The sequence below is a fragment of the Dehalobacter sp. genome, assembly GCA_023667845.1.
GTDB lineage: Bacteria > Bacillota > Desulfitobacteriia > Desulfitobacteriales > Syntrophobotulaceae > Dehalobacter.
In genome coordinates this window covers 1-115,343 of the sequence record JAMPIU010000073.1, presented here as the reverse complement: position 1 = coordinate 115,343, position 115,343 = coordinate 1, and the positions used below count along the sequence as shown (strand labels likewise).

Genomic DNA, 115,343 nt, shown 5'->3' with positions numbered 1-115,343 from the left:
CTGCAACAAATACGTTCAGACACCACGCGGACTGTTTGCTTTAAAATATTTCTTTAACTCCGGTGTGGGTTCTTATGACTGCGACAAAGTGAGCTCGAAAAGTGTCAAACACTTGATCCAGGATATCATCAATAAAGAAGACCCGAAAGAACCATTAAGCGACCAGGATATCATGGACATGCTTGTGAGCAAAGGGATAAGGATCTCCCGGAGAACTGTCAACAAGTATCGTCAGAGTATGGGGATACCGACAAATTTATATCGTAAAAGATATTAATTTGCCCAAATCATATGATTGCTAAAGCAAGAGATGGGGAAAACAGATGAATATAGCAGATCATAAATTGCAGCAGGCGTGTCAACGTATTACGGAAAATTGTATTGACTGCATGCAGTGTGTTTCCGGGTGTGAGTTTCTTCAGGGAATCGGTGAAGATCCGGTTGCGATTGCAGAGAGAGGTCCTTCAGTAGAAGAGGCCTATTCCTGTTCCCTTTGTGGTTTGTGTGAGGCTGTTTGTCCGGTATCAGTTAGCATGCTGGACATGTTTGCAGAAAAAAGAACGGATGCGGTAGAAAAAAAACAAATGACGATTAATGACTATCGCTACTTGTTTCCGGATCGCAAAACAACGCCAATGAGTCTGTACCGGGAGATTAAGGGCATTCGTTATGATGATTTAGCTCCTCGGGAGGAAGCCTCTGTTGTATTCTTTCCGGGATGTAGCATGATTACCTATTCTCCGGAGTTGGTGAGAGCTTCATTTGCTGAACTGTTGAAACAATTTAAAGGGCTGACCATTCTTCCAGACTGCTGCGGACTGTCCCTTTACCAGTTGGGTTTACCGGATCGCGGGGAACAATTTGTTCAACAAATCAAGTTAAAGTTTCAGGCCCTTAAGGTCAAGTCAATCATCATGATTTGCCCGAACTGTTATTATACGCTGCGGGAGTTCCTAAAGGATACCGATATTCGGCTGCTGACGATTTATGAAGCATTGGCAGATTCCGAGGCGTTTAAGGACGACAGTAAGAAAGCCCAAAACAGCGAAATCACCGTCACTTTGCATGACGCCTGCCCGGACCGATATGACGGAATATTAGCCGGACAGGTCAGAGAAGCATTGGTGACAAAGGGCTTTAAGCTTGTAGAAATGGAACATAGCCGGAATTTGTCTAATTGCTGCGGAAGCGGGGGCCATGTCAGTCATTTCTTCCGGCCTGACCTTTCGGAAAACCTGAAAAGAAAACGCCTGGAGGAAGCCAAAAATTCCGGTGCCCAGGTGCTTGCCGGTTATTGTCTCGCCTGTGTCCTGAATTTTGCGAAGGAATCCGGCAATGGAAGCATGAGGATTCAGCACGTCCTAAACCTTTTGCTTGATTTGGACCAGGATTTCTCCGATGTCAAAACCAAATCGAATGAGATATTTGAAGGCCCGCAGGGTGAAAAATACTGGGAAAAGATTATGGCTGAAGACTAAACCGAAATAAAAAAACATACCAGAGCATATATGATGTTTTGAGCATATATGATGTTTTTTAGATGAAAGAATGAATCGCGTTAGCGAGCTGTATAAATACTAGAAAATCAGGAAAGTGAAAAGGGTATAAGATTTGAATTACCAGGAAATGACCAAAGTATTAAAAGAAGTATTGGGCCTTCGCTGGGATCCGGTGGCCGTACGGATGATGAGACCGGACGAAGAACGTCCGCCCGAGACGATTGAGCCGAACGTTCCTTTGCGCCACTGTCAGTCTGTGATTGTTGCGCGCAGAGGCCACAGTTTATATATGCCGCCGCGGAGCCATGCTTGTCCCGATGGCTCAGGCATTCTGGGACTTGTGGAAATGTCGCCGAAACTTAAATCCGGCGAATTATATCTGCTTTTTAAGAAAATGCCCACTCTGGAAACGGCGCAGAAAATGATTGCCTCCAGACCCGAGTTTAAGCCCTATAGTTATGAAGCCACCCTGCTTGCACCTCTGGACCAAGCGACATTTGAGCCGGACGTTGTGATCTTCACCCTATATCCCGAGCAGGCCATGTGGCTCTGTTGTGCGCAGACTTACAGCAACGGCGAACGCCAGAACTTTAAGACTTCCGGCTTTAACTCCACCTGTGCGGATTTGGTTATCCAGCCGATGAAAACAGGAGAAATGAATATTTCTTTTGGCTGCTACGGGGCGCGGGCGTCAAGTGAAATTGATGATTTTGAACTGTATTTGTCCGTACCGGCCAAAATGCTGGAGCCCATTGTCCTGGCACTTCAAAAACTGGGTCAGAAAAGCATTCCGGAAGAGAGAAGAAAAATATACATTCATCCGGTGATGGATAAGATTGGTTCGCTGCGCGGTGATCCTCAAAAGGGAGAAGGGGCTTCTTCAATCCGAATTTTTATCGATGAAAAACAATGCACCGGCTGTGGTTTGTGTGCGGCTTTTTGTCCGGCCAGTGTGCTCGAAATCAAAGAAACTTCCAATGGCAAGTTTTTAGAAGCTGTTCATCCTGAATTATGCAGTTTGTGCTATACATGTTCAGGCCAATGCCCGCAAAAGGCGATTCAAATATCTTATATTTAAATGAGGTATTCCACATGACAGTAGAGTTTAAAATATTGGGTACCGGAGCGGGACCCGGAGTCCCTTCCTATTATTGCGACTGTATCGCCTGCAGGGAAGCCGAGGAAAATCCCCGGTTGGCCAGAACGCGCAGCGGAGCAGTAATCCGGACCGGCCGGGAAACCATACTCATTGACGCTTCAGCAGATCTCAGGAGTCAGCTGGTCAGGGAGAAAATAAAGGAAATTGATTATGTGTTTATGAGCCATTGGCATTATGACCATTTTGGCGGGTTAGGAGACCTGGAGTTTTATGTGAAGTTACACAGGCAGGAAGCTGTCAAGCTGTATTTGCCTCCGGAAGCGGTTGCAGAATTCCAGGCAGCCTACCCGTTTTTACGTGATGTGTTTGAGGTCTCGCTGTGGCAGTTTGAAGAAAAGTACCAGTTTGAAAACCTGACGCTGACGCCGCTGCCGGCCAGACACAGCACGCTGACAGCGGGATTTGTTCTGGAGTCCGGGCGAAAGGCGGCTTATTTCACCGATACTTCCGGGTTGCCCGATTCAACAGCCGCCAGGATCAAAGGAACGGATTATCTGATCTGTGATGCGACGTTCCACGGAGATAACTGGTATCCCCACAGCCATATGTCTATTAAAGAGGCGATCAAACTCGGCAGGGATGTCGAGGCCAAACAGACAATACTTACCCACCTGGCCATGCACTACAGCGAACCGGTTACGGTGACTGAATTGGAAAACCAGCTCAGAAATCATCCGGGTGTTTCTTTAGCCTATGACGGGATGACGATCGATCTGAATTTATAGGGGGAACGAATATGAGTGGACTGTTCTCCTCGCTTAAAATTAAAGGAATGGCTATGAGCAACAGGCTGGTCATGCCGCCGATGGCGCTGGACAAAGCTACATCAAAAGGTGAAGTGACCGAAGGGCAAATCCAGCATTATCTGCTAAGAGCCCGAAGCTGTCCAGAGACGGAAAAAAGACCTGCCGGGAGCAGCAGAGCCGGGATCGGACTGGTGATCGTCGAGCATTCTTATATTGAGCCACAGGGGAAATCCCATCCTCGGCAATTGGGCATCTACGATGACTTTCTGGTTCCGGGGCTTCAGCTTCTGGTCAATGAACTGCATCAGGAAGGTGTTCCGGTCGGAATTCAAATCACGCATGCAGGGGCGAGGGCAATGGATGCCCCGGTTGGGCCGTCCGCGGTATTTTGTCCCGACCTCAGCCGCTGGAAAAAGACACCCGATCCAAATGATTTGCCACGGGAACTCAGTACCGGTGAAATCAGCCGGTTGGTCGAAAAGTTCGCTGAAGCTGCCTGTCGGGTCAAAAAAGCCGGATTTGATTTCGTGGAGATCCACGGTGCCCATGGTTACCTGCTGAATCAGTTTTATTCCCCGCTCACCAACCATCGTACGGACGAGTACGGGGGTTTTTTGGAAAACCGCCTGCGTTTTTCCTGTGAAGTGATTCGGGCAGTCCGGGAAGCTCTTGGCCCAGAAATGCCCGTGTTCTACAGACTTGGAGCCGATGACCGCCTGCCCGGTGGCAATACCCTTCAGGATAGTATCAGGGCAGTTCCGCTTCTGGTTGAAGCCGGGATCGACTGTCTGGATTTGTCGGGTGGGATCTGCGGATATCTGAAAAGCGGCCCGGAAGGATTTTTTGCGTATATGGCTGAGGCCTTAAAACCGGTGGCCGGAATCCCTGTTTTAGTGACAGGCGGAATCAAAAACGCTCGGAATGCGGTAATGCTCATTCAGGAAAACACGACAGATCTGATCGGAGTCGGCCGGTCCCTGCTGAATGATCCTGACTGGGCAAGGAATGCCTGGCGGGAGATTAATCAATATAAAGACGAAGAAACAGTGGGTGTTTAATTACACCCATTTTGCATGAAAGCGCAAGTTAAGGGGGCGCAACAGAATAAGTTGCGCCCCCTTAATCTCGTATGATATTTGAACAGGTCATTCAGGTGAAGGTGTGTTCAGAGAAGGTATATTAAGATAAAGAGTGTCCATTGGAAGGAGTGTTCAAGGGGAAGGTATATTCCAGAAAAGGGTGTTCATGGACGAGGTGCTTTTGCTTGGGCATCACTTTTTAGCTGCGGCTGCAATATTGGGTGTGCAAAAGCCTGTGGGATAATTCTCCGAGGGGCTCAAGCAGAAAGTCCTGATAGAGTTCCTGTACTGCCGGATTTTCATGCGACTTGCGTAGCGGCATGTTTTCATCGACCTGGTACAGGGCTTGAATCCGTCTGGCTCTGATCTCATTGGTCGTGCCGTAAGGCTGGCCTCCGCCGCCGATACATCCTCCGGGACAGCACATGACCTCGATGAATGTATAATCAGCCTGCCCTGCTTTGATCATTTCCAGAATTTTTTTGGCGTTAGCAAGCCCGTGGGCAATCCCCGCTTTTACTTCCGTTCCGGCAAGATCAACCGAAGCTTTTTTTACGCCGGCCATTCCGCGCACGGCTGTAAAGTTTAAGTCAGTCAGGGTTTTACCTGTGACAACTTCATACACGGTACGTAGGGCTGCTTCCATAACCCCGCCGGTTGCTCCAAAAATAGCGGCTGCACCTGTTGATATGCCGAGAGGTGAATCAAATTCAGCTTCAGGGAGCATCCGAAAATCAATTCCCTCGTGCTGCAGCATTCTGCCAAGTTCACGGGTCGTGAGGACAATATCTACATCCTGGCTGCCGCTTGCATTCATTTCTGGGCGTTCGGCTTCAAATTTTTTAGCGGTACAGGGCATCACGGAGACGACAATTATATCCTTGGCTTCAAGGCCACTGGTCTGAGCATAGTACGTTTTGGCCAGGGCCCCAAACATTTGCTGGGGAGATTTGCAGGTCGACAGATGTGGTATCAATTCCGGATAGTAATGTTCCATATATTTGATCCAGCCGGGACTGCAGGAAGTAATCATCGGCAGGACGCCGCCGTTTGCTATCCGATCTAGTAATTCATGGCCTTCTTCCATGATGGTGAGATCTGCTGAGAAGTCTGTATCGAAAACCCGGTCAAATCCCAGACTGCGTAAAGCAGAAATAAGTTTCCCTGTCGCGATTTCGCCTGATGGGAATCCAAATTCCTCAGCTAGTGATACCCGGACGGCCGGAGCGACCTGAACGACGACATGTTTTTGGGGATCTGCAAGAGCTTCCCAGACGCGGTCTGTATCATCCCTTTCATGAATTGCACCTACCGGACAAACCAAAGCACACTGTCCGCACAGCACACAGGCAACATCAGCCAGCTGTTTACCGTATTCCGGTGAAATGCTAATTTCCGTACTGCGGTTATGACTATAGAGGATTCCAACGTTCTGAATATAGTGGCAGGCTTCTGCACATCGACCACATTTGATGCATTTATCCGGATTTCTCACCAGCGAAGGGGTTGAGAAATCCTGAGAGAAACTGTGTTTTCTTTTTTCTCCTTGGATATCCCTGACTCCGAATTTGGCTGCGATTTGTCTGAGTTCACAGTTACCGTTACGGATACAGGTCAGACATTCCTGCGGATGGTCAGCAAAAATTAATTCCAGAATCGTTCGTACGGTTTCTCTGACTCTCGGAGAATTCGTCGTGATGTTCATTCCGGCTGTTACCCTGGTGGAACAGGAAGGCACGAGGTTTTTTATGCCTTCTACCTCGACCACACAAATCCGGCAATTTGCCTTGACGCGCTGATCAGGATGATGGCAAAGGGTTGGAAGATCAATGCCCTGTTGTCTGGCTGCCTCTAAAATAGTGATTTCAGATGCAACTGCCGTTACCTTACCGTTTAGCGTAATATTAATGTTTTGCATCAGGCGGTCTCCTCCTCAATGAATGATGGTTTGTTATCACGGCAGGAAGCAAGATATTCATCCCGGTAATAGGCCAGGGAGGAACGAAGGCTGTTGCCGGCTGCTTGGCCGAGACCGCAAAAGGAAGCTTCTTGAATCGCCCGGGTATACCGCTCCAGCGTACTAACATCCTGACGCACGGCTTCTCCGGCGAGCAGTCTGTCAAGGATCAGATTGGCCTGACGCAGTCCTTCCCGGCAGGGCGTGCATTTGCCGCAGCTTTCATGTAGAAAGAAGCGCAGCCGGTTTTGAACGTTTGACAAGATCGAACGGGTGTCGTCCAAAACAAAGATAGCCCCTGATCCGATCGTAATCCCGGTCTTGGAACAGGCCAGATATTCCAGCGGGGTAAAAAGCATTTCAGGCGGTATCAGAACACCGGAAGCACCGCCAATGTTTACAGCTTTTATGGCTTTTCCGGTCTTTGCTCCGCCGCCATATTCACTGATGATTTCAGCGAAGGTTATTCCGAATGGTACTTCAAATAAACCGCGGTTTTGGACATCGCCGGAAAGCGAAATCAACTTGGTTCCGGGACTGTCCGGTGTACCAAAAGAACGATACCAGGATGCACTTTTTTCAATGATTTTGGGGATATTGGCAAGCGTTTCAACATTGTTGATCAACGTCGGTTTTTGCCAGAGACCGGCTTGGGTCGGGTAAGGGGGTTTCAGACGCGGACGGCCTTTTTTGCCCTCGATGGAGGAGATTAAAGCGGTTTCCTCACCGCAAAGATAGCTTCCGGCACCGGAAAATAGCTTTAAAGACAAGCTGAAACCGCTGCCAAGAATATTTTCTCCAAGGAACCCGCGGCGCTCGGCTTCTTCGATGCTTTCGCGCAGGATTTTCTGTGCTTCAGGATATTCGTGCCGAACGTAGATATAACCTTCAGAAGCTCCGGCCATAAACGCCGCGATGGTGATGCCTTCCAGCAGTTGAAAAGGGATATGCGTCATAATGAACCGGTCCTTAAAGGTGCCTGGTTCACCTTCGTCGGCATTGCAAATGATATAACGCAGTTTTTCCGTGTTGGCCCGTAGCATTTTTATTTTTTCAGCAGTAGGGAAAGCAGCTCCGCCCCTGCCGCGCAGTCCGGCATCCGATATTTCTTTCAGGGAAGTTTCAGGACCCTGGGCCAGGGCTTTGGCTAACGCGGAATATCCGCCGTTTTGACAATGATGGTCCAAGTCGACATGCCTGCCCGGAGAAATATTAAAAATCTGATCGTCATCAAGCATTTTGTTCATTCTGATATTCCTTTCTTAAATTACGGATAATGGCGACCGCAGCTTCCGGAGTCAGGTCACCATAGACCGCATCATCAATTTTGATGGCCGGAGACATATAGCAGGCACCAAGGCAATTGACGCTTTCCAGAGAAAAAAGCCCGTCCGTTGTTGTTTGTCCGATCTTAATCCCGAGTTCCTGTTTAATTGCAGCGAGGATGGAAGCTTTGTTGGCATTTTCACAGGGCGCGTTGGTACATATCCGGATAATGTGCATGCCCCTCGGTTTCAGGGAGATCTCACTATAGAAAGATGCCGTGGAATAAACCCTGCTTCGGGAGATATTCATTTCCCGGGAAATTTCATTTACGGCTTCTTCACTCAGATGATTCTGGGGGTCGGCATCCTGAACGGCTAAAATTACTTGAAGCAACAAGGCTTCTTCTTTTCCAAACCGGTTGACAACTTCTTTGATTGCCGTCATTTGATCACACTGCCTTTCTGTAACCTTTCTGCAGGAAAGTTTACCTGTGCTTGCTTTAGTGTAATATGGGGCAAAATGTAAATCAAGAATAGTTATTTATTTGACAAAATAACAGAATAACAATGCAAAATAATAGACATTGCTAGCAAAGTTATTAATATATTTAACAATGCTGTTAATTATTTAACAATAAATAGAAATCTCCCGGTTCAGTTTTAACAGGGAGATTATCAGGACTATTTGTTATTTTTTTGAATCGATTATTCTATTTTTATATGTCTATTTGTTCGCCTAATTGTTGATTGCTTTATGATCTATTCAACAATAATTGCTGTTTATGGTGTTTCTTTCAGAGACTCTTCCCTCAGAGACTTTTCCTGAAGGTTATATCCAAGCACCATCAGACAGTCAATCATATGGGTATTTTCCACAATAATATCTTCCGGCATCATCAGTTCGACCGGAGAGAAATTCCATAAAGATTTAACGCCCAAATCAGTAACCAACCTGGCGACTTCACCCGCACAATTTTCCGGAACGGTCAAAACCGCAATATCCACAGAGTTTTTGCTTAAAAAATTCGGCAGGTCATCCACGGGCTGGACCTCAACGTTCCTGATTTTTTCGCCGATCAGTTCAGGCTTGACATCGAAGATCCCGGCAAGTCTAAACCCGCTTTTTTCAAAATTCGTGTGTTTAGCCAAAGCATGGCCCAAACTTCCGGCCCCTATAATGATCATGTTATGAGAATGCTGCAGTCCAAGTAGTTTGTGTATTTCCTGATGCAGAAAGCTGACATCATAACCATATCCCTGTAGGCCGTTGCCGCCAAAACAAAAAAAGTCCTGTCTTACCTGAGAAGAGGTCAGACCCATTCGGTTGCCCAAATCTTTAGAGGAAATCCTGCTGATTCCCAATTGCAGCAGCGTTGAAAGATACCGGTAATATCTGGGCAAACGTTTTACAACCTGACTGGATAGTTTCTTTTCGTCCATCGCTAGTTTCACCCCGAAATAGAATAATATGCAGTATAGTATATCATAATTGTATATTCCCCTTCTACTCCGATTTCCTTAATTTTTTTTGTAAATTGAATATTATTGATTTGGTCTCCTGATGGTATTTTGCCCAAATGTTATATGCATTATCTGGTGCGTTTTTCAACTTAAAGAATTAAAAAAGAAAAATTTTTTCATTTTGGAAAAACATTTATCCTCGACGGGCTGAAAAATTCTTGGTTTAAGCCATTTTAGCATATGCTCCATCTGGCATAAATCTTGCAATGTAATATTCTGATATTGGTTGTTTGAATGGAGAGTATAGACTAAGAGGAGGGAAATCGTAGACAGGGAACTGCCAAAACATGTTTCCGCAGATGTGCGAATATTCTTAAGCAATCATTTATAAGCAATTCTATTTATTAAATGAAAAAAATGGGAATATGGCAGAGTGGATTTTTAACATCAGACTATAGGGTCTAAAATAAAATAATTTATTTAAATTTAAAAATCTGGAGGCAACAGATGAACAGAAATGTTGATTTGGAACAAGAAGGTATTGTGGTAAAGAAGTCATGCTGCTACTTTTGTCACCAGAACTGCGGCGTACTGGCGTACGTCAAAGATGGCAAAGTAATAGCAATTGAAGGCGATCCTGAGTTTCCAACCAATACCGGCGGATTATGCTGCCGCGGAAATATCGCCTTACTGCACCTTGATCACCCTGACCGCATCAATTACCCTCTGAAAAGAGTTGGTAAGAAGGGCGAAGGGAAATGGGAACAGATTCCCTGGGATCAGGCAATTAGTGAAATTGCAGCAAAACTTGCTGCCATCCGTGATGAATTTGGTTCAGAAGCCGTAGCGACAGCCGGCGGCACGCAGCGTACGGATGACTGGGCCCGCCGTCGTTTCATGAATCTCTTCGGCAGCCCGAACGGTTTTCATAATTCACACCTCTGCTGGATTCCAACCTTTATGATTGAGACCGCAATTTGTGGCTGGAGCCCGTTTGAAATTGATTTGGGTGCCAGCCGATGTCTGGTGCTCTGGGGACAGAACCCAGGAGTCTCAAGTTTGCCGGAAATGCACCATCTGACCGAGTTCAGAGAAAAAGGCCTAAAAATTATGGTCATTGATCCAAGATTTACGGAAACAGCCGCCAAATGCGACATGTGGCTGCCTTTGCGTCCGGGTTCCGACCTGGCCCTTATTTTGGCCTGGTTGAATGTCATTCTCTATGAGGGTCTGTATAATGCTGATTTTGTCGAGAACTGCTGTGTTGGTTTCGGCGAGCTGTTTGCGCATGTTGAACAGTTTACACCGGAATGGGCCGCGCCGTTGACCTGGCTCACCGCAGATCAGATCAGAGAAAGTGCCAGAATGTATGCGATGAACACGCCCGGCAACATTCAATGGGGTCCGTGCGTGGATCAGCTGGGAAGAGTGAGCGGTGCAGCGATACATGCCCGTGCACTTCTCCGCGCAGTTACCGGCAATCTTGATGTACCGGGATCCGACCTTCTGACCGGACCAAGCCGTGAATACATCACTGACGAAGAGATGGAAGGCAATGAATTCCTGCCGGAAGAACAGAAAGCCAAACAAATCGGTTCCGACAAGTTTAAACTCCTTACCTGGCCTGGATACAGCAAAATTGCTGAAGCAACTAAAAAAATCTGGGGAAAGGCGCCTACCGCCGAATGGATGTGCGAGGCTCATCCACCTTCGGTCTTCCGGGCGATCATTTCCGGCGACCCGTATCCGGTGAAAGCGCTTTTGGTATCTGCTACCAATCCGGTCAATTCCTTCGGTGAGAGCAAAGTTGTGCTGGAAGCGCTTAGAAAAGTAGAATTTATGGTCACCTGCGAGTACTGGATGACGCCGACCGCCGCGCTTTCCGATTATGTCCTGCCGATTGCCGGTGCCTTGGAGCGTCCAACCATCACCAGCAGCTACGGCTGTACGGACTTTCTTCTTGCATCGCAGCGCGCTATTCAACCGATGTACGAACGTCGCAATGACTATAATTTCTGGAAAGACCTTGGTGTCGCCATGGGACAAGGTGAGCATTGGCCGTGGGAAACCGTTGAAGATGCTTACTTTGCTAAAATTGAACCTCTTGGTTATGGTACTGAAAATTATGATGAATTTGTTGAATGGTACCGGTTCCATTTCCCGGAAAGACAATATCAGAAATATCTCAATCAGGGTTTTGCAACTCCGTCCGGGAAAGTCGAGCTTTACTCAAGTACCCTGAAGGATCTTGGCTATCCGCCAATGCCCGAATACGTTGGACCGGTTGAAAATGAGATTGATCACCCGGAATTGGCCAAGGAGTATCCGTTGGTCTTAACGACCGGCTATGGCTTTATGCCTTTTCACCATTCAGAACATTTCAATCTCCGCAGTGTCCGTTATATTAATCATGAACCTCATTTCCAAATTAACCCGAAAACAGCAAAAGAGTATGGCATCAAGGAGAATGATTGGGTTTGGATTGAAACGCAACGCGGTAGAATTAAACAAAGAGCCGATGTAACTCAGGCCGTTTCCCCAAAAGTCATTGTTACCGAGCGCGGCTGGTGGTTCCCGGAAAGAGAAATCAATGAGCCTGTACTTGGCGGATGTATGGAATCGAATACCAACGTATTGACAAGCACCCGGGATGAGGACTGTGACCCGATCAGCGGTACTTGGGCCAACAGAGGCTTGTTATGCAAGATTTACAAGGTTGATGGAAAGGAGGGAAAATAACTATGGCACGCTATGCAATGGTTATGGATACACGCGCTTGTATAGGATGTCAGTCCTGTACGGTAGCTTGCAGAACTCACAATAATCTTCCTGTCGACATGATGTACAATCCGGTGACGACCGTTGGTCCGACCGGTGTATTCCCGGATCTGCACATGGTTCATATTCCCTTGATCTGTATGCATTGTGAAAATACTCCCTGTGTCGATGCCTGCCCCACTGGTGCTTCCCAGCGCCGTGACGACGGGATCGTTTTTGTCGAAGAAAAGAAATGCGTCAGCTGCAAAGCTTGTGTTATGGCTTGCCCGTATGGGGCGCGTGTTCCTAACCATGAAAAAGGAACGGTTCAGAAATGTGATTTCTGTATGGACCGGGTGGATAAAGGCAATGTTCCGCGCTGTGTTCAAACCTGTCATCAGAAAGCCCGTGTTTTCGGTGATCTGGACGATCCAAATGGTGAAGTTTCCAAGCTCGTGAACGGCAATCATGTTGTTCGGCTGCTTGGAGAGCTTGGCACTGAACCTTACGTATTTTACATTCTTGGATTGGAGGCGCAGATTCGATGAGTCACAAACATGATGGTTGGGGTTGGATGCTGGCAGTCGACTTCTTTTTCGCCGGAATGGGCGGAGGCATGCTCGTCATTGCTGCACTTGCAGATTTATTAGTTGGTGAAGGCACGACCTCGGTTCTGGGCAATTTTCTTGCCCCGGTGTGTGTTGCTATCGGTGCCGGACTGCTGGTACTTGAGCTAGGCAGACCTTTTCAGGGCTGGCGGGTATTCTTTAATCCGAAAGCGATCCTGACTTTCGGTGCCTGGAATATGCTTTTCTGTATCGGTGCCGGGATTATCCTCGCTTCCTTCGGGCTTGATGCTCTTCCCTGGACCGGAGCGGTTGCTGTCCGTAAGTTCTTTGCTGTTGTTTGCTTAATCGTAGGTTTGGTTGTGGCAACCTACCCCGGCGTTCTGCTGGCACGTCACAAAGCGCGTCCTTTCTGGACTGGAGCCGGGATCATGGGCTTGTTCCTGATCTCTTCCCTGGTAACCGGACTCGCCGGCCACATCTTAATCGACCTGTTCCTTCCTGCAGCTGATTCGGCTGCGATCAATGTGATGCCCTGGCTCGCGGCTGCTCTACTGGCCCTGCAGCTGATTCTATGGATTGGCTATATCTGGATCAAAATCAGCGGTACGACCGAAAGAGAAGCTATTACGGCGAGAAGATGGACCAGCGGCAATTATGCCACAGCCTTCAAGGGCGGCATCCTCTTCATCGGCAGTGCAGTACCACTTGTCCTGCTGTTGCTTGCTGACTACTTTGTTGCTGCAGACACGTTCAAAGCGATCGGTACTCTATGCGTGCTGCTCGGCGGCGTGATTATGCGTAATCTGGTCATATACAGCGGGCAGGATCGTACCTGGCTGCCAGGAGAACAGAAATATAGAGCAAAACTGCCTCATGGCGACGAAGATTTCATGAAAATTTTAAAAGGGTAAGCTTATAGGAATCCGTTTCTAATAAATATAAACGTTAACGTTTTTAACGTTAACGTTTATATTTACATTACCACCTTTTGCTTAATGCTTTGCGATCAAAGACTTTTCTACTTTTTGATGTTAGTAGATTTATTCGTACTTTTATCCTCCTACGTTCATATTTTTATGGTTATAATTGATCTAGATATGCTGCATAGAAAACCAAGTTTAATGAAAGTATTCAATGAAAGAAAGCGAATTACCCGGTGATCAGGAATAATGACGAGCGGTTTCGCAATGTACCAGTCGAAATGAAATAGTTAAGGAGATTGAGCCATGCAGAAAAATGATCCCGCTGTCTTGGACCATACCAAAAGCGTCTGCCCGGTCTGCCTCAAGGTTGTTTATGCCGAAGTCGTCGTTCGGGACAGGGCCGTCTATCTGGAAAAGAGCTGCCCTGATCATGGACCGGTCATCACGTATCTTTGGCCGGATGTTGATCACTATCGTTGGATGAACGATTTCCGGCTTCCTCTGAAAAAACCGCAATTACCGAGACAGGTCAGAGAAGGCTGTCCGAATGACTGCGGTCTGTGTGCTTCCCATCTTCGCCATTGTACCTTGGCAGAGATCGAAGTGACCGAACGCTGCAACCTGCGCTGCCCGGTTTGCTTTATGGCTGCCGAAGCCGCTAAGGGTGTAACTCAAAATGACTTTGACCTTCAGATGATAGAAGATAAGTATAAAGCGATTCTGAAACAGTCAGGCCCCCAAACCAGTATTCAGCTGACCGGTGGTGAGCCGACCATCTGTAAAAATTTGCCTGAGATTGTCCGGATGGGAAGAAGAATTGGTTTTGATTATATTGAAGTGAATACGAATGGCGTTGTGATTGCCCAAAACCCCGACTATATCATTAATCTTGCCGAAGCCGGGATCAGCGGTATTTATATGCAGTTCGACGGATTAACCGGCGAAGTATATGAACAAATCAGGGGTGAAAACCTGTTGTACATTAAATTACAGGCGATTGAAAATTGCCGGAAAGCCGGCGTTCAGGTTGTACTCGCAATGACCGTGATAGAAGGCATCAACCAGAATCAAATGGGCGATGTGTTGAATTTCGCGCTGCAGAACAGGGATGTGATCGCCGGTCTTGCTTATCAGCCTGCTTTTGGTTCGGGCCGTTTTGATGTCGTGATGCAGAAACGGCTGACCATGGGGGACGTGATTTTTATGATTGAGGAACAAAGCAACGGTCTCATTAAGGTTTATGACTTTTTGCCTTTAGGGTGTTCCCACCCGTTGTGCTCTTCAGCAACGTATATCATTGAGGATCAGGGGAAATTTCTGCCGTTCACACGAAAGATCACGCGGGAGGAATATATCGAGGCGTTCGACCCGGACAGCCCGCAGGGGTCGGTATTGGGGGATATCGCTTTCAGGAAATATCCGGATCTAGGGTTCGGTTTGACCGTTGTGATCATGAATTATATGGATGGGTTCAGCCTGGATCTGAAGAGGTTACAGGAATGCAGCATGACTGTAGCTCGTAAAGATGGATGTTTGGTGCCATTCTGCTCCTACCAACTGACGAATATGGATGGGAAGAGACTGAGTAAAATTTAAGACATCGAATATAAAAAACATAGGGTCTTTTAGACAGATAGAACAGTAATACCGATGTACAGATAATATATTTTAAAGACAGAGGAATTTTTATGCAAAAAAACTGTGTAGGAATAAAAGAGGTCCAAACGAACTGCCGGTTCTGCGGATACCAGTGCGGTTTGATCGCAACGGTTGAAAATGGAAAAGTTACGGAAGTAAGACCTGACCCTACCCGTTTTCCTGGAGACGAGACCATTCAACACGGCTGCAGGCGCTGGCGGATGGCTCCTGAAGTGATGGATCATCCCCAACGGATTAACTATCCGCTGAAAAGGGTTGGGGAACGCGGCAGCGGACAGTGGGAGCGGATATCCTGGGATCAGGCTCTCGATGAAATTGCTGTAAAGCTGAAGTTGCTGAAAGAAAAGTACGGTCCTGAAGTGCTTGCGACGAGCATCGGCGGCCCTCATACGACCTACTGGCCTTTGCATCGTTTTATGAGCCTGTTTGGCAGTCCGAATAACATCGGCATTGGTCAGATATGCTGGAATCCGGGAATCTGGATCAACACGCTGACGTATGGCTGGCCGATCGATATGGAACTGAGTCCCGAAGAAACATCTTGTCTGATCCTTTGGGGAGTAAATCCGGCCGAGTCAGACAACAATTTATTGTGGCGGACAATCAAAGAATTCAGCCTTACAGGAAAACCGCTGATTGTGGTGGATCCGAGAAGAACCTTGTCTGCGCAGAAAGCCACGCACTGGCTGGCCGTCCGTCCGGGAACAGACGCGGTCCTTGCCCTGGGGATTCTTCATGAGATTATCGCTGAGAAATTATATGATAAGCAATTTGTTGAAACATGGTGTCACGGCTTCGAACAGCTTGCCGAACACCTGCTTCCGTATTCACCCGGCTACGTCGAAAGCATTACCGGCATTTCGGCAGATATGGTCAGCGAAGTGGCTCGTCTTTATGCATCCGGCGGTCCGGCAACGTTACACAGCGGCCGTGGAATTGACCAGCTTGGACCGAATAGCGTTCCGACTCACAGGGCCCTGTCCATCCTGCGCGCAATCACCGGGAATGTAGACCGTCCCGGGGCTTCTCATATCAGCGAAATGCCGGACTTTATTCCCGAACTTGATCTAGAGCTGAGTGAGCGCTTTGCTGGGACACTCGCTCCGAAATATATTGCCAAGGACAAACTGCGTCTGCAGGCCTACACAGGCTATGCCTCAGTACGCAAGCTGACCATGAAGCATCAGAAAAGGCTGCCGATGCGCTACCTAACCTCAACCCATCCGAACTTGGTCTGGAAGGCGATGTTGACAGGGAAGCCTTATCCGGTGAGATCCCTGATCGTCATGGCGTCTAACCCCCTTCTGACACAGGCGGATACGCATCTGATTTATGAAGCCTTGAAAAGTCTGGACCTTTTAATTGTTCTGGAGTTATTCCAAACACCAACTTCGATGCTGGCAGACTATATCCTGCCGGGGGCCGGTGTCCTGGAGCGTCCCTTGATCGAGACCAAAGCCGGCACAGCAAACATTGCTTATGGTGGCGATCAGGCCGTTGAACCTTATTATGAACGGCGTGCCGACTTTTACTTTTGGAAGGAACTCGGCCAGCGCCTCGGGCAGGACCCCCAGGAATGGCCGTGGGAAACATATCGCGACGCCCAGGAGGCCTCTCTAGCACCGGCGGGCATTACGTGGGAGGAATACTGCTGTACCGGTCTGTACGACCAGCCAAATTCGTATTACAAGTATGCGGAGACGGATCCGGAGACAGGAAAGCCCAGAGGCTTTGCCACCATTAGCGGCAAAGTGGAATTATGCAGTGAATTCCTGAAAGAAATCGGGGCGGACCAACTGCCGGTTCCGAAGCCGACACCAAAGCCGAATGCCGAATTCCCGTTAGGGCTGGTCACCGGGGCCCGTTTTCAGCCTTTTTATGCATCGAGCTTTCACCAGTTCGACCAGTTCCGGGCTGTTCATCCTGAACCACTCGCAGAAATAAGCGCAGCCACGGCTAAAAGCCTCGGCTTGGATGACGGCTGCCGGGTGCGGGTTGAAACAGAACGCGGGAAAGCTGAATTTACTTTGAAAATTTCGGAGATGTGCAATGATGTCGTTAGCCTAGAATATGGCTGGTGGTATCCGGAAATGCCAACATCTGAGCCTACTCTGGGAGGATTATGGATTAGTAACGCGAATGTCCTGACCAATGGTGACTTTGAAACTTCTGATCCTTTGGTTGGAACTTGGACATATAATGGCTTGAACTGCCGGGTACAACGGGTGTAAAATAACAAGTGAAACAACAAATAAAACGCATGCCAATTCCTGTTTTGAAAATTTTTATTCAATTCAAAATATGACTCGTTTTGAGAAATGACAGCATTGCTGAACGGAATAAAAATATGCTCGGTGATAACAAGACTGGCATTTTTCAAGGTTTGACCGATTATTCACGACGACAAGCGAATCTAATCTGAAACTGGCACATATTTTGTATTGATTATTGAATAAGGAACAAGTATGATAAGTATAATCTATCTTACCGTGCCATTACCCTTGGGTGTGTTCCTTCCCTTTATATAACCCTACTAGGAGTGTTCACCTAGTAGGGTAACCCCTTCAGCAAGGGAATATAAGCAAAGGAGTCGGCAGATCACAACATAAGAATATTTTTCTCCGAGCCTTGGATCCTAAAGTTGCAATGCTGCTATGGATGCAAGGTCTGGACAAAGTCCACGGAGTAGTAGAAGAAATTCTATTACTTGCTGTATTGCGAAGGAGATGTGAAAAGAATTGGTTTGTTTGCCAAGCCAAAAATCTTTATCCTGCATGTCCGTGCAGGATTTTTGTGATTAATAAGGAGGATATGCATGCAAAAAAATATTTCGTTGGAAGAAGCCCAAAGTTTGATATTTGATTATTGTCCTTTGACCGAAAAGGAGAATAATCATTTAGCGGATACCCTTGGTAGAGTGCTGGCAGAGGATATTGTTGCCAGGGAAAACATTCCGCCGTTTTCGCGTTCACCTTATGACGGTTTTGTTTTCAGGGCCGAAGATACTGCGGAAGCCAGCGAAGCTAATCCGGTCACCTTTGAGGTGATTGAAGAAGTGCCGGCAGGTTATACGGCCCAAAACGCTGTCAGCAAGGGTCAGGCAATTAAAATTTTGACAGGAGCTCCGATCCCTGAAGGCGCGGATGCAGTTGTCAAATTTGAAGAGGTAGAAGTTCAGGGTAGCAAGATATCTGTTTCAAAGGCCTTCATGCACGGTGAAGATATCGTGCCTGCGGGTGAAGATATTGCTGTAGGTGATCTGATAGCGGCTGAGGGAACCGTTGTTACGGCACCGCTGATGGGGCTGATGGCCTCCCTCGGTATTGCGGAAGTGCTGGTTTATAAACGTCCAAAAATTGCGATTATCTCTACCGGAGACGAACTGCGTGATGTAACGGAGCCTCTAGCTCCCGGTAAGATCCGAAACAGCAACAGCTATACACTCCAAGGCTATCTCCGTTCACTTGGTGTAGAGCCTGTCGTGATGGGGATCTGCAAAGACAAGAAAGAAGATGTTGCAGCCCTGGTTGAAGAGGCTTGGAAGCAGGCCGAATTGGTACTGACGACTGGAGGCGTATCGGTGGGAGACTATGACGTGATCCGGCATGCAGCCGATTATCTTGGCGCCGAAACACTTTTCTGGAAAATTGAGATTAAACCGGGCTCACCGTGTCTAGCCGCAGTGAAGGACGGGAAGATGCTGATCGGCTTGTCAGGCAATCCGGCCGCAGCAATGGTAACTTTTCAGCTGATGGCTGTCCCCTACATTAAAAAAATGACTGGCAGAAGGGATTATTGTTATCGAAAGATTGAAGTGACCCTGAAGAAGGATTTCCGAAAATCAAGTCCTCGCCGAAGATTTTTACGCGGCAGAATGCTTTACGAGAATGGTATGGTCATCATGGAATCGACCGGAGAACAAGGCAATGGTGTGCTGCGCTCCATGCTCGGCTGTGATATCCTGGCGGAAATTCCGGAAAAGAGCGGACCAGTCAAAGCCGGTGAAAAATTAACCGCTTATATCATTGAATAGAAGCAAAATGAAAAAGTTGGAATTCAATAAGAATGGGAATCAAATAAGAAGCTGTTATACGATTTTATGGCCTAAGGAGATGAATAAAAATGAAAAAAATAGCAGTCCAGGATGCAGTTGGAATGACCCTTTGCCACGATATAACCAAAGTGATTCCTGGGGAATTCAAAGGCCCCGCTTTTAAAAGAAATCATGTGATCAAGCAGGAAGATATCGAGGAACTGTTGAGTCTTGGTAAAGAGCACATCTACGTCTGGGAAGAAAATGCCGATGAAATCCATGAAGACGATGCTGCGATCAGAATGGCACAAGCTGTCATGGGTCAGAACATCAGTTTTTCGGAACCTCAGGAAGGTAAAACTACGTTGATTTCGACTCAAAAAGGTTTGCTGAGGATCAAAAGCTCATTGCTGCACGAAATCAATTCGATTGAACATGTTACGATACCGTCCCTACCGAATAATTTCAAGGTTGAAGTTAATCAGAAAGTTGCAGCAACCAGGATTATACCGCTTGTTACCAAAGAAGAAAATATTTGCAAAGTAGAAGAATTATGCACCCTTTATGGTCCGGTATTTCATGTTGAGCCGTATAAAAAGCTCAGGGTTGGGATTGTGATTACCGGAAGTGAAGTGTATAAAGGAAGGATCAAAGATAAATTTGGGCCTGTGATCAGGAAAAAACTTGAGTATTTTGGCGCGGAAATCATCGGTCAGGAATATTGCCCTGATGAATTGGAATTGATTCAAGCGAAGATCACAGGTTATATGGAGCAAAAAGCCGACATGATTATTATGACCGGGGGGATGTCCGTAGATCCCGATGATCTTACTCCTGGGGCGATCAGGAGTACCGGTGCAGATGTTGTAACTTATGGTGTTCCTGTTCAGCCCGGCAATATGTTTATGCTGGCTTATCTGAATGGGATACCTATCTTAGGCGTACCCGGAGCTGCCGCCTATTACAAGACGACTGTCCTGGATGCGGTACTCCCGAAGATCTTTGCTGGAGAGACACTGAACAAAAATGATTTTATCCGCATGGGGGAAGGCGGTTTATGTTTGAACTGCCAGATGTGTCAATATCCAAACTGCTATTTCTGCAGATAAGAATTTTCATCCAGTGTACGGGTATACGAGTGTAAAGTGGGGAGTTGAGATAATGATCGATGCATATGGCAGGGATATCAATTATTTAAGAATATCTGTAACGGATTTATGCAATTTAAAATGTACGTACTGTATGCCGGAAGAAGGTATTGAGAAAAAAGAACGCTGCGATATCTTAAGCCTGGAAACTATGGAGAAAATTGCCGAGACAGCCGTTAAACTCGGAATCACCAAGATCAGGCTCACTGGCGGAGAGCCATTGGTAAGGAGAGGGATCATGGATCTGGTCCAAAATATTGCCTTGCTGAAAAACAAAGGACTCAAGGAACTGGGACTCACGACTAACGGGCTGCTTCTGGAAAAATATGCGGATGACCTGAAAAAGGCTGGGTTGACGCGGGTCAATATTAGTATTGACAGCATGGATCCGGCAAAATATAAGGAAATTACCCGCTCCGGTAATGTCCAGGATGTTCTGGAAGGGATCAGGGCGGCAAAAGAAGCAAAACTATTCCCATTAAAGATCAATGTCGTTCTTATTGGCGGATTCAACGACAATGAAATCGAAGATTTTGTCGCGATGACGATGGATCATGATATCGAAGTTCGTTTTATTGAGCTTATGCCGATCGGGGAAGCCGGAGCGTGGGGCCAGGAGCATTTCTTGTCCAACGAAGAAATACTGAAAAGAGTACCGATGTTGATCCCGTTGCCGTTTAAAAGACATGGCAGCGTAGCGCGTCTCTACAAACTTCCGAACAGCAAAGGCAAGGTTGGTCTGATCAGCCCGTTAAGCAGCCATTTCTGCAATTACTGTAACCGAATCAGGATTACGCCCGACGGCAAATTGAAACCATGTCTTCATTCCAATGTCGAGATCGATATTCGAAATTACGGTGAAAACGGACTTGAGAAGTTTCTGATGGATGGAATCATGGCAAAACCTACCCGGCATTGTATCCAGAGCAGTGATTATCAGCCGGTAATAAGAAATATGCATGAAATAGGCGGGTGAAAAATAACATGAGTGAACTGACACATTTCAATGAAGAGGGAAGGTCCAGAATGGTTGACGTAAGCGGAAAGGCTGAAACCGCTCGCGTGGCGGTAGCACGCGGCGAGATCCGGATGAAGCCTGAAACCCTGACGCTAGTCAAGGAGGGGCTCATGGCTAAAGGGGATGTACTGGCGGTGTCGCAGGTTGCAGGTATCATGGGTGCCAAAAAGACTTCTGATATTATTCCGATGTGCCACCCGCTGCTGTTGTCGGGAATAGATGTTTCTTTTAAAATCAACGACCAGGAAAGCAAGATTGAAATTCAGGTAACAGTTAATAACTCCGGCCAGACCGGCGTCGAAATGGAAGCCCTTACGGGAGTTTCTGTCGCAGCGCTTACCATCTATGACATGTGCAAGGCCGCAGAAAAGGATATGGCGATCGGGGATATCTGTCTGGTCAGCAAGTCCGGCGGCAAAAGCGGCAATTATGTCCGGTCGGATAAAACAAAATAAAATATTTAAGAGACTTAATAAATAACAAATTATGAACAAGAAATGAACAAGATATCCAGAACAAAAATGACAGACGTACTATTCAAAAAACTTTAAAGAGGTGAAAGACGATGATCACTGTAGGTGTTATCACAGCCAGTGACAAAGGATCCAGAGGAGAACGCGAGGACTTAAGCGGGCAGGTCATTAAAAATATGGTTGAAGAGATCGGCTGGGAAGTTAGGATTCTGGAAATTGTTCCGGATGAACAGAAGATCATTGAAGCCAAGCTGATTGAATATGCCGACGAATGCAAAGTTGATGTGATATTCACGACCGGAGGAACTGGGTTTTCACCGAGGGATGTGACCCCGGAAGCTACGCTGGCTGTCGTCGAAAGGCTCACTCCGGGAATTCCCGAGGCGATGAGACTGGAGAGCCTGAAGGTCACGCCCAGAGCGATGCTTTCCAGAGCGGCCGCCGGGATCAGAGGCAAAACCGTGATTATCAATTTACCGGGAAGCCCTAAAGGTGTTAAAGAATGTCTGACTGTTGCTCTGCAGTCGTTGGAGCACGGTATAGAAATTCTAAAAGGGACTGCCGAAGAGTGTGCGCAGCCAATTTAACAAACAACAGACAGGGGGAGAGCACTGTGAATGATGTTCCAGTCATATGTTTTGTTGCTGCGAAATCAGGTACCGGAAAGACAACTTTCTTGGAAAAGCTCATCAGAGAAATGACGGAACGCGGCTTCAAGGTCGGTGTGATCAAGAGCGATGCTCACCGCTTCAATATCGATCAACCAGGTAAAGACAGTTGGCGGTTTGCCGAGGCAGGTGCAAGATCTACGGCGATTATCGGGCCAGACCAATATGCTATCATTCAGAAAACCGAGATGAAGAAAGATATTGAAGATGTGATTGCGATGATTGAAGACATCGATATCATCCTGGTTGAAGGATTCAAAATGTCCCAAAGACCACGGTTTGAAGTTGTACGAAGAGAAGTAGGCACCGCTATTGTTTCACCTTTGGAGAATTTAATTGGTGTTATCACGGATATCAATGATCTTGCAGTTCCGGTTCCGGTGATCGATATCAACGATTATCAAGCTGTAGCGGATCTTATCGTCGAGAAATATTTGTCTTAAAGGAAGGGGTACCCGAATGCCAAAAATAATTGCTGTCAATATTAGTGAAACAACAGGGGTTCCGAAGCAAGAAATTGAAAAAGGCTATTTTAAAGTGGATCATGGTTTAGTAGGGGATGCGCATGCTGCCAACTGGCACAGACAGGTCAGCTTGCTTGGGACAGAAAGTGTTGAAAAATTAAAACAGGCCGGACTCACCGGGCTGGATAACGGTAGATTTGCGGAAAACCTCACGACCGAAGGCATTATTCTGTATGAGCTTCCCATTGGTACAAAGCTTAAAATCGGTGAGACGCTGATGGAAGTGACCCAGATCGGCAAACAATGCCATAACAGCGGATGCGCCATTAAACGGCTTGCCGGGGACTGCGTGATGCCGCGTGAGGGGATTTTTACCAAAGTCCTGTCTCCGGGATGGATTAAACCGGGGGACAGTATTGTGGTCGTGAAACAGTAAACCATTTTTAGCTATCGGTATACAACTAACCGGGCATTACGCTTACAAAAAAACAGATAAAAAAGATAGTTGATAAAGTATTTCAGCTATCTTTTTTTTACGGCAAAGACAATAACTATATCGGGTATCATTGAAAAAGATATTCCTGGCCTTTGGCCACGTACCTCTCTGCTATTTGGCGAATGGATATCAATTCTTCCGGGGTAATTTCTCTGATTACCCTGGCGGGAGAGCCAAGAATCAGTGATTTTGGAGGAAATATCTTTCTTTCCGGGACCAGGGAGCCAGCGCCCACAATCGAATTTTCACCAATGACAGCTTCGTTCATGATGATTGCACCCATCCCGATCAGAGAGCCTTTACGAATCGTACAACTGTGGAGGATACAACCATGGCCGACAGAAACCTCATCTTCAATAAGTGTCGGCAGATCGGTATTCACATGGATAACACTTAAGTCCTGAATGTTTGTTCTTTGACCGATGGTAATCGGGGCAATATCTCCGCGCAGAACACAATTGAACCAGATACTTGCGTGGTCCCCGATGGTTACGCTGCCAATGATTTTTGCGCCGTCCGCCACATAGACAGTTTCTGCCACCGACGGCCTAACGCCCCGATAGGGAATGATCATAGGATTGCTTGCTCCCTGCTTTTTATCTTTAAAAATATTATAGATTCCAGGACAGCTTTTGTCGAGAAGGGCCTGCCGCTAAAAGCTTGGCACCAGTCAAATTTTCTTGAAAAACAAGCAAGCCCTTAAGTTGCTGTTTATTTTAGGTGTAAGTTAGGTTATATTAATAGGGATGTTTAAGAATGTTTGGAAATAACAAAGAAGTATGTTGTTACAACAACTAAAAAATAAGGAGCAGCTCCTGATGAAAATCCGTTTCTACCTGGCGCTTTGGACAGGAAAAATCGTATTGATATTGATGCGGCTTTTGGGGAAGAAAGGCACAACCTTCCCTGGATTTATTGCGCTTAAGATTTGCCCCAATATTATTGGCCTTTTGGCTTCCAGTTTTGCGGAAGGCGCGGTGATTATTACGGGGACCAACGGCAAAACGACAACGAACAACCTACTCGCTTCCATCCTGAAGACAGCCGGAAAAAAGATTGCTTTTAACCGGGAAGGGGCCAATATGCTTACGGGGATTACAGGAGTATTACTGCAGAATACTACATTTGCCGGCATGCCGCAAGCTTCTGTCCTGCTGCTCGAAGTGGATGAGGCTACACTGCCGGGGCTATGCAGGCAGCTGACTCCACGACTTGCTGTGATTACGAATTTCTTTCGGGATCAGTTGGATAGGTATGGCGAATTGGATACGACGATCAAGCTGGTAAAAGAGTCGCTGCCTGCCGCAACAGAACTGGTGCTGAATGCGGATGATCCGCTAGTTGCTCAGATCGGAACCGGCCGGAAAGGTGTATTTTACTTTGGGGTAAGCACACTGCCCACAAGCTCTGCCGACAGCACGGAAACGCGGGAAGGACGATACTGTTCGCACTGTGGTCAGGAATTGTCTTACACGCTGTTTCATTACGGTCAGTTAGGGTACTATAGGTGTCCTGGCTGCGGTTTCAGCCGGCCTGATCCTTATATTGAAACGAAAGAAGTCAAAGTGGAAAGCAGGGAGATCTCGTTCAGGATAGATGATGACCATGACGACCGCGTCTATCAGGTACCTTTGCAAGGGTATTATAATCTGTATAACGCACTGGCAGCTTTCTGTGCTGCGGACCGTCTGCAGATATCCAGAGAGGATATTGGTGCCGGACTGAACCGGTATGTTTCCGATGCCGGGCGAATGGAACAGTTTTCGCTTCCCGGATGTGAGGCAACGTTGACCCTGGTGAAAAATCCAACAGGTTTTAATCAGGTCATCCATACCATTGCAGAACTGCCTCGGTCTGTCCGCTTGCTGATTGCGATTAACGATCTGGCGGCCGATGGCCGGGATATATCTTGGTTATGGGATGTCGACTTTGAAATTTTGGCTTTGCGTCAGGATGACGTGAAACAAATCATATGCTCCGGTTTAAGAGCTGAGGACATGGCTTTGCGACTGAAGTATGCCGGAATTAAGGAAGACAGAATTACAATGGAACATTCTCTGGAAAAAGCGGTGGAGATGCTGGAACAGCCAAGCGCCAACACGGTGTCAGCGGTTGAGGCGGCTGCAAGCATAGCAGAGGGAGAAGCCGTATTTATTCTGCCAACCTACACTGCCCTTTTCCCGATGCGGGATATTCTGGTGAGAAGAAAAACCGGAGAAAAACAGCGTAAGGCGGTAAATATATGAAGCTCACCATTTTTCATCTTTATCCGGATTTGCTTGATTTATACGGCGACAGAGGAAATGTTCTAGCGCTGGCTGCCAGATGCAGGTGGCGCGGCATTGATGTCGAGATACGCAGAATATCTTTGGGGGAAGAAATGAATTTTTCCGAGGCGGATATTCTTTTTCTAGGGGGCGGCTCAGACCGGGAGCAAAGCCTTTTGGTTCAGGATTTAAGCACAAGATCCTCAGAGCTTAAAGCAGCGATCGACGATGGACTTGTCATGTTGACCATTTGCGGCGGTTACCAGCTTTTGGGGCAGTATTATCAGACCGGAGACGGGGAGAAAATTTCGGGACTAGGCATACTGGACTTCTATACTATTGCTGGAAATAAACGACTGATCGGCAATGCCATTGTTGAAATGTCATCTGAGCTTTTGGGTTCCATGTCAGAAAACATTTCCCGGCAGTCCGATGAAGTTGGGGTGCACAATACCATGGTCGGATTTGAGAACCATTCCGGGAAGACCTATCTTGGACCAGAGCTGAATTCCTTGGGAAGAGTGCTGAGGGGTTATGGCAATAACGGAGAGGATTTACAGGAGGGTGTACGGTATAAAAATGTTTTTGGAACTTACCTTCATGGACCGTTGCTGCCTAAAAATCCCCATATTGCCGACCTGCTGCTGGGTCTGGCGACAAGAAGAAAGGATCCGGCTTATCAGCTTCAAATGCTAGAAGACTCTCTGGAAAAAGCAGCACATCATGCGGTTATAGAGCGTTTTCTTACGGCAGGATCCATAACCGGATCTAAATAGGATTCCAATAGGAAAAAATTACATGCTGAAAATCAGAAAGAATGATTGAATATTGCTTGTACCCGGCCGTGTCTTCGTTGACACTTTAGAGGGTGAGTCGCTATAATAAAATAGGATTGCTTAATGGGGCCTTCCGTGGCCATGAAGGGGGTGCCTTGCTTGGCAGAGACTAGGCGTATTGTTGTATGTTTGCCGGAAAGCATTATTGAGGAAGTAGACGAAATCGTATCGTCAGAGAAGTTAAACCGGAGTGATTTTATCAAAGAAGCTGTTTACAGTGTATTGATTGAACGGCGAAAAGCAGGAATACGAGAGCAGATGCGGCAGGGATATGTTGAAATGGCTCAAATCAACCTGTCGATGGCAGTAGATTTATGCCAGGCTGAAGAAGAGGCAACCATGCGTTATGAAGGGAAACTAGCTTGGAGTGTCGGGTATGAGTATTAAACGCGGGGAGATTTTTTATGCGGAACTAAACCCCGTTGTAGGTTCTGAACAAGGCGGCACCAGGCCGGTCTTGGTTATTCAGAATGATATTGGAAACCAGTATAGCCCGACAACAATTATCGCAGCGATTACATCCCAGATTTCAAAAGCCAAACTGCCGACCCATGTGGAAGTCAAAGCGAAACGAAGTGGTTTGGAAAGAGATTCTGTTATTTTGACTGAACAAATCAGAACGATCGATAAGAGCCGTTTGAAGGAAAAAGTCGCAGTGCTCGATGAGGAAGTAATGCTCAGGGTTGATGAAGCTATTGAAATAAGCCTTGGGCTGACAGAGATCTGAAGGATTTCAATGGATGAGGCCAAATTACATAGTACGGAATAACGCAGCGTACAGGCTTCTAACACCTGACGCTGTTTTTTATACGGAGGGGAGACATGGGGACGTTTCTTTTATCCCCTCGAAGGGGCAAAAGAAACGTCCCCATGTTCCCATGATTGGAGGAAAAAACATAATGGACTTTATTAGCGTCATTTCGAGGGAGTTAGGATTGAAAACCTGGCAGGTCGGGGAAACGGTAAAGCTCCTGGACCAGGGGAATACCATTCCGTTTATTGCACGCTACCGCAAAGAAGCAACCGGAGAATTGGATGAAACTGTACTCAGAACCATGGCAGATCGGCTGGAATATATCAGGAACCTGGAGCTCAGAAAAGAGGAAGTCATTCGCTTGATTAACGAACAGGGCAAGCTAGATGACGGTTTGAGATCCAAAATAGAAGCTGCCGCCAAACTGCAGGAAGTCGAAGACTTGTACCGGCCGTACAAGCAGAAAAAAAGAACCAGGGCCTCGATAGCCAGAGAAAAGGGTTTGGAGCCTCTGGCGGATTGGTTATTCAACCAGCCTGCCGAAGGAAGCCTGCAGGAAGAGGCCGCTAAGTATCTTAATCCCGATTTGGGTGTCCATGATGCTGCTGAGGCCTTGAGCGGGGCCCAGGATATAATTGCCGAGAACGTTTCCGATGATGCGGAAACAAGAAAACTAGTCCGGACCAGGATCTATGAATGGGCAGAAATCACAGCCAAGGCAAAAAAAGAAGAGCGTTCGCCGTATGAGATGTACTATGAATATAAGGAACCTGTCCGTAAAATTCCGCCGCACCGGGTTCTGGCTTTGAACAGAGGAGAAAAGGAAGAATTCCTTTCCGTAGGGCTTGAGATTGAAGCGGATAAGATTCTGCAATTACTGGAAAAGAAATACCTGCAGGGGGGCCCCTGCCAGGAGTTGATGAAAGAGGCCTTGCAGGATAGCTATAAGCGGCTGATCTACCCATCAATCGAAAGGGAGATCCGGGCCGAGATTACCAGCAGGGCAGGAGAACAAGCTGTCAAAGTGTTTTCCGCCAACTTGCGGCAGCTTCTGCTGCAGCCGCCGGTAAGAGATAAAGTGATCATGGGGCTCGATCCCGGTTACAGGACAGGCTGTAAGTGGGCGCTGATCGATGATACAGGAAAGCTTGGAGAGGTAGGGGTGATCTATCCAAACCCTCCACAGAATAAAAAGCAAGAAGCCAAACAGCTCATTGCCAAAGTGGTGGAGCAGTATGGCGTCCAGATTATTGCAATCGGCAATGGAACAGCTTCCCGCGAAACGGAGGAGCTTGTCACCGAATTCATCCGGGAAAGCGGGCTTCCGTTGGAATACATTATTGTCAGCGAGGCAGGGGCTTCGGTATATTCGGCTTCGCCACTGGCCAAAGAAGAATTCCCGGATTTTGATCTTTCGCTGAGAAGCGCGGTATCCATCGCCCGCAGATTGCAGGATCCTTTGGCTGAGCTTGTCAAGATTGAACCGAAAGCAATCGGCGTTGGTCAGTATCAGCACGATATCCAGCCTAGGGTTTTGGAAAGCTCGCTGGGCGGTGTCGTCGAATCCTGCGTCAATACAGTCGGAGTCAACTTGAATACAGCTTCTCCGTCTATTCTGAAATTTGTCTCCGGATTGAATTATACAGTCGCCAAAAATATTGTTTCCTACAGGGAGAAGAACGGCAAATTCCGTTGCAGGGAAGAACTGAAGAAGGTATCCCGGCTCGGGGAGCAGACCTATATACAATGTGCCGGTTTTATCCGGTTGCCGGATGGAAATAATTGTCTGGAAAACACACCGGTTCATCCAGAGTCTTATGATGTCGCCTCGGCAATCCTGAAGAAAGCCAATTTAACAGCGATGAACCTCAAAACAAATCCGGAGCAGGTGCGCGCTGCGTTGGGAGGTTTCAGCGCTGAGGAGTTGGCTGAGGAACTTCAGGCAGGCGTACCGACTGTTAAAGATATTCTCGAGGCTTTGCTGAGACCGGGGAGGGATCCGCGTGAAGACCTGCCGCGCCCGCTGCTGCGTCAAGATATCACTAAATTGGAGGATCTGCAGGTAGGAATAAGTCTGGAAGGGACGGTCAGGAACATTGTTGACTTTGGCGCATTCGTCGATATTGGCGTCAAGAATGACGGATTGGTTCATATTTCGGAACTCAGCAACAGTTATGTCAGACATCCGATGGAAGTTATCTCGGTCGGCGATATCGTGAAGGTCAGAGTCCTCAGTATTGATCACGCCAGAGGTCGAGTCAGCCTCTCGATGAAGGATATTTAATAAATCATTCTTGAAATAACTTCATACAAAGAGTAACATTCAGGCATGAAGATCTTCTGAAAAAAACTCTATAAATCAGTCTGGGGGCCACAGTTTCGCTGTGAGCGCAGCATGGACGACGGTACAGGAAGCGTGAAGGCGTTTAAATAGCCATTATAATGTATTTGTACGATAATACCTTAAAGTGAGGAAATATTTCATATGAGCAATCAACAGATCATTATTGCCGGCGGAAATATCAAGCCGATGACCGGAGAGCCTGAATTTACAGGGAGTATTTTGGTCAAAGACAGTAAAATTGCAAAAATTATAAAGCATTCGGCTGCGGAGGCAGATGAAGACGAAGAAAGTGCGTTCAGAGAAATGTTTGGCCTAAGTACAGAAGAGCCGGTACATATTGTGTCCGCCAGGGGAAAATGGGTTTTGCCTGGTTTCATTGATGCGCACTGCCACGTCGGGATTGGAGAAGAAATCTATCAGCATGAAGGTGACGACCTGAATGAAATGACGGATCCCCTGACCCCAGAACTTCGTGCAATTGACGGAATTCATCCTGAAGATGAAGGCTTCAGGGATGCACGGCTCGGAGGAGTCACCGCTGCTTTTACCTGCCCCGGAAGTGCAAATGTCATTGGGGGTACAGGTGTTGTTGTCAAAACGGCGGGTCGTGTGGTCGAAGAAATGATCCTGAGAGATCCTGCGGGACTCAAAATTGCGTTTGGTGAAAACCCCAAATTTGTATACGGAGAACAGAAAAAAATGCCGATGACGCGGATGGGAACTGCAGCCTTGCTCCGGCAGGCGTTGGTGGATGCTCAAAACTATCGGGAGAAATTGGAACAAGGCCAAAAGGATTTGGACAAACTTCCTGAACGGGACCTGGGGCTTGAAACCATCAATCTTGTACTGGACAAAAAAATACCGCTCAGAGCGCATGCCCACAGGACAGATGATATCATGACTGCTATCCGTATAGCCCGCGAGTTTGACGTGGACCTTGTTCTGGATCACTGTACTGAAGGGCATAAAATTGCCGATGTTCTTCAGCAGTATGGCTATCCAGCGGCTGTCGGTCCTTCTTTCACAAACAGGGCTAAAGTAGAGCTTAAAGATAAAACATTCAGCACGCCGGGAGTATTGAACAAAGCAGGACTTAAAATAGCGATCATCACTGATCATTCCGTCACCCCTATCGAGCATCTGCCGCTGTGTGCAGCGATGGCTGTCCGCAACGGACTTGAGGAAGAAGATGCGCTGAAAGCAATCACGATCTGGCCGGCTGAAATACTCGGAGTAGCTGACAGAGTCGGATCTCTGGAAGTAGGAAAAGATGCTGATATTGTCGTATGGGAGGGCAAGCCGCTCAATTTTGAGGCCACGCCCCGTACAGTATTGATCAATGGTCTGATCGTAAAGCCCGAGTGAGACGGGAGCGTGAAAATATGGAACGGCTGATTGAATCGACAAGTTCTGAGGAGACTTTTCTTCTCGGAAAACTGCTCGGACAAAGTATCCGGGAAGGCACGGTCATTTGTCTTTATGGAGATCTGGGCTCGGGTAAAACAGTCCTGGCAAAAGGGCTCGGTGAAGGGCTCGGGGTTACGGACACCATGACAAGTCCGACATTTACCTTAATTCAGGAATACAGTACCAAAATTGATGGACTGAAACTGATTCATATGGATTTATACAGGCTCCGCTACCCGGAAGAAGCAGAAATCATTGGTGTTGCCGATTATTTCCGGGATGACTGTGTCTGTCTGCTGGAATGGCCGGAAATCATTGTGGATTTACTGCCGGAAGACAGGCTCGAAATCAGAATTCAGGGAAGCGGTGATCAAACACGTTTAATTATGCTCAATTTTTGACATCATACTTGCTAAAAAGCTTTAGAATAAATCTGTGGTCCTAAGAAAAAATAATTAAGAGCAGTGAGGCTTATGAAATATCTGACAATCGATACAACGACAAAGATGACTGCGCTGGCCCTGGGTCAGGATGGCAGGCTGGTCGGAGAGGGATTTCTGAACACTGGAAAAACCCATTCTGAAAGACTGATCCCGATGCTGGATCAGCTGCTGAATGCTGCCGACTGGAAACCCGTGGATCTTGATTTTATCGGCGCAGTCCGGGGTCCGGGGTCGTTTACCGGCATCAGGATCGGAATTGCCACAGCCCAGGGACTTGCACAGGTCCTCAATATCCCTTTGGTCGGAATTACTTCGCTGGATACGCTAGCCTGGGCCGGAAAGGGCAGGCCGGAAGAAACCGTTGTGATCCTTGACGCCCGTAAAAATGAATGGTATTATGCCCGCTATATTTGGCGGGAAGGCAGAGAGTGCCTGGACGGGCCGAAGGCTGTTACGCCGGAGGCGCTCACAGCGAAGTTGAAGGAACTTCAAAAACCTTGTTTTTTTGTTGGGGATGCGGTTACCGGAGCCAGAAAATTTCTGGAGGAACAACTCGGCAGCCAGGCCGTTCTGCTGTCCGAATACCAGTACCTGCCCAGAGGAGCCTATGCAGCATGTGAGGTTTGGGAACAGTGGAAGGCAAGATGCTTTGACGGGAATTTTCAGGCCCTGGAACCCATTTATATTCGTCTCTCAGAAGCTGAAACCAATTATCTTAAGAAACAAGGTACAATGCAGTAGTCATATTGGTATTCTCAACATACTATAATTCTGAAACATCATTAAAAAGAATACTGATATTCAGGTGATAAAAATGTTAAAAAGAGGTCAGGCCGAACAGAATAGGGAACCTGAGGCGGAGGCTATCGTTCGTCCTATGCAGCTTGAGGATATCCCATCCATTGTGGCGATTGAGGAAGTATCGTTTGCCACGCCATGGACAACGGAGTCCTTTACATCAGAACTGAAAAATAATGTTTTAGCCAATTATTTTTGCCTAGAACTGGATCACAAGGTTATTGGCTATATAGGGCTTTGGATCGTCATGGGAGAGGGCCATATTACAAATGTTGCAATCTGGCCGGGATGCCGCGGTAAGGGCTGGGGTGAATACCTGATGAAAAACGTGATTTATCAGATGATTGCCAAAGGCGTGCTGCGGTTTACACTGGAAGTCCGGGTATCTAATCAGGCGGCGCGGAATCTGTATGAGAAATTAGGTTTTAAGGCCGCCGGAGTACGCAAAGGGTACTATTCCGACAACCAGGAGGATGCACTGATTATGTGGGCCAGTCTCTAGTAGAACTTAACTGGTCTCGTTGGAGGAGTATTGTGGACAATAACAAGAATGTAATAATTTTAGGTATTGAAACGAGTTGTGATGAGACGTCGGCGGCAGTCCTAGCCAACGGTACGGATTTAAAAAGTCACATCATCTCATCTCAGATTGGTACCCATCAAAAGTATGGCGGCGTTGTCCCGGAAATAGCATCACGGGAACACTGTCTGCATATCAGCCAGGTAGTTGCAGAGGCCCTCGGACAAGCAGGTATGGGATTTAAAGATCTTTCTGCGGTTGCAGTGACGTACGGCCCGGGGCTGGTAGGGTCTCTCCTGGTGGGAGTATCTGCTGCCAAAGCCATGGCCTATGCAGCAGACATTCCTTTAATCGGCGTCAACCATCTGGAGGGGCATGTTTATGCCAATTTCTTGGAGCATCCGGGCTTGCGTTTCCCGCTGCTGGCGCTTTTGGCATCCGGCGGACATACCAATCTGATTATTTTTAGGGGGCATCTAGACTATGAAGTGATCGGCAGAACCAGGGATGATGCTGCCGGGGAAGCCTTTGACAAAGTAGCCCGGGCGCTCGGATTTGGATATCCGGGCGGTCCGAATATCCAGAAAGCTGCTTTCCAAGGAAACGCAGCAGCTTTTGATTTTCCCAAAGCGATGCTGGAGACCGGGAGCTTTGATTTTAGTTTCAGCGGGTTAAAGTCCTCGGTTCTTAATACCTTAAACAGGGCCCGGATGAAGGGCGAAGTTTTGAATACTGCCGACCTGGCAGCTTCTTTCCAGGCTGCCGTTGTGGAGGTGCTTGTGCAGAAAACCCTCCGGGCCTTGGAAAAATATCCGGTTAAGACCTTGGCCCTGGCCGGCGGGGTTGCAGCAAACAGCAATTTGCGGCAAGCGCTGCAGCAGGAACTGGATCACCGCGGGATCTCTTTTGTTTATCCTTCGCCGGTATACTGTACCGACAATGGTGCGATGATTGCACTAGCCGGTTATTATCGCTTTATGAATGATGATTATGCTTCATGGAAGTTAAATGCAGTTCCTGGCTTAAATCTGTAAAATTGGAGGACGCAGTTACATCAGTTTATATTCGATTATTCATTAATAATTATCAAAATTATCAAAAACTTTATATTTTTTATTTATTATGGTGAAAAAATCGACAAAAAAGAATAGGTATAAGAAAAACATAGGATGCAATATTTATCCACAACGGTTGTGGATAATGTGGATAAACCATGAAAAAACTTGTTCTTTGGCTACTGCGGATGGGGATAATTTCTTAGGGGAAAAATGCTAAACGAACATCATTGTTAGGAAATTGCAATTTTAGAAGTGATTAATGTCGAAAATTTGATTAATTTTGCTCTATAATGCAGACATATGACCAGGAGGAAGCAGAACGTGAACGAAAAAGAAAAAGATTTATTCCGAAAAAAAGTTCTTCAAATCAGGAGGGTCATGACAGCTGATGAACGTAGGCAAAAAAATGATCGGATTCAGAGGAATATAATGTCTTTGCCAGCTTATCAGAACGCTGAGATAATTATGATGTACTTAAATTATTGGGATGAAGCAGAAACTACCGGGGTTGCCGAAGAAACGCTCGAAGCACGAAAAAAGCTGATCATTCCGTTATGTCAGGGGGAAACTATCATTCCGTGTGAGATCAGAAATGTTAAAGATGATGTGCAGTCAGGGACTTTTGGGATCAGAGAGCCGCGTCCTGATCGCTTGCATCCGGTACCCCCAGAAGAAATTGATCTGATTCTGGTTCCGGGTGTCGTATTCGACAGGCAAGGCGAAAGGATTGGTTTCGGCAAAGGCTTTTATGACCGTTTTCTACCTCAATTAAGGAAAGACGTCTGCATCGTCGGTTTGGCGTACGATTGCCAGCTGGTTGAAAAAATTGCAGCAGAGGATCACGATTTTAAAATGTCTTTACTGCTTACAGAAAATGGTGTAATCTATGTTCCATAATCATATTTGCGAAGATTATGACAATTTAAGGAGAGTGAATATGTGTAAGTGTTGTGACTCTAAACAAGAGGCAGTATTTGCCGATTCCAACCAATACAGGCTGAATGAGATCCTCTCTGCTTATCAGGGTCATGATGGTGCTCTTATTCCGGTTCTCCAGGAAGCTCAGGAAGTGTATGGTTATCTTCCTGAGGCCGTCATGCGGGCCATTGCCAAAGGACTGAAGATTCCTGAGGCAAAAGTATTTGGCGTCGTTACTTTCTATGCTCAGTTCAGACTGAAACCAACAGGCCGTAATTTGATCCGGGTTTGTATGGGAACGGCCTGTCACGTCAGGGGCGCTCAGAAAGTACTTTCTGAGATTGAACGTGAACTCGCAATTGTTGCCGGAGAGACTACCGCTGATCAAAGATTCACGTTGGAAACCGTTGCTTGTATTGGAGCCTGTGGCCTGGCTCCTGTCATGACCATCAACGGTCAGGTTTTTGGGAATATGAATTCCGGCCTGGTGCCGGATATTCTGAAAAGATTTAAATAAGGGAGGGGAAACGATGAAGGTTTTAGCGAACCCGTGTTGTGAAAAATGTCATCATACAGCATCCACTCCCTGTTCCGATTATGTTCAATGCAGGACGGAAGGGCCGTTGTGCCATGACGATGTTTCCTGCAAACAGCAGAGGCAGAAACTAATGTCTTTGATCCTGGAACCAGACAGAAAAAATAAGCAGGTTCTGGTCTGCAATGGAACAGGCTGCTTTTCTTCGGGTTCCCAGACATTAATCGATCTACTCAGGGAAGGATTGGCTGAAAGAGGCATCCATACGGCTGACGTCCGCTCTACGGGCTGTCATGGTTTTTGCGAACAAGGGCCGACCGTGATCATTGAACCGGACAAGACTTTCTATACGAAGGTTAAAGCGGAGGACATTTCCGAAATCATCGAAAAAGATATTATACGTGATGAAAAAGTTGAAAGACTTCTTTACGAGGATCCGGTATCGGGGAAACTCGCGGCAAATTTTGAGACCGTGAATTTATTTGCCAAACAGAAACGGATCATCCTTGATAACTGCGGCAAGATCGACCCGGAGGAAATCAGCCATTATCTCGCTAAAGATGGCTACAAGGGTTTGGCCAAAGCGATTCAAACCATGAGCCCGGACGAGGTTGTGGAGGAAGTCAAAAAATCAGGCTTGAGAGGCCGCGGAGGTGCAGGTTTTCCGACAGGACTTAAATGGAGTCTATGCCGCCAGTCAGAGGGCACGAAAAAATATGTGATCTGCAACGCCGATGAAGGAGACCCCGGTGCATTCATGGACAGGGGCGTTCTTGAAGGAGACCCGCATGCGGTGATTGAAGGAATGCTGATCGGCGCTTACGCGATTGGCGCTGACGAGGGTTATATCTACTGCCGGGCCGAATATCCGCTCGCGATCGACAGGCTGAGAACCGCGATTGCCCAGGCTGAGGAAAACGGATTACTGGGCAATAACATCCTGAATTCCGGATTTAACTTCAAACTAAAGATCAAAGCCGGTGCAGGCGCTTTTGTCTGTGGCGAGGAGACGGCCCTGATTGCTTCCATCGAAGGCAAGCGCGGGATGCCGACGGTCAGGCCTCCCTACCCTGCCGTCAAAGGCCTCTGGGGAAAACCGACTAATATTAACAACGTCGAGACCTGGGCCAATGTACCGTATATTTTACGGAATGGCACAGACTGGTATACGCAATTTGGCACTGAAAAAAGCAAAGGCACCAAGATATTTGCTCTGACCGGCAAGGTCAATAACACCGGCCTGGTGGAAGTGCCGATGGGGATCACGCTGAGGGACATCATCTTTGATATCGGCGGCGGGATCAAGGACGGGAACCAATTTAAGGCTGTTCAGATCGGGGGGCCCTCCGGAGGCTGTCTGCCCGAGGAAATGCTGGATATTGAAGTCGATTATGATAATCTGACCGCCGCAGGAGCAATGGTTGGCTCAGGTGGACTGGTTATCCTTGATAATACGACATGTATGGTCGATATTGCCCGTTTTTTCTTAAGCTTTACCCAGAAGGAATCCTGCGGCAAGTGTACACCCTGCCGGGAAGGAACGAAGCGGCTTCTGGAAATCCTGGTCCGGATCACCAAGGGTGAGGGGCAAGCTGAGGACCTGAATACGCTGGAAAATCTGGCCAAGGTTATCAAACGGACATCACTGTGTGGTCTTGGTCAGACAGCCCCGAATCCACTGCTCGCGACACTGCGCTATTTCCGTCACGAATATGAAGCCCATATCTTTGAGAAACGATGTCCGGCACATGCCTGTACCGCGCTGATGGAATATACGGTCGACAATGAAAAATGCAAGCGCTGCGGGCAATGTTCCAAAGTCTGTCCGGTCGGCTGCATCACCGGGGATAAAGAGACACCCTATGTGATCGATACGCAGAAATGCATTAAATGCGGGGCTTGTCTGAAAAAATGCAAATTTAATGCAATCAGCTTAGCTTAGTATTTCAAATGGTTATCCAGATAAGCCTAGGAATGGCTGATCTGGTATTCGTTTATTTGAATGTCGAGTGATTTGTATTGTTTGCTTGGATGAAAAGTGAAAAAGGAGTGAGAGTGTGGAAAAGGTTCAACTCCAAATTGACGGAAAAACTGTATTGGCCTCAGCAAAATCTACGATTTTGGAAGCTTGCCGGAAAAACGGGATTTTTGTTCCGACACTGTGCCATGCTCCCGAACTGACCAACTGGGGCGCTTGCAGGTTGTGCATGGTCGAAGTAGAAGGCATGCGAAACCTGGCTACAGCATGTACGATGGAAGTACAACAGGGGATGGTCATAAGGACTTCAACACCGGAAATTAGGGAAGCCCGCAGAACTATCCTGGAATTGATTTTAGCGAACCATGATATTGACTGCCTAACCTGCGAAAAGATGGGTGACTGCGATCTTTCCCGTTATGCCTATGAATATCAGGTTAAAGGAAATACTTTTCAGGGAGAGAAACGCTGCTCTGACCCGGATGACAGCAATCCGTTCATTTTTCGGGATATGAATAAATGCATTTTATGCGGCAAATGCGTGAGGGCTTGCGCCGAGATTCAGGTCAATGATGTTCTGGATTATTCCAAACGCGGTTTTGAAACCCAGGTCGGGCCTGCTTTTAACCTGCCGTATGGTGACTCGGATTGTGTATTCTGCGGCTCATGTCTGGCCGTTTGTCCGGTTGGCGCACTGACTGAAAAACAAATGATCGGCAAAGGACGCCCCTGGGAAATCAAAAAGGTTCGGACCACGTGTCCTTACTGCGGAACAGGCTGCAATTTTGATCTGAACGTCAAGGACGGCAAAGTGATCGGCGTAACCTCCAGTTCCGATGCACCGGTCAATGGCAGGGCACTGTGCGTGAAAGGACGGTTTGGATATGATACGATCCACAGCCCAAACCGCCTGCAAGCGCCGCTGATCAGAAAAGACGGTGAACTGGTCGAATCGGACTGGGACGAAGCCCTTGACCTTATCGCAGAGAAATTTACGGCAATCAAGGCTGAGAGCGGTCCTGATTCGCTGGGTGCTTTAAGCTCAGCACGCTGTATCAATGAAGACAATTACCTGATGCAAAAACTGATGCGCGCAGTGATCGGGACCAATAACATCGATCATTGCGCCCGGACCTGACACGCTCCCTCTGTGGCCGGTCTGGCCACTTCATTTGGCTCGGGAGCTATGACGAACTCAATTGGTGAAATACCGCATTCCAAGGTTATTTTTGTGATCGGTTCCAATACGACTGAAGCCCATCCCGTCATCGGCGGCAAGATCAAGCAGGCAGTACTCAACGGCTGCAGACTGATTGTAGCCGATCCGAGGGGAATTGAGCTGACCGGGTTTGCCGAAGTCTGGATGCGGCTGCGGCCCGGAACAGACATCACGCTGGTCAACGGGCTGATGCATATCATTCTGAGTCAGGGATGGGAAGATCGTTCCTTTATTGAAAAAAGAACGGAAGGATATGAAGGACTGAAGGTGATCCTTCCCAAATATACGCCCGAGTATGTCAGCAGGGTTACCGGGGTTCAGGAGGAACTGCTTTATCAGGCCGCGGAGATCTATGCTACAGCCGAAAGTGCCCAGATCTTCTATACACTGGGCATTACCGAGCATATCACCGGTACGGACAATGTGATGTCCCTGGCCAACCTGGCCATGCTGACCGGCAATCTTGGCAAAGAAAATTCCGGCGTCAATCCGCTGCGGGGACAAAACAATGTCCAGGGAGCCTGTGATATGGGCGCGCTGCCGAACTTCTTCCCGGGATATCAGAAAGTGGAAGACGAAAAAGCAAGAGACAAATTTGAAAAAGTCTGGGGAGTACCTTTAAACCCGAACAAAGGGTACATGATCCCGGATATGTTTGAAGCCTCTCTTAAAGGGAAGCTGAAAGCAATGTATATCATGGGTGAGGACCCGGTTTCAACGGATGCGGATGCCCACCATGTACGCAAGGGATTACAGGCACTTGACTTTCTGGTTGTCCAGGATATCTTCCTTACCGAGACAGCCAAACTGGCCGATGTCGTGCTTCCCGGCGTGAGCTACGCGGAAAAAACCGGAACATTTACGAATACCGAACGCCGCGTGCAAATGGTCAACAAAGCGGTTGAGCCTGCTGAAGGAGCCAAACCAGACTGGCAGATTATCAGTGCCATTGCCAACAGAATGGGCTCTGATTTCAACTATCATTCAACGGCAGACATCATGAATGAAGTTTCTTCACTGGCGCCGCAGTACGCGGGTATTTCGCACGAACGTCTCGGAACGCATGGCCTGCAGTGGCCGGTTACCTGTGAAACCCATCCGGGTACCCCGATCCTGCATATGGATGGCTGCACGCGGGGCAATGGGCTGTTTATGCCAATTGAAGCCAGAGTTTCGGATGAGCTGCCGGATAAGGATTATCCTTTCCTGCTCAGTACCGGACGCAAACTGAGCCACTATAACATCTCGACGCGCTATTCAGACGTGTTAAGTGCTTATTCGGCAGAAGAATTCGCCGAGGTCAACCCTGAAGATGCCAGGAACCTAAATGTCTGTGACGGTGAGAAGGTCAGGGTCTCCTCGCGCCGGGGCGAAGTGGATACAAAGGTCAGGGTAACGGACAAAGTTCCGCCCGGAATGATCTTCATGACGTTCCACTATGTGGACTCCCCGGTCAACGTTTTGACGAACGCAGCTTGCGATAAGGTCTCGGGTACGTACGAATACAAGGTGTGTGCAGTTAGAATTTCGAAGTAAAACAATACGGGCAGTTGCTAATTATTTGCATCATCAAGGTAAATATTAAAGAATATGCATGAAAGGCAAAAAATACAAAATTTCTCACCAACTAAAAAAGTCTTCCTTCAGAGTTTAAATCTGAGGGAAGACCTTATTTTTTGTAGAAAGAAAATCATAGACTTTTGATAAACATAAGCCTGTCACTCCTTGTCCGAGGCAGACATATATTGATAGAGGAACAATGAGCAAAAGGGGTATCTTCATTGAAGGCAATAGCATTTGTTGATTACGAAAATATCTGGGAAGGCCTTCACGAATACGGCTATAGGCTGATGCCCGAGGAGTTTATTCAGCTCCTGGAGGACTATGCGGATCATATTGGAGTGGATCTAAAAGCCGTCTATTTGTATGCAAATTTTGACAAGGAAGAATTCTGGAGGACCCAAACTGCCTTTGAAAAGAAAAACATCTTCACGCGTCATGTCTATGGGAAAAATAACTATGTGAACACCGAAATCCGTGCAAATGCAGCCGATACGGAACTAATGCTGGAGGTTCAGGAAATTCTGGTGACCAGACCGAAAGCCGCAGAACTGTTTCTTTTATTTACAAGTGATGGCGATTTCCTGCCTATTATCCGAAGAATCCGTGCCTGGGGGAAAGAAGTCCGAATCATCGGTGTCAAAGACAAAATCAATCACTTGCTGATTCCTTACTGTGAAAGTCTGGATGTTTTCTTTAATCTTCTCAATAAGGATTCTGCCAAGTATATGCCGGTTGATGATTTTCCGACAGGAATCGAATTGATTGCTGAGATGCAGATGAGATTGCCCTATGTTGCTTCCACCAGGGCTCGGTCGTATTTAAGTACCAAGCTAGGAAGAACGGCTTCTGAAGTCAAAGATTTTATCCAGTACCTTTTGACGGAGAACTGCCTGATAGAAAAAGAATTCCGTGATCCAAACCTTGTCATCAAAAAGACCAAGATCTATTTGTTAAACCTGGTCAACCCATTGATCACAGAAATCCTGAGCAGTAATCTGACAGAACAGCTTGCAGCCCGTTACGCAAGATTGAGTTCAGAGATTGTTGAGAAGTAACGGAAGCCTGTCACCGATTGTCCTTTTTTCTCATAGGATATGGAAAAAAGGAAAGGTGTCCAATGAACGATCAGCTGCAAGAAATGTTGGCAATGCCCGGAGTCATAGGCTTTGGTAACGGGATTAAAGAAACCAATGGTCATCCGACGGGAGCGGAAGCATTACTTGTTTTTGTCGAGAAAAAGATTCCCCGCTCGGAACTCAGGGACAATGAATGTGTACCAAATCTGATTAATAATATACTCACCGATGTAATCGAAATTGGGGAAATTTTTGCTCACAATGAAGCCAGTGGCAGGCGCGCAGCAGCACAAGGGTTCGTTGTTTTCCTTCGAAACCTCGTGGGGAATCCCGCGAAAAATTTCCCCAAAACCCTGCACAAAAACCTGACTTCCAATTTTAATGCAAAAGCTACAACCAAAGAAAGAATAAATGCTGGTGACTTCCTGAGTCTATGGAGATGGCTAATTAAAGAACGGGGAGGTTCTTCGGCGGTCAGCAGGACTTCTTTGGTCAGACCTGCAGTCCCGGGTGTCAGTATTGGTCATTATCAGGGGGGAGCCGGAACCTTTGGAGCGTTAGTCTATGATCAAAAAAGCAGCCATCCTCTGATCTTATCCAATAATCATGTCTTGGTCAATACATCGATGATGCGCAATGCCCGGGCCTCGATCAACGATCTAATTACTCAACCGGCAGGAATAGATGGTTCAAATGAGGCTATCGGTTATCTTGCAAGGTATGCGGCATTAAATGTTTACCCTAATCCGAATTGCGTGGACTGCGCTGTGGCCAAACCGGTAAGTGCCGCCGCTGTGAGCCCAGGAATATTGGAGATCGGTAAAGTTACGGGTGTGACTGAGGCCGCACCCGGCATGACGGTAAAAAAATCAGGGAGAACTACAGGACTAACGATTGGCAAAATCAGAGCAATTAATTCAACAGTAAAAGTCAATTATGGAGAAGGTAGAATTCTGTTATTTGAAAAACAGATCATTGCTTCCAAAATGTCTGAACTGGGAGACAGCGGATCATTGGTTGTAGATCACAGAAACAGGGCTGTAGGTCTGCTATTTGCCGGCTCAAATCAAAGTACAATTATTAATCCGATCAATCAGGTTCTCGAAACACTTCAAGTAAAGTTCTAGTGCAGTTATTCAAACTCTGGTTTTGTACCTGACGTACATACCAGAGTTTTTTGACGGCCACGAATGGACCGGCATTTATTGAATTGCTTGCAAATCCGGCGCTTTTTAAAATGTCCTTTCTTTGGCATGGTTTGTGTATATTAAAAGAGGAGGGTTCCTGGCAAGGAATCCTCCGTAAGACCAGACGCTGCTGTTTGTGTTCCCTATTCCGAAACTGCGCTTATCTGAGGGCTAAAATGATCAATGCAATAAGCAAGATGACGAAGGCGATGATTAATACCGGAGAAAAGATAAAAAAGTTAATAATAAGGAATAAACTTGCTAAAACAACTCCGGCTATCAATCCCGGGATAAAACCAATAACAGGCGGTGGGGGGATTGGCGGAATCGGTGGAACAGGTGGATGTGGTGGAATAGGCGGAATAGGGGGCAAAGGTGGTTCAGGGGGGAAAGGGTAACGATTACAGCAACAGCCGCCCAACCGTTGATCAAAAAGTAATGACATTGAAATTCCTCCTCTTAAGATGAAGATAGGGCCCAAAGGGCTTTAATAAGATAAGAGGAACATGGGCTGCCCCAAAAATATTTGGACAGCCGCAAACTGCATATCCCTTTAGAAACTCAAACGGAAAATGACGACTCCGAGAAGCAGCAAGATCAGACCGGACAGAATCGCGATTGGGTTAACGATTGAAGGCCAGGCAGCTAAAAATAACCCCAGACCAGCGGCAGCAATTGCGCCGATCAATCTGAGGACAGGGAAAGACTCTGACGAATCTACTTCCTGCGTACGGATAACCTGTTGAAGCATTGTATGGTCCCCTTTCTTCTTGTGTCACAGCATCGACTTGTCTTTTTATATTATTCGGCTTGTCTGAGGTATGTTCATGATCCAAGGGGTTTTATGGTATTTTTCTAAAAAATCTTCCTAAAAAATATATTTCGAATTGACAAAAACATTGGCCTGACATATAGTAAAACTAATTTAGTTTGAGCGTCAAACAAAGAAGTATGATGGTAAGTGGTGCTTTATGAATAATCTTTATGGGACTTTAAATGAACTCCTGGTAAAACTATTCAACAACATTCTCCAAATCGAAGAACTGTCCCTTAAGGAGAATGAATTCAGCGACCTCTCTATCACAGAAATACATGTGATTGAAGCAATTGGCCTCACTAAGCGCAACATGTCTTCTGTAGCCAGAGACTTGGACATTACGATTGGGACTCTGACCTTCTCGGCTAACAACCTTGTGCAGAAAGGCTATGTAAACCGGATCAGAAGTGATGATGACCGACGGATTGTGCTAGTTTCTCTTACCGACAAAGGTGTACAGGCTTATAAGCATCATGCCGGGTTTCATGATGAAATGATCCAAACAACCATTTCCCGACTTTCGGATGAGGAAATGGAAGTACTTGTCTCGGCTCTCGAAAATATTAACGGGTATTTTAAGGTCAAGTACAATTTGAAAAGAAGAGAAAAATAACAGAGCAAGCTGCACAGACACGGGAGGTTGGAAAGAATGTCAGTTAGGATTATTACGGACAGTACAAGTGATCTCCCCGGCTATTTGATAGAGAAATATAACATTACTGTCGTGTCGTTGAAAGTCCTGTTTGGGGAAGAGGAATATAGAGACGGCGTTGATATTACCAACGAAGAGTTTTACGCCAAAATGGCAAGGCATAAAGAACTGCCGACGACAGCCCAGGTGAATCCGGGTGAGTTTGTCGCGGAATTTACCAAACACGTAGACCAAGGCGATGAAATCATCGGTATTTTTATTTCTTCCAAGCTGAGCGGAACGTATAATTCCGCTGTAATGGCCAGGGAGATCATGAATAAGGGCAGAATCTATGTAATCGACTCTAATAGCGCTACTTTCGGACTTGGACTATTGGTCGTTGAGGCAGCCGAGATGGCTGCTGCAGGTAAAAGTGCGGAGGATATTGTTAGAACCATTGAGATTCTGAAAGATCAGGTTCAATTCTATGGCGTTATTGACAATCTAGAGAATCTGAAAAAAGGCGGAAGACTATCAGCGACCAGTGCATTTGCCGGCAGTATCCTGGGTATTAAGCCAATTATTTCTATTAAAGACGGAGCCGTCATTGTCGTAGGAAAAGCCAGAGGAAGAAAGAAAGCCTTCTTTTGGATTCTGGAGAACCTAAAAAACAACCATGTGGATTTAAATAATAAGAGAATTTGTATTGCGCAGGCTGCAGCACCTGAGAGTCTGGAGGAATTTAAACAGATCATTCTCAAAGAATATGCGCCAAAAGAAATTATGATATTTTCGCTGGGCCCTGTGATTGGAACCCATGCTGGCGCAGGCTGCATAGGAATAAGCTGTTTCGGATAGGGAAGCAGACCCGTTTATGATGATTCGCCCCGCATCTTCAGTAGGAGGTGTGGTTTTTTAGCATCTCAAAAATAGAATTTACGGATAGAGGAAAGAAAAGAATGAATAACGGTAATGATAGAATTGACAAATATATTGATATATCCTAATATACAAATATAAGAATATGGAGGGGATTTGCTTGTTGACTTATAAGGATAATCCGGTTTATTTCGAAGAAAAGGCGGATATATTAAAAGTACTTTCCCACCCTGTCCGGCTTTGCATTGTCAAAGGCCTGATGGAAAATGGGGAAAGCAATGTAATGAGCATGCAGAATTGTCTGAGTATTCCGCAGTCGACAATTTCTCAGCACTTATCTGCGTTGAGAAATAAGGGAATTATAAGGGGTAGACGCGAAGGACTCGAGGTCTTTTACTCGGTTCAGAATCTATTAGTGAAAAAGTTGATCCACCTGATGTTTTCCGAATAATACTAAATATTTTTAATTTGAATTATTAAGCAATAAAACTAAAAAAATAAACAATAATAATATAGGGTGGAGGAGGTCGTTATCTAATGCATAAAAGAATTGTGATTGTCGGTGGGGTCGCTGGAGGAGCAACCACTGCTGCAAGATTAAGAAGACTTGATGAAGAATCGGAAATCGTTATATTCGAAAGAGGCGAACATATTTCTTTTGCGAATTGCGGACTGCCCTATTATATTGGAGGCGCGATCAAAGGATGGGATAAACTTCTTGTCCAGACCGTTAAAGGAATGACCAACAGATTCAATCTGGACATCCGGATAAAATCAGAAGTAACCGCGATTAACCGGCAGGATAAAAAGATTCAGGTAAAAAACCTCGCCACAGGTGTCGTCTATGAGGAAAGCTATGATCTACTCATTCTTTCGCCCGGAGCAAGTCCTATCGTTCCAGGGATTGAGGGCATCACCGACAACCCGAGGGTATTCTCGCTTCGAACAATTCCCGATGCCGAAGCCATTGACAGTTATATTGATCAAAACCAGGCTAAAACAGCGGTCGTTATAGGCGGCGGATTTATCGGCCTTGAAATGGCCGAAAATCTGAAAGAACGTAACCTTGACGTCTATCTGGTTGAAGCCACTGATCAGGTGCAACCCTCACTGGATTATGAAATGGCGAGCCTTCTGCACACGCATCTCCGCGAAAAAGGTGTCAGGCTGATTCTGAAGGACAGTGTCGTGAAGCTGGAAAGATCAAAGGTCTATCTTCAGAGCAGCCAGGAGATTGAAGCAGATCTAATCGTAATGGCTATCGGCGTTCGTCCGGAAAGCATGCTCGCCGTTCAGGCCGGTCTGGAGATCGGCGAAAGAGGAGCTATCCGGGTTAATGAATATCTACAGACCAGTGATGAAAATATTTATGCAATCGGTGATGCAATTGAAGTCAAAAACTATGTTACAGGACTTCCCACAAATATACCGCTGGCGTGGCCGGCAAACAGGCAGGGTAGGCTTCTAGCCGATAATTTGTATGGCAGCCGTAAGCCTTACCGCGGGACTTTAGGAACTTCAGTTGCCAAAGTATTTGATTTAACGGCCGCTTCTACAGGTATCAATGAAAAAACAGCAGCTAAAATGGGAATACCGTATAGGGTCATTCATATTCACCCGAATTCCCATGCCGGATACTATCCGGGTTCGACAGTGCTCGATATGAAGATGGTCTTTACTGAAGACGGCAAAATACTTGGTGCGCAGGCCGTCGGGCGCAAGGGTGCAGAAAAGAGAATTGATGTGATCGCGACGGCTATCAAAGGCAATTTAACGGTTTATGACCTGCAGGATCTGGAACTGGCCTATGCACCGCCATATTCCTCCGGGAAAGACCCGGTCAATATGATTGGGTATGCTGCGGCCAATTTGCTGGATCATATGGTCAAGACTGTTCAATACCATGAAATCGACAATATTGTCGCTGCTGGAAACATTTTGGTTGACGTCAGGCAGCCTGAAGAAGTAGAACTGGGCAAGATCAACGAGTCAATCAATATCCCGCTTCCGGAGCTCAGAAAGAGGCTTGGGGAGTTGCCGAAAGATAAGCCGGTTTACCTGACGTGCCAGATTGGCCTCAGGGGATATATTGCGGCTAGAATCCTTCAACAGCATGGTTATGACCCGATCAACCTTGACGGAGGTTTCCGGACGTATGCCAGTGTTTACTGGGCGGTTGAAAAGAAGGATAAAGGAGCGGTAAAAGTTGATGATACCGGAAAAGCTTTTACCGAATCCCCGGAAGCCAAAATCAGAGCGAATAAAGTGATCGACTGTTGTGGTCTACAGTGTCCCGGACCGATCAAACAGGTATTTGAAAATATGAAAATCCTAGAAGAAGGCCAGGTCCTGGAAATCTTGGTTACGGATCCCGGCTTTGCGAGGGATATTGAGGCCTGGTGCAGTAAGACCGGCAATACACTGCTTAAAACAGAATTAAATGGGGATTATCTGAAAGCCTATCTGCGCAAAGGAAGCATGAAGCCTACCGACCAGCCGCAGGTAAACGTAAACGTTGCGGTGGAGGAAAAACCCAAGGGCGCGACGCTGATTGTATTCGAGCAGAATATGGATAAGGCCCTTGCCTCATTTATCATTGCGACCGGCGCGGCATCCATGGGTAAAGAAGTGACGATGTTCTTCACATTCTGGGGGCTGAATATTCTTAAGAAATATGACGCACCTAAGGTAAGCAAGGATTCTCTGGAGAAAGCCTTTGGCATCATGATGCCCCGCGGACCAAGAAAACTGCCTATCTCCAATATGAATATGGGTGGCATGGGTGCTAGAATGATCAAGTACGTCATGAAAAAGAAAAATGTTGATAGTTTGGAAGAACTGCTGCATAATGCGATGAAGATGGGTATTAAGATCGTAGCCTGCTCCATGTCGATGGATGTGATGGGAATCAAAAAGGAAGAACTGATCGATGGCGTAGAAATCGGCGGCGTTGCCACAATGCTTGCCAAGTCTGAGGAATCAAACTTGAATCTATTTTTCTAAGACATAAAATAGTTAATTTTTAAGATCTTCCAGCTTTATTGAGGAAAATAACTTATGTAATTTCCACTGAAAATATGGTAGATTATTAAGTACAGACTTAGTACCTGATATACCATTATAATTATTTTAGGGTTTACAAGTATTAGAAGGTATTTCGCAGGGAATGTCTAAATAGTAACGTCTAAATATGTTTGAAGGTAGATGGGCGTGGAAAAGAAAAAGCTGGAGATCACAGGAGTGCTCTTTGCCGGAGGAGAAAGCAAAAGAATGGGCCGGAATAAGGCATTCCTTGAGATAGGCGGAAAACCGCTTCTGGAAAGAAATCTGGAAGTACTGGACAGTATTTGTAGTGAGGTCCTGATCAGCTGCAGGGAGCCTGAACAATATTCGGGATACGGTTATCAGACGGTTGCCGACCGGATTAAAGGTAAAGGGCCGATGGGCGGGCTGTATTCCATCCTTCCGGTGGCTAAGTATGACTATGTCTTCGTGGCTGCCTGTGATATGCCGTTCTTAAACAGTGAAGCCATTTTCTATATTTATGAACGGATTGAGGATTATAAGTTGGTTTTCCCGTATGTTCGGGACAGACTACATCCTCTGCACGCCTTTTACCACAAAAATGTGCTTAAAGTTGTCGAGAAACAGATTAAAGAGGACAAACTGCGTCTCTTTGATATTGCTGATGAATGCAGGCATAAGATCGTGAATATTTCTGAGGAGATGAAAGGCAGCATGCTGAAGGAAATGATCGAGGAAAGTTTTCTGAATGTCAATACGCCTCAGGAGTGGGAACTCATTTTACAAAAAATCCAATAATGCTTTGGGGAGGTTGGAATGAAAAAGATTGAGGCAGTAATTCGCAGCAATAAACTTGACCAAGTGGAAAAGGCGCTCAGTAATTTGGGAATCAGCGGGATTACCGTATCTCAGGTACTTGGCTGGGGAAGGCAGAAAGGGAATATCACCGAGGTTTACCGCGGAACGGAAGTATCCGTCCGGCTGCTGCCCAAAGTCAAACTCGAAATCATTGTCAATGATCCGGAAAGTGAAAGCGTTCAGGAAACCATCAGGGAGAATGCCCTAACTGGTAAATTTGGCGACGGCGTCATCTGGGTGACCGCTGTTGAGGACTTCCGCCGGATCCGTACCGGAGAAAATTTTCTTGATTAAAATCTGCTAACAGTAATGAATAAATAAGGAAAATTACGGTTATTCTATATAACGTATTTATTAAGCGTTATAGCAATTTAAAGATTGATGAAGAAAATAAGTGATAATCAATTCTAATCGTCCGTAGTTATGCGTGGATGGGGTTGCAATACTACCAGACGTTGCATATTATTATACCTAGGTATTAGCACTCATCTTGATTGAGTGCTAACAATAAAGCGAAATATAAAAATATAAAGGTTTCAAGGAGGGAAATTATTTTATGAAACTCAAACCGTTGGCTGACAGGGTAATTATTAAAGCGGTTCCGTCTGAGGAAAGAACTAAGAGCGGGATCATTATGCCCGACACCGCAAAAGAAAAGCCTCAGGAAGGTGAAGTGATTGCCGTAGGTCCTGGAAAAGTTGAAAAAGGTGAAAGAATCCCAATGGAAGTTAACGTCGGCGACCGCGTGATTTATTCTAAATATGCCGGCACGGAAGTTAAATATGACGGAAACGAATATTTGATTTTAAGAGAAACCGATATTCAGGCAGTCATTAGTTAAGTAACAGCCTAGTATTACTTATCAGATAACATTCAAAAGTATTTTTTGATAGAATTAAGGAGGAACATTTAGGTGGCTAAACAAATCATTTTTAACGAAGATGCCCGCCATGCCATGGAGCGTGGTGTCAATAAGCTTGCGGAAGCTGTCCGCGTTACATTGGGACCCAAAGGCCGCAATGTTGTCTTGGATAAAAAATTTGGTTCTCCGTTAATCACCAATGATGGTGTGACGATCGCCAGAGATATTGATCTGGAAGACCCGTTTGAAAATATGGGAGCACAGCTTGTTAAAGAAGTTGCTACCAAGACGAACGATGTAGCCGGTGACGGCACGACCACAGCGACCGTTCTGGCCCAGGCCATTATTCGTGAAGGTCTGAAGAACGTTGCTGCCGGCGCCAATCCGATGGAAATCAAACGCGGTATTGAAAAAGCTGTAGAAGCGATTGTTGCTGACGTTAAAGCAAATGCCAAGACTGTAGAAAGCAAAGAAGCCATAGCTCAGGTTGCTTCGATTTCCGCTTCCGATACAACGATCGGCAGTCTGATTGCCGAGGCTATGGAAAAGGTCGGCAAAGACGGTGTTATCACTGTTGAAGAAGCCAAAGGCATGACCACTGAACTGGAAGTTGTTGAAGGAATGCAGTTTGACCGCGGGTATGTTTCCGCCTATATGATCACCGATACCGATAAAATGGAAGCTATCTTAAACGATCCGTTCATTCTGATCACCGACAAGAAGATCAGTGCGATTGCAGATATCCTTCCTGTTCTGGAAAAAGTAGTTCAGGCTGGCAGACCGCTCCTGATCATCGCTGAAGATCTGGAAGGCGAAGCTATGGCTACCCTGATTGTCAATAAACTCCGCGGAACCTTTACGGCCGTAGGCGTTAAGGCTCCCGGTTTTGGAGACCGCCGCAAAGCGATGCTCGAAGACATTGCTGTTCTGACCGGCGGACAGGTCATCACTGAAGACCTCGGCCTCAAACTGGAAAATACTTCGCTGGATATGCTCGGACGCTGTCGTCAGGTCAAAATAACCAAGGAAGAAACGACCATCGTTGATGGCAACGGCGACCAACAGGCTATCAGTGCCCGTGTTGAATCCATCAAGAAAATGATTGAAGAAACAACCTCCGACTATGACAAAGAAAAACTCCAGGAACGTCTGGCTAAACTGGCCGGCGGCGTTGCTGTCATCCAGGTTGGAGCGGCTACCGAAACTGAAATGAAAGAAAAGAAACTGCGCATTGAGGACGCTCTGGCAGCTACTCGCGCCGCAGTCGAAGAAGGCATTGTTGCCGGCGGCGGCACAACTTATCTGGATGCAATTGCTGCACTTGATAACGTTGACGTATCCGGCGATCAGAAAACCGGAGTGGCTATTATCCGTAAAGCACTGGAAGAGCCTGTCAGACAGATTGCTAATAATGCTGGTCTCGAAGGTTCCGTCGTTGTGGAAAAAGTCCGCAACAGCTCTAGGGGCGTAGGCTTCAACGCGATGACTGAAGTTTATGAGGATATGATTGCAGCCGGTATCGTTGACCCGGCGAAAGTAACCCGTTCGGCTCTGCAGCACGCAGCTTCGATCTCCGCTATGCTCTTAACCACAGAGTGCCTCGTCTGCGACCTGCCTGAGAAAGAAAATTCGGCAGCTGCCATGGGCGGCATGGGTGGTATGGGCGGCATGGGCGGTATGATGTAGGAAAACGCCAAGATGCTTTGGAATATCAAGGCGTTAGGGATACGAATATAACTTGTGCCAACAATTTGCTAACATTGGGAGGATAAAAATGTTCTCCTGAGATAATACGGGAGTAAAATAAATCTTTCGGTTAGAGGTTTCTCATTAGTTTGCTGAACTTTTGGGAGGCCTCTTTCTTTTTATGCCTTATCATAAATGGTTAATCAGTCTCATAAAATAAAATTGTGAACAAAAAATCTATAAGGAATTTTCCCTATAGATGGGTAAAGCAACCATATTGCTTGGTGTAAAAAGTAGTTTGATTTGTAGGCGGCTACTTTTTACACATAAGGCTAGATCTAGGCAAGTTTTTAATTAGATACATAGTTTAATTATTTGGATAATCAAAGCGATCAGGCTTACAAGAAGGGAACAGGAACCAAAAATGATCATCATTGTCTGATAGAGTTTTGTCATAGTCCAATTCCTCCTCTCAAGAAGAATTGGTTGCTTTACCTTTAGAAATTTATTATTCTAAATATATTTGTAGTAGTATATATGCTAGTTATACAAGTTTAGACTTAAAATGTTTGTCTTAAGAATTAAGTAGACTGCCCGAGATGGATGGTCTTTTTAGAGAGTTCGGTGAACGTCTTTGGGTATCTTCGTTGTTTTCGGGGACAGGTCAGGAATGGCCAAATAATCTTTCCTCGCAAAAAAACTTTGCAGAGGAACTTGGCCTACTAATTTAGTCATATTAAAAAGCGGGAGGGCACCTTAAATACTTATTTGGTTAAAAATGGAAGAATAGAATATGCTCAAAAAATCTCCTCTGAAAATATTTTATCGAAAGAGGAGGTTATCTTTTATGGTGCAAACTGCGAAAAGCCCGTCAAACCATAATCATGGAAGTTCAACGCATACATCCTGCGATTACGGGCATTCTCATCAATGCTTGGATATTTCGGGAATAGCTATTCCAACCGGTGATAGTCATGTTCATCATTCAGAAAATTTCGTTTTGTATGAGCATGGACATACGCATTATTACAAAGCTGTTTCGAGCGTTTCAATTCCGCTGAAGAATGGATGGCATGCGCATAATTGGGATTTCTACACGACCGTAGACAACGGCCACCGACATCAAATTTCCGGTGTGGATATGGCGGCTCCCGGCATTTGATTCATTGATTTCGGATTTGCCAATATGCAATCGTATAATCAATAATTCAGCTTAAACAGGAATTACCAGTAATACCTTGATTTAGCCGGTCATAATATTAAGTAAGAACTCCGCCAGGAGGGCAAGGCATGAAAAAGAAAATTATTGTTGGTTCCATCATCATTTTTTTGTTCGTCATTGGAGGAATGATTACCATAATGCGTCAGCCCGATCCGCAGCAGCTGGTTATCCTGGGCCTGGGAAACCTGAACAAAGCCAATTCATTTTCTTATGTTTTAACGCAGCAGCAGACAGTGGATGGCAAAGCGCGGTTACTGACGAGGATTACCGGCTATAAGAGCGGTGAAAACATTCAGATTCAGGGTCAGCTGGCGGGAAGCAAAGTTGAAATGATTAAGGTGGGTGATGTTCTCTACAACAAGGACCCTTTCAGCAAAGCGTGGGTAAAATTCAGCGATGTATCAGTTGCCCAAAAAGTCTTTCTGGTGGAGCTTAACCCTTTGGCCAGTCTGCAGTTGAAAGAGATCGGTGAGGTGATGCTTAAAGGAGAGAAAGAACTAAACAGCAAGAAATGCTGGGTATGCACGCTAAAACCAAGTGTACAGAATCAGATGATGGAAACCCTATGGACCGGTTTTGAGTACACGCTCTATATCACCAGAAGCACCAAAACTGTAACGCAGGTTGAAGTGAGAGCGCAAAACAAAGAAACCGGAGAACCGATGACCCTGATCCTGGAATTTAAGGATATCGGAAGAAAGATTTCAATCCAGCCGCCTGAAACGGCAGAGTAAATGTCTGGCTTCATAAAAGAAGGTACTGCAAAAACGCTGTTCGTATGCAGTTTTTGCAGTACCTTCTTTTTTATCCTATTCAACTTGTGATATAATTCAGTGGTAATAGCTTGATGGAGTGGTAGAAATGGAAAGAAAGATTGCGAAGGTGCTGATAACCGAGAAACAGCTAAAAAAAAGGGTGGCCGAACTGGGTGAACAGATTACCAACGAATATTTTGGCAAGGATCTTCTGACCATTGGTATTTTTAAAGGGGCTGTGCCTTTTTTTGCAGATTTGATCCGGCAAATCAGAATTCCGTTGAGATATGATTTTATGGCCGTTTCAAGCTATGGGAGCTCCAACCGTTCTTCAGGAGCCGTCAGACTGCTGAAGGATCTGGAAACCAGTGTCGAAGACAAACACGTCCTGATTGTTGAGGATATTGTTGATACAGGGCTTACGCTGAAATACTTGAAGGAAAACCTTCTCAGGAGACAACCCTTAAGCCTGAAGATTGTCACGCTTTTGGACAAGCCGGAGCGGAGACAGGTCGATATTCAGCCTGATTACAATGGCTTTGTGATACCAAATGAGTTTGCAGTCGGCTATGGGCTTGATTATGACGAAATGTACAGGAACCTAACGTATATTGGCGTTTTGAAGCCCGAGGTTTATGAGAAATAAAATCAAAAGAGATTGCTCCATTTTACTGCCAGTTAAGAAAAATCATATCATAAGTCTCAGTACTGAAATGTTGAAAGGATGATGCAAATGGAACGTGAACTGGTGTTGGTTCTTGACTTTGGTGGACAGTATAATCAGCTGATTGCGCGCCGGGTTAGAGAAGCAAAAGTATATTCAGAGATGATTTCATATAAGACCCCTATAGAAAAGATTAAAGCCATGGCCCCGAAAGGAATTATTTTCTCGGGAGGTCCTGCCAGTGTTAATCAGGAGGGCGCGCCTTTCATTGACCCTGCAATCTATGAACTGGGGATACCGATACTCGGAATCTGTTATGGCATGCAGCTGATGACCGTACAGCTTGGCGGACGTGTGGAGAGACCACAGGCCCATGAATATGGGAAAACAGAAATCACGATTGAATATAATGAAGGGGTCTGGCACGGACTCAAAGGTGCTCGTCAGTGTTGGATGAGTCATGGGGACTCAGTTCTGGAACTGCCTGCCGGTTTCATCCGGGCTGCCTTTACTCCCAATACGCCGGTTGCGGGAATCTACTGTCCGGAAAAGAACTTTTATGGTGTTCAATTTCATCCGGAAGTCAAACATACCCCGGAAGGACAGGCAATGCTTGAAAACTTCCTGTACAGGGTATGCGGCTGCCAAGGCAACTGGACCATGGAATCCTTTATTGAATCCCAGGTACAGGAGATCAGGAAGAGAGCCGGAGATAAAAAGGTCTTATGCGCGTTAAGCGGCGGGGTCGATTCTTCTGTCGCCGCAGTACTTGTTCATAGAGCGATCGGGGATCAGCTGACCTGTATTTATGTCGATCATGGATTTATGCGCAAGAATGAATCGGAGCAGGTCAAGGATACGTTTATTGGAAAGTTTCACCTGAATCTGGATTTCGTCGATGCTTCGGGACGTTTTATGGCTAAGGTGAAAGGAATTTCCGAACCGGAAGAAAAACGCAAACGGATTGGCAATGAATTTATCAGGCTGTTCGAAGATGAAGCCCGTAAGTTAGGCCAGATTGATTTTCTGGTACAGGGTACGCTTTATCCGGATATTGTAGAAAGCGGCACCGAAACAGCTGAAACCATTAAAACGCACCACAATGTTGGCGGGCTGCCTGAAGATATGCAGTTTGAACTGATCGAACCTTTACGGATGCTTTTCAAGGATGAAGTCCGGGAAGTCGGACTGGAACTTGGCTTGCCGGAAGAGATTGTCTGGCGCCAGCCATTCCCAGGCCCGGGGCTTGCAATCCGTATCATTGGCGAAATCACGCCGGAAAAGCTGGATTATTTAAGAGAAGCGGATGCAATTGTCAGGGAAGAGATTATTAAAGCCGGACTCCACATGGAGGTATGGCAATACTTTGCGGTGTTGCCCTCTATCCGTAGTGTCGGCGTGATGGGAGATGGACGCACATACGGTTATCCGATCGTCTTGAGGGCGGTCACGAGCGACGACGCGATGACGGCCGACTGGGCAAAGCTGCCGTATGAACTGCTCGAAGTCATCTCAAACAGGATCGTCAATGAAGTCCACGGTGTGAACCGCGTGGTTTATGACATTACCTCTAAACCCCCCGGAACGATTGAGTGGGAATAAAAACTGATAAGCCTATAGGCATATCAGTAAGCCATGGCATATTAATATTGAAACAACCAAGTCTAAACGCTTAACAAGGTCGGTTTTATGGGTATATCAGAAAGTATAATTACTATTACTTTCTGATATATCTAAGTGCAACAAAGCAGCCGCCAAAGACTTGGCACCAGCTAAGTTTTCTTTATAAAAAGGGGTGAATGTCATGAGAATCACGATTTTACCCAAAAGCAAATCCGGCAGAAAATCCTTCATCCTGGTGATTGTCAGCTGGATTTTGTTTGTCGTGGGTTCCGTACTTCCATATAAGGAAGGATATTCCGGCTTAGAACTGATCTTGAATAATCCCCTGCAGGTTGTCATTACCATTCTGATTTTTGCCGCAGGCATTGCAGCGGCCATTATTGGACTGAAAGCTGTTATCAGGAAGAAAGAGCGGTCGGTTCTGGTTTTTCTGGTGATTTTGATCGGCGTGTATTATATCCTGAGTTTTTGCGGCGTCGCTGTGAACGTGTTTTTTAGCTAAACACCTCAGTAAAAGCTAGGTTCTATCCATCATTTTGGGATCTTGTACGATTCTGTTTCTTTTGCTGCACAGCTTATTTATCAATGATTAGAAATGAGCAAAATAATTTTCCGAGTATATACAATAATAAGGTTGAAGGTATTAAGTGACAGGAAGGGATGATTATATGAAGGCGAAGTTATGGCCCCAATCCCGTTCCGGCCAATGGTCGGCTGGACTGAGCATTGCTTTTATTGTATTGATCATGCTGAAAATGATGGGCGCACTGCCTTTTCCGACGTTTGCAGTAGCTGCATTGGGATTAGCAGGCTTTATTGCCGGAATTGCGGCAATCATTGGGAAAAAGGAAAGGGCGATCCTGGTGTTTCTGCCAATACTTGTAGGATTGCTGATTATCTCCTGGACTGTGGCTGAGATTGTTTATCCGCATTAGGCCTTTAATTAATTCCAACATTAAAAAGGTGGTACTGTCTTGAACGGAAATATTATCATTTCTTTCATTGTGCTGCTGTATGGTTTGGTCATCGGCAGTTTTCTGAATGTGTGCATTTACCGGATTCCAATAGGAAAAAGCGTTGTCAGTGGCAGATCCTATTGCCCGCACTGTGATACGCTGATTCCGTGGTATCTGAACATCCCTGTTTTCAGCTACTTCTTTCTGCAGGGGCGCTGCAAAAACTGCCGGGGCCCGATCTCCCCGGTCTATCCCGCAGTCGAACTGCTGAACGGGGTCTTGTACCTGATTGTCTGGTTTACCAATGGACTGAGCCTGGAAAGTGTTTTTCTGGCAATGCTTTTGTCTGTGCTGATTGTCGTGTCGTTTATTGACTGGCAGAAAAGGGTGATTCCGAATAAGCTGGTCGTTTTTTTGTTGGGCTTAAGTGTTTTACACGGCGTTTATCAGAGCGTGTATTTTGGAGCTGCGTGGTATACCTGGGCCATTGGTTTTTTTGCGGCTTCCGTACCGCTTTTTCTTCTGAGCTTGTTTTTCCCCGATGGCCTAGGCGGAGGAGATATCAAGCTGATGGCCGCAGCAGGGCTTTTTATGGGCCCGTCGGTGCTGTTGGCGTTGTTCCTTGGTTCGTTGTATGCAGGTCTTACTGCGCTGTTACTGATCACAGTCAAAAAAAGATCCCCGAAATCAGAGATTCCTTTCGGACCGTTTCTGTCCCTCGGAATATTTACCGCAATGATCTTTGGAGAGCAGATCTTTCTATCCGCTGTGTCAGTATAATGGGAAATAGACGGAATACGGATAGTATATGAGTAATACGTTCTATAATAATGTAAATAATTTGAGAATGACGATATGAGTAATGAAGAAAACAAGATAATGGCTGACCAGAAATGCAATGAACATGCAGAAGTTCATTGCATTATTTTATGCCCGCGCTCTTGTCTGAATAAATCTATGCTATTTTTCCAAACTATTACTGAATAGTTCTTTGCCCTGAAAATAACCACGTCTTGAAACGATCAGAAAAATCATTGCTGTTATCGGAAAGGATCGTGTACCTGCTATGACTAAGCCACAGGCAATCGATGTTATGGAACCAACCAATGAAAATCTGCCCAGAGAAAAATTCGAGGAACTGGAAGCTTTTATTAACAGTTTACCAACAACGAAAAGCGCTCTGATTGAAATCTTACATAAGGCCCAGAATATTTTCAGTTATTTACCGAGGGATGTACAACTTTTTATTGCCCGGAAATTAGGAATTCCGGGAGCGGAAGTATTCGGAGTCGTCAGCTTTTATTCCTACTTTACAACTAAGCCAAGGGGAAAACATACGATCAGTGTCTGTATGGGGACTGCTTGCTTTGTCAAAGGGGCGGATAAAATTATGGAAAGACTGAAAGAAAAGCTTGGTATTGAATCCAATGAAATTACACCTGACGGTCTTTTCGGTCTGAAAGATGTTCGTTGCATCGGCACTTGCGGCATGGCTCCCGTTATGATGATTGATGACAAAGTATTTGGCCGGGTGAGAGAAGAGGACCTGGATACCATCCTCGAATCATACCGCCGGAAGGAGATACAGGTATGAAGGTTGGTTCGTTGGAGGACTTAAGAAGAATTAAAGAAGAATACCAAAAAAATATAAATATAGGACAAGGCGGCCAAACGCCGGAAGGACAAATCAAAATTCTTGTGGGGATGGGCACCTGCGGCATCTCATCAGGTTCAAGGGAGACCTACAATACTTTTTTGGATGAGATCACTGCCCAGAACATAACCAATGCTAAAGTTGTTCCAGTTGGCTGCATTGGCTGCTGTCACTCGGAACCAACTGTTCAGGTAAATAAACCGGGCGAACAACCGGTTCTCTATGGCAATGTAACCAAAGACAAGGTTCGGGAAATTATGGAGCAGCATATTAAGAACGGCAAAGCAGTTGAAAATCTCTCTTTGGAAATAAACTTTGACCGGGTGTAGAAGCGGGCACAGATTACAAAGTACGTAAATTTGTTTGGAGGCTATGATGTCAGAAACAGCAAAAAATCTGAAACAGTACCGAATTGCCCTGCGCAATTGCGGTCTGATTAACCCGGAAAATATCTTGGATTATATTGCGGTCGGAGGCTATGAGGCCTTGGGAAGAGTGCTGACAACAATGTCCCAGGATCAGGTCATAGACGAAATAAAAAAATCCGGGCTGCGAGGCCGCGGCGGCGGAGGATTCCCCACAGGTCTCAAATGGGAAATTACAAAGAATCAAGAAAACAAGGACAAATATATTATTTGCAATGCAGACGAAGGTGACCCCGGGGCCTTCATGGACCGGAGCATCCTGGAGGGCGATCCTCATTCCGTTTTAGAGGCCATGGTGATCGGTGGCTATGCGATTGGCGCCACCACTGGATTCATTTACATTCGGGCCGAATACCCGTTGGCAATTTCTAGGCTGCAAATTGCTTTGCGGCAGGCCCGAGAATTGGGCTTCCTGGGCGAAAATATTTTCAACACGTCTTTTTCCTTTGATATCCAGTTGAAATATGGAGCTGGGGCTTTTGTCTGCGGGGAAGAAACAGCGCTCATTAACTCCTGTGAAGGAAAACGCGGTGAGCCAAATTTTAAACCGCCTTATCCTGCGGAAGAAGGATATTGGGGCTGTCCGACCTGTGTAAACAATGTGGAGACGTTTGCCAATATTTCTCCGATTATCCTCAAAGGGAGCAGTTGGTTCGCTTCCATTGGCACTGAGAAAAGTAAAGGGACCAAGGTTTTTGCGTTGGTCGGTAAAGTCAAAAATGTTGGCCTGGTCGAAGTCCCCATGGGAACAACCTTACGAGAAATTATCTTTCAAATTGGCGGAGGTATCCCCAACGGCCACAAATTCAAAGCCGTTCAAACAGGGGGACCGTCCGGAGGCGTGATCCCGGAGAAACACCTGGACATTCCTTTAGACTATGATAACCTGCTCAGTATCGGGTCCATGATGGGATCAGGGGGCATGATCATCATGGATGAAACCGATAATATGGTCAATATCGCCAAGTTTTACCTGGAGTTTACGATGGATGAATCCTGTGGCCGCTGCACCCCCTGCCGGATCGGTACCAAGCGGTTATATGAAAAGCTGAATCTAATTACCCGCCGCAAAGGAACGATGGCGGATTTAGATGCCATCAAACAGCTCGCTTACATGGTTAAAGGTAGTTCGCTCTGCGGGCTTGGTCAGACTGCGCCCAGCCCGGTCATCAGTACCATGAAATATTTTTGGGACGAATACCTGGCCCTGATCAAAGACATTGACCATCCTCGAGGGGAAGGCCATTATCAAGCAAAGAATAAAATTGGTCTGAAATCATAAGGAGGCTAACCATGACCCACGTTCAACAAACGCATCCTGCTAAAAAAATGATTGATTTTAAAATTAATCATCAATATCTAAGGGTCCCTGAAGGTATCACCATTTTGGAAGCCGCCCATAAAGCAAGAGTTCGGATTCCAACTTTATGTCATCTGGATTTGCATGATATCAAAATGGTCAATCAGACGGCTTCCTGCAGGGTCTGCATGGTTGAGCTAATCGATGAGAAGACAAACCGGAATAAACTTGTCCCGGCGTGCGTAACCACCATTACGGATGGAATGGAAGTACTCACGCATACGCTTACAGCAATTACAGCCAGAAGAATGGCGGTTGAACTCCTGTTATCGAATCATCCCAATGAATGCTTTACCTGTCCCAAAAACGGAGAATGTGAGCTTCAGGCCTTAGCCGCAGAATTAGGGGTCCGGCATATCCGCTGGGAAGGTGAACGGATGAATTATCCGAAGGACGTATCCAGTGAGGCGATCGTCAAAGACGCCAACAAGTGCATTTACTGCCGGCGTTGTGAAACGATGTGCAATAAGGTCCAAACCTGCGGTATCCTGTCAGGGATCGGCCGCGGATTTGAAGCCTTCGTTGGCCCTGCCTTTAATATTCCGATGGTAGAGTCTTCTTGTACTTACTGCGGGCAATGTGTTCAGGTATGCCCTACAGCAGCGCTTACGGAAATTAATCATACCGATAAAGTATGGGAAGCTTTAAATGATCCGGATAAATATGTGATTGTCCAAACTGCTCCGGCTATCCGCGTAGCCATCGGAGAAATATTTGATATGGAACCGGGGACGATTGCAACCGGCCAGCTTGTAACCGCCTTAAAGCGTATCGGATTTAACGCAGTTTTCGATACGGATTTTGGAGCGGACTTGACAATTATGGAAGAAGCCTCAGAACTGATCTACCGTCTGCAGAACAATAAAACACTTCCGATACTCACGAGCTGCTGTCCGGCCTGGGTCAAATTTATTGAGCATCAGTTCCCTGAATTGTTGGAAGTGCCTTCCACCTGCAAGTCACCGCATATTATGTTCGGTACAATCGTTAAAACTTATTATGCCGAGAAGAATGGCATTGACCCGGACAATATTGTAGTGGTCTCCGTCATGCCCTGTATTGCCAAGAAAGCCGAGGCCAAGCGTCCGGAACTAACTAAGGATGAGCATAATAACGTCGATATTGTCGTCACGACCCGTGAACTTGGCCTAATGATCAAAGAAGCCGGTCTGGATTTTATCAATCTGCCTTCGAGTGAATATGACAAACCATTGGGTGAAACCACAGGTGCCTCAGTGATCTTTGGAACCAGCGGCGGGGTTATCGAAGCTGCGCTCCGGACAGCTTATGAGTGGCTGACCGGTGAAGAATTACAGAAAGTTGAGTTCGAGCAGCTCCGGGGAGATGGAGGCTTGCGAAAGGCCACAGTTCAAATCGGCGACAAGATGCTACGGATAGGCATTGCCAGCGGGCTCGGAAACGCCCGGACTCTGCTCGAGGAAATCAGGGACGGTAAGAATCAGTACGAAGCCATTGAAATTATGGCTTGTCCCGGGGGCTGTGTTGCCGGAGGTGGGCAGCCCTACCATCACGGCAATTTTGAAATTGTCCGCAAGCGTCAGGAAGCCATCTATCAGGAAGATAAAAATAAAAAGATCAGAAAATCTCATGAGAATTCAGAAATCCAGAAAATTTATCAGGAATATCTGGGACAGCCTTTCAGTGACACTGCCCACAGATTGCTTCATACTCATTTTGAAGAGAGAGAAAGAATCTAATAGTACCGCAGCAAAATATACGCCGAGGCGATCACAATGGATAGAAGCATGAACGGAAATCCGATCAGGAAATATTTTTTGTAGCTGATCGTATAGCCGTTTTTTTCGGCAATCCCTGAGACAATGACGTTGGCCGAGGCACCGACAATGGTGCCGTTTCCGCCCAGGCAGGCGCCCAGAGCCAGAGACCACCAGAGCGGCTGGAGTTGTTCCGGTGTCAGCCCACCGAGGACCCCGATTTTTTGAATCAACGGGATCATGGTGGCCACGAATGGAATATTATCGACGAAAGCTGAAAAAATAGCGGAAAGCCAGACAATCAGCATCGCCATGACGACCGGCACACCGCCGGTAAGCCCAAGGCTCCATTCAGCAATCTTGTCCAGGACGCCGACTTCGACCAATCCTCCGACTAAAACAAATAATCCGGTAAAGAAGAAGATCGTCGGCCATTCAATCGCCAGAAATACTTCTTCCGGTTCCTCGCGGCTCAGCACCATGAGCAGCATGCCTCCGGCCAGTGCAATCGTAGCGGTCTCAACATGGATGACGGCGTGCAGCATAAAACCGACAATGGTCAGAGAGAGCACGGCCAGGCTTCTTTTGAGCTGGGCCCAGTCTTTAATATAGTTGTATTCATTTTGCGACAGCAGCAGGGCGATGGATTCCTTATCGGTCTTTAGCTTTTGGCGATAAAGAAAATAAAAGCCCAATAGGGTAACAGCCAAGATCACAATCGTCACAGGTGCCAGGTTCACCATGAAATCCATAAAAGTAAGCTCTGCCGGTCCGGCAATCATGATATTCGGCGGATCACCGATCAGGGTCGCGGTTCCCCCGATGTTGCTGGCTAGAATCTGGGTAATCAAAAAAGGTATTGGGTTTAATTTCAAGGTTTCAGCAATCACAATGGAAACCGGAACGACCAGCAAAACAGTTGTCACGTTATCCAGAAAAGCCGATAAAACGGCAGTCAGTATAGCCAAAGAGATCAGCAGTCTGATTGGATTGCCTTTGACTTTCTTGGCGACCCAAATAGCCAGAAAGCCGAAGACACCGGAACGTCTGGTCAGATCGACAATGATCATCATGCCGATAAGTAAGCCCAGCGTATTCCAGTTGATGTGTTCGACAGCAGTTTCCTGCGGGAACACACCCAAAAGAATCAGGAGACAGGCACCGAGGGCCGCGGCGACAGCCCGCGGGATTTTCTCCGTTACGATCAGTGCATACGTAGCTACAAAAATAACAAGGGTCAGAATCAAGGTCATGAATCGTACACCTCCATCATTAGTGTGGTCAATTTTTATTGGCCTAACCGGTTAGAATATACAAAATAGTTGAAATAAAAAGAGCAGATCCATAAAAGGAACTGCTCTCCCCTGAGAAGTTCAAAATCCTTGTAGTCTGGCAATCCTGTCAGAATATCCTGGAAATGCATTTGGATTCCATTCATTTTGTATTGCATGCATTTCAAATTCCCTGATTTAGACCCATGACTTTAGCGTCCTTCACTTTCGTGAAGTTTGCCCCAACACATTAAAAACCATATTATATTTTAATTGAAATCTGAGAAATCCTGATCAACCGGATTGTGTCTAGAAAAGAAGTATAGCATCTCCGTTCATATTTTGTAAAGATCAGTTCGATCTTCTCAAATAATATTCAAAATTCTCGAGTGCCCAGGCATCATGGTACAAATTCCCTTCCCGGGATGCAGGGTCCAAAAGTGAGGCGCAATAGGCTGTTCTTTTTCCATCGGCTAGCTCTTGAAATACTTCGAGGTATTTCCATTTAGCCTTTTTGGCAAAGCTTTCGTTACTGTTGGCTTGCTTGGCCAGCATAAAGCAGGTTTTTATGCTTCTGTTCAGCGTGCAGAGGTTTTGGGCCTGACACTTGTCACAGCCGATGAACTGGGTCATATCAATTTCCACGGTCGTGACAAAGCCGACTTTGAAAGGTGTATAATGCACAATCCTTGGTGATAATTCAGCATCGCCATACCCGCATTCCTCATTCCAATAACCGATCCGGTCAATGAGCTCGGGCCGTAACCCCTGAAGACATCCCGGAATAAAATCCATGATTACATCAATGCCGGCATTTCTCAGCTGAAGATAGGACAGATCATTCTTGACCTGAGGAATGACGGGAGGGAGAAATCTCGGATAAGGGTTATCCCGCATGATTCCTAAGAGACCCACTTCCGGAAAAGCTTCAAATATTTCCATATACCTGGTCAGCCAGTTTTTGGTCTTGATATAGACATCGCTGTCAATCGTGAAGAAATACTGGTTGGGTTTTCTTTTTCTGAGGTTGTAGTTCAGGACATAGATCGGTCCCCGGTTAACCTTAAAGCGTGTTTTGGATTTAATTCTTTTGTCCTGAAGGCTTTTGATATAATTCCAGGTATTATCTTTGGAGTTGCAGTCGATGATATGCATTTCAAAATCTTCGTCCGAATCCAAAATCTTGTTTAGGTTCTGCATGGTAAGCCCGAGACGATTCAAGGTAACATAGCTGATAAAAGGAGGAGGGGAGCTACTGTCTATCGTGTTCTGTACAGAAGGTTCAATGATTTCTTCCAGGATCCCAGGATCCAGAATCTGTTGAAGGATGGTGGCGTCGTCTAATTCTTCCCAGTCAATGTTTTTTGGAACCGCCTGTTGAGAAATTTCCACAGCAGGAGTGTCAGCGGCTTCCTGAACAGGGAAGGGGCTAATGCGTTTTTGCGGGGCAGAGGTTTGGGCCTGACTAATGGCTTCGATAACAAGCTGTATCGCAGTTTTGATCAAAATAGAAGAAAGTTCCTTCATATCATCAGTCCTTTAGGTGAATGGGTCTCAACCAAATTTTTTAAATGTTTAATCGGTCGGGCAGGGACGCCGACGGCCGTGCAGTATTCCGGGATATCGTGGGTGACGGTAGCGCCAGCCCCGATGATGCTCCACCTGCCAATCTCTTTTTCGGGAATCACCACAGTTTTGGAACCGATTTCACAACCTTCATGAACCTGCACGTTTCCGGCCAGGGTGATGTCCCAGTATAAAGAGGAGTAGTCCTGGACAGCCGTATCGTGACCAATCCTGCAGCCTGGATTTAAGGCTACGTGACTGCCTATCCTGACATCCGTCGACAGAAAACTATTCCAGCAGATGATATTGCCGCAGCCCAATTGAACGGAGCGGCTTATTCGGGCAGCGGGATGAATCAGGTTGGCAAAATATAGCTGAAAACTGGACAGGCTGGCGATTAGACGGTATTTATCCGTCGGTCTGGCGACCGCACATACAATCCAGAGAGGGTGCCCTGTGTTTTTTTCGAGCCAGTCCAGGTTACCCAGAATAGGATAGTTATTGATAACCTTTCCTTGTTTGGCTGGAGTTTGGTCGATATAGCCCAGCAGGTTCCACTGCTTTTTTTCTGTATTGATATCTTCGACGAGTTCGGTAGCTTCCCGGCCAAAGCCGCCGGCTCCAAAAATGACGAGATCTTTTATGGCCAATGATCACACGCTCAATTCATTTATTGATTTTTTGTCTCAGTCTATTTGTTTTCTATTCTTCTTTTCTTATTTTTCTGATGATATCGCCTATTTTTTGAACGTCGGACGCTGACATTCTTCCGTGAAGTGGCAGAGCCAGAACACTTTCCGCGACTTTGTTGGCTGTGGCTAGATTGTCTGCGGAGGATGAAGGAAGACCTTTAAAACACTTGAAATTGCTGCAGAGCGGGTAAAAATATTTTCGGCAAAAAATATTGAAGCTTGAAAATCGGCTATAGAGCTCGTCCCGGGAGATACCGTACGCAGCCGGATCAACCCGGATAACAAAATACGGATAATTGGCTGTAATTTCTTCAGCCTCCTGGGAGACGGTTATGCCTGGGACATCAGCCAGAACTTGCCGGTACTGGTTGGTAAGATATTTCCTTTGGGCTATTTCAGCTTCCACTTCTTTTAAGAGCAAAATGCCGACAGCGGCTTGTAATTCGTTCAGTTTACCGTTTATACCGGGTTCGTCCACACTGTAGTCTTCTTTTAGACCAAAATTTCTCAAACACTTGGCTTTCTGCTGGAGGTCCTGATCCCGAAAGATAAGTGCGCCGCCTTCGACGGTGTGAAAGATTTTGGTGGCATGAAAGCTGAACATGGTGATATCTCCATAGGCGCCAATTGGCTTACCCTTTATTTTCACACCAAAAGCGTGGGCGCCGTCATAAAGTACTTTCAGGTTGTGCCTTGCCGCAATCCGGTCAATCTTTTCGACCTCGCACGGATGGCCGAAAACGTGTACCGGCAGGATGGCAGTTGTTTTATCCGTAATCAGGGACTCGATACGGTCGGCGTCAATATTAAACGTGGCTTCTTCAATGTCGCAGAAGACTGGCGTAAGATGATTCCAGGCCAGCGCGTTGGCCGTAGCGGCAAAGGTAAACGGTGTCGTGATGACTTCCCCGGACAGATCCAGGGTCTTGCACGCAATTTGCAAGGCATTCGTGCCATTTGCAAAAACCGATAAATATTGGGCACCCAGGAAAGCAGTCAGTTTTCTTTCTAGTTCTTGGACCATCTTCCCGTTATTGCTGAGCTGCCTGCTTTGCCATATTATTTCGAGCATGCTGTAAGTCTCCTCCAAGTCTGGAAGCAAAGGTTCGGTAACATAGACCGGTTCAGAAAAATCATCATTGTTTAACATTTTTTTCTCCCCTGGCAAATATTCAGTTGGCTTTGGATGCATAGAACTGAAAGTTTTCGGTTGCCCAGTCAAGGTTGTAGTTTTCCTCCGCAGTGGAGTTACAGCTGAATAATGAAGTGCAGTATGGGGAACGGGCACCGCTCTGCAGATCCTTAACTGTTTCGTCAAATTTCCAGCGGTATTGTTCTCGAAATAATTTATTTTGGTTTAATTTTTCGTAGATGGTAAAACAGGTTTCTCCGGTTTTGGTCTCTCCGTTTTTTGACAGACGGCAGAAGGACTGACCGGGGCATTTGCCGCAAGTTATTTGTTGCGGGATAGAAATATTCACGTTCATCAGAATTCCTGTTTTAAACGCTGTAAAATGATTAGCCCTTAGAAACAGCTCTCTGCTGCCAAAATTATTTTCTTCACTCCAAAAGCCAATTTTAGAGATAAGATTAGGGCTCAAGGCCAGGATGCTGCCGGGAATATAATCCTGCAAATAATCAGACCTGTTTTTGGTCAATTCCAGATAAACCAAATCATTTTTGATGACAGGGGTAGTAGGGGGCATATTTGGGGGCGGAAAACCGGCATGAATACTGAGTAAGCCGATATCCGGAGTACTTTTAGACACCCTTAGGATGTAGGTCAGCCAATTTTTGCTTTCAATCACAACATCCTGATCGACAGCGATAAAATATTGATCATCTCTTCTCTTAGACAGATTCAGATTTGAGGCGTAGACCTGCCCTAGATTGACAGGGAGCCTTGTTTTGAATTTAATCCGCCTATCCTTCAGACTTTGGATATATTTCCAGGTCCCGTCTGTGGAATTATTATCAACAATTGCTAATTCAAAGTTTTCCGGCGTTTCAAGGACACTTGAAAGGCTCCTGATTGTCTGGCCCAGGCGGTTAAAGGTTACATAGCTTAGGAGCGGCGCTACCATTCCTATATCTCCCTCCACTTAATCGTCTTTTTACTTGATCATCCCTTTAGGTTCTGATAGGGCAACTATCACTTTATTATATGGGAGGAGTTGTCCGTGGTTACACCATTGCGGTTCTTGCGCAATATTATATTAGAAAGACAACCCTCTCTTTATAGAAAATCTTACCGGTTAAAGGCAGGAGAATAATTTGAAAGCTCTGATTTTAAGCGGAGGAACAGGAACAAGGCTCAGACCGCTGACCTATTCCAAGGCGAAACAGCTTCTTCCCTTGGTCAACAAACCAGTACTGATCTATCTTATTGAAAAGATAGCCAGGGCAGGTATCCATGATATTGGGATTATCGTTGGGGATACGCAGGAACAAGTAAAAAAAACGGTCGGCAGCGGAGAAGCGTGGGGCACGGCAATCACCTATATTCATCAGCATAAATCCCTGGGGCTCGCCCATGCTGTTCGGACTGCGGCCGACTTTCTTGGCCGCGATGATTTTGTGATGATCCTTGGAGACAACATCTTCAATATGGAGCTGGATAGCTTCATTCAAAATTTCTACCAGCAAAAGGCCAACACCAGCGTATTGCTTCATACGGTCAGCAATCCTTCCCAATTCGGGGTTGCGGTGGTGAAAGACGGATTTGTAACAGCGCTTTACGAAAAGCCTGAGAAGTATATCAGTAACTTGATCATCACAGGGGTCTATGCCTTTGACCACAGCATTTTTGCAGCGATTGACAGAATCAAACCGTCCCGCCGGGGAGAACTTGAGATTACCGATGCAATCCAAAATCAATTGAAAAACGGGGCCAGGGTCACTTGCGATCTGGTCCGGGGATGGTGGAAGGATACAGGAAAATTAAACGACATTCTTGAAGCAAATCGCTTGATGTTTGATGCAGCGCTGGCCGAAAAAGTTCAAATGGGAAACAATGTGACCATTCGGAACAGTATTATTCAGGGGCCAGTTCATCTGGACGATGATGCTGTCATTACGGACAGCTTTATCGGACCGTATACGACAGTGGGCAGGAGAACCCGGATTACAGAATGTGAGATCGAAAATTGTATTATCCTAGAGGATACGCAACTTGCCAATGTCTCCAAGAAAATCAGCGGAAGCTTAATCGGAAACCAGGTTTCCATTCAAGGCAGCCCCGAAAACAGCTCTTTAGTCAGTACTTTTTTTCTTGGGGACCACTGTCAGATCGATCTCTAGTTTGCCAGTTGAGCTGGCCGAAAAAATATAATTTGAGGTGTAGAATATGAGAGTTCTTATGGTTACCGGTGGCGCAGGCTTTATCGGAAGCAATTTTATTAAATATATTTTGCAGCGCAACCAGGATGTTATCGTCATTAATTTTGATAAACTGACTTACGCAGGAAAGGTGGAAAATCTTCAAGACCTGGCAGCTCATCCAAGGTATTATTTTACGCAGGGGGATATCAGTACTGCGAAAGAGGTCAAACGCATTATTCAGGAATGTGACCCCGATGATGTGATTAATTTTGCTGCCGAATCGCATGTGGACAGAAGTATTACCGATCCTCTGGTTTTCGGCCGAAGCAATTTGATGGGGACTTTAACGCTGCTTCATTGTTTCAAGGAACATTGGGAGAAGAACGGCTTTACGGGAAAACGCTTTATTCAGGTTTCCACCGATGAAGTATACGGAAGTCTTGATAATGAGGCAGAACAGTTTTCGGAGCATTCCATGATTCGTCCAAACAGCCCATATTCGGCTTCCAAAGCAGCTGCTGATTTAATGGCCAGGGCTTTTGCCAGAACTTACGGCTTTCCGGTGATCGTGACCCGGTGCTGCAATAACTACGGACCCAATCAGGATAAAGAAAAATTTATTCCGCATAGTATCATTCAGGTTTTACAGGATATGCCGCTGACTGTCTATGGGGATGGGTCCCATAAACGTGAATGGATCCACGTACTGGACCATTGTGCGGCGCTTGCGGAGATACTTTCGGACGGGGAACCAGGAGAGGTATATAATATTGGGAGCGGGGAGGAAACATCGAACCTAGAGATGGCCCGGACCATACTGAACATGCTGGGTAAACCGGCGGATGCGCTGGTTCAGGTAGCCGACAGGCCCGGACACGACTGGAGATACGCGCTGGACAGCACGAAGCTGAAAACGAAGCTGGGTTGGCAATGCCGGTATCATCTTAACGAGGGAATTCGGGATACGATTCAATGGTATCGGGACAACCGAGCCTGGTGGGATAAACCTGACAGCATAAACCCGCTGGGATGAATTCAAAAAGATGCTGCCAAGAGTTTGTAAACTATTAGCAGCATCTTATTCGGTTTGTGCTCTCGTTTAAGGTTTAGTAAGATTTTAGAGGGGAGCAGCTTTTTTATAATTTTTGATAAAAGAACGAGGAAACGGATTTAAGGCCGTGCTGGCTTTGGCCGAATAAATGCTCTGTACAGCCTGTGAAAAGTATCCCTTTCGGGTTCAAGGAGTCTGCAAATTTTTTGTACAGCACATCCTTCGCTTCATCGGTAAAATAGATCACGACATTGCGGCAGGCAATCAGATCAAAGCCTCGGTCAAACTTGTCGGTAAGCAGGTTCTGCGCCTTGAAAGTCAGATTCCTGGTCAGCGTGTTTTTGATCTGGAACTTCTTTTCAGACTTGTTGAAGTACTTATCGAGAAGATGGGGGGGGGTGCTGGCGAAATCACGCTCGTCATAAATACCCGACTGGGCCTGCTTTAAGACGTTGATGTCAATATCTGTTCCTAGGATACTGAAGTTTATTCCAGGAAAATATTCTGCCATGATGATCGCCATGGTACACGCTTCCTGGCCTGCTGAGCAGCCCGCGCTCCATATTTTCAAGGAAGATCTGGTCTTTAACAGGTCGGGGATAATTTTTTCCCTAAAGACATCCCATTGCTTGACATCGCGGAAAAACTGCGTGACATTGATGGTCAGATGTTTAAAAAACGCATCGTAGAGGTCAGGTTTAAGACTGAGATCTTTCAGGAAGTCCGTATAATCTTCCTGATACCCCCTGGTGCTCATGAAGTTCAGGATTCGCCTTTTCATCTGGTTTTCTTTATAATAGTTCAAGTCAAGACCGCTGACATTTTGGAAAGATTTAACGAATCTAGGATAATCCGTAATCATGCCAGTGCTGTTCATCATTCTTTTTATTACTCCTTTCGCTGGTACAACGTTTTTAAATAACTTTCCAAAATATTGTAAAGACCAACTCGTTTTTAATATCAGGTGAATAGATCGATAATAAGTCCTTTAATTTCATGGATTTTTTCCAGGATTTTTAAAGGTTCAGACTGAGAAGAGAGTACTTGTTCACCCAATTCTTCTAGTGCCTTGTTGATCTTCGTTACCCTGGCCATGACTTTCGGCTGGCCTCGGTAATCCCAAAAGGTTTCCTCCTGCATATTTCTGCTTTTTCCAAAGGTTGACTGAAGAAAACTTTTGACCATGGTTTTAAATTCCGTCAGATTTTCCAAAGATCTGTTCTCAGAGAGCTTTTGCCCTTGCTTTTCAAGACGTTCCAGAAAAAGTTGCATTTCCTGGCTTTGAAGTTGACGGGAATGTGATAAAATATTGCTGAAGCTGTTTTCCTTTTTTTCTGAAGCTTGATGAAGGTCAATCCCAAAGTTATTTTTTTGGGTCGAACTGTTGATTTTTAGTGACATGTTACTTCCTCCGTGAAAGGATCTAAAATATGAAATCACGCCGGACTTTTTTAAAAATTGCAGCCGGAATGGCGGCATTTGTTATCCCCTGGACGGTCCTACCTGGGGCCTGGGGGCAGAAACTCGGAAGCCTTCTGGGAATTCCGTCTTCCAGTATTGAATTTGCTTCAGGCGAAGGTACTGTTTGGGTGCCCTCAACCAAGGCGGTTTCCAGAAAAGCCATCGAAGATATCCAGTACTTGTCTCATGCCAATCTCGAAGGCCGGCGGGCGGGAACTGCGGGAGAGACCAAAGCGCTTGTTTACCTGGAAGGACAATTCAAGGCCTTGCTGCTGGAGTCTTTTAGCGCGGACAACTACTGGCAGCTCTTTTCAATTCCTTCGATGAAAGAAAAGATGATTGACGGCAGAGCGCTCTTTCGACCTGATGAAACGGATACACTTCGGGTCCCGGCGGCCAATATCTTAGCTGGTATTACCGGGAGTAACCCGGAACAGACACTTATCCTCTCTGCCCATTTTGACCATCTTGGTATTTATAACGGGGAAGTCTATCCGGGTGCGAATGACAATGCTTCTGGTGTAGGCTGCATTCTTCAAGTCATGCGTCAGCTGGTGAAGGAAGCACAGGACGGTTTTGCGCCTAAAATCAATATTGCAGTGGCTTTTTGGAGCGCTGAAGAAATGGGCTTTCTGGGCTCCAAATATTTTATACAGAATCCTCTGATCCCGCTCTCCGAAATAAAGGCGGTTATTAACGCTGATACGGTCGGCAATGGTGCCGTAGGAGAGTATATTCTCTGGTCAGCCGGTGAAAGCTCTCAGACTTTGATTGAGACCATGAAAGAAGCAGGTAGGGTAAATGGGGCGGTCCTTGAGCATGTTTCTGGCGGCAGCCATCATAGCGATGAAATATCCTTTACAGGCACCGACATCCCTGCGGTAACCATTCTGGGCAAGGAGTGGCTGGTGAACAATCATACGCCGGAAGACAAAATATCCGCAGTCAACGAAGAGAAACTAGAAATGACGTGCAATATTATCTATAGGGCCATCAAAAGCCTGGCTTACTAAAGCGGTAATCATTCATTTAGAATCGACCTGCTAGTTGCTGCTGTTTCCGTTGCTGTCGGCACCTGTAGCCGTATTGCTACTGCTGCTGCCCGGTTCGAGCAGATCATACTTGGAACGCAGGATAACCAGGTCAACTCTGCGGTTGGTGATCCTTCCCTGTTCTGTGCTGTTATCGGCGACCGGGCGGTATTCACCGTACCCTGCTGCTGACAGCCGAAGGGGATCGATCTCACCGTCGTCGACAAGAATATGGACGACATTGGTCGCCCTGAGTACGGACAGTTCCCAATTGCTTCGAAATTCTGCGGTATGGATTGGCAGGTTGCAGGTGTGTCCTTCTACTTTTATAAAATTCGGTGAGGCGGACAGGACCGTGCTGATTTTTTTCAGGATGGCCCGTGAATTCGTTGATATTTCTGCCGAGCCGCTGTTAAACAGCAAGGTGTCCTGAATACTGATGACCAGGCCTCGTTCCTCAATGGATGATACGAGCTTATTTTCAATTCCATTTTCTTTCGCAAACTGGTCCAGTTTGGCTTTGATGCCCTCGATCGTAAGGTTTTCCTGATAGTCCGTATCTCCTTGACCGGTTCCTTCTGAAGGGGTGGTCTCCTGCTCGATTCCTTGCTGGTCATCCTGGCCTGTCGAAGTTGAATCTTCAGTACTCCCGCTTTCAATGAAAGAATCCCCGGCCTGTGTTTCCGACAGGTTAACCGCAGAAGGTGCCGCACCACCAAGCGTTATGCTCAGGGATTGGGCCATTGCCCTGAATTTACTGGCGTCAACCTGACTCATCGAATACATCACAATAAAAAAAATCATTAATAGCGTAATGAGGTCCGAGTAGGTGACAAGCCACCGTTCCTGACCAGGGGGGTGGCCATCTTGTGTTTTATGCCTTCTCATTTTATCACCGCTTCTGTTCTAATGCTTTTAGTACTTTATTAATAATTCACTTCACTGGCTTCAAATGCACCTTCAAATTTAGTTTCTTTCTCGGGCATATAACCGAGGTGAGTTTTGAGTTTTTCTTTCAGGATCGCGGGGTTCTCTCCGGATTGAATCGAAATAATCCCGTCAAGAATCATTTCCATGGTCTGCACTTCCATTTGGTTTTTTATTTTCAGCTTGGCTGCGATCGGCAGATAGACCAGGTTAGCCAGACAAACACCGTAGAGGGTAGCAATAAAGGCTGCGGCAATCGAACCGGAAAGACTGTCGGGATCCGTCAGATTGCCAAGAACGTGAACCAGACCCATAACTGTTCCGATAATCCCCAAAGTCGGGCTGTAACCACCTGCGGACTCGAAAAAGGTGATCCCAACCTTATGCCTGTTTTCCAAAACAGCAATATTTGATTCCAGGATGCTTCTGGTGATTTCCGGGTCTGTACCGTCAATAACCAACTGCATGCCCTGTTTGGTAAATTTGTCATCGACGGTTTCCAATTCCTGCTCAAGGCTTAAAAGTCCTTCCTGACGGGCTTTCTCGGAAAAATGAACCAGGGTGAAATAGGCTTTCTCCACACCGAAGGATTGATTCATGAAAGCAATCTTTACCCATTTGGACAATTTCTTAAGCTCGTCTAAAGGGATACCGATTACCGTAGCGCCCAGTGTGCCGAAAACAACAATAAATATGGGAGATACAGCAAACAAAGAACCAAGATGCCCGCCCTCTAAGACAAAACCGAATAAGATACCGAAAAATCCCAGGACAAGCCCCAAGATGGTAGTTATATCCATTGACCGATGTTCCTCCTGTGTAATCTTCATTAATGACTGCTTTGCAGATAATCCTTCATACGTTTATACACTATTAATAACGTAATTCTTAACCGAAAACATTAGGGCTTCTGATCGTTTTTTATTGAGCCAACCAATATTATACAGCATTCTGCCGGATAATGACACGAGAAAGATTATTCCAAACTTTATAAATGGGCATAATATCGTGATATTAGGAAAGATTAAGAGATATTAAGAGATAATCGGCCTTAATGATCCATGGGGGTTGTTCAGATTACTGGGCTGCTGGACGATAAGAAAACTGTATAAAACTAAAAAAGATAAAACAGTCAGGTTGGTGAATGTGATGAAAATAGATGGTACTTCGATTTCCCCCGTCGGTAGTGTCCAGGCTGCGACCCGGGTATCGCAGACGGGTAAGGTCAATACGGTTTTAGAAAAGGATCAGTTGGCCGTATCTGAAAATGCGCAAGTTTTTCAAAAGCTGCTGCAAAAGATGAAAGAAATGCCGGACATCAGAGATGATAGGGTCAGGGCAATCTCGGAACAAATCGCCAATGGTGAATTTAATCTTGATGCAGCTTCTATTGCAGAAGGAATTCTTTCTCCAAGCGGGATGGAGGGAAAATAAGTGGCAGAATATGTAGCAGGTCTGGAAAATAACCTACAACAGCAAATTGCTTTCTATCGGCAGTTGGTCGAATTAGAACAGGAAAAGCAGAAAGCGCTCGTGGACAATGTTATTGAGAGAATAGAAAGCATCACCGCTCAGGAAGAAAAAATTCTGCTCGAAGTCGGACAGTTGGAAGAGGAAAGACTTTACTGGGCGGAATTTTTTGGTAAAGAGGTTGGCAAGAAAGCAGAGGATATTACCTTAATGGATCTGATCCAATATTCTCCGGGCTTTGAGCCGATTGGCCAGGAATTCGAAAAAGTCATCAGCCAACTTAAAAATTTACATGAGATCAATGCCAAATTGCTTAAAAGTGCTTTGAGTATTGCCGATTTTACACTGAGACTTCTAACGGGCCAAAAGCATACAACATACTCAAATCCTAAAGGTGTAAAAAATGAATTCAGTCAAAATAATTTGATTAATAAGAGCATCTGACTTTTAATTCGTAAGATTCAAACACGACAGGGTTTTCTGCAATAAGCTCAAGGACTTGATAAAAAGGAGTAACACGGGTATGTACTCAACATTTATGGGGCTGGAAACGGCCTATAGAGCCTTAATTACATCTCAGGCGGCCATCGATACAACCGGTCAAAATATTTCCAATGCCAGTACCACGGGCTATTCGAGACAGATCGCCAATATGCAGGCAACAACACCGCTGACGATTACTGCTAACAGCAAGGATTTGAGCATTGGTACGGGTTCTTTTTTAAGGGATATCACAAGGGTGAGAGATGCTTATCTCGACCAGCAGTACCGCAGGGAAACATCACAATACGAATATTGGTCTGGAAAGGAAGCAACCTTAAGTCTGACTGAGCAGTTTTTTAATGAAACTTCGAATTACAGCCTTAGCTCCGATATGTCGGAATTTTGGAATGCCTGGAGTGATCTGGCTAATTCTCCGGAGGAAAGTGCCTCTCGTATCGTTGTCAGGGAAAAAGCAGTATCGCTCACGGAAACTTTTCATAATATTGATCAGCAGATCACTTCTTTGCAGAATGACCTTAATAACAGCGTTGATACAACGATCACGAAGATTAATACATTTTCCGATCAGATACAGCTGCTGAATAATCAAATCCGGAATGCTGAGATCAGAGGGGACAACCCAAATGATTTAAAGGACCAGAGAGACCAAATTGTTGATGAACTATCCAAAATTGTGCCGGTTACCGTTGAGGAGTCCTTGGATCCCAATTTTACGGACAGATCCGTAGGAAATTATACGGTGAGAATTGGGAATTCTACTGCTGCCGATAGTGTGCTCGTCACAAACGGCTCAGCATATCACCTGCAGGAAAACCCGGTTCCGACAGATGCAGCCACAGGTTTTAGCGAGGTGTGGTGGGAAGCTTCCGCAGACGGGACAAAAACTGCCGCTGAGGTTGATCTCGGGAACGGCATGGGTTCTCTTCAAGCCGATATCGAAATGCGGGATACGTATCTGAGCGAATTTAGGGGCAATTTGAATACACTGGTTATAGTTATCGCCGATTCAGTCAATGCGCTTCACCAGTCAGGTCAGGGACTCACGACAGATACGGGACTGGACTTCTTTACCAGCTCGGATTTAACCAGCCCGATAACGGCCGCGAATATTATTGTGAATCAAGACATTCAGGATGACGTCAATCTCATTGCGACCGGGATTGCGGATGCTACGGGAGTCTCGTCCGGTGACAGCAGCATTGCCCTGGCTATCTCTGCACTGTCATCTGGCTGGGACAGCCTGACAACTTATGCTTCCGTGCCGGCCAGCATCACTGTGCTGGGAGCCAGTTCAATCTTGGACTACTACGAAGGGTTAACGGCAGAGCTTGGTTCTGATGTGGAACAAAGCACCAGAATGGCTGAAGGCCAGAGTGTACTTGCCACGCAGCTCAGTAATTCCAGGGAAGCGCTGTCAGGGGTTTCTTTGGATGAAGAGATGATCGATATGATCAGGTTCCAGAAAGGGTACAGTTCGGCAGCCAGAGTTGTGACAGTGCTGGATACCATGCTGGAATCACTTCTGGGCATGGGTGTCACGAAATAGGAGGAATAAGCGATGCGCATAACGAATAATATTCTCAGCAGCAACCTTTTGTCAAATCTGCAAAAATCCAGCAATAAAATGATTGATCTCCAGAACAACATTTCCACAGGCGAAGCAATATCGAAACCCTCGGATGATCCGTCCAAAATTACGGCTATTCTAGGGCTGAAGACGAATATTACATCGATGGAGCAATGGAAGGACAATGCCAGCCAGGCACTTGACTATATGTCCAGTGTTGAATCGGTAACTGCCAACATGACTTCGATGCTGCAGCGGTTAAGAGGGCTTGCGGTCCAGGGGTCCAACCAGACCAATTCCCCGGAAGATCTGGGTGAAATTAAGAAGGAAGCTGATCAGATTATTGAACAACTCGGCGTCATGGCCAACAGCCAAGTCGGTTCGCGCTATATTTTCAGCGGAACAAATACGGACACAGCCCCCTGGCCGGGAACGGGCCTTTGGACAGGCAATACCGAATCACTGTCCGTCGAACTGGGCGCCAATGTCAGTTTTGATATTTCGATCAATGGCCAGCAGCTTTTTGGCGTCAATTCTGCGACCGGGGTCAGCGATTTTTTTACAGCGCTGAATAATTTTTCAACGGCACTGAATAATGGTGATTACGCCGCAGTCGGTAATTCCATCTCTGATCTTGATTCGCTATTAAGCTCGTTTATCGATGGCCGGGCAGAACTCGGAGCGAAGATCAGCAGGGTAGAAACAATCAATAACAACCTTGAGACCAGTATCATCAATGCACAGACGAACCTGTCCAATCTTCGGGATACGGACCTGGCAGCAGCGATCGTGGATTATAACTCCACCATGAATACGTACCGGGCGGCGTTGTCGGTCGGTGCCCAAATTATCCAGCCTTCTTTGGTTGATTTTCTCCGATAAAGCGTGCTCTCTTCAAAAAAATGATTGCCGGGAGGTGCCGGTATGATTACCCTGCAAATTAACCAGCAGTTTGCCAGGATCGGCTTGAATATCAAGGATGCCAGCTATGAACTGAATAAAAAGCAGCCCAATTTACAGATCGACCAGATTCATCCGAATGTTCAGGTTCAAACATCACAACCGAACCTCGAAATTGACTCCAGTCTGATGCGCGAATCGATGGGATTTGGAAATATTTGGTTTATCATACAAAACCTTAAAGCAAATGCCGATGCCGAATTTCAGCAGGATCTGGAAACGATCGTTCAAACGGGGCGCCGAATCGGCGAGATTGAAAATGATGTGCCAATTGGACAGGTCGTGTTTGAAACGATGGCCCCGCCCGAGAGCGAGGTCACGATTGCTGCGCTTGCACCCATTGAAATTCAGTATACATCGGCTGAAGTGCATTCCAGCCTTCAGCAGGGCGATGTTCAATATTCCGCCGATTTGGGCAAGGTATCGATAGACGGTTTTACGTATCCGTCTGTTCGTTCTTATATTGAGCAGCAGGCCTACCTCGAAATCAAAGCAATAGGACAAGCCATTGATATCAAACAATGAGAATGAAAAAGAAAATGAGATGAGTATGAAACATACCAAGGAGGAAGAATAAATAATGGGAGACATGGGAATGGAATCAGCCATCTTTTTCCCTGAGGGAATACCGGGATTTGAAGAGTTAAAAGAATTCTCTCTGAATATCGAAGAGGATACTTTTCTGGCTCGGCTGGAGGCTACCGCCAACCGGGAAATTGCTTTTTTCCTGGTCCGGTCACAGCTCTTTTTCCCGGACTATTTGCCTAAAGTGGACTTGAGCCCGCGTGAAACAGAGATTTTGGAGATTGGAACCTCTGATCAGGTGGACGTTTGGAATATCATTACGGTGCACGCCAATGATCTGGTTCAGTCCACTGTTAACCTGCGTGCTCCTCTTATTTTGAATCCGAGGACTGGTAAAGGGGTTCAATTGATTCTGAACGAGGAGATTCATTCATCCAGACAGCCGCTGTTTCCAACACAGCAGGATTCTATCGCTACAAAAAACGATGAAGAAGGAGCTGTGGACTGATGCTGGTTTTATCACGGAAAATCAATGAAAGAATTATGATCGGCGACGATATTGAAGTTGTGGTGGTTGCGGTAGTCGGAGATCAGGTCAGGATTGGCATTGAAGCACCCAAAGATATTAAGATTCTGCGTAGCGAAGTCTATGAAGAAGTGCAGAATCAAAATGTGAAGGCTTCCGCTGCATCCAAGCTTTCGGAAGCGGATTTATCCGAGCAGTTGAAACAAATGCTAAAGGGGAATTTGCCCAGGGATAAAGAATAAAGAGCATACGATAAAAAACTCTCTTTTTTGGAGAGTTTGATTTTTAATAAAAATTTTTGGTTACTCGTTAAAAGATAAATTTTTGGAGTTAAGTGAGCAAGATGAGAAAGCTATCGTTGGTCATGATTGTTAAAAATGAAGAGAAGGTCTTAGCCAGATGTTTGGACAGTGTTAAACATCTTGTTGATGAAATGATTGTTGCGGATACGGGTTCCACGGATGATACGAAAAAAATTGCTCACGCTTATGGTGCTAAAGTATGCGATTATGTTTGGGAGGATGACTTTGCCAAGGCCCGGAATTTTGCGCTGAGTTACGCGGCAGGGGATTGGAATCTAATCCTCGATGCTGATGAAGTACTTACACAGGGAACGAAAGAGAGTATTCGGCACTTTATCGAGCAGCCTGAGGCCATCGGCAGAATCAAAGTGGTCAGTAAGATTAGGCAGGATCATGAAATAAGAACTTCCAGCACTTGGGTTTCCAGGTTGATCCCGAAAGGAATTTATTTTGAAGGCAGAGTTCATGAGCAAATTAAATCAAACCTTCCACGGGTCAATACGGAAATCGAAGTGAATCATGACGGCTACTACGAAACGGACAAAACGGGCCGAAATTTACGTTTATTGCTTCTCGAATTGGACGATCATCCTTGTGACCCTTATCTTCTTTACCAGACAGCCAAACAATACAAATTATCCGGCCAATATCAGACGGCAAACAGCTATTTCAAAAAATGCTATCAATTTCTGGGTCTAAACGCAGGCTATAGAGATCTTGTTGTGATTGACTATCTTTACAATATTCTTGCCACCGGGAAACTACTTAAAGGACTCGGCATGATCGAAAAAGAAAGAGCGCAGTTTGCCGATTATCCGGATTTTCATTTTGTATGCGCTCTTTTCTATATGGAGCTTGTTTTTTCAGATGTGAACAAATATATTCACTTGTTTCCGGAGATTGAACGGGAGTATAAAACCTGTCTTCAACTGGGAGAGACAGATAAGTACAGTACAATGACCGGAACGGGAAGTTTCCTGGCAGCCTATAATCTGGGCGTGTACTATGAAACAACCGGTGACATGGTCAAGGCGAAAGAATATTATACCAGAGCTACATCAGAAGGATATAAACCTGCTTTAACCCGTATTGCGGATCTGAAGCCAGGGATTTAAAAAATATTAATTCTGGCCGGGTATTGATTTGCTTTTTAACAGAATTTATTCTCCAGAAAGACAGGAGTATAGCCGATATTATATTTAGTATCATGTAAACGCTAAATCTTTGATATCCTGGGGGCAGGAACTAGTGAAAAAATTATTTAAGAATTGATGACTGACATTTGCTAAAGGAAGTGGGTCGTTTTGAAATTAAGCATCGGTATGATGGTAAAAAATGAGGAAAAAAATCTGGAAAGATGTTTAGAAAGCCTTAAGCCACTTTTAAACGCAGTATCTTCGGAACTCATCATTGTGGATACGGGCTCAATGGATCAGACAGTGGAAATCGCCAGAAAATACACGGATAAAATATACTTTCATCCTTGGGAAGATGACTATTCGAAAATGAGGAATATAACGGTGCAGTACACCCGGGGGGACTGGTTCATGTTTGTAGATGCCGATGAAGAGCTGGTGGATCATAAGCCGATTGTTCAATTTTTAACAACAAAGGCATCTAAAAATATCAACGCAGCAGCGATCAAAATTAACAATATTTATCATTTTAATGAACCAAGCAAAATTGGCACCGGCGTCGTAACACGGCTATTTCGCAAGACCGCCAAATTTGGCTTTCGTGGCGTTATTCACGAAGAGCCTATCTTCAACCCGCCCCTGGCAGTCATTGATACCGTACTGCTTCATTATGGCTATCCTGCCGATGATCCGGAACTTAAGAAGCGGAAGTTTAAGCTTTACGAGCCCATCCTACAGCAAGCCATCGAGAAGGACCCTGAGAATATTGGCTTATTATTTTATCTTTCCAATACGATTGCCACATTTAAAAATCATAAGGACGCCCTGGAGCCCGCAATCAGAGCTTACGAAACTGCCAAAAGAAAGAACTCGGATCCAGTAGAGTATTTCTATGTGTATGGTACCCTGGCTATTTTATACAACGATAATGGTGAGTACAAGAAGACTGTAGAAATAGCTCAGGAAGGCCTCGAATACAGGGAATGGGCCATTGACTTATGGTTTTGTCTCGCTAAAGCCCAGGGGATGTTGAAGAAATACCAGGAAGCCATTGCAAGTTACCAGAAGTTTTTATATTACGCTGAGAACTATGAACAGTATCTCGGAAAAGACCCAAGAATTTTGGCGAATTCGATCTCCAAAACAGAAGAAGTGTACTATGACTTGGGTGTTATGTACAAGGAAATGTATCAGAAAGCAGATGCGCTGGAAGTACTGGAGAAGATCGAATCCATCGAATTGGTCGAAAAAGCTGTTCCTCATCAAATCGCGCTTTATTTAAGCCTCGAAAAATATAAAGGGATTAAAGGTTTTTACAATAAAATAAAAGCATTTGCCAAGAAAGACCTGGAAAAAAGTTTTTGCCTGGCGTTAGAGTCTTTATTGCTGAGTGAGAATGACGATAAAAGGAAAGAAGCAGCCGGATTTTTCCAGAGTGAAGATTCGGAGTATGGCTTGTTAAACAAAATCAGGCTCTGGGAGCCGGAAAATGTAAGCAGCCAGCTGCTGGATGGGATCAAGAACCTTCCGCTTAATGAGCTCGGGTTTTATTATGGAGATGTGTTCTATTTCCTTATAAAAAGGAAGCTCCCCTTAGGCAGTGTTAACCTTAAAATTCAGGAGCAGGAGCTCGAATTGTTCTTCAAATATCTGACTGAAAAATATCTGGATTTTGTTCAGGATTGTTATGCCTACCTGCTGAGTCAGGATGAAGAAGCAGCGATTGAAGAAAAAAGAATCCACAAAATATTACGAAGGATCATTCTTGAAGCGGAACACCTTGATGAAGCAAAGTATGATCAGGTGCTGGATAGGTATATCAAAGAGGGGATCGTCTATATCAGGCAAATCTACCGCCCGGAACTATTTGAAAATGACAAACCTTATCTCCTGGCCAATAAGGAAGAAATATTTTTCTACTATCTTGATAAAGCCCGTTCCGTTGAGAATTTCGATCAGGCCCAATACGTCAGGTGTTTGAAAAAAGCACTCCTTGAGTATCCTGATATGAAAAAAGGAATAGAAATACTCCTGAACAGGCTGACGCAAAAGATGGACGATCAGACGCCGCCTGCTGTCAGCGCTGAAATGCAGGAATATGCACGGATTGTGAAATCAAATCTGAAACAGTTTATTCAAAACGGGATGTTCAAAGAAGCCAGGGAAATTATTCAGGGCTATGAGGAAATTATTTCAAATGATCCGGAAATTGCCAATTTTAAATTAAATATTAGGATTTCGGAACAAAGTTAGGATTTTCTATAAAATATACTTAGGGGAATGGTTTATGAATTTAAAAAAAAATTTATACAGACACCTTTATAGGATTCGAGCGGCAGAACAAAAAATTATTGCTCTTTATAATGAAGATGATATGAAGACGCCTGTACATTTGTCTATTGGGGAAGAAGCAATTATTAGTGGTGTAGTAGAAGCTTTAAAACCATCAGGACAAGCCTTTGGGACTTTTAGAAGTCACGCTCTCTATATCGCTATGGCCGAAGAGACAGATCTATTCTTCTTAGAACTTTATGGAAAATCGGGTTATATTGCCAATGGCAAAGCTGGTTCTATGCATTTGTCTAATCCACAGTCAGGACTTTTGTATTCAAGCGCAATTGTAGCATCGACAATTTCCCTCGCCGTTGGTGCCGCATATGCAAATAAGCGCTTGAATAAGCCAATTATTACTGCATGCTTTATGGGAGATGGGGCAGTAGAAGAAGGCGTATTTTGGGAAAGCTTGAATGTTGCTTGCCTCATGCATTTGCCTGTCCTTTTTGTGTATGAAGATAATGGGCTGGCGATTCATGCTGATTTTAGTACCCGGAAGGGTTATGATTCCTTTCAGAACATTATAATGCAATACAATTGTCTCCTGTATGATACTGGAGATTCAACTGACGCTGAAGAAATATATCACGTAGCAAGTGCAGCGATGAGAGCTATATCCGAAAAACAAAAACCTGCAGTTCTTTGTTCAAAATACTATCGTTATTATGAACATGTTGGTATTAATTTTGATTTTAATGCAGGTTATCGTTCTCGTGATGAATTTGAAATCTGGAATAGGAAGGATCCTGTTTTAACTTTTAGAAGCAAATTGGATATTTCTATTGCCGAGGAGATCGAAGAAGATGTGAATTGCCAAATTGATCTCAGTGTGAGAAAAGCAAAAGAAGCACCGTTCGCTTCCTCTGAAGAACTCTATAAGGGGGTATATGAATAGCAGTGAGTAAGATGTCATATCGTGAGGCTATTAACCAAGCCCTAATTGAAGAGATGCGCAGGGATGATCGTATATTTATATATGGATTAGATGTAGCGGATCATAAACGGATTTTTGGCAGTACAGCTCACCTACTGGAGGAATTTGGAACAGATCGGTGTTTTGCTACGCCTATATCTGAGGAGGCAATGACTGGATTTGGCTTAGGAGCGGCAATGAATGGGCTCAGACCGATCCATGTTCATATTCGCGTAGATTTTTTGCTTTTAGCCATGAACCAATTAGCAAACATGATCTCAACAATTCGATACAGTACTAATGGGAAAATGACAGCTCCCATAGTTATACGGGCTATAATTGGCCGTGGCTGGGGACAATCGGCTCAGCACAGCAAATCTTTACAGTCTATATTTGCTCATATTCCTGGGCTTAAAGTTTATATGCCTTCTACGCCGTCAGATGCAAAAAATATGTTGATTTTTGCTATTCGTCAGGATGATCCAGTTGTTCTTTTAGAACACCGGTTTCTGTATGACGTTGAAGGGGATGTTACTGGCTATACTGAAGATCTTGACTTGGAAACACCTCAGATATTGCGTGAAGGAGAAGATTTAACGATTGCAGCTACTTCATGGATGAATGTGGAAGCGATCCAGGCTGCAGACATCTTAAAAAAATATGGCGTAAGTACCCAAGTAATTGATGTGAGGTCAGTTTCTCCATTCAATGAGAAGCCAATTATATCTTCTGTTAAAAAAACAAAGCGCTGTATTATTGCGGATAATGACTGGTTACATTGTGGTTTTTCATCAGAAATTTCATCAAGAGTCTATGATCAATGTTTTTCAAGCTTGAAATCGCCCATTGCCAGGATAGGTTTTGCGCCTGTTCCCTGTCCATGTACAAGACCGCTGGAAAACCTTTTTTATAGCGGAGCGGAACAAATAATTCGAGCTGCGGAAAAAATATTAGGGTTGGATCCGATAGATCTTTCCGAAGAAGATTTCTACTCATATGAGAATAAGTTTAAAGGACCTTTTTAGTGGACATTTTAGTTTATAGAAATTGATTAGGGGGATTATCTTTGAAAATTGTATTGTTAGATGGAGCCCTTGCAAATCAAACTACACAGTACATTTTTGCCAGATGTCTAGAGGAAGCAACTGGCGATAAGGTTTATTTGGATGATTTGTGGTTTTACCTTGAACATGGAGATTTGGCGGAAAGTGTTGAAAGCCAAGAACATCATAGCTATCAATTGCATAAGTACACAGGTACAAAACCAACGCTCCTTTCATCCTATTTTACACCGGATGTCTGGGAAGAAATTGTAAGCATTGCACGAAAAAAGCCACCGCTCCTTGGCGGTAGCCATATGCCCCAGATTTTAAAAGACAGCGGATTGGAGTTTTTTATGATTGCAGAATGCCCAACTTATATTTTTGACGGGATGATTGCAAGAATGCCATACTATCACCACATACCGGAAATGCTTCAATCACAGGGAAATGTATATTACTGGGGATATTTTACAAATGGCGGATGGTTTATGCAGTATGAGGATATGTTTCGTAAAGAATTGGCCTTGCCTCCTTTGGAATCAGAATCGGACCTAGAGATGTCTAAAAAAATTGAGGATTCTTACGCTATTGCGATTCACGTTCGTAGAGGAGGCTATGCACTGCTTAATAGATCACTACAACCTTCGTACTTTAAAGATGCTATCAGCAAAATAATGAAAAAGTTTAACAAAAAAAGGGATTTGCGATTCTTTATTTTCTCTGATGATATTGAACATTGCAAAATGAATGCAAAAGAGTATGGTTTTTTACTTCCTCAGGATCGCCTAGTCTATTGCGAAGAAAAACGCACCAGCAAAAATAATCATTGTGATATGCAGTTGATGGCAATGTGCGATGGCATGGTTCTTTGTTCAAGTGTTTATGGATATCTTGCAGCACTTTTAAATACAAAAAAAGATAAATGGGTTATTAATCCAATCCAAAGTCGGGGAGTATTTTAGGAGGCTTAAGGTGAAAAAAGAATCAAGAATTTATATCGCTGGGCATACGGGATTGATAGGGCATGCGGTTACGCAACACCTAAAGGTATTGGGATATGAGAATCTAATTTTAATTAACCATCAGGATTTAGATTTGCTCAGTCAGCAGGCAACGGATGATTTTTTTAAACTGATGCGTCCCGACTATGTTTTTATGTGTGCCGGACACGTGGGCGGTATTCAGGCTAATCAACGCTATATGGCGGATTTTGCAATGGAAAATGCCTATATAACTATGAATACGATTTCGTCAGCACACAAATATAAAGTAAAGAAATTTCTATATTTAGGGTCTTCTTGTATTTACCCTCGTGAATGCCCACAACCGATTACGGAGAAAGCATTACTTACAGGTATACCAGAACCTACAAATGAAGGGTTCGCACTCGCGAAACTTCTGGGAGTACGCCAATGTGTTTATTTCCAACAGCAGTATGGAGAATGTTTTATTAGTTGTATCCCAGCAAATACCTATGGCCCGAGAGATCATTTTGACCCTGAGAATGGGCATGTCATTTCTGCATTGTTTCAAAGGTTTTATGAGGCAGTAAAAACGAATACTGAAGCTATTACAATATGGGGAAGCGGTAATGTACGAAGAGAATTCATCTATATTGACGATGTTGCAAAAGCACTAGTTTTCATGATGAGACACAGTGAATTACCTGTCATAAATATCGGGACGGGTGAAGATATATCTATTCATGAATTAGCTCTAATAATTAAAGATTTAACAGGTTTTAAAGGGAAACTCATTTTTGACACTTCAAAACCTGACGGCATGCCTAGGAGGATACTTGACAGCTCAAAGGCTAAGGGGCTGGGCTGGAAAGCAGAAATGTCACTCAAAAGAGGGCTAGAGGAAACATTCAGCTGGTTTTTAAAATATAAAGCTAAATAAGAGAGCGGGAAGGATAAAAATGTTAAATATCCCATTAATGAAAAATAACATTCTTAAGGAAGATATCGATTGTCTAATAAATTTTTTACAGACAAGCGATAGTTTTACACAGGGAAAACAGGTGGAAAGCTTCGAACATGAATGGAGTAAATGGCTTGGGGTAAAACATAGTGTGTTTGTTAATTCCGGTGCCTCAGCTAACTTTATGACAATGGCTGCTCTTTATTTCCTTTACGGTTCCTGTGAAGTGATTGTTCCTACTCTTACATGGACCAGTGATATTGCAAGTGTTATTCACTTTGGACATAAACCAATCTTTGTTGATTGCTGTTTGAAGAATTTAGCTATGGACGAGGAAATGATTATTGAAGCTATAACGCCTGAAACAAAAGCTGTTTTTTTGACGTATGTCCTTGGCTTTAACGGATTAAGTGAAAATCTGCTAGAAGAGCTTCAAAAGCGAGATATTATGCTTATTGAAGATGTTTGTGAATCTCATGGTGCAGTGTTTCAGTCAAAAAAACTTGGTTCATGGGGATTAGTATCAAATTTTTCATTTTATTATGCGCATCATATGAGTACGATTGAAGGGGGAATGATTTGTACAAATAGTGATGAATTGTATAGAACCTTTCGAATGTCGCGTAGCCACGGATTACTTCGGGAATGTCGGGATGAAAAATATCAACGAAGCATACTTGATAAATACCCAGATCTCAATGAAGAGTTCATCTTTGCCTTACCTGCATTTAATATGCGTAGCACAGAACTTAATGCAGTAATTGGCAGAAATCAATTGAAGCGGCTTGATGCAAATAATGAAAAGCGAAGAGCAAACTTTGAATTGTTTTTGTCATATTTGGACCGGGAAAAGTTCGCTACTCAATTTGATACTTTAGGCAGCTGTAATTATGCATTTGTTTTGATTTTGCAAGAAAAGAATAAAAATACCTTTAATAAAATTACTGCTATGCTTAGGGAAAAGAATGTTGAGTTTCGCCGCGGAACTGCTGGCGGTGGGAATATTACTCGCCAGCCATACGTGCGTTCCGCTTTCTCGGAATTATATCCTGAAAAGTACAAAAATACTGATCATATTCATTTTTTTGGCTTATACATTGGAAATTACCCAGACTTAGAACAAGAAAAAATAATTCAGTTATGTAAGTTATTGAATAAAGTATAATTTGTGTTTTGATATAACGCAGAATAAATTGTAGTGTAGGAGTTTATTATGATTATTACACGAACACCTTTCCGTATATCCTTCTTCGGAGGAGGAACGGATATTCCAAAGTGGTATACAGAGCATGGAGGTAATGTGCTTTCGACGACGATTGATAAATACCTATATATTCAATTGCGCGAGATGCCTCCTTTTTGGGATTTTCGAAACCGGTTTGTTTACGGTTCAAAAACAGAAACGGTTGATAACATCAATTTAATAGAACATCCTTCCATACGTGAGACGCTTAAGTTCCTTAACATAGATGGCGGCATTGATATGCATTATAATACGGACATTCCTGCCCGTTCAGGGATTGGATCAAGTTCTTCCTTTACAGTTGGTTTTCTTAATGCACTCTATGGCCAGATGGGTAAATTGGCCTCAGATCAGAAGTTAGCCTCAGACTCTATTCATATTGAACAGGATTTAATTCATGAGGCCGTAGGCTGTCAGGATCAGATAACTGCAGCATATGGAGGATTCAATCAAATAGTGTTTCGTCGGGATGGTACTTTTGAAGTCAACCCTATGACCCTGAGGCCACAAAGGATCGAAGAATTAAATGATCACCTTGTGCTTCTTTTTACAGGATTCCAAAGATCTGCGGATGCTATTGAAAGAGAAAAAATTAATAATATGAACAGTCACCAGGAGGACCTTACTTACATCCAGGGCTATGTTAATGATGCTGTAAATATACTAAACAGTAATACGGATATTGCTGAATTCGGTGCTCTACTCCATGAGACGTGGATGAAAAAGAGAAATTTATCTGATAAAGTATCCAATTCTAAAATTGATGATATCTATGATATCGGACGTAAGAATGGTGCAATCGGCGGAAAACTATTAGGTGCTGGTGGGGGCGGATTTATGTTGCTGTTTGTTCAGCCGCATAATCGGGAAGCCTTATTAAAAAGTCTATCCGAATACATTCACATCCCATTTTCATTCGAGAATTTAGGGACGCAAACTATTTATTATCGAGAGGGTGTTTAATCTTGACCAAAGTATTTATTACTGGGTTAACCGGAATGGTAGGGTCCCATCTTGCTGATTATCTGCTTGCACATACCAATTGGGAAATACATGGTATAATTCGATGGCGCAGTCCGCTTGATAACATTTCTCATCTTTTGCCTATTATTGAGCAAAAAAACAGAATATTTTTGCATTATGGTGATTTGAACGATGAAGGGTCACTGATTCATATTTTACGGGATGTCCAGCCGGATTACATTTTTCACCTTGCAGCGCAGAGCTACCCAAAAACAAGCTTTGACTCGCCACTGGATACCCTAAATACAAACATTCTGGGAACATGCCGTTTATTAGAAACAGTTCGAATACTTCAATTGCATCCGGTTATTCATATATGTGCATCGTCCGAGGTTTTTGGCAGGGTTCCGAAAGAAAAACTGCCCATTGATGAGGAGTGTACTTTTCATCCGGCATCACCTTATGCAATTTCCAAGGTTGGGACTGATCTTCTCGGACGATACTATGCTGAAAGTTACGGACTCACTGTAATGACAACACGTATGTTTACACATACTGGACCTCGTCGTGGTGATGTATTTGTAGAATCGACCTTTGCCAAACAAATAGCTATGGCAGAGGCGAAATTGATACCACCTGTTATTCGAACTGGTAACCTTGACTCTCTGAGAACTTGGGCTGATGTACGTGATGCTGTCAGAGCTTACTTTTTACTTGTTACAGTTAATCCCCAAAAAGGTGAATATTACAATATTGGCGGTAATTTTACCTGTACAGTTAGCGAGATGCTGGATACACTAATTTCTATGTCCACACTAAAAAATGAACTTACTGTTCGTATGGATGAGTCCAGACTTCGTCCAATTGATGCGGATCTTCAGGTCCCGGACGTCTCGAAATTTACCGAACATACCGGATGGAAACCGGAAATTCCTTTTTCAACTACTATGAAAGACCTTCTGGATTACTGGCGTGGTCGTATAGCATCGGGCGAAGTATTCTTGACGAGGTGATAAATTTGATTGCTGTGATTATGGCTGGAGGAATGGGAACTAGGCTCAAATCCGTTTCTGGTGAGTTACCAAAGCCCATGACACCAATATGTGGAAAGCCTGTGCTCTTGCATCAGATTGAAAGGCTTAAAGCAAATAATATCTTGGAAATTGTTCTTGTGATCGGTTATTTAGGAGAATCAATTCAATCATATTTCCAAGATGGAAGTGCATGGGGAGTTAATATTTCATATATAATCGAAAAAGAGCCGCTTGGAACTGCCGGTGGCTTATACTACTTGAAGGACAAACTCACTGAACCTTTTTTGCTCATTAACGGTGACCTGATTTTTGACATAGACTTTAAAAGAATGCGGGAACAATTCCATGGCGTGGCTACTCTCTTGGTTCATCCTAATTCTCACCCCCATGACAGTCGTCTTTGCAAAGTAGATCAAAATGGTATGGTCGTAGCATGGGGTGTGAGAGGGGAAGGTCGTAACCTGGTTAATGCAGGCGTACACCTCTTATCACCTGAAATCTTTGAGGTATTAAATGGAGGTTATGCTGATCTGGATAAGGATATAATTGGCCCATTGGTTTCAAAACAATTGATATTTACCTATCGTTCACCAGAGTATGTGAGGGATCTTGGAACCCCATCTCGATTTTCTCAAGTTGAAAAAGATCTTGTTCAGGGAATTGTTGAAAAACGGAATCTAACTCTGCCGCAAAAAGCGATTTTCTTAGATAGAGATGGTACCATTAACGAACATATAGGATTTATTTCTTCCCCTGAACAATTTATTCTTACGTCTAACGCAGGCGAAGCCATAGCTAAAATTAATCAAAGTGGCTATCTTGCTATTGTTGTAACAAATCAGCCAGTTATTGCGCGAGGTGAATGCAGTCTGGAGGAACTCGATAAAATTCATGAAATGATGGATGCCTTGCTTGGAGAGCATGGCGCCTATATTGATGATTTGTTTTTTTGTCCCCATCACCCGCACAAAGGTTTTAAGGGAGAACGTCCAGAGTATAAGATTGAATGTGAATGTAGAAAGCCCAGTCCCGGATTACTCTTAAAAGCTGCTGCTCAATATCATATAGATTTGGAATCCTCTTGGATTGTAGGAGACGGTTTAACTGACATCCAAGCAGGAAAGGTGGCCGGATGTAAAACTGCTTATGTGGGAAAAGAACGATTACGGGCAGATATTGTCACTGAGTCACTTTTTACTGCTGTCGAACAAATTATTGAAGTTGCCCCTTATTAATTTATATAATCGTATTAAAATATTGAGGTGTAAGCGTGAAAAATGCCGTAAGAAATGAGTTGGAAATTCTGTTCAAACATTATCCTGAATTGGAATCAATCCGAAGTAATATCATTCAGGTTTTTCATAATATGGCACATTGCTTTCGTCGGAACGGAACTGTTTATTTTTGTGGCAACGGCGGAAGTGCTTCCGACTGTGAACATGCTGTGGGTGAATTAATGAAAGGATTTAAAAGACCGAGAAAGCTAACAGAGGAGGAGCAATTCGTGTTTTTGCAATTGTTTGCAAAAAAAGGAGAAGACATTGCGAAGAACCTGCAAAAAGCACTTCCAGCTATTTCTTTAGTTAGTCAGACATCAATTGCTACTGCTTTTAATAATGATGTTCACGCAGAATATTTGTTTGCACAATTAATATACGGCTACGGAAAACAAGGTGATATTTTGGTAGGATTCTCCACATCGGGAACTTCTAAAAATATATGCAATGCTTTTATGGCAGCAAAAGTTAAAAAATTAACAACAATTGCTTTTACCGGTGAAAAGGGTGGGGAATTGTCTTTGATTAGTGATTATTGTATAAAAGTGCCTTCTACTGAAACTTATCGCATACAAGAGTATCATTTGCCGATTTATCATGCAGTTTGCTCGATGCTTGAAACGGAATTTTTTGGCGAAAATGAGGATTGCAGATTACTTGAAGAGGATAACTTCTTGGGGATCAGTATGTAACCGGATTGTATAAACCAATGGAAGATAATCGTTCTATAGGAAAGGTTAAAAGACTTTATTAAAAATAAATAATGTAGGAAAGTAGAGAAAAAGCGAGAGAATGAAATAAATTAAGATGTATTCTAATCTGTTGGCAAAATATTGAGTTAAAGAAAAAAATAAAATGTACGAAAATATAAGTGAGAGCAGGTTTCCATTGCCGGCGGAAACCTGAAACAATGAAAATCGCAAGGATGCGAAATATCAAATTTCATGGAGGGAAAAACAATGATTGTAAACACCAATTTATCGAGCCTGAGCGCTCAGAGAAGCCTTAATACGACCAACAAGGCCATGCAGAGTTCTTTGGAAAAACTGTCCAGCGGCTACCGTATCAACAAAGCAGCTGACGATGCTGCAGGCCTGGCCATCAGCGAAAAGATGACCAGCCAGATCAACGGCTTGAACCAGGCCACTGACAATGCTGAAAGTGCCATTACCCTGATTCAAACCGCAGAAGGTGCTTTAACTGAAACACACAGCATTCTTCAGAGAATGAGAACCCTTGCTGTTCAGGCAGCCACCGATACCAATACATCCGCTGACCGTTCTGAAATCGCTCTTGAAATTACTCAGCTGCAGACAGAAATAACGGATATTTCCAATAGAACCCAGTTCAACGGACAGAACCTGCTGAACACTGCCAGCAATTCCTTCACATTCCAGATCGGCGCCAACTGCGGACAGACATTGGCCGTTACGCTTGGCCAGATGAATGCGACTTCACTGGGCGTCGGTGGTACATCTATCGACCTGAGCTCACAGACCGGTGCCGCAGCTGCGATTACAACCATTGATACTGCGATTAAGTCAGTTTCCGATGAACGTGCCAAGCTCGGTGCTAGCCAGAACAGACTTGAGCATACCATTGCCAACCTGAATGTTGCTTCTGAGAACCTGTCTTCCGCCAGATCGACCATTAAAGACGTCGACATGGCTGCTGAAATGTCGGATTTCACCAAGAATCAGATTATCAGTCAGGCCGGTGTTGCGATGCTGGCTCAGGCCAACCAGGTTCCGCAAAACGTGCTTAAATTATTACAATAAGAATTTACTTTCTGAAAATTGCTACAAATAACAGCAAATATCATTAAAAATCGCATGGATGCGAAACATCAGATTTCATGGAGGGAAGAACAATGATTGTAAACACCAATTTATCGAGCTTGAGCGCTCAGAGAAGCCTTAATACGACCAACAAGGCCATGCAGAGTTCTTTGGAAAAACTGTCCAGCGGCTACCGTATCAACAAAGCAGCTGACGATGCTGCAGGCCTGGCCATCAGCGAAAAGATGACCAGCCAGATCAACGGCTTGAACCAGGCCACTGACAATGCTGAAAGTGCCATTACCCTGATTCAAACCGCAGAAGGTGCTTTAACTGAAACACACAGCATTCTTCAGAGAATGAGAACCCTTGCTGTTCAGGCAGCCACCGATACCAATACATCCGCTGACCGTTCTGAAATCGCTCTTGAAATTACTCAGCTGCAGACAGAAATAACGGATATTTCCAATAGAACCCAGTTCAACGGACAGAACCTGCTGAACACTGCCAGCAATTCCTTCACGTTCCAGATCGGCGCCAACAATGGACAGACCCTGGCCGTTACGCTTGGCCAAATGAATGCGACTTCATTGGGCGTTGGCACTGGAGCCATCACGCTGACTACCCAGACCGGAGCTGCAGCCGCAATTACAATCATTGATACTGCGATTAAGTCAGTTTCGGACGAACGTGCCAAGCTTGGTGCGAACCAGAACAGACTTGAGCATACCATTGCCAACCTGAATGTTGCTTCCGAGAACCTGTCTTCTGCCAGATCGACCATTAAAGACGTCGACATGGCTGCTGAAATGTCGGATTTCACAAAAAATCAGATTATCAGCCAGGCCGGTGTTGCGATGCTGGCTCAGGCCAACCAGGTTCCGCAGAACGTACTTAAATTGTTGCAATAAGGATTCGTTTTCTGATATAGCCGGCATGATAAGGAGCTGGCCGGGTCATCTCGGCCAGCTCTTCTTCCAAAAAAGAACGTATCGCAAATTAAGAAGACAATCATCATTTTGATTTAACATAGGCTCAGCTTTCTATATCATATAAACATTCAAGAAAAATGGTTATGAGGAGGAATTGAAGATGGTTAGCGCTATCCAGCCAACTAACCTGAGCCCGGTTATGCCGCAGGACACGTTTTCCGGCCAGAAACTCGAGCAGGGCAAAAATGAGGCGCCCCGCCTGGTTGTCGATAAGAAGGACAATGCTGCTTCGGCCAGAGAAGAGCTTCCACGGGAGGAAGTCGAACAGGCTGCGGAAAAAATGAACCGGTTGATGGGGCTTTTTAATAAAAAGCTGCAATTTGAAGTGAACGAAAAGTCCAACAGGATTGTGGTTAAAATCATTGATCAGGAAAGCGGCGAGATTCTGAGCGAAATTCCACCTGCCAGAGTTGTCGAAATGCTTGAATCCGTTCAGGATTCAGTAGGCCTGTTGGTGGATAAAAAGGCCTAGGAAAGGGGATACCCATCATGACATCGAGTTTATCACTTTCCGGGATATCCGGATATGATTTCAGCGGGATCACCGAAGCATTAATCAGTAACTACAGCAAACCGCTGACGACGATGCAAAACAGCCTGAGCAGTCTTCAGGAAGAAAAATATGCCTGGCAGGATATCAATACGCGGTTGTCGGCGCTGGAAAACACCCTGGCTGATTTGAAAAAGTCTTCAACCTGGACAGGGACTTCTGCGGTATCGAGTAATGAAACCATCCTCACAGCTTCCAGCGACGCTTCGACGCTGAAGGGTGTTTATGCGGTCGAGGTGATCCAGCTTGCTAAAGCACAGACGGCCGCAAGTACTGTCCAGAATGTTGCAAGCGCCTCCACGTCGCTTACCGGACTCACAGCCGGGACGTTTCAAATCAGTGTCGGGAGCACAACGGCCGATATCTCCGTAGCGGACGGGGCAAGTCTTCAGGATATTGCCACTTCTATCAACAATGCCGGAGCAGGCGTGAATGCTTCGGTCGTCAAAGTCAGCGGCGGCTATCAGCTTGCTCTGGTATCATCAAAAACCGGAACAGAATATGCTGCTGATTTTACGGATACTACGGGAAACGTGCTTGATTTTCTAGGGATCAAACCGTCTGCTACCGGAACGCTGAATGTTGTTCAGCCGGCTCAGGATGCGCAGCTGACTATCAACGGGATTACGAATATCACCAGTTCGTCGAACACCGTAACCACTGCGATTGACGGACTGACCCTGAACCTGAATAAAGAGGCCGTCGGAACGACGGTCAATGTAACGGTTTCAGCGGATTATACGGATGCGGAGAAAGCTGTTCAGGCTTTTGTCGACCAGTATAATTCCCTGCAAACTTTAATTGAAACAGATTTGGCCTATGATGAAGCGGCCAATACAAAAGGTGTCTTATTTGGAGATCCGACGGTTCAGAGCATTCAGAGCAGGCTCAGAACCCTCCTGTCTGATTCGATGGGAAGCATGGGTGGCACGTTCAGTCTTCTATCGGATGTCGGTATTGATACTTCATCCGATAATTTCGGCAAGAGTGCTTTGCTGGAGTTTGATACGGATGCATTTGCGGAAGCGCTAAAAGAGGATGCGGACGGTGTTGCCAATTTGTTCGGTGCAACAGCCGGCGGGGTAACCCCAGTCACAGAAACAACCGAAACGACGCAGGCCCAGGGTCTGGCTAACATTCTGGAAGAGTATCTGAATCCGATGGTGAAGTATGGCGGGTCTCTTGACCAGACAGAAGATGGCTATGCCAGTCAGATCAGTGACCTGAAGAGCAGAATGAAAGACTTCCAGGGAAAAATCGATGCCTACACGGAGAGGATTACAAACCAATATTCAAAGCTGGAAGCACAGCTCTCAGCGTTGAGTTCGGAGAGCACCTATATGACCTCCCTGCTTAGTTCGATGAGCAGTTCCAGTTCCAGCTCCGACTCGAAAAGCTAAGATTATCATCAAACCAAGGCACGACTCAAAATATGCAGGTTCATTTATACAGGTTACTTAATACTGGTTTAATTTATGTCAGGAGGCTGGGCAATGAATACAGCGTTACAACAAAATGCCTATCAAAATTCTCAGACTGCGTACAAGCAGGCGTCAGTCGAGACTTCCTCCCCCGAAAAGCTTATAACAATGCTTTATTCGAAGGTGATTCTGCTTTTGCATCAGACGGAGAAAGCCTTTGAGGAAAAAAAGCTGGAAGAGATTCATAACAATCTCCTGCGGGTTCAGGATATTATCAGCGAGTTGGACAGGACCCTGGATATGGAGAATGGCGGTGAAATCGCGCAGAACCTGCGTGAGCTCTATCGGTTTTACTATATGGAAACGATCAAGGCGAATGTCAAAAAGGACGCAAGCTTTTTGCCGCCCGTGCTTAACTTCTTTGAAGCATTCAGGGATGTCTGGATCGAAGCAGCCAGGATCAGCCGCTTGGGGGCAAAATGATGCCGAAAAAAACGATCAGTGCCTTACTGGAAATCTATCAGCGTCTTCTTCCGCAGTGCGAGCAGCACTTGGCGGTTTTAACGGAATATAACAGAGTATTGGATGATTACCAGACAAGCAAGCAGGATAAAAGGACCCTTTCCCATCCGGAAACAGCGGACGCCCTTGTGCTTACCGAACAGGAAGAAATATTTGACGCACTGCTTCAGAAGTTTTCGGAAACAAGGGCTCAGACGTTTGCCGAATTCAAATCAGATATTGATAAATCATCACAGCTGAAAAATGAACTTTGTCAGGCCATCGGCGTTTTGCAATTTCGCAATGAGCTGCTGAAGCCTTATCTGAGTGATACTGAATATTGTCAGTTCTGCGAGATTCATGATGCGCTGGGAATCTCCCTGGATAAGATTCGGGAGATAGATCAGCAGATCATACCTAAAATCCAGACAGAATTAGAATCTGTGAAAATAGAGCTTTCCCGTATCAGAGGGGTAAAAAAGATGAAATTTGCCTATGGTAGCCCAGTGTCCCGTGAGCCAAGGTTTATCGACAAATCGAAATAGTTCTCCAATAAAACGGTCCCAAAAGAAAATCCTGAGCAAGGGATTTTTTTTTGGAGAAAACCAATGTTTGTAAATTGTTTGTATGTTATTACCATTAGATTTTAGGCTTTGAAAATTTTACGATTTAACTTAAAATAAAATGAGCTATAAATTTCGACAATGCTGCAGAAAAATTGCATATAATCTAGACTATTTGGAGGATTTTAACAAGAAACGGCGAACTTTGTAATTTGGGTTAATTATAAAATTTTTAGTTTTCTTTAAACAATTATATGAAGAACTTGTCGGAACAACAATGATGACAAAGGGGGGGAGAAAATTGAGCCAAGGCGAGAAGAATATGGGAATAGACCTCGATGACTTTCTGGAGTTCTACTTGCTTGATTCACAGGAGCAGGTTGAAAAGCTTGGCTCTGGTCTTTTGCAGTTGGAAAGAGACGGCGAAAATATTTCACTGGTTAATGATCTTTTCAGAAGTGCGCATAGCTTAAAGGGCGCCTCAGGAACCATGGGATTTACCCCGATCGTTGAATTAACGCACGCCGCAGAAGACCTGCTCGATAAAATGAGACAGGGAAAGATGCTGGTCACTAACGAGATAATCGATGTGCTGCTGGCGGTAACTGATAAAGTAAAAATGATGTTGGCGCAGGTCGAGCAACGTTCAGATATTTCAGTCGATTATGGTGATCTGACCTCTCAGATGAGGACCATCACCGAGACCGGAGCTCTGGCACAAAAAAGCAAGCCGTTTGCCGGAAAAAATCAGGTGGAAGAACAGGAAGAAAAGCCCGGGATTGACTTTGCCCTGTCACCGGAGGAAACTGGGACGGTCAGTGAAGCAGCATTTACAAGTAAGTCAGTTTATTGGCTTAACGTGGCGCTTGAACCGAATACCATGATGAAGGCAGTAAGGGCGGTTATGGTTATTCAAAGGCTGGAGCTGCTCGGCAATGTCGTGAAGATCATTCCCTCGATTGATGAGCTTGAAGTTTGTGAAGCGCTGGAGTTCAATATTTTGTTTGTGACCAATGAATCGCAGGAAGACATTCGGGCGGACATCCTTGAAGTATCCGAAATTTACGACGCCCAAGTCACGAATTACACATTGCCGGAATCAGATGCTCCGGAGATCGGGTTAACCGTTCAGGCTGAAGAGGCAAATCCTGTCCGGACAGAGAAGAACGTTGAAGAACCCATTCAAATGGGCCGTTCTAAACAAGCGAATCAGCCTACTGAGCAGAACACGAATGTACAGCCCCAGAAAGATATTAATCAGGTGCATACGATTCGTGTGGACACAGCCAGAATGGATAATCTGATTAATCTTGTTGGAGAAATGGTAATTACCAGAACCAGACTGGTGAAAATCGGCCAGGACCTGCAGACGGAGAACCAGTCTGATCCGCTTGTTGCAAGCCTTAATGAAGCAAATGTCTACCTCGGGCGTCTGATGAATGATCTTCAGGAAAGTGTCATGAGGCTGCGTATGGTGCCGATTGGCACGGTATTCAGCCGTTATCCGCGTCTCGTCCGGGATTTCTGCCGGAAGACCGGGAAAAGGATTGAACTTGTTATTCACGGCGAAGAAACAGAGCTGGACAAGACCGTCATCGAAATGATTGGTGACCCGCTGACGCATATTATCCGCAACTCGGTTGACCACGGCATAGAAGCACCGGAAGAAAGACTCACAGTCGGGAAATCTGGAGTAGGAACAATTACGCTCGATGCCTACCATGAAGGAAACCATATTGCGATCATTGTTTCGGATGACGGTTCAGGACTTAACATTGACAAGATTTACAAAAAAGCCTTGGAAAAGGGCCTTGTCAGTGAAAGGGAGGGTCTATCCGACAGCGATATAGCCAATCTCATTTTTCTGCCGGGATTCAGCACGGCCGATCAAGTGACGGATATTTCCGGGCGCGGGGTCGGCATGGACGTTGTGAAAAAAGCCATAACGAATTTGGGCGGCATCATTGATATTAAGACAAGCAAAGGCGTTGGAACGTCGATGATAATCCGGCTGCCGCTGACGCTGGCGATTATTCAGGCGCTGCTCGTTGAAGTAGGCAAAGAGACTTATGCTGTGCCGTTGTCTTCTGTTGTTGAGACGCTGCTTGTCAACAAGCGTGATATCAAGAGTGTCGGAAGCCTGCCGATGGTTCAGCTCAGAGGGAATACCCTGCCGTTGATTTCCTTGAAACAGAAATTTGATTTGCCCGAAAGTGAAACCATAAATGAGGAAGTTTATGTCGTTGTGGTTGGCTTGGGCGATAAAACCGTAGGAATTATTGTCGATGAACTACAGGGCCAGCAGGAGGTTGTCATCAAGTCTCTAGGGGATTATCTGAACGGCTTGCCAGGGATTGCAGGAGCGACGATTCTCGGAGATGGCAAAGTAACATTGATTTTGGACATCGGATCACTTCTTCAGGATATTTTGATCAAGCGCTAAGAAAGGTGGTACTCAAATACATGGCTGAAGAACAAATGGTTACTTTTTCGTTAGGTTCGGAGGAATTTGGAGTCGATATTATGAAAGTCCAGGAAATCATCCGGATACCTCCTGTTACCAGGGTGCCGAAGGCCCGCAGCTATATTGAGGGTGTCATCAACCTGCGCGGGAACGTCATCCCGATTGTTAATCTCAGGTCCCGCTTCGGTATGCCCCCCGGGGAAGAAACCGATTTAAGCAGGATCGTTGTTCTGCAAATCGACAGCAGGGTGTTTGGCATTATGGTTGACAGCGTGACAGAAGTGCTGCGGTTGGACAGCGAAGCAATAGAACCGCCCCCGCCGATTGCACTTGGCATGGATTCAAATTACATCCGCGGAGTTGGCAAGATAAGTGAAAGACTGCTCATCCTCCTGAAGCTGGATCAACTTATGGGTGGAGATGGCATGAATGAACAAATTGCTTAAGCCGATCAAGGTCCTGATTGTTGATGATTCACCTTTCATCAGGATGTCCCTGAAAAAAATTATGAGCAGTGATCCGGCTATTCAAGTAGTGGCTACTGCACAGGACGGGAAAGAAGGAATATTAAAGCTTCAGGCCCTAAAACCGGATGTCGTGACCATGGATGTTGAGATGCCGGTGATGAACGGCTTGGAAGCCCTGGAAGAGATTATGCGCTGGCAGCCGATGCCGGTCATTGTGTTAAGTTCCGTAACAACTGACGGCACTAAGATGACGATGAAAGCTTTTGACCTTGGCGCTATTGATGTTGTCGCGAAACCCTCGGGCAAAGAAGGAGATGATCTCTCGGCCCTGGCTGAAGAGATTGTTTTGAAAATAAAGAGTGTCGCCGGGGTAGATCCTACCCGTTTGAACAAAAAAAGCCTGGGGTCTGCGCTAACGTTTGTCAAACAGCAAATACAGCCAATTGGCCGCAAAATAGAAGTTGTTGCAATTGGTACTTCGACGGGCGGACCAAGCGCCCTGCAGAATGTTCTGAGCAAACTGCCCAAAAATTTTCCGGTCCCCGTAATCGTTGCCCAGCATATGCCGGCTGGATTTACCTCCTCCCTGGCTTCCAGGCTGAACAGTATCTGTGAGGTTACAGTGAAGGAAGTTGAGCACGGCGAGCTGCTGAAAGCAGGTACCGTTTATATCGGACAGGCCGGGAAACAGTTTCAGGTGGCAAGAAACAGCAGCGGGCTTACCGCGAATGTCACCGCGGAATCGCCGATTGCCACACTTTACAAGCCCTCTGTCGATGTAATGTTTCTGTCTCTGGCGAAAGAAGCCGGAGCCGGTGTGCTGGGTGTCGTGATGACAGGGATGGGGAACGATGGTCTGGCAGGCATGAAAGCCTTGAAGGCCAAAGGGGCTTATGCAATTGCCGAATCTGAAAAGACCTGCATTGTCTATGGCATGCCCCGCTCCATTATTGAAGCGAAGTTGGCCGATAGAATCGAAATGCTTCCCGATATCGGGAATACAATGATAGAGTGTGTGAAAAGGAGGTAGTAAAAACATGGGTCTGTTTACCGGTATGAATATCAGTGCCTCTGGTCTTACCGCCCAAAAACTTAGGCTTGATCTGATATCCAATAATATTGCCAATATCAATACAGCCAATACAGGACAAACAACTGCGGCCGGTAACCCCATTCCTTATCAGCGCGAAGTTGCCGTCTTTTCTTCTCGTCCATCTGAAACAGATTTTGCAGATGTATTTAAGGATACCCGCATCAAGTTAAGAAGCGAAGGGGTTCAGGTCACTGCTGTTGTTCAGGATAACAATGAATTCAGGCTGGAATACGATCCGAATAATCCGGACGCGGCCAAAACAGCCGAAGATGGGATCCCTGTCGGATATGTGCGCTATCCGAATGTGACCCTTGTAGAGGAAATGGTTGATATGATCTCAGCTAACAGGTCTTATGAAGCGAATGTAACCGCCCTGAACGCGAGTAAAGCGATGGCTTCCACAGCCCTCGGGATTGGAAAGGGGTAAAAAATGAGTAATGCGATTGGTCCCTTCACGACAATTATTCCGCTTTCCCCTTTGGATAACTCTGGTACTTCCCAAACATCCAAAGCGAACAATACCAATGGTTCCGCTGATTTTTCTTCTTTCCTGAGTGACGCGCTCGATAAGCTTGAGAGTACGCAGTCTGAAGCTGAACAGGCTGCGGCAGATTTGGCCACGGGTCAAGTCGATGATTTCCATACGCCGGTCATTGCGATGGAAAAAGCCAGCCTGGCTTTAGGACTGGCGGTTACTGTGCGCAATAAAGTTGTTGATGCTTATAATCAGATCATGCAGATGCAAATCTAATTCTAGGGGGAAAGGTAGTTGAATTTTTCCTTAACGGAAATACTGAATGCTGTACGTAATTTTTGGGAAAAACTGACCAGCCCGCAAAGGATTATTCTAGTGGCCGCACCGGTTATTGTTGCGACTGCTTTGATCAGCCTTATCTTTTGGGCAAGCCGTCCTCAGTATACGGTTCTGTTTTCCAATTTGGAAACTACGGAAGCCGGAGCGATCACGGAGGCGCTCAAAGGATTGAATGTTGAATATCAACTGGCGGATGGGGGTTCAACTATCGAAGTTCCTCAAAAGGATGTTGCAGAAGTCCGGTTGCAGCTAGCCAATCAAGCCCTGCCCAGTGAAAGCAAGTTCAGTTTTGATTATCTGAATCAGATGAGAATCGGTGAAACTGACGAAGACCGTAAACTGAGGTATGTATTGGGATTGCAGACTGAACTGGAACAAACGATTGGAACGCTTGACGGTGTGGAATATGCAAGGGTTCATATTGTTATGCCTGAAGACGCGCTGTTCTCCGAACAACAGAAAGACACAACCGCTGCTGTAACGATCAAACGAAAATACGGAAAGGAGATGTCGGAAGATCAGGTTAGGGCAATCGCAAATCTTTTATCTTATTCGGTCGAAGGACTTAGTATTGATAAAGTGACGATTGTTGATACCGATGGCAACGTCTTATCCGACATTCTCGGAAGCAGCACTTCGCCGCAAAAATTATCCGCGACCCAGCTTCAGGTTCAGCAAACATATGAAAACGACATTCAGAATTCCGTGCAAACGATGCTGGATAAAGTCTTTGGGGCCGGTACAACGATTGTCAGAGCGAATGCTACCATTGACTTTGATCAAAAAAAGATTACCAGTCAAAAAAATGAAACCGGGGCTGTTACCAGCCGTCAGGAAGTCACAGAGAAAAGTAGTAATACTTCTTCTAACGGCGGTGTTGCAGGGACAGAAACCAATGTGCCCGGATATCCTGTCACCGGACAGAACGGCACAACTTCGACTTCAGAAAAAAACAGTTTGACGGAGAATTTCCAGCCAAGCATGACCCAGGAAGAAACGGTCGTAAGTCCTGGGCAAATCAAAAGACTGACCGTATCTGTTCTGGCGGATTCGGACAGTGTGACGGATGAACAGCTTGATAATATCAAAAATATTGTTTCTTCCGCGGTCGGTTATAATCAGGATCGCGGTGATGTGATTGAGGCGGCCAGACTGCCTTTTGAAAAGACGACGGCGCTTGAAGAGCAAGCGGCGATAGAAGAAGCCGCCCGCAAGGCTCAAATTCTACTGTATGCGGAGATTGGCGGAGGTGTGCTGCTGGCGATTGCTCTTCTGATTGCATTCTTACGGTCCAGATCGAAAAAGAAAGAATTGGCGATCGAGTCGATGAATATGGCGGATGGATCGAGATTTGTCACGCTGCAGGAAGCTGAGCAGATCCTGGCGTCGCAGATTGAGGCCGAACGTCAAGCCGACTTGAAACTTGCACGGAAGAAAGCCAAAACTACGGAAGAAATCGAAAAAGAGAAGATCCGTCAAGAAGTCGAAAAATATACGGTGGAAAATCCGGATGAAGTGGCAAGATTAGTCAAAACTTGGCTGACTGAGGAGCAATAAGGATGAGCAGCGGGATTTTTACGGGATTACAAAAAGCAGCAGTACTACTGATTACCTTGGGTCCGGAAAGATCTTCGGAGATCATTAAATTTCTTTCGGAGCCGGAGATCGAACAACTTACGCTGGAAATGTCCAATATGCGCAAGGTGTCTGAGGAACAGAGAGACTCGGTTATTGATGAATTTCATAAAATGTGTCTGGCCAGCAATTACATTGCACAAGGCGGCATTGAATATGCCAGGGATGTATTAGAAAGGGCTTTGGGACAGCAAAGAGCGTTTGATATTATTGGACGCTTGTCCTCTTCTTTGAAGATGCGTCCGTTTGACATTGTCCGCCGCACGGATCCCAAACAGCTGTTTTCTTTTATCCAAGGCGAGCATCCGCAAACAATTTCTTTAATTATGACTCACCTTCCGCCGGACAAAGCGGCTACGATTTTAGCGAGTCTGCCTCAGGATCTGCAGGCTGAAGTCACAAAAAGGATTGCCCTGATGGGAAGAACAAGCCCGGAAGTGCTGAAAGAAATTGAGAAGGTCCTTGAAAACAAAATCTCCAATCTTGCCCCGACCGATTATACATCTTCAGGCGGGATGCAGTCTGTCGTTGATATGCTTAACAGGGCAGATCCTGGTACGTTAAAAACCGTCATGGATGTTCTGGAAATGGATGATCCGGATCTCGCCGAACAGATTAAGCGGCAGATGTTTGTATTTGATGATGTCATCCTGCTTGACGATCGTTCTGTTCAGCTGGTGCTGCGTGAAGTTGAAACCAAGGACCTTGCCTTGGCCCTGAAAGGTTCCAACGAAGATGTCACGCAGAAGATTCTCACGAATATGTCCAGCAGATCTGCCGGTATGCTGAAGGAAGATATGCAGTTTATGGGCCCCGTTCGGCTGCGTGAAGTTGAAGAGGCCCAGCAGAAGATTGTCAAAGTAATTCGTAAGCTGGAAGAAGCTGGAGCAATTGTGATCTCCAGAGGTGGTGCAGATGAAATTATCTACTAAAACCTCAGTTCTGAAGAGCAAAGTCATTGAAATTACTTCTCCGCGTATTCTGGAGTCACCGGATCCGGAAAAATACAGAAATAGGACGAATGTTTACGATACTTCGTCTGCCTTGGCCGTGCTGTCCGTTACTGAGGACCGTACGGTCATGGAGCAGTGTGTGACTGAAACGGCTTCGGTTGCAGAGGAAGACTGGGGACCGGAGGTTTCCGATATCCTGGCTAAAGCTAGGGCTGAAGCCGATGAGCTGATTGCCGAAGCCCAAAAAACATCAGCTGAAATCATTGAAAATGCTCGGAAGGAAAGCGAAGCCTTAACCGTCGAGTATCAGGAAAAAGTCAAAAGCGAGATTGCACCTGTCGCTTTCACGGAAGGTTATAATAAGGGGCTTGAAGAAGCTCAGTCTCAGGCCGACGTGATTACCCAGCAGGCCAGAAACTATCTGGAGATGGCCCAAAAGATCCTGGCGGATGAATTCAATAAAGCAGATAGGGAACTGGCAGACCTTTGCCTGAAGATTTGCAGCAGAATTATTCATACCTCATTGGACATCGATCCTGAAATTCTTTTGGGCATCATCAAGAATCTTACCCTGCTGCCCAGTGACAAACAGAGCATAAAAATTCACCTGTCCAGTAAAGATTGGGATTGGTATAAAGATCTCCCGGCTGAGTACAAACCTGGTTATCCGGTCATTGTCGATGAAACGCTCAAGGCCGGAGATGCATTTTTAGAATGTTCCGAGGGAATATTTGATGCCCGGATCGAACTGCAGCTGGAAAAGATAGAGAAATACCTCAAGGAGGAGTTGAAGTATGGCCGACTGGAAGGCGCTTGCCCAGAAAATTGAACAATACGAGCCTATTTCGGCCCGGGGATTAGTCTCTAGAATCAGCGGCCTTTTGGTTGAAGCGGATGGCCCGAGGGCCAGCGTCGGAAAATACTGCCATATTATGGCTTCGAACTCCAAAGCGATCCCTGCTGAGGTCGCTGGCTTCAGAGGAACAAAAACACTGCTTATGCCTCTCGGGGAGTTGGAAGGTGTAGCCCCGGGCGATAAGGTGATCCCCCAGGATGAAACGCTGAATGTCAAAGTCGGGCCTGAATTGCTGGGCAGAATCCTTGACGGACTTGGTCAGCCGCTTGATGGCAGACCTTTGAATACGGATCAATCGTACCCGCTTCATAATAAGCCACCCAGTGCGCTGTTCAGACCGCGTATTCGTGAGCCTCTTAACGTTGGGGTTAGAGGCATCGACGGGCTGCTGACAATGGGCAGAGGCCAGAGAATGGGGATATTTGCCGGATCAGGTGTCGGTAAAAGCACCCTTTTGGGGATGATGGCCCGGAATTCGGAAGCCAATGTGAACGTGATTGCGCTCGTTGGGGAACGCGGACGGGAATTACGGGATTTTATGGAGAAAGACCTTGGAGAAGAGGGTCTATCCCGGTCTGTGATCGTTGTCGCGACATCCGACCAACCTGCTCTCGTCAGAATGAAAGCCGCCTTCACGGCAACTGCGGTCGCCGAATATTTCCGCGACAAAGGTAAAAATGTGCTGTTCATGATGGACTCCGTGACCCGTTTCGCGATGGCCCAGCGGGAGATAGGCTTAACAGTCGGAGAACCTCCGGCAACCAGGGGATATCCTCCGTCGGTATTTGCCATGCTGCCAAAACTGTTGGAAAGGGTTGGTCTATCCGAAAAAGGCAGTATTACAGGGATCTATACCGTCCTTGTTGACGGTGATGACCATAATGAACCGATTGCGGATGCTGTAAGGGGAATACTGGACGGCCATATTGTTCTGACCAGGGAACTGGCGTCGAAAAACCATTATCCGTCCATCGACATCCTGCAATCCATCAGCCGCTTAATGAGCGATGTTGCGGATCCGCAGGTCAGGGAACTCGCCGGGAAAATCCGGGAGCATCTCGCAGTCTACCACGAAGCCAAGGACTTGATTGACATCGGTGCCTATGTGGCGGGAAGCAGCAGTCGGATTGACCAGGCTATCAAGTATCATGAAAAAATATGCGCTTTCGTCTGTCAGAATACGGATGAAAAATGCTGTTTTGCCGAAATGCTGAGCTTCATGAAAAATGTTTTTGAAGAGGGCGATAAGTGATGCCTTTCAAATTCCGTTTGGAGGCTTCTCTGCGGCTTGCCGAGCAGGAGATGGACATCGAGCAGGGGTTACTGGCGCAGGAGCTCAGAACGCTGCACAACTTGACTGAACAAAGGGATCTCCAAACGCAGCTTTTGAACAAGGCCTTCGAGAAACAAAAAATAGCTTGTCTTGAAGAGCCGCAGACACTGAACCTCTGGCAAAGATACTGTTATGATCAAAAGAATATTTTGCTGAAGCGAGAAAAAGAAGTCGAAGAACAAAATATTCGGGTCGAAAAACAAAGGGAAAAGCTGCTGGAATGCCGAATTAAAACAGAAAAATACAAAAGGCTTAAAGAAAAAAAAATAAGACTTTTTTATATGATAAAATTAAAAAAAGAACAATCTGAGATTGATGAAATTGCCCAGAACCTCAGAGGCTGGAAATGACAGGAGGATTGATGTGATTTATTTGACAAGACTGAACAACAAAGAATTTACAATAAACCCCGACTTGATTGAGACGGCGGAGGCTACTCCCGACACGGTCATTACACTGACCACTGAAAAGAAATACGTCGTCAAAGAATCCATTGATGAGCTCATCGAAAGGATTGCAGAATTTCGAAGACGCTGCCATCCAGAATTCAGAGGAGGAACCCGTAGTAATGAAAATTAAAAGAATTATTGTACCCCTTATCTTTATTGTTATCGGAGCAGGACTTGGCGTAGGCGGCACGATTGCTAAAGATAAAATCTTCCCGGGTTCCAGTTCTGGCACCGCACAGGTCGAAAAAGTTACGGAGGAAGTCGGACCGCTGATTGAAATGAAAGACGAATTCATGATCAACCTCGACGGAGGTGGAATGGTAAAGACGAATATTGTGCTGGAAGGCGTGAACAAGAAATCTCAAGAGAAGATTACTGCAAAAGAGATATTCTTGAGAGACCGTATCATTTCCGTGATTGGTTCGAAAGGAATTGACGATATTCGGACAAATGAAGGACGTGAAAAACTCAAAGAGGAGCTGCTGACCGAGCTGAATAATGTCTGCGGTGACCAGGTCAAAGAAGTATTGTTCAAAAATTTCATTTATGATTAACAAATCTCAAATGGTTTAAAAGGAGGAGGGATTGGATGGGTGAAGTATTATCCCAGGCGGAAATCGATGCTTTGCTAAATGCATTATCAGACGGCTCAGTTGATGAAGAAACCATAAAAATGTCCAGCCCTCATAAAATTAAAGTTTATGATTTTAAAAGGCCCAACAAGTTTTCCAAAGGACAGTTGAACTCCTTGCTGAATATCCATGAAAATTTTTGCCGCTCACTGGCGACTTTTCTGGCTGGGAACATGCACACTGCCGTAGATGCCAAAGTGCTGTCTACCGAGCAGGTAACTTATGATGAATTTATCCGTTCTCTGCCCTATCCGACAATCCTTGGAATTTTCAGCATGCCGCCGCTGGAAGGAAACGGTCTGCTCGAGCTCAGTCCTTCACTGGCCTTCATTCTGGTGGACAGACTGCTCGGCGGACATGGGATGGAACCGGCCAAAAACCGTGATTTGACGGAAATCGAACGTAAGATTATTGTCAGCCGGCTCAGTAAGATTGTTCAGTTAATGGGGGAAGCCTGGGCTGAAATTTTTGAAGGTAATCCTCAGCTAATTAATGTGGAGACAAATTCCCAGTTTACCCAGATTGTTGCTTCAAACGAAATGGTGGTTGTTGTGACCATGGAGGTGAAGATTGAAGAGCAGTCTGGGATGATCAATGTTTGTCTTCCTTATATTGTTATGAAACCAATTTTAGAAAAATTAAATAATCTGCTGCTGTTTTCTTCGGGAGGGAAGGTCATATCCCCTGAGGAAAGAGAGTTGATCCGGCAAAAGATTGAATGGGCCAGAGTACCGATGAAAGCCATTATCGGCAAAGCCCAGATTACCATACAGGATCTGATCAACCTGGAACGGGGGGACGTGATCCCTCTGAATCAGGGCATCAAGGATCCTCTCGCTGTCTACGTCGGAGAATACATCAAATTCAGAGGGATGCCTGGTTTATTCGGAAACAGAATGGCAGTGCAGATTACTGATGTCATTAAAAAAGGGGGGAATGAGGATGGGTAACGGAATGCTTTCGCAGGAGGAGATAGATGCCTTGCTGTCCGGCTCGATGGATATCAATTCCCAGGAGGCCGACGAGCCTGTTTCAGGTAGCAGCCAGACTATTCAGCTTACCGATATGGAAAAAGACGCCATGGGGGAAATTGCGAATATATCGATGGGGACAGCGGCAACAACTTTATCTCAACTTGTCGGAAAGCGCGTAGAGATAACTGCTCCAAAAGTTGAGCTGACCACAGCGCAGAAAATATTTGAAGATTATCCTGTGCCGCATGTTCTCATTGATGTCAAATATAAAAAAGGGATTGAGGGATCCAATATGCTGGTTCTTTCCCGCGAAGACGGTTCCATTATTGTGGATCTGATGATGGGGGGGACGGGCAAGAGTCCGACAAATGAACTATCCGATATCCAGTTAAGCGGTATCTCAGAGGCCATGAATCAAATGATGGGATCGGCAGCCACATCCATGTCTACGATGTTCAATTCGGTTGTGGACATCACGCCTCCCCGCGTCATCGTAGCGGAGGAGGAGAATGAGGTTTATGAGTTAAGCAAGAATCTGAATGCCGATGAACCATTGATCAGAGTTTCTTTTAGAATGATCATAGAAGGAATCATTGACAGCGTTCTGATTCAGGTGCTCCCGTTTGAAGTTGCCAAAGGCATGGCCGACAGGCTTCTGGGACAGATGTATACCTCGCCGGTACAGGAGACAGTGCCGGAGCCCCAATACACTGCACCAGCCATGTCTGTACAGCCTGAGCCGCAGATACCGAAGTCGCAGGCTCCGCCACCTTCGCCGATGGAGACAATATGGCAGCCGCCTGTGGATTTCCCTTCCCAGAGGGTTCAACCGACCTTTGTGCAGCCGGCGCAGTTTGCACCGCTTTCTTCGGGGGGGCTCGCAGGTCTGCCAAGTAATCTGGGACTGATTTATGATGTTCCGCTCCAGGTCAATGTTGAGCTCGGTAAAGCAATAAAAACGATCAAGGAAATCCTGGATTTGGGTCCCGGATCCGTCGTTGAACTTGACCGCCTGGCAGGCGAGCCGGTCGATATGATTGTTAACGGCAAACTTATCGCCAAGTGCGAGGTTGTCGTAATCAACGAGACCTTTGGAATCCGTATCACAGAAATTGTGAATCCAAATGAAAGAATCGACACATTAAACTAGATCAAGGAGGAAGAGTAGTGGGTAAAACAGTTTTGCTTGTTGATGACGCTGCATTTATGAGAATGATGCTCAAAGATATCCTGGCCAATAATGGCTATCAGGTTGTCGGTGAGGCAGAAAACGGGATGGTTGGTGTCGACAAATACATGGAATTGAAACCGGATATCACAGTTATGGACATTACAATGCCCGAAATGGATGGGCTTCAGGCTGTGAAAGAGATCAGAACCAAGGATCCGCAGGCCAAAGTCATCATGTGTAGTGCAATGGGTCAGCAGGCCATGGTTATTGAAGCTATCCAGTCCGGAGCAAAAGATTTTATTGTCAAACCCTTCCAAGCGGAAAGAGTACTTGAAGCGATCGCCAAGGCGCTGAAATAGCCATGAACGGATATGAAAATCAGCCTTATCCGGGTGCTTCAGAAGCTGCGGCATCAGCGACAACCGCAACGGGACCTTTTTCCTGGGCCGGTCTGATCGGGATGATTGTCGTCTTTCTGATTATTCTCGCCGTAGCCTTATGGCTGATGAAACGTCTGAACCGCTTTTCGGTGCGCAATATTCAATCTCCGTGGGTAAGAGTCCTTGACCGGCAGATCTTAAACGGCCAACAGACCCTGTATTTGGTCGAAATTGCCGGTAAGATTCAGGTGCTTGGCGGGACGGATCATCATATCACAAAGGTGGCCGAGATTGACGATCTTGATGTTGCTGCTGAAATTCTTGAAGAAATTGCCCGACAACCGCAGGAAAAGATGGACAGATGGATGTCCGGCATCTGGAAGAGGTTAAGAAGGAAGCAAAAGAATGAATCGTTCTCTGCTGAACTTGAGTACTATCTCAAGGAGGAGAAAAAATGAACATAACACTTGATGTAGGGCAGACTGGCTCAGCGGTTCAGATCCTTTTACTTGTTACTGTCCTTTCCTTTGCACCGGCTATTCTGGTATTAATGACTTCTTTCACCCGGATTGTTGTCGTTTTATCTTTTGTCCGTAATGCGCTGGGAACACAAACGCTGCCCCCTACCCAAGTCATTATCGGACTTTCCTTATTTCTTACTTTTTTTGTCATGATGCCAACGTTCAATGAAATCAATACCAATGCGCTTCAGCCTTACCTGCAAAGCCAGATAACGAAGGAGGAAGCCCTGGACAAAGCCCAACAGCCGTTGCGAACGTTTATGTTTAAACAAACCAGGGAAAAAGATCTGGCGTTGTTTGTGAATATGGCAAAAATTGAGCAGCCCAAAACGTATGGGGATATCCCGACGTATGTTTTAATCCCGGCTTTTGTCATTAGTGAATTAAAGACGGCTTTCCAGATGGGTTTTGCGATTTTTATTCCTTTTATTATTATCGATATGGTTGTATCGAGTACGCTGATGTCGATGGGGATGATGATGCTGCCTCCGATGATGATTTCCCTGCCGTTCAAGATATTACTGTTTGTTCTGGTTGACGGATGGTCATTGGTGGTGAAGTCTCTGGTTTCAAGTTTCAGTTAAATGGATTTCCAAGAAATTTGCCAGAGGTGAACGGAATGTCTGAAAATCAAATTCTTGCTATGGCCAAAGAAGCAATAGCGATAGCAGTCATTGTTGGCGGACCGGTCCTGGCGGTAAGCCTGCTTATCGGTCTTATTGTGAGTATTTTTCAGGCCATGACGCAAATACAGGAGCAAACGCTTTCCTTTATTCCAAAATTATTGGGAGTTGCCGTGATTCTGCTTATCTTGGGCCCCTGGATGCTAAATGTCATGACCACTTACACGGCAACGCTCTTTACTGAGATTGCCACATATGCCCGGTATTAAAAGCAGCCCAATGGAGGAAGCAATTTGAACCTGTCTGATTACTTACAGTGGAATCTTACTTTATTCATGCTTATCTTTTCCCGCTGGGCAGGAATGGTCATGCTTGCTCCGGTGTTCGGCGCAAAAGGCGTTCCGGCGATGATAAGACTTGGTCTCGCCGCAGGACTGTCCGTTGTAGTATACCCACTGATTCAAGCCCAAAACCCTGTCATACCGAATGAATTGCTCCCTTTGATTGGGATACTGGTGAAGGAGACGCTTCTGGGCCTTACGATAGGATTCATTATCAACTTGCTTTCCATGGTCATGCAGGGAGCTGGGCAGCTGATTGATTTTCAACTCGGGTTTATGACTGGGAATGTTGTCGATCCGATCAACGGTATGCAAAGTCCGATGACGGGAAGTTTCCTGGCTATGATTGCAACGATGCTGCTTCTGGCCACAAACTCCCATTACTATATCATCGCTGCGGTGACCAAAAGTTATGAGTTTCTGCCGATCAATCCTGCCGGGGTGAACTATGGCGCAGAATTTTTTATTGAAATTACCGGGAAGGTCTTAAGTTTATCGCTGCAGATTGCAATGCCGGTCTTTGGCGCCATATTACTGGCGGATGTCGGTGTCGGCCTTTTAGCGAAGATCGTACCGCAGCTGAATATGTTTTCCGTGATATTCCCGGTAAAGATCATTTTTGGCTTGGCCATGCTGTATTTGATGATTGCTTTCTTTGGAGATACGGTATCCAGAGTTTTCGATATTACGATGCAGTGGATTTTTGAACTGTTCAGGGGGTGGAGTGTATAGCTGAGAAAAGGTTCCCGGCGACTCCCAAGAAAAAGCAGGACGCTCGTAAAAAAGGCCAGATACTTAAAAGTCAGGAACTGACTTCGGCAGTAATGCTTCTGGCAATTATCGGTTTGCTGAAAATATGGCTGCCATATGTGTTTCAAAGGTTAGCTAACATTTTTACGTATACAGCAAGTCTCTCCGTGGACTGGAATATTCAGTCCCTCTGGAAGGTTGTCATCGATGTTTCCTGGCAGTGCCTGCTGATCCTGGCTCCGGTATTTGCTGCCGCGCTGGTGATCGCCTTTGCCGTAAATTTTCTGCAAACGGGGCCGGTGTTCATTACCGAGCCTATGATCCCGAAATTCTCAAGAATGAGTCCTGTTGAAGGGGTCAAAAGAATGTTTGGTCTAAAGGCCCTGGTCAATTTGGTTAAGTCCTTGTTCAAAGTGCTGGTGATTGGTTATTTTCTTATCGATGTCATTCGAAAGAACATCGATGTATTTTCGGCACTGCAAGGAGCAGAAGTTGGTCAGTCCCTCATTTTCCTAAGCGGGTTGTTGTTTGAAATGGCCTGGAAAATAGCGCTGGCCTTTCTGGTTATTGCATTTGCCGATTTCCTTTATCAATGGTGGGACTATGAGAAAAACCTCAGAATGTCCCAGGAAGAAATCAAAGAAGAATATAAACAGACTGAGGGAGATCCGCTCATTAAGAGCCAGATTAAGAAACGCCAGCGCATGATGGCTATGCGCAGAATGATGGAGGACCTGAAGCAGGCAGATGTCGTCATTACAAACCCGACGCATTATGCAGTCGCCTTAAAATATGATACAGCCAAATATCCTGCGCCTTATGTGGTTGCGAAAGGTCAGAACGAGATTGCTTTAAGAATCAGGGAGGTTGCCAAGGAAAACAAGATTGTGATTATGGAAAACAAGCCTTTGGCCAGATCGCTTTATTCCCAAGTTGAACTGGGACAGGTTGTGCCGGGGGAGCTATACAAGGCGGTCGCCGAAGTCCTCGCGTTTGTCTTCCGTCTCAACAAGAAGAGACGATCCTATTCCGCTTAGCGGGAGCGAGTACTGCATGATATGATTGCTTGATTAACTTAACCTTTATTACAAAACCGTTTTGCTAGGGCAAGTCTGCGTGCCACAATTCCGCTTTCGGCCGTTGTGCCATCCATGGCACAAAAGGCCGCGCTGCGCCATCCAGGCTCCGCTCGCCGCGGAACTGTGGCACGCAGACTGATCTTATGATTGCTTATGTAAGTCTTATCCTGAAGATTGTTTATGCTTTCTAATCAGCTTAGTAGTCATTTGAAGAGTATTATACTTGCAGATCCATTCCAAGCTATGAGAACATGCAAACAGTAAACTTCTTGAAGAAATACCCAAAACAAAGATAGCTTCAGAGATAAGTCTCCGTAATATATAGCCAGCGTCAGCGGAGCATGGAGTGCGTAGCGCGGCCTTTTGCGTCAAGGAGGACGCAATGGCCGAAAGCGGCTATATATTACGGAGACCTACCCGAAAAGCGATTTTTCTTTAGCCAATAGTATAATAGATATATTCAAGGATCATTATCGAAAACACAGAATCAAGTAAAGGAGGATACGACAAAATGGCCACGACAACTCGTGCGGGCGGATTAGCAAGAAATACGGATATTATCGCAGCCATCGGCATCGTCGGCATTATTGTCGTCATGGTCCTTGGCGTACCCGCAGGCTGGCTTGATTTTCTTATTACCTTAAACATTACAGGATCAGTTCTGATTCTTCTGCTGACTGTCTTTACAAAGGATCCATTGGAGTTTTCCGTACTGCCTTCTTTGCTGCTGACCATGACACTGTTTCGACTGGCCCTGAACCTTTCCACGACGAAACTGATTTTGCTTGAGGCTGAGGCGGGGCAGGTCATTCAGCAGTTTGGAGAGTTTGTCATCCAGGGAAATCCGATTGTTGGCTTTATTGTGTTCTGTATCCTGGTCGTGGTACAGTTTCTGGTCATCACCAAAGGCGCGGAACGCGTATCTGAAGTCGGGGCTCGCTTTACCCTGGATGCAATGCCTGGGAAACAGATGAGCATCGATGCCGACCTGAACGCCGGCATCATCACGGATCAGGAAGCCAGGACCCGAAGACACAATATCCAGCAGGAAGCGGATTTTTACGGCGCGATGGACGGGGCCAGCAAGTTTGTCAAAGGGGATGCCATTGCGGCAATTATTATCCTGCTGATTAACATTATCGGTGGCTTCATTATCGGGATGGTAACCAAGGGCATGGCGGTAACCGACGCGCTATACACCTATACGCTGCTGACGATCGGAGACGGTCTGGTAACCCAGATCCCGGCGCTGCTTATTTCCACAGCCACAGGTCTCGTCGTGACAAGAGCCGCATCGGACAGTAATCTTGGCCAGGATCTGGCCAAACAGCTCTTCAGGACGCCAAAGGCGCTCTATATTACTTCCGGGGTATTGATAGCCCTTGCTATTTTTGGTATGCCTCGTGTACCTATGCTGATGTTTGCCGCAGCTACTGCCGGCATGGGTTACTATCTTCAGCGCAGCACTGCTCAGGCAGCCAAGATAGAATCGGCGGCGGCGGTTAAAAACGATATGGATGAAACCAAAAAGCCTGAAAATGTGATGAATATGCTTGGAATGGATCATATGGAGCTGGAGATCGGCTATGCGCTGATTTCGCTGGTTGACGCCGGTCAGGGAGGGGATCTTTTGGACAGGATTATTCTGATCCGCAAGCAGCTGGCTGGGGAACTTGGATTTATTGTTCCGGTGATCAGGGTCAGGGATAATATGAACCTGCAGCCGAATCAGTATACGATCAAACTCAAAGGCGCTGAGGTTGCTTCCGGGGAACTGATGACCGATCATTATCTGGCTTTCAGCGGGGGGATCGAGGATGATTCCATCCAGGGCGTTCCGACCAAAGAACCGGCCTTTGGCCTTGATGCCAAATGGATTAGTGCGTCGGTCAGAGAGCAGGCAGAACTTTCCGGATATACCGTCGTCGATGCACCGACAGTACTCGCGACCCATCTGACGGAAATTCTTAAAACGCATGCCCATGAGATTATCAGCCGGCAGGATGTGAAGAAGTTAATGGACCATGCCAAGGAACAGTCACCGGCAGTCGTTGAAGAGCTTATTCCTGACCTGCTCAGCCTGGGGCAGGTTCAGAAGGTGCTCAGCAATTTGCTGCGGGAAAGGGTATCGGTCAGAGATCTGGTGACGATCCTGGAAACGCTCGCGGATAGTGCTCCTTTGACAAAAGATATCGACAGGCTTACCGAACATGTCCGGCAAGGCTTGGCCCGCCAGATTGTACAGCCCTTCCTGAATCCTCAAAAAAAATTGCCGGTACTCACGCTTGAACCGAGGATTGAGCAGATGATTTTAGATAACCTTCGTCCTTCGGACTATGGCAGTTACGTAAATATTGATCCGAATGTTTTGCAGAAGCTCTTAAAAAAAATAGGTGCCCAAGTGGAAAAAATCATGCTGCAGGGACACAATCCCGTAATGTTGTGTGCTCCTGTGGTCAGGATAAGTTTAAAAAGAATGACAGAGCGTCAGCTTCCTCACCTGGTCATCCTGTCTTATAATGAACTTGTACAGG

General features: G+C 45.6%; 116 protein-coding genes and 2 riboswitches (1 of these 118 running past the window's edge). Of the genes, 101 read left to right on the top strand and 15 right to left on the bottom strand.

All coding sequences use genetic code 11. The features are described from left to right. The 5 genes from rpoN to NC238_05985 all read left to right on the top strand — a co-directional run. Positions 1 to 277, top strand: the end of a protein-coding gene (gene rpoN / locus NC238_06005) for an RNA polymerase factor sigma-54 (protein MCM1565496.1). 1,109 nt of this gene lie to the left of the window's left edge; 277 of the gene's 1,386 nt are visible here — the last part of the coding sequence; the start codon falls outside the window, past its left edge; the stop codon is at positions 275 to 277. Positions 278 to 323: 46 nt separating this feature from the next. After that, complete coding sequence (locus NC238_06000; GenBank protein ID MCM1565495.1) at positions 324 to 1,478, top strand: (Fe-S)-binding protein; 1,155 nt, start codon at positions 324 to 326, stop codon at positions 1,476 to 1,478. A 133-nt stretch (positions 1,479 to 1,611) separates the two neighbouring features. Next, positions 1,612 to 2,577, top strand: a complete 966-nt coding sequence (locus NC238_05995; GenBank protein ID MCM1565494.1) for a DUF169 domain-containing protein — start codon at positions 1,612 to 1,614, stop codon at positions 2,575 to 2,577. Between the two features lie 14 nt (positions 2,578 to 2,591). Continuing rightward, complete coding sequence (locus NC238_05990) at positions 2,592 to 3,383, top strand: MBL fold metallo-hydrolase (protein MCM1565493.1); 792 nt, start codon at positions 2,592 to 2,594, stop codon at positions 3,381 to 3,383. A gap of 11 nt (positions 3,384 to 3,394) precedes the next feature. After that, a complete protein-coding gene (locus NC238_05985) occupies positions 3,395 to 4,462 on the top strand; it encodes an NADH:flavin oxidoreductase (protein ID MCM1565492.1) in 1,068 nt (355 codons plus the stop codon). A 220-nt stretch (positions 4,463 to 4,682) separates the two neighbouring features. Here the strand turns inward: NC238_05985 and NC238_05980 are convergent, their stop codons facing one another. The 4 genes from NC238_05980 to NC238_05965 form a co-directional block, all read right to left on the bottom strand. Then, a complete protein-coding gene (locus NC238_05980) occupies positions 4,683 to 6,401 on the bottom strand; it encodes an NADH-dependent [FeFe] hydrogenase, group A6 (protein ID MCM1565491.1) in 1,719 nt (572 codons plus the stop codon). Next, positions 6,401 to 7,687 (bottom strand): NADH-quinone oxidoreductase subunit F, encoded by a 1,287-nt coding sequence (locus tag NC238_05975; protein ID MCM1565490.1) that lies wholly within the window; start codon positions 7,685 to 7,687, stop codon positions 6,401 to 6,403. Before NC238_05975 ends, NC238_05980 begins: the two co-directional genes overlap by 1 nt. Beyond that, positions 7,671 to 8,150, bottom strand: a complete 480-nt coding sequence (locus NC238_05970) for an NAD(P)H-dependent oxidoreductase subunit E (protein MCM1565489.1) — start codon at positions 8,148 to 8,150, stop codon at positions 7,671 to 7,673. Before NC238_05970 ends, NC238_05975 begins: the two co-directional genes overlap by 17 nt. Positions 8,151 to 8,485: 335 nt before the next feature. After that, the gene (locus NC238_05965; GenBank protein ID MCM1565488.1) at positions 8,486 to 9,145 is read right to left on the bottom strand and encodes a redox-sensing transcriptional repressor Rex; all 660 of its coding nucleotides are present in this window, start codon (positions 9,143 to 9,145) and stop codon (positions 8,486 to 8,488) included. 528 nt (positions 9,146 to 9,673) lie between these two features. Between NC238_05965 and NC238_05960 the strand changes: the two genes are divergently transcribed. From NC238_05960 to NC238_05905, 12 genes are all read left to right on the top strand, one after another. Beyond that, positions 9,674 to 11,905 (top strand): molybdopterin-dependent oxidoreductase, encoded by a 2,232-nt coding sequence (locus NC238_05960; protein ID MCM1565487.1) that lies wholly within the window; start codon positions 9,674 to 9,676, stop codon positions 11,903 to 11,905. A 2-nt stretch (positions 11,906 to 11,907) separates the two neighbouring features. Then, positions 11,908 to 12,471, top strand: a complete 564-nt coding sequence (locus tag NC238_05955) for a 4Fe-4S dicluster domain-containing protein (GenBank protein MCM1565486.1) — start codon at positions 11,908 to 11,910, stop codon at positions 12,469 to 12,471. Continuing rightward, entirely contained in the window at positions 12,468 to 13,403 is a 936-nt protein-coding gene (nrfD, locus tag NC238_05950; protein ID MCM1565485.1) for a polysulfide reductase NrfD, read from the top strand. The genes NC238_05955 and nrfD overlap by 4 nt, the downstream gene beginning before the upstream one ends. A 315-nt stretch (positions 13,404 to 13,718) precedes the next feature. Continuing rightward, positions 13,719 to 15,011 (top strand): radical SAM protein, encoded by a 1,293-nt coding sequence (locus tag NC238_05945; GenBank protein MCM1565484.1) that lies wholly within the window; start codon positions 13,719 to 13,721, stop codon positions 15,009 to 15,011. A gap of 92 nt (positions 15,012 to 15,103) precedes the next feature. After that, positions 15,104 to 17,305, top strand: coding sequence for a molybdopterin-dependent oxidoreductase (locus NC238_05940; protein MCM1565483.1), 2,202 nt, complete (start codon positions 15,104 to 15,106; stop codon positions 17,303 to 17,305). 376 nt (positions 17,306 to 17,681) lie between these two features. Then, a riboswitch (molybdenum cofactor riboswitch) is annotated at positions 17,682 to 17,816 on the top strand. 73 nt (positions 17,817 to 17,889) lie between these two features. Then, entirely contained in the window at positions 17,890 to 19,107 is a 1,218-nt protein-coding gene (locus tag NC238_05935) for a molybdopterin molybdotransferase MoeA (protein ID MCM1565482.1), read from the top strand. Between the two features lie 89 nt (positions 19,108 to 19,196). After that, entirely contained in the window at positions 19,197 to 20,216 is a 1,020-nt protein-coding gene (locus NC238_05930) for a molybdopterin-binding protein (protein ID MCM1565481.1), read from the top strand. Between the two features lie 52 nt (positions 20,217 to 20,268). After that, a complete protein-coding gene (gene moaA, locus NC238_05925) occupies positions 20,269 to 21,231 on the top strand; it encodes a GTP 3',8-cyclase MoaA (protein ID MCM1565480.1) in 963 nt (320 codons plus the stop codon). 8 nt (positions 21,232 to 21,239) lie between these two features. Then, a complete protein-coding gene (gene moaC, locus NC238_05920; GenBank protein MCM1565479.1) occupies positions 21,240 to 21,728 on the top strand; it encodes a cyclic pyranopterin monophosphate synthase MoaC in 489 nt (162 codons plus the stop codon). 110 nt (positions 21,729 to 21,838) lie between these two features. Then, the gene (locus tag NC238_05915; protein MCM1565478.1) at positions 21,839 to 22,333 is read left to right on the top strand and encodes a MogA/MoaB family molybdenum cofactor biosynthesis protein; all 495 of its coding nucleotides are present in this window, start codon (positions 21,839 to 21,841) and stop codon (positions 22,331 to 22,333) included. 26 nt (positions 22,334 to 22,359) lie between these two features. Next, positions 22,360 to 22,857 carry a molybdopterin-guanine dinucleotide biosynthesis protein B gene (mobB, locus tag NC238_05910; GenBank protein MCM1565477.1) on the top strand — a complete coding sequence of 166 codons (498 nt, stop codon included), beginning with the start codon at positions 22,360 to 22,362 and terminating at the stop codon, positions 22,855 to 22,857. A 16-nt stretch (positions 22,858 to 22,873) separates the two neighbouring features. Continuing rightward, a complete protein-coding gene (locus NC238_05905; protein ID MCM1565476.1) occupies positions 22,874 to 23,314 on the top strand; it encodes an MOSC domain-containing protein in 441 nt (146 codons plus the stop codon). 127 nt (positions 23,315 to 23,441) lie between these two features. Here NC238_05905 and NC238_05900 read toward each other — a convergent pair whose 3' ends face one another. After that, positions 23,442 to 23,948 (bottom strand): gamma carbonic anhydrase family protein, encoded by a 507-nt coding sequence (locus tag NC238_05900; GenBank protein MCM1565475.1) that lies wholly within the window; start codon positions 23,946 to 23,948, stop codon positions 23,442 to 23,444. A gap of 244 nt (positions 23,949 to 24,192) precedes the next feature. Between NC238_05900 and NC238_05895 the strand changes: the two genes are divergently transcribed. From NC238_05895 to NC238_05815, 17 genes are all read left to right on the top strand, one after another. After that, on the top strand, positions 24,193 to 25,620 hold the full coding sequence (locus NC238_05895; GenBank protein MCM1565474.1) for a MurT ligase domain-containing protein: 1,428 nt from the start codon (positions 24,193 to 24,195) through the stop codon (positions 25,618 to 25,620). Continuing rightward, on the top strand, positions 25,617 to 26,417 hold the full coding sequence (locus NC238_05890) for a glutamine amidotransferase (protein MCM1565473.1): 801 nt from the start codon (positions 25,617 to 25,619) through the stop codon (positions 26,415 to 26,417). The genes NC238_05895 and NC238_05890 overlap by 4 nt, the downstream gene beginning before the upstream one ends. A 159-nt stretch (positions 26,418 to 26,576) precedes the next feature. Beyond that, complete coding sequence (locus NC238_05885; protein MCM1565472.1) at positions 26,577 to 26,864, top strand: ribbon-helix-helix protein, CopG family; 288 nt, start codon at positions 26,577 to 26,579, stop codon at positions 26,862 to 26,864. Further along, positions 26,854 to 27,204, top strand: coding sequence for a type II toxin-antitoxin system PemK/MazF family toxin (locus NC238_05880; GenBank protein MCM1565471.1), 351 nt, complete (start codon positions 26,854 to 26,856; stop codon positions 27,202 to 27,204). The genes NC238_05885 and NC238_05880 overlap by 11 nt, the downstream gene beginning before the upstream one ends. Before the next feature lie 172 nt (positions 27,205 to 27,376). After that, positions 27,377 to 29,515: an RNA-binding transcriptional accessory protein gene (locus NC238_05875; protein MCM1565470.1), complete on the top strand. Its 2,139-nt coding sequence runs from the start codon at positions 27,377 to 27,379 to the stop codon at positions 29,513 to 29,515. 201 nt (positions 29,516 to 29,716) lie between these two features. Next, a complete protein-coding gene (locus NC238_05870; GenBank protein ID MCM1565469.1) occupies positions 29,717 to 30,940 on the top strand; it encodes an amidohydrolase family protein in 1,224 nt (407 codons plus the stop codon). A gap of 17 nt (positions 30,941 to 30,957) precedes the next feature. Beyond that, complete coding sequence (tsaE, locus tag NC238_05865; protein MCM1565468.1) at positions 30,958 to 31,383, top strand: tRNA (adenosine(37)-N6)-threonylcarbamoyltransferase complex ATPase subunit type 1 TsaE; 426 nt, start codon at positions 30,958 to 30,960, stop codon at positions 31,381 to 31,383. A gap of 72 nt (positions 31,384 to 31,455) precedes the next feature. Continuing rightward, on the top strand, positions 31,456 to 32,166 hold the full coding sequence (gene tsaB, locus NC238_05860) for a tRNA (adenosine(37)-N6)-threonylcarbamoyltransferase complex dimerization subunit type 1 TsaB (protein ID MCM1565467.1): 711 nt from the start codon (positions 31,456 to 31,458) through the stop codon (positions 32,164 to 32,166). Between the two features lie 73 nt (positions 32,167 to 32,239). Beyond that, positions 32,240 to 32,725, top strand: a complete 486-nt coding sequence (gene rimI / locus NC238_05855; GenBank protein MCM1565466.1) for a ribosomal protein S18-alanine N-acetyltransferase — start codon at positions 32,240 to 32,242, stop codon at positions 32,723 to 32,725. 32 nt (positions 32,726 to 32,757) lie between these two features. Beyond that, positions 32,758 to 33,777, top strand: coding sequence for a tRNA (adenosine(37)-N6)-threonylcarbamoyltransferase complex transferase subunit TsaD (gene tsaD, locus NC238_05850; GenBank protein MCM1565465.1), 1,020 nt, complete (start codon positions 32,758 to 32,760; stop codon positions 33,775 to 33,777). Between the two features lie 345 nt (positions 33,778 to 34,122). Further along, positions 34,123 to 34,698: a 5-formyltetrahydrofolate cyclo-ligase gene (locus tag NC238_05845; GenBank protein MCM1565464.1), complete on the top strand. Its 576-nt coding sequence runs from the start codon at positions 34,123 to 34,125 to the stop codon at positions 34,696 to 34,698. Between the two features lie 40 nt (positions 34,699 to 34,738). Continuing rightward, positions 34,739 to 35,236: an NADH-quinone oxidoreductase subunit NuoE gene (gene nuoE / locus NC238_05840; protein MCM1565463.1), complete on the top strand. Its 498-nt coding sequence runs from the start codon at positions 34,739 to 34,741 to the stop codon at positions 35,234 to 35,236. Positions 35,237 to 35,387: 151 nt separating this feature from the next. Next, on the top strand, positions 35,388 to 37,196 hold the full coding sequence (gene nuoF, locus NC238_05835; GenBank protein ID MCM1565462.1) for an NADH-quinone oxidoreductase subunit NuoF: 1,809 nt from the start codon (positions 35,388 to 35,390) through the stop codon (positions 37,194 to 37,196). A gap of 115 nt (positions 37,197 to 37,311) precedes the next feature. Continuing rightward, complete coding sequence (gene fdhF / locus NC238_05830) at positions 37,312 to 39,987, top strand: formate dehydrogenase subunit alpha (GenBank protein ID MCM1565461.1); 2,676 nt, start codon at positions 37,312 to 37,314, stop codon at positions 39,985 to 39,987. A 245-nt stretch (positions 39,988 to 40,232) separates the two neighbouring features. After that, a complete protein-coding gene (locus tag NC238_05825) occupies positions 40,233 to 41,069 on the top strand; it encodes an NYN domain-containing protein (GenBank protein MCM1565460.1) in 837 nt (278 codons plus the stop codon). A gap of 62 nt (positions 41,070 to 41,131) precedes the next feature. Then, positions 41,132 to 42,217: a S1 family peptidase gene (locus NC238_05820; protein ID MCM1565459.1), complete on the top strand. Its 1,086-nt coding sequence runs from the start codon at positions 41,132 to 41,134 to the stop codon at positions 42,215 to 42,217. Positions 42,218 to 42,453: 236 nt separating this feature from the next. Further along, positions 42,454 to 42,675: a hypothetical protein gene (locus NC238_05815; protein MCM1565458.1), complete on the top strand. Its 222-nt coding sequence runs from the start codon at positions 42,454 to 42,456 to the stop codon at positions 42,673 to 42,675. 155 nt (positions 42,676 to 42,830) lie between these two features. On the opposite strand, the gene NC238_05810 is transcribed toward NC238_05815, so the two are convergent. Then, positions 42,831 to 43,028 (bottom strand): hypothetical protein, encoded by a 198-nt coding sequence (locus tag NC238_05810; GenBank protein MCM1565457.1) that lies wholly within the window; start codon positions 43,026 to 43,028, stop codon positions 42,831 to 42,833. A gap of 220 nt (positions 43,029 to 43,248) precedes the next feature. On the opposite strand from NC238_05810, the gene NC238_05805 reads away from it, so the two are divergent. The 19 genes from NC238_05805 to NC238_05715 all read left to right on the top strand — a co-directional run bounded on the left by NC238_05805 (position 43,249) and on the right by NC238_05715 (position 61,411). After that, positions 43,249 to 43,707, top strand: a complete 459-nt coding sequence (locus NC238_05805; protein ID MCM1565456.1) for a MarR family transcriptional regulator — start codon at positions 43,249 to 43,251, stop codon at positions 43,705 to 43,707. A gap of 36 nt (positions 43,708 to 43,743) precedes the next feature. Beyond that, positions 43,744 to 44,583 carry a DegV family protein gene (locus NC238_05800; protein ID MCM1565455.1) on the top strand — a complete coding sequence of 280 codons (840 nt, stop codon included), beginning with the start codon at positions 43,744 to 43,746 and terminating at the stop codon, positions 44,581 to 44,583. 181 nt (positions 44,584 to 44,764) lie between these two features. Further along, positions 44,765 to 45,055, top strand: coding sequence for a metalloregulator ArsR/SmtB family transcription factor (locus tag NC238_05795; protein ID MCM1565454.1), 291 nt, complete (start codon positions 44,765 to 44,767; stop codon positions 45,053 to 45,055). An 86-nt stretch (positions 45,056 to 45,141) separates the two neighbouring features. After that, complete coding sequence (locus tag NC238_05790; GenBank protein ID MCM1565453.1) at positions 45,142 to 47,607, top strand: CoA-disulfide reductase; 2,466 nt, start codon at positions 45,142 to 45,144, stop codon at positions 47,605 to 47,607. Between the two features lie 201 nt (positions 47,608 to 47,808). After that, complete coding sequence (locus NC238_05785) at positions 47,809 to 48,426, top strand: molybdenum cofactor guanylyltransferase (protein ID MCM1565452.1); 618 nt, start codon at positions 47,809 to 47,811, stop codon at positions 48,424 to 48,426. Between the two features lie 18 nt (positions 48,427 to 48,444). Beyond that, on the top strand, positions 48,445 to 48,780 hold the full coding sequence (locus NC238_05780; GenBank protein ID MCM1565451.1) for a P-II family nitrogen regulator: 336 nt from the start codon (positions 48,445 to 48,447) through the stop codon (positions 48,778 to 48,780). A 262-nt stretch (positions 48,781 to 49,042) separates the two neighbouring features. Continuing rightward, positions 49,043 to 49,327: a co-chaperone GroES gene (groES, locus tag NC238_05775; GenBank protein MCM1565450.1), complete on the top strand. Its 285-nt coding sequence runs from the start codon at positions 49,043 to 49,045 to the stop codon at positions 49,325 to 49,327. A gap of 72 nt (positions 49,328 to 49,399) precedes the next feature. Next, positions 49,400 to 51,034: a chaperonin GroEL gene (groL, locus tag NC238_05770; GenBank protein MCM1565449.1), complete on the top strand. Its 1,635-nt coding sequence runs from the start codon at positions 49,400 to 49,402 to the stop codon at positions 51,032 to 51,034. Positions 51,035 to 51,881: 847 nt separating this feature from the next. Then, positions 51,882 to 52,196, top strand: coding sequence for a YmaF family protein (locus tag NC238_05765; GenBank protein MCM1565448.1), 315 nt, complete (start codon positions 51,882 to 51,884; stop codon positions 52,194 to 52,196). 128 nt (positions 52,197 to 52,324) lie between these two features. Then, positions 52,325 to 52,990: a hypothetical protein gene (locus NC238_05760; protein ID MCM1565447.1), complete on the top strand. Its 666-nt coding sequence runs from the start codon at positions 52,325 to 52,327 to the stop codon at positions 52,988 to 52,990. A 127-nt stretch (positions 52,991 to 53,117) separates the two neighbouring features. Then, entirely contained in the window at positions 53,118 to 53,657 is a 540-nt protein-coding gene (hpt, locus tag NC238_05755) for a hypoxanthine phosphoribosyltransferase (protein MCM1565446.1), read from the top strand. Positions 53,658 to 53,738: 81 nt separating this feature from the next. Further along, positions 53,739 to 55,277, top strand: coding sequence for a glutamine-hydrolyzing GMP synthase (gene guaA / locus NC238_05750; protein MCM1565445.1), 1,539 nt, complete (start codon positions 53,739 to 53,741; stop codon positions 55,275 to 55,277). 202 nt (positions 55,278 to 55,479) lie between these two features. After that, positions 55,480 to 55,800 (top strand): hypothetical protein, encoded by a 321-nt coding sequence (locus NC238_05745; protein ID MCM1565444.1) that lies wholly within the window; start codon positions 55,480 to 55,482, stop codon positions 55,798 to 55,800. 166 nt (positions 55,801 to 55,966) lie between these two features. Continuing rightward, on the top strand, positions 55,967 to 56,233 hold the full coding sequence (locus NC238_05740; protein ID MCM1565443.1) for a hypothetical protein: 267 nt from the start codon (positions 55,967 to 55,969) through the stop codon (positions 56,231 to 56,233). A gap of 39 nt (positions 56,234 to 56,272) precedes the next feature. Beyond that, on the top strand, positions 56,273 to 57,034 hold the full coding sequence (locus tag NC238_05735) for a prepilin peptidase (GenBank protein ID MCM1565442.1): 762 nt from the start codon (positions 56,273 to 56,275) through the stop codon (positions 57,032 to 57,034). Positions 57,035 to 57,320: 286 nt separating this feature from the next. Further along, positions 57,321 to 57,848: an NAD(P)H-dependent oxidoreductase subunit E gene (locus NC238_05730; GenBank protein MCM1565441.1), complete on the top strand. Its 528-nt coding sequence runs from the start codon at positions 57,321 to 57,323 to the stop codon at positions 57,846 to 57,848. Beyond that, positions 57,845 to 58,237: a (2Fe-2S) ferredoxin domain-containing protein gene (locus NC238_05725; GenBank protein ID MCM1565440.1), complete on the top strand. Its 393-nt coding sequence runs from the start codon at positions 57,845 to 57,847 to the stop codon at positions 58,235 to 58,237. The genes NC238_05730 and NC238_05725 overlap by 4 nt, the downstream gene beginning before the upstream one ends. A 46-nt stretch (positions 58,238 to 58,283) precedes the next feature. Beyond that, a complete protein-coding gene (locus NC238_05720; GenBank protein ID MCM1565439.1) occupies positions 58,284 to 59,615 on the top strand; it encodes an NADH-quinone oxidoreductase subunit F in 1,332 nt (443 codons plus the stop codon). Positions 59,616 to 59,662: 47 nt separating this feature from the next. Next, positions 59,663 to 61,411: an NADH-dependent [FeFe] hydrogenase, group A6 gene (locus NC238_05715; protein MCM1565438.1), complete on the top strand. Its 1,749-nt coding sequence runs from the start codon at positions 59,663 to 59,665 to the stop codon at positions 61,409 to 61,411. Here NC238_05715 and NC238_05710 read toward each other — a convergent pair. From NC238_05710 to NC238_05690, 5 genes are all read right to left on the bottom strand, one after another. Then, on the bottom strand, positions 61,408 to 62,682 hold the full coding sequence (locus tag NC238_05710) for an ArsB/NhaD family transporter (GenBank protein MCM1565437.1): 1,275 nt from the start codon (positions 62,680 to 62,682) through the stop codon (positions 61,408 to 61,410). The genes NC238_05715 and NC238_05710 overlap by 4 nt on opposite strands. Positions 62,683 to 62,809: 127 nt before the next feature. Continuing rightward, a riboswitch (cyclic di-GMP riboswitch) is annotated at positions 62,810 to 62,952 on the bottom strand. Positions 62,953 to 63,051: 99 nt separating this feature from the next. Beyond that, positions 63,052 to 64,227 carry a glycosyltransferase gene (locus NC238_05705; GenBank protein MCM1565436.1) on the bottom strand — a complete coding sequence of 392 codons (1,176 nt, stop codon included), beginning with the start codon at positions 64,225 to 64,227 and terminating at the stop codon, positions 63,052 to 63,054. Beyond that, a complete protein-coding gene (locus NC238_05700; GenBank protein MCM1565435.1) occupies positions 64,224 to 64,916 on the bottom strand; it encodes an acetyltransferase in 693 nt (230 codons plus the stop codon). Before NC238_05700 ends, NC238_05705 begins: the two co-directional genes overlap by 4 nt. A 52-nt stretch (positions 64,917 to 64,968) precedes the next feature. Continuing rightward, a complete protein-coding gene (locus NC238_05695; GenBank protein MCM1565434.1) occupies positions 64,969 to 66,108 on the bottom strand; it encodes a DegT/DnrJ/EryC1/StrS family aminotransferase in 1,140 nt (379 codons plus the stop codon). Positions 66,109 to 66,130: 22 nt separating this feature from the next. Continuing rightward, positions 66,131 to 67,042: a glycosyltransferase gene (locus NC238_05690; GenBank protein ID MCM1565433.1), complete on the bottom strand. Its 912-nt coding sequence runs from the start codon at positions 67,040 to 67,042 to the stop codon at positions 66,131 to 66,133. Between the two features lie 190 nt (positions 67,043 to 67,232). Here NC238_05690 and NC238_05685 point away from each other — a divergent pair, with 190 nt between their 5' ends. Together NC238_05685 and rfbB are read left to right on the top strand one after the other, a co-directional pair. Then, positions 67,233 to 68,258 (top strand): glucose-1-phosphate thymidylyltransferase, encoded by a 1,026-nt coding sequence (locus NC238_05685; GenBank protein MCM1565432.1) that lies wholly within the window; start codon positions 67,233 to 67,235, stop codon positions 68,256 to 68,258. Between the two features lie 46 nt (positions 68,259 to 68,304). After that, positions 68,305 to 69,312 (top strand): dTDP-glucose 4,6-dehydratase, encoded by a 1,008-nt coding sequence (gene rfbB, locus NC238_05680; GenBank protein MCM1565431.1) that lies wholly within the window; start codon positions 68,305 to 68,307, stop codon positions 69,310 to 69,312. A 103-nt stretch (positions 69,313 to 69,415) separates the two neighbouring features. Here rfbB and NC238_05675 read toward each other — a convergent pair whose 3' ends face one another. Together NC238_05675 and NC238_05670 are read right to left on the bottom strand one after the other, a co-directional pair. Continuing rightward, positions 69,416 to 70,210 carry a protein-glutamate O-methyltransferase CheR gene (locus NC238_05675; GenBank protein MCM1565430.1) on the bottom strand — a complete coding sequence of 265 codons (795 nt, stop codon included), beginning with the start codon at positions 70,208 to 70,210 and terminating at the stop codon, positions 69,416 to 69,418. A gap of 80 nt (positions 70,211 to 70,290) precedes the next feature. After that, entirely contained in the window at positions 70,291 to 70,731 is a 441-nt protein-coding gene (locus NC238_05670; protein MCM1565429.1) for a YaaR family protein, read from the bottom strand. A 29-nt stretch (positions 70,732 to 70,760) separates the two neighbouring features. Here NC238_05670 and NC238_05665 point away from each other — a divergent pair, with 29 nt between their 5' ends. Continuing rightward, positions 70,761 to 71,804, top strand: coding sequence for a M20/M25/M40 family metallo-hydrolase (locus NC238_05665; protein MCM1565428.1), 1,044 nt, complete (start codon positions 70,761 to 70,763; stop codon positions 71,802 to 71,804). A 30-nt stretch (positions 71,805 to 71,834) separates the two neighbouring features. On the opposite strand, the gene NC238_05660 is transcribed toward NC238_05665, so the two are convergent. Together NC238_05660 and NC238_05655 are read right to left on the bottom strand one after the other, a co-directional pair. Beyond that, positions 71,835 to 72,710 (bottom strand): OmpA family protein, encoded by an 876-nt coding sequence (locus NC238_05660; protein MCM1565427.1) that lies wholly within the window; start codon positions 72,708 to 72,710, stop codon positions 71,835 to 71,837. Between the two features lie 38 nt (positions 72,711 to 72,748). Beyond that, entirely contained in the window at positions 72,749 to 73,549 is an 801-nt protein-coding gene (locus NC238_05655; protein ID MCM1565426.1) for a flagellar motor protein, read from the bottom strand. Between the two features lie 349 nt (positions 73,550 to 73,898). Here NC238_05655 and flgM point away from each other — a divergent pair, with 349 nt between their 5' ends. The 45 genes from flgM to flhA form a co-directional block, all read left to right on the top strand. After that, on the top strand, positions 73,899 to 74,183 hold the full coding sequence (gene flgM / locus NC238_05650) for a flagellar biosynthesis anti-sigma factor FlgM (protein MCM1565425.1): 285 nt from the start codon (positions 73,899 to 73,901) through the stop codon (positions 74,181 to 74,183). Then, a complete protein-coding gene (locus NC238_05645; protein MCM1565424.1) occupies positions 74,184 to 74,663 on the top strand; it encodes a flagellar protein FlgN in 480 nt (159 codons plus the stop codon). A 79-nt stretch (positions 74,664 to 74,742) separates the two neighbouring features. Next, positions 74,743 to 76,269 carry a flagellar hook-associated protein FlgK gene (gene flgK / locus NC238_05640; GenBank protein MCM1565423.1) on the top strand — a complete coding sequence of 509 codons (1,527 nt, stop codon included), beginning with the start codon at positions 74,743 to 74,745 and terminating at the stop codon, positions 76,267 to 76,269. 12 nt (positions 76,270 to 76,281) lie between these two features. Continuing rightward, positions 76,282 to 77,172 carry a flagellar hook-associated protein FlgL gene (flgL, locus tag NC238_05635; protein MCM1565422.1) on the top strand — a complete coding sequence of 297 codons (891 nt, stop codon included), beginning with the start codon at positions 76,282 to 76,284 and terminating at the stop codon, positions 77,170 to 77,172. Positions 77,173 to 77,214: 42 nt separating this feature from the next. Further along, the gene (locus NC238_05630) at positions 77,215 to 77,775 is read left to right on the top strand and encodes a DUF6470 family protein (protein MCM1565421.1); all 561 of its coding nucleotides are present in this window, start codon (positions 77,215 to 77,217) and stop codon (positions 77,773 to 77,775) included. A 70-nt stretch (positions 77,776 to 77,845) separates the two neighbouring features. Then, positions 77,846 to 78,283: a flagellar assembly protein FliW gene (locus NC238_05625; protein ID MCM1565420.1), complete on the top strand. Its 438-nt coding sequence runs from the start codon at positions 77,846 to 77,848 to the stop codon at positions 78,281 to 78,283. Next, complete coding sequence (gene csrA / locus NC238_05620) at positions 78,283 to 78,543, top strand: carbon storage regulator CsrA (protein MCM1565419.1); 261 nt, start codon at positions 78,283 to 78,285, stop codon at positions 78,541 to 78,543. The genes NC238_05625 and csrA overlap by 1 nt, the downstream gene beginning before the upstream one ends. A 101-nt stretch (positions 78,544 to 78,644) precedes the next feature. Next, complete coding sequence (locus NC238_05615; GenBank protein MCM1565418.1) at positions 78,645 to 79,718, top strand: glycosyltransferase family 2 protein; 1,074 nt, start codon at positions 78,645 to 78,647, stop codon at positions 79,716 to 79,718. A gap of 189 nt (positions 79,719 to 79,907) precedes the next feature. Further along, positions 79,908 to 81,992 carry a glycosyltransferase gene (locus NC238_05610; protein ID MCM1565417.1) on the top strand — a complete coding sequence of 695 codons (2,085 nt, stop codon included), beginning with the start codon at positions 79,908 to 79,910 and terminating at the stop codon, positions 81,990 to 81,992. Positions 81,993 to 82,026: 34 nt separating this feature from the next. Continuing rightward, positions 82,027 to 82,968: a thiamine pyrophosphate-dependent dehydrogenase E1 component subunit alpha gene (locus NC238_05605; GenBank protein ID MCM1565416.1), complete on the top strand. Its 942-nt coding sequence runs from the start codon at positions 82,027 to 82,029 to the stop codon at positions 82,966 to 82,968. An 11-nt stretch (positions 82,969 to 82,979) separates the two neighbouring features. After that, positions 82,980 to 84,011: an alpha-ketoacid dehydrogenase subunit beta gene (locus NC238_05600; protein MCM1565415.1), complete on the top strand. Its 1,032-nt coding sequence runs from the start codon at positions 82,980 to 82,982 to the stop codon at positions 84,009 to 84,011. A gap of 41 nt (positions 84,012 to 84,052) precedes the next feature. Continuing rightward, a complete protein-coding gene (locus tag NC238_05595) occupies positions 84,053 to 84,991 on the top strand; it encodes an alpha-1,2-fucosyltransferase (protein MCM1565414.1) in 939 nt (312 codons plus the stop codon). A 10-nt stretch (positions 84,992 to 85,001) separates the two neighbouring features. Beyond that, entirely contained in the window at positions 85,002 to 85,931 is a 930-nt protein-coding gene (locus NC238_05590; protein MCM1565413.1) for a GDP-L-fucose synthase, read from the top strand. A 19-nt stretch (positions 85,932 to 85,950) separates the two neighbouring features. Next, positions 85,951 to 87,117 (top strand): DegT/DnrJ/EryC1/StrS aminotransferase family protein, encoded by a 1,167-nt coding sequence (locus NC238_05585; GenBank protein ID MCM1565412.1) that lies wholly within the window; start codon positions 85,951 to 85,953, stop codon positions 87,115 to 87,117. Positions 87,118 to 87,165: 48 nt separating this feature from the next. Continuing rightward, entirely contained in the window at positions 87,166 to 88,158 is a 993-nt protein-coding gene (locus NC238_05580) for a kinase (GenBank protein ID MCM1565411.1), read from the top strand. A 2-nt stretch (positions 88,159 to 88,160) separates the two neighbouring features. Further along, positions 88,161 to 89,171: a GDP-mannose 4,6-dehydratase gene (locus NC238_05575; protein ID MCM1565410.1), complete on the top strand. Its 1,011-nt coding sequence runs from the start codon at positions 88,161 to 88,163 to the stop codon at positions 89,169 to 89,171. Then, positions 89,168 to 90,427 (top strand): HAD-IIIA family hydrolase, encoded by a 1,260-nt coding sequence (locus NC238_05570; GenBank protein ID MCM1565409.1) that lies wholly within the window; start codon positions 89,168 to 89,170, stop codon positions 90,425 to 90,427. The genes NC238_05575 and NC238_05570 overlap by 4 nt, the downstream gene beginning before the upstream one ends. 35 nt (positions 90,428 to 90,462) lie before the next feature. After that, positions 90,463 to 91,161, top strand: a complete 699-nt coding sequence (locus NC238_05565) for an SIS domain-containing protein (protein ID MCM1565408.1) — start codon at positions 90,463 to 90,465, stop codon at positions 91,159 to 91,161. 267 nt (positions 91,162 to 91,428) lie between these two features. Further along, positions 91,429 to 92,247, top strand: coding sequence for a flagellin (locus NC238_05560; protein ID MCM1565407.1), 819 nt, complete (start codon positions 91,429 to 91,431; stop codon positions 92,245 to 92,247). Positions 92,248 to 92,339: 92 nt separating this feature from the next. Then, positions 92,340 to 93,158: a flagellin gene (locus NC238_05555; protein ID MCM1565406.1), complete on the top strand. Its 819-nt coding sequence runs from the start codon at positions 92,340 to 92,342 to the stop codon at positions 93,156 to 93,158. Positions 93,159 to 93,339: 181 nt separating this feature from the next. Further along, entirely contained in the window at positions 93,340 to 93,711 is a 372-nt protein-coding gene (locus NC238_05550) for a flagellar protein FlaG (protein MCM1565405.1), read from the top strand. Between the two features lie 17 nt (positions 93,712 to 93,728). Beyond that, positions 93,729 to 95,189, top strand: coding sequence for a flagellar filament capping protein FliD (gene fliD / locus NC238_05545; GenBank protein ID MCM1565404.1), 1,461 nt, complete (start codon positions 93,729 to 93,731; stop codon positions 95,187 to 95,189). 93 nt (positions 95,190 to 95,282) lie between these two features. Beyond that, the gene (gene fliS, locus NC238_05540) at positions 95,283 to 95,693 is read left to right on the top strand and encodes a flagellar export chaperone FliS (protein MCM1565403.1); all 411 of its coding nucleotides are present in this window, start codon (positions 95,283 to 95,285) and stop codon (positions 95,691 to 95,693) included. Then, the gene (locus NC238_05535) at positions 95,690 to 96,256 is read left to right on the top strand and encodes a hypothetical protein (GenBank protein MCM1565402.1); all 567 of its coding nucleotides are present in this window, start codon (positions 95,690 to 95,692) and stop codon (positions 96,254 to 96,256) included. Before fliS ends, NC238_05535 begins: the two co-directional genes overlap by 4 nt. 340 nt (positions 96,257 to 96,596) lie before the next feature. Continuing rightward, positions 96,597 to 98,717, top strand: coding sequence for a chemotaxis protein CheA (locus NC238_05530; GenBank protein MCM1565401.1), 2,121 nt, complete (start codon positions 96,597 to 96,599; stop codon positions 98,715 to 98,717). 20 nt (positions 98,718 to 98,737) lie between these two features. After that, positions 98,738 to 99,184: a chemotaxis protein CheW gene (locus NC238_05525; GenBank protein MCM1565400.1), complete on the top strand. Its 447-nt coding sequence runs from the start codon at positions 98,738 to 98,740 to the stop codon at positions 99,182 to 99,184. Beyond that, complete coding sequence (locus NC238_05520) at positions 99,168 to 100,235, top strand: chemotaxis response regulator protein-glutamate methylesterase (protein ID MCM1565399.1); 1,068 nt, start codon at positions 99,168 to 99,170, stop codon at positions 100,233 to 100,235. Before NC238_05525 ends, NC238_05520 begins: the two co-directional genes overlap by 17 nt. Positions 100,236 to 100,242: 7 nt before the next feature. Continuing rightward, on the top strand, positions 100,243 to 100,725 hold the full coding sequence (gene flgC / locus NC238_05515; protein MCM1565398.1) for a flagellar basal body rod protein FlgC: 483 nt from the start codon (positions 100,243 to 100,245) through the stop codon (positions 100,723 to 100,725). Positions 100,726 to 100,728: 3 nt separating this feature from the next. Then, positions 100,729 to 101,049, top strand: coding sequence for a flagellar hook-basal body complex protein FliE (fliE, locus tag NC238_05510; protein MCM1565397.1), 321 nt, complete (start codon positions 100,729 to 100,731; stop codon positions 101,047 to 101,049). Positions 101,050 to 101,067: 18 nt separating this feature from the next. Continuing rightward, positions 101,068 to 102,669 (top strand): flagellar M-ring protein FliF, encoded by a 1,602-nt coding sequence (gene fliF / locus NC238_05505; protein MCM1565396.1) that lies wholly within the window; start codon positions 101,068 to 101,070, stop codon positions 102,667 to 102,669. Positions 102,670 to 102,671: 2 nt separating this feature from the next. Further along, a complete protein-coding gene (gene fliG / locus NC238_05500; protein MCM1565395.1) occupies positions 102,672 to 103,679 on the top strand; it encodes a flagellar motor switch protein FliG in 1,008 nt (335 codons plus the stop codon). After that, complete coding sequence (locus NC238_05495; GenBank protein MCM1565394.1) at positions 103,663 to 104,529, top strand: FliH/SctL family protein; 867 nt, start codon at positions 103,663 to 103,665, stop codon at positions 104,527 to 104,529. The genes fliG and NC238_05495 overlap by 17 nt, the downstream gene beginning before the upstream one ends. Then, a complete protein-coding gene (gene fliI, locus NC238_05490) occupies positions 104,495 to 105,808 on the top strand; it encodes a flagellar protein export ATPase FliI (GenBank protein ID MCM1565393.1) in 1,314 nt (437 codons plus the stop codon). The genes NC238_05495 and fliI overlap by 35 nt, the downstream gene beginning before the upstream one ends. Beyond that, a complete protein-coding gene (locus tag NC238_05485; protein MCM1565392.1) occupies positions 105,808 to 106,239 on the top strand; it encodes a flagellar export protein FliJ in 432 nt (143 codons plus the stop codon). Before fliI ends, NC238_05485 begins: the two co-directional genes overlap by 1 nt. Before the next feature lie 13 nt (positions 106,240 to 106,252). Continuing rightward, complete coding sequence (locus NC238_05480; GenBank protein ID MCM1565391.1) at positions 106,253 to 106,468, top strand: flagellar FlbD family protein; 216 nt, start codon at positions 106,253 to 106,255, stop codon at positions 106,466 to 106,468. Continuing rightward, a complete protein-coding gene (locus tag NC238_05475) occupies positions 106,458 to 106,892 on the top strand; it encodes a flagellar basal body-associated FliL family protein (GenBank protein ID MCM1565390.1) in 435 nt (144 codons plus the stop codon). The genes NC238_05480 and NC238_05475 overlap by 11 nt, the downstream gene beginning before the upstream one ends. A gap of 35 nt (positions 106,893 to 106,927) precedes the next feature. Then, positions 106,928 to 107,920, top strand: coding sequence for a flagellar motor switch protein FliM (gene fliM, locus NC238_05470; protein MCM1565389.1), 993 nt, complete (start codon positions 106,928 to 106,930; stop codon positions 107,918 to 107,920). Next, positions 107,913 to 109,094 (top strand): flagellar motor switch phosphatase FliY, encoded by a 1,182-nt coding sequence (gene fliY / locus NC238_05465; protein MCM1565388.1) that lies wholly within the window; start codon positions 107,913 to 107,915, stop codon positions 109,092 to 109,094. Before fliM ends, fliY begins: the two co-directional genes overlap by 8 nt. Before the next feature lie 17 nt (positions 109,095 to 109,111). Beyond that, a complete protein-coding gene (locus tag NC238_05460; GenBank protein ID MCM1565387.1) occupies positions 109,112 to 109,474 on the top strand; it encodes a response regulator in 363 nt (120 codons plus the stop codon). 2 nt (positions 109,475 to 109,476) lie between these two features. Beyond that, positions 109,477 to 109,953, top strand: coding sequence for a flagellar biosynthetic protein FliO (locus NC238_05455; protein ID MCM1565386.1), 477 nt, complete (start codon positions 109,477 to 109,479; stop codon positions 109,951 to 109,953). After that, the gene (gene fliP / locus NC238_05450) at positions 109,950 to 110,600 is read left to right on the top strand and encodes a flagellar type III secretion system pore protein FliP (protein ID MCM1565385.1); all 651 of its coding nucleotides are present in this window, start codon (positions 109,950 to 109,952) and stop codon (positions 110,598 to 110,600) included. Before NC238_05455 ends, fliP begins: the two co-directional genes overlap by 4 nt. Before the next feature lie 35 nt (positions 110,601 to 110,635). Further along, the gene (fliQ, locus tag NC238_05445; protein MCM1565384.1) at positions 110,636 to 110,908 is read left to right on the top strand and encodes a flagellar biosynthesis protein FliQ; all 273 of its coding nucleotides are present in this window, start codon (positions 110,636 to 110,638) and stop codon (positions 110,906 to 110,908) included. A 24-nt stretch (positions 110,909 to 110,932) separates the two neighbouring features. Next, positions 110,933 to 111,712, top strand: coding sequence for a flagellar biosynthetic protein FliR (gene fliR, locus NC238_05440; GenBank protein MCM1565383.1), 780 nt, complete (start codon positions 110,933 to 110,935; stop codon positions 111,710 to 111,712). After that, complete coding sequence (flhB, locus tag NC238_05435; protein ID MCM1565382.1) at positions 111,700 to 112,767, top strand: flagellar biosynthesis protein FlhB; 1,068 nt, start codon at positions 111,700 to 111,702, stop codon at positions 112,765 to 112,767. Before fliR ends, flhB begins: the two co-directional genes overlap by 13 nt. 553 nt (positions 112,768 to 113,320) lie before the next feature. Further along, a partial coding sequence (gene flhA / locus NC238_05430) for a flagellar biosynthesis protein FlhA (protein ID MCM1565381.1) occupies positions 113,321 to 115,343 on the top strand: 2,023 nt, incomplete at its 3' end.

What these genes read in the sequence shown, in the direction of transcription:
- NC238_06000 (MCM1565495.1), top strand. Translation starts at nt 324, where the DNA reads ATGAATATAGCAGATCATAAATTGCAGCAGGCGTGTCAACGTATTACG.
- NC238_05990 (MCM1565493.1), top strand. Translation starts at nt 2,592, where the DNA reads ATGACAGTAGAGTTTAAAATATTGGGTACCGGAGCGGGACCCGGAGTC.
- NC238_05985 (MCM1565492.1), top strand. Translation starts at nt 3,395, where the DNA reads ATGAGTGGACTGTTCTCCTCGCTTAAAATTAAAGGAATGGCTATGAGC.
- NC238_05980 (MCM1565491.1), bottom strand. Translation starts at nt 6,401, where the DNA reads ATGCAAAACATTAATATTACGCTAAACGGTAAGGTAACGGCAGTTGCA.
- NC238_05975 (MCM1565490.1), bottom strand. Translation starts at nt 7,687, where the DNA reads ATGAACAAAATGCTTGATGACGATCAGATTTTTAATATTTCTCCGGGC.
- NC238_05970 (MCM1565489.1), bottom strand. Translation starts at nt 8,150, where the DNA reads ATGACGGCAATCAAAGAAGTTGTCAACCGGTTTGGAAAAGAAGAAGCC.
- NC238_05965 (MCM1565488.1), bottom strand. Translation starts at nt 9,145, where the DNA reads ATGGACGAAAAGAAACTATCCAGTCAGGTTGTAAAACGTTTGCCCAGA.
- NC238_05960 (MCM1565487.1), top strand. Translation starts at nt 9,674, where the DNA reads ATGAACAGAAATGTTGATTTGGAACAAGAAGGTATTGTGGTAAAGAAG.
- NC238_05955 (MCM1565486.1), top strand. Translation starts at nt 11,908, where the DNA reads ATGGCACGCTATGCAATGGTTATGGATACACGCGCTTGTATAGGATGT.
- nrfD (MCM1565485.1), top strand. Translation starts at nt 12,468, where the DNA reads ATGAGTCACAAACATGATGGTTGGGGTTGGATGCTGGCAGTCGACTTC.
- NC238_05945 (MCM1565484.1), top strand. Translation starts at nt 13,719, where the DNA reads ATGCAGAAAAATGATCCCGCTGTCTTGGACCATACCAAAAGCGTCTGC.
- NC238_05940 (MCM1565483.1), top strand. Translation starts at nt 15,104, where the DNA reads ATGCAAAAAAACTGTGTAGGAATAAAAGAGGTCCAAACGAACTGCCGG.
- NC238_05935 (MCM1565482.1), top strand. Translation starts at nt 17,890, where the DNA reads ATGCAAAAAAATATTTCGTTGGAAGAAGCCCAAAGTTTGATATTTGAT.
- NC238_05930 (MCM1565481.1), top strand. Translation starts at nt 19,197, where the DNA reads ATGAAAAAAATAGCAGTCCAGGATGCAGTTGGAATGACCCTTTGCCAC.
- moaA (MCM1565480.1), top strand. Translation starts at nt 20,269, where the DNA reads ATGATCGATGCATATGGCAGGGATATCAATTATTTAAGAATATCTGTA.
- moaC (MCM1565479.1), top strand. Translation starts at nt 21,240, where the DNA reads ATGAGTGAACTGACACATTTCAATGAAGAGGGAAGGTCCAGAATGGTT.
- NC238_05915 (MCM1565478.1), top strand. Translation starts at nt 21,839, where the DNA reads ATGATCACTGTAGGTGTTATCACAGCCAGTGACAAAGGATCCAGAGGA.
- NC238_05905 (MCM1565476.1), top strand. Translation starts at nt 22,874, where the DNA reads ATGCCAAAAATAATTGCTGTCAATATTAGTGAAACAACAGGGGTTCCG.
- NC238_05900 (MCM1565475.1), bottom strand. Translation starts at nt 23,948, where the DNA reads ATGATCATTCCCTATCGGGGCGTTAGGCCGTCGGTGGCAGAAACTGTC.
- NC238_05895 (MCM1565474.1), top strand. Translation starts at nt 24,193, where the DNA reads ATGAAAATCCGTTTCTACCTGGCGCTTTGGACAGGAAAAATCGTATTG.
- NC238_05890 (MCM1565473.1), top strand. Translation starts at nt 25,617, where the DNA reads ATGAAGCTCACCATTTTTCATCTTTATCCGGATTTGCTTGATTTATAC.
- NC238_05880 (MCM1565471.1), top strand. Translation starts at nt 26,854, where the DNA reads ATGAGTATTAAACGCGGGGAGATTTTTTATGCGGAACTAAACCCCGTT.
- NC238_05875 (MCM1565470.1), top strand. Translation starts at nt 27,377, where the DNA reads ATGGACTTTATTAGCGTCATTTCGAGGGAGTTAGGATTGAAAACCTGG.
- NC238_05870 (MCM1565469.1), top strand. Translation starts at nt 29,717, where the DNA reads ATGAGCAATCAACAGATCATTATTGCCGGCGGAAATATCAAGCCGATG.
- tsaE (MCM1565468.1), top strand. Translation starts at nt 30,958, where the DNA reads ATGGAACGGCTGATTGAATCGACAAGTTCTGAGGAGACTTTTCTTCTC.
- tsaB (MCM1565467.1), top strand. Translation starts at nt 31,456, where the DNA reads ATGAAATATCTGACAATCGATACAACGACAAAGATGACTGCGCTGGCC.
- rimI (MCM1565466.1), top strand. Translation starts at nt 32,240, where the DNA reads ATGTTAAAAAGAGGTCAGGCCGAACAGAATAGGGAACCTGAGGCGGAG.
- nuoE (MCM1565463.1), top strand. Translation starts at nt 34,739, where the DNA reads ATGTGTAAGTGTTGTGACTCTAAACAAGAGGCAGTATTTGCCGATTCC.
- nuoF (MCM1565462.1), top strand. Translation starts at nt 35,388, where the DNA reads ATGTCTTTGATCCTGGAACCAGACAGAAAAAATAAGCAGGTTCTGGTC.
- NC238_05820 (MCM1565459.1), top strand. Translation starts at nt 41,132, where the DNA reads ATGAACGATCAGCTGCAAGAAATGTTGGCAATGCCCGGAGTCATAGGC.
- NC238_05815 (MCM1565458.1), top strand. Translation starts at nt 42,454, where the DNA reads ATGATCAATGCAATAAGCAAGATGACGAAGGCGATGATTAATACCGGA.
- NC238_05810 (MCM1565457.1), bottom strand. Translation starts at nt 43,028, where the DNA reads ATGCTTCAACAGGTTATCCGTACGCAGGAAGTAGATTCGTCAGAGTCT.
- NC238_05805 (MCM1565456.1), top strand. Translation starts at nt 43,249, where the DNA reads ATGAATAATCTTTATGGGACTTTAAATGAACTCCTGGTAAAACTATTC.
- NC238_05800 (MCM1565455.1), top strand. Translation starts at nt 43,744, where the DNA reads ATGTCAGTTAGGATTATTACGGACAGTACAAGTGATCTCCCCGGCTAT.
- NC238_05790 (MCM1565453.1), top strand. Translation starts at nt 45,142, where the DNA reads ATGCATAAAAGAATTGTGATTGTCGGTGGGGTCGCTGGAGGAGCAACC.
- NC238_05785 (MCM1565452.1), top strand. Translation starts at nt 47,809, where the DNA reads ATGGGCGTGGAAAAGAAAAAGCTGGAGATCACAGGAGTGCTCTTTGCC.
- NC238_05780 (MCM1565451.1), top strand. Translation starts at nt 48,445, where the DNA reads ATGAAAAAGATTGAGGCAGTAATTCGCAGCAATAAACTTGACCAAGTG.
- groES (MCM1565450.1), top strand. Translation starts at nt 49,043, where the DNA reads ATGAAACTCAAACCGTTGGCTGACAGGGTAATTATTAAAGCGGTTCCG.
- NC238_05765 (MCM1565448.1), top strand. Translation starts at nt 51,882, where the DNA reads ATGGTGCAAACTGCGAAAAGCCCGTCAAACCATAATCATGGAAGTTCA.
- NC238_05760 (MCM1565447.1), top strand. Translation starts at nt 52,325, where the DNA reads ATGAAAAAGAAAATTATTGTTGGTTCCATCATCATTTTTTTGTTCGTC.
- hpt (MCM1565446.1), top strand. Translation starts at nt 53,118, where the DNA reads ATGGAAAGAAAGATTGCGAAGGTGCTGATAACCGAGAAACAGCTAAAA.
- guaA (MCM1565445.1), top strand. Translation starts at nt 53,739, where the DNA reads ATGCAAATGGAACGTGAACTGGTGTTGGTTCTTGACTTTGGTGGACAG.
- NC238_05745 (MCM1565444.1), top strand. Translation starts at nt 55,480, where the DNA reads ATGAGAATCACGATTTTACCCAAAAGCAAATCCGGCAGAAAATCCTTC.
- NC238_05740 (MCM1565443.1), top strand. Translation starts at nt 55,967, where the DNA reads ATGAAGGCGAAGTTATGGCCCCAATCCCGTTCCGGCCAATGGTCGGCT.
- NC238_05730 (MCM1565441.1), top strand. Translation starts at nt 57,321, where the DNA reads ATGACTAAGCCACAGGCAATCGATGTTATGGAACCAACCAATGAAAAT.
- NC238_05725 (MCM1565440.1), top strand. Translation starts at nt 57,845, where the DNA reads ATGAAGGTTGGTTCGTTGGAGGACTTAAGAAGAATTAAAGAAGAATAC.
- NC238_05720 (MCM1565439.1), top strand. Translation starts at nt 58,284, where the DNA reads ATGTCAGAAACAGCAAAAAATCTGAAACAGTACCGAATTGCCCTGCGC.
- NC238_05715 (MCM1565438.1), top strand. Translation starts at nt 59,663, where the DNA reads ATGATTGATTTTAAAATTAATCATCAATATCTAAGGGTCCCTGAAGGT.
- NC238_05710 (MCM1565437.1), bottom strand. Translation starts at nt 62,682, where the DNA reads ATGACCTTGATTCTGACCCTTGTTATTTTTGTAGCTACGTATGCACTG.
- NC238_05705 (MCM1565436.1), bottom strand. Translation starts at nt 64,227, where the DNA reads ATGAAGGAACTTTCTTCTATTTTGATCAAAACTGCGATACAGCTTGTT.
- NC238_05695 (MCM1565434.1), bottom strand. Translation starts at nt 66,108, where the DNA reads ATGTTAAACAATGATGATTTTTCTGAACCGGTCTATGTTACCGAACCT.
- NC238_05690 (MCM1565433.1), bottom strand. Translation starts at nt 67,042, where the DNA reads ATGGTAGCGCCGCTCCTAAGCTATGTAACCTTTAACCGCCTGGGCCAG.
- rfbB (MCM1565431.1), top strand. Translation starts at nt 68,305, where the DNA reads ATGAGAGTTCTTATGGTTACCGGTGGCGCAGGCTTTATCGGAAGCAAT.
- NC238_05675 (MCM1565430.1), bottom strand. Translation starts at nt 70,210, where the DNA reads ATGATGAACAGCACTGGCATGATTACGGATTATCCTAGATTCGTTAAA.
- NC238_05670 (MCM1565429.1), bottom strand. Translation starts at nt 70,731, where the DNA reads ATGTCACTAAAAATCAACAGTTCGACCCAAAAAAATAACTTTGGGATT.
- NC238_05665 (MCM1565428.1), top strand. Translation starts at nt 70,761, where the DNA reads ATGAAATCACGCCGGACTTTTTTAAAAATTGCAGCCGGAATGGCGGCA.
- NC238_05660 (MCM1565427.1), bottom strand. Translation starts at nt 72,710, where the DNA reads ATGAGAAGGCATAAAACACAAGATGGCCACCCCCCTGGTCAGGAACGG.
- NC238_05655 (MCM1565426.1), bottom strand. Translation starts at nt 73,549, where the DNA reads ATGGATATAACTACCATCTTGGGGCTTGTCCTGGGATTTTTCGGTATC.
- flgM (MCM1565425.1), top strand. Translation starts at nt 73,899, where the DNA reads ATGAAAATAGATGGTACTTCGATTTCCCCCGTCGGTAGTGTCCAGGCT.
- flgK (MCM1565423.1), top strand. Translation starts at nt 74,743, where the DNA reads ATGTACTCAACATTTATGGGGCTGGAAACGGCCTATAGAGCCTTAATT.
- flgL (MCM1565422.1), top strand. Translation starts at nt 76,282, where the DNA reads ATGCGCATAACGAATAATATTCTCAGCAGCAACCTTTTGTCAAATCTG.
- NC238_05630 (MCM1565421.1), top strand. Translation starts at nt 77,215, where the DNA reads ATGATTACCCTGCAAATTAACCAGCAGTTTGCCAGGATCGGCTTGAAT.
- NC238_05625 (MCM1565420.1), top strand. Translation starts at nt 77,846, where the DNA reads ATGGAATCAGCCATCTTTTTCCCTGAGGGAATACCGGGATTTGAAGAG.
- csrA (MCM1565419.1), top strand. Translation starts at nt 78,283, where the DNA reads ATGCTGGTTTTATCACGGAAAATCAATGAAAGAATTATGATCGGCGAC.
- NC238_05615 (MCM1565418.1), top strand. Translation starts at nt 78,645, where the DNA reads ATGAGAAAGCTATCGTTGGTCATGATTGTTAAAAATGAAGAGAAGGTC.
- NC238_05605 (MCM1565416.1), top strand. Translation starts at nt 82,027, where the DNA reads ATGAATTTAAAAAAAAATTTATACAGACACCTTTATAGGATTCGAGCG.
- NC238_05600 (MCM1565415.1), top strand. Translation starts at nt 82,980, where the DNA reads ATGTCATATCGTGAGGCTATTAACCAAGCCCTAATTGAAGAGATGCGC.
- NC238_05585 (MCM1565412.1), top strand. Translation starts at nt 85,951, where the DNA reads ATGTTAAATATCCCATTAATGAAAAATAACATTCTTAAGGAAGATATC.
- NC238_05580 (MCM1565411.1), top strand. Translation starts at nt 87,166, where the DNA reads ATGATTATTACACGAACACCTTTCCGTATATCCTTCTTCGGAGGAGGA.
- NC238_05560 (MCM1565407.1), top strand. Translation starts at nt 91,429, where the DNA reads ATGATTGTAAACACCAATTTATCGAGCCTGAGCGCTCAGAGAAGCCTT.
- NC238_05555 (MCM1565406.1), top strand. Translation starts at nt 92,340, where the DNA reads ATGATTGTAAACACCAATTTATCGAGCTTGAGCGCTCAGAGAAGCCTT.
- NC238_05550 (MCM1565405.1), top strand. Translation starts at nt 93,340, where the DNA reads ATGGTTAGCGCTATCCAGCCAACTAACCTGAGCCCGGTTATGCCGCAG.
- fliD (MCM1565404.1), top strand. Translation starts at nt 93,729, where the DNA reads ATGACATCGAGTTTATCACTTTCCGGGATATCCGGATATGATTTCAGC.
- fliS (MCM1565403.1), top strand. Translation starts at nt 95,283, where the DNA reads ATGAATACAGCGTTACAACAAAATGCCTATCAAAATTCTCAGACTGCG.
- NC238_05535 (MCM1565402.1), top strand. Translation starts at nt 95,690, where the DNA reads ATGATGCCGAAAAAAACGATCAGTGCCTTACTGGAAATCTATCAGCGT.
- NC238_05530 (MCM1565401.1), top strand. Translation starts at nt 96,597, where the DNA reads ATGGGAATAGACCTCGATGACTTTCTGGAGTTCTACTTGCTTGATTCA.
- NC238_05525 (MCM1565400.1), top strand. Translation starts at nt 98,738, where the DNA reads ATGGCTGAAGAACAAATGGTTACTTTTTCGTTAGGTTCGGAGGAATTT.
- NC238_05520 (MCM1565399.1), top strand. Translation starts at nt 99,168, where the DNA reads ATGAACAAATTGCTTAAGCCGATCAAGGTCCTGATTGTTGATGATTCA.
- flgC (MCM1565398.1), top strand. Translation starts at nt 100,243, where the DNA reads ATGGGTCTGTTTACCGGTATGAATATCAGTGCCTCTGGTCTTACCGCC.
- fliE (MCM1565397.1), top strand. Translation starts at nt 100,729, where the DNA reads ATGAGTAATGCGATTGGTCCCTTCACGACAATTATTCCGCTTTCCCCT.
- fliG (MCM1565395.1), top strand. Translation starts at nt 102,672, where the DNA reads ATGAGCAGCGGGATTTTTACGGGATTACAAAAAGCAGCAGTACTACTG.
- NC238_05495 (MCM1565394.1), top strand. Translation starts at nt 103,663, where the DNA reads ATGAAATTATCTACTAAAACCTCAGTTCTGAAGAGCAAAGTCATTGAA.
- fliI (MCM1565393.1), top strand. Translation starts at nt 104,495, where the DNA reads ATGGCCGACTGGAAGGCGCTTGCCCAGAAAATTGAACAATACGAGCCT.
- NC238_05485 (MCM1565392.1), top strand. Translation starts at nt 105,808, where the DNA reads ATGCCTTTCAAATTCCGTTTGGAGGCTTCTCTGCGGCTTGCCGAGCAG.
- NC238_05475 (MCM1565390.1), top strand. Translation starts at nt 106,458, where the DNA reads ATGAAAATTAAAAGAATTATTGTACCCCTTATCTTTATTGTTATCGGA.
- fliM (MCM1565389.1), top strand. Translation starts at nt 106,928, where the DNA reads ATGGGTGAAGTATTATCCCAGGCGGAAATCGATGCTTTGCTAAATGCA.
- fliY (MCM1565388.1), top strand. Translation starts at nt 107,913, where the DNA reads ATGGGTAACGGAATGCTTTCGCAGGAGGAGATAGATGCCTTGCTGTCC.
- NC238_05455 (MCM1565386.1), top strand. Translation starts at nt 109,477, where the DNA reads ATGAACGGATATGAAAATCAGCCTTATCCGGGTGCTTCAGAAGCTGCG.
- fliP (MCM1565385.1), top strand. Translation starts at nt 109,950, where the DNA reads ATGAACATAACACTTGATGTAGGGCAGACTGGCTCAGCGGTTCAGATC.
- fliQ (MCM1565384.1), top strand. Translation starts at nt 110,636, where the DNA reads ATGTCTGAAAATCAAATTCTTGCTATGGCCAAAGAAGCAATAGCGATA.